The organism is Streptomyces sp. NPDC059534, from assembly GCF_042743475.1.
GTDB lineage: Bacteria > Actinomycetota > Actinomycetes > Streptomycetales > Streptomycetaceae > Streptomyces.
Genome location: NZ_JBHWAQ010000020.1, coordinates 76,958 through 164,643, shown reverse-complemented (window position 1 = coordinate 164,643; position 87,686 = coordinate 76,958). Strand labels below are relative to the sequence as shown.

The following is an 87,686-nucleotide window of genomic DNA, read 5'->3' as shown; positions in this document are numbered from 1 at the left end:
GAGGAGCAAGCCGCGCCTTGGCCAGGGTTGCTCCTCTTGTCGTTCGGCGGCTTGCCGCCGCTGGGTCGCGCCGCAACGCGGCTCCGCTTTCACGCTCCAAGGCACGCACAACCACAGACACCACCCCCTCTCTTTTCCTAAGAAGAGAGACGCTGCGTCACCCGCGTCACGAGCACCCGGAAAACGGCCTGCCACCTGCGACTACGGCCGTGACGCAGACACTCGACGGCTGCGTCATCCCGCGTCACCCGCGTCACCGGTGACAAAGCCCCGCGTCACCGATGACGCACCCCCAAAGCCCCCGCGTCACCGAAAACCACAGGTCAAACGCACAAGTGACACGCAGGACGCAGTGACGCAGAAATCACCACCTCGGACACACAGGAACGCGAACACCCTCATCACTCACCGAAGGAGTTCCATGGCACGCCAGCCGATGCTCAAGCTCCCCGAGGTCCTGACCGAACTCGACATGAGCCGCGCCGCCTTCTACCGAATGCGCGCCCGTGGGCAGGGCCCGCGACTCATCAAGCTCCCCAACGGGCAGCTCCGCGTTCGCCGTTCGGACTTGGACGGCTGGCTGTCCGAGTGCGAGGAGAACGCCGCCTAATCCACCCGGCTTCGAGGGGCTCGCCGCTGGCGGGCCCCTCGACTATCTGGAGAGCCATGCTTACGTACGACGTAGACATCTGGTCCATTCGACAGCGCAAGGGACGCCCCAAGCCGTTCGAGCTGCGGTGGCGGGTCGGTGAACGCCCACACTCTCGAAGCTTCAAGCTCAAACCGCAGGCGGAGGGCCGCCAGTCCGAGCTTCTGGCCGCGCTGCGCAATCGGGAGCAGTTCGACGAGGAGACCGGACTGCCCGCGTCGGAGTTCGAGGCGCTGACCACGCCCACCTGGTACGAGCACGCCACCGCGTACGTGCTGATGAAGTGGCCGAAGGCAGCGGCCAAGCACCGCGCGAGCATCGCCGAGACGCTGGCTAACGTCACGCCGGCGTTTGTCTCCAGCTCGCGCGGTGCACCGGACCCCGCCGTGCTGCGCAAGGCACTGTACGGGTGGGCGTTCCGGGCGGCGCAAGACGAGAGCGGCGCGCTTCGGTTGCGTCATGAGGTCGAACAGCCGCCGGCCGACGTCGCTGCGGCGCTCACGTGGGTCGCCGCTAACACCTACAAGATGACGGAAGTCGCCCGGTCGGACCGACTGCGTGCCGCCCTGGACGCGATCGCCAAGACGCTCAGCGGGAAGGCCGCCGCAGACAACACCGTCAACCGCAAGCGCATGGTGTTGAGCAACACTCTGCGTTACGCCGTGGAGCGGATGATCCTCCCCGCGAACCCTCTGGGCCGCGTGGACTGGACGGCCCCTGTAAGAGACGACGAGGTCGATTTCCGTTACGTGCCCAATCCGGAGCAAGCCGCTGCTCTCATCGGGGCGGTACGCGGGCTCAGCGCGCGTGGTGAGCATCTGGCCGGTTTCTTCGGGTGTCTCTACTACGCCGCCATGCGACCGTCGGAGATCGCGGCCCTGCGCGCGGAGGACTGCACCCTGCCTAGGTCAGGCTGGGGCGAACTGATCCTCGCCGGTAGCCGTCCGGAGGTGGGCTCGGGGTGGACCGACGACGGGAAGTCGTACGACCAGCGCGGCCTCAAGCGCCGAGCCCGTACCGCGACCCGGTCCGTGCCCATCCCGCCCGTCCTCACGGCGATGCTCCGAGACCACCGGGAGCGGTACGGGACGGCTGATGACGGCCGACTCTTCCGGGCTGCAGAGGGAGGGCGGGTCAGGTCAACGGAGTACTGCGCTCTCTGGGATTCGGCACGCCCCAAGGCTCTATCGGCGAAGGAAACCAAGACGCCCCTCGCGGACGTCCCGTACTCCCTCCGCCACGCGGGGGTATCCCTGTGGATCAACTCGGGGGTGGACCCCGTGGAGGTTGCGCAGCGGGCGGGTCACAGCCTCACCGTCCTCTTCCGGTTCTACGCCAAGATCTTGAAGGGTCAGCAATCCCGCGCGAACGCGCTCATCGAGAAGGGCCTGAACGGCGGCTGAGTCCCCGAGCCTGGCCCACACATAGCCCATACGCGCTGGTCAGAACCGGGATATGGGCGATCCAAGGTGAGACAGGGTGAACACAGAGGGCGGGCCCCGGATTCCGGGGCCCGCCCTCTGACCTGCTACTTCTCTGACCTGCAAGCGGTGGGTGTGGGATTTGAACCCACGGTGACTTGCGCCACGACGGTTTTCAAGACCGTTCCCTTAGGCCGCTCGGGCAACCCACCTGTGCCCCGCTTCACCTGCTGCGGAGCGGCAACAGCCTACCGGGTGGGCGCCGCGGCGGGGGTACCGACCTTTCGGGGGGAGCAGGGGCCGGGGGATGGGGGCCGTGGGGGGTGCGGGGGCCTGGAGGGAGGTGGGTGCCCGGGTGGGGAGGGAGGCGGCGGGATGGGGGGCGACTCTTCGGTCCGGTCAACATGCGGGAACCGGAGGTGAGTTCGTTGTCGTGGGTGCCTGTGTGACGCCCTGCGTCCTGGGTGATCGATCCCCCGAGCGGCGTCCCGCTCTGGGGCGCGTCCCTGATCGGGTGGCTCCTGGTGCCCGCCATCATCGGTGGGGTGGCCGGTCATGTCATCGCCACCCGCATCCAGAGCGTCAAGCAGCTCTCGACGAGCGGGCTCTTCCGGAAGCGCAAGCTCGGCGACAGGCTTCGGCCGCCGTCCCGGATCGCGTACCTGGGGGACTACTTCAACAAGACGCCGGAAGCGCACGCGTTGGTCGACAACTTCGTCCGTCGGGCCCACCGGAACCACTGGCTTCTGGCACAGGACCACTGGGAAGTACTGGTGCGGGACACCATGTGCACGACGGAGTACGCGGAACTGGGGCGGGCCGAGTGCCTGCGGCAGGCCCAGGACCTGACGAGCATCCACGTACGGACCGCCGCCACCGCCGGGCAGTGCGTGGTGTGCGCGGCGCGCCAGATCTGACCGCGCCGCGATGTGGCCATGACGAACAGGAAGGGTTGACGGATGCGTTCACGAAGCGCGGTCGAGATCGCTCGGGCGTCCCTGGCGCTGGCTTACCCCCAGGCCACCGAGGACGGGCTGGACCGGGCCGCACAGCTCATCGTGCGGTGGAGCTCCGAAGGCGTCGGGGAGCGGCTCGACAGCGAGCTCACGGAGCTGCTGCTCCAGGACCTGCAGACGATCACGGAGAGTCCGGTCGGCATCAGGGCCGTCGACGAACGACGGTCGCCCGCCGCCGCACCGGAGCGTCGGGTGTGGCGGCGGGCATCGGAGATTCCCCCGCCCCAGGCGCCCGGCGCGACCACGCGCGCCTGACCTGGCCTGACCTGGCCTGACCTGGCCTGGCTCGCCCCGGCAGCAGCGGAGGGGAGCACCGGACGCCGGTGCTCCCCTCCGCCGTGAACAGCCGGGACCGTCAGCTGTCGCCGGTGCGCTCGCCGAGGGTGACGGTGGCGATGGCGGTCTTGCCGTCGCGCTCGTAGGTGACCTTCACCGAGTCGCCGGGCTTGTGGGTCCAGATCTCGCTGATGAGGGTGGGGCCGCTGTCGATCTGGTGGCCGCCGAAGCCGGTGATCACGTCGCCCGCCTTCAGGCCGGCCTGGGCCGCCGGGCCGTTCGGGGTGACCGGGGCGGTGCCGCCGGCGCCCTGGGTGGCGATCGTGGCGCCGGTGCCCTTGTCGTTCATGTTCACGGTCGCGCCGATCACCGGGTAGACCGGCTTGCCGGTCTTGATCAGCTGCTGGGCGACGTTCCTCGCCTGGTTGACCGGGATCGCGAAGCCGAGGCCGATCGAGCCGGCCTGGGACTGGCCGAAACCGCTGCCGGTGGACTGGATGGCCGAGTTGATGCCGATCACCGCACCGCTCGCGTCGAGCAGCGGGCCGCCGGAGTTGCCGGGGTTGATCGAGGCGTCGGTCTGCAGCGCGCTCATGTACGAGTTGCTGCCGCCGGAGCCGTCGCCCGAGGCGACCGGGCGGTTCTTGGCGCTGATGATGCCGGTCGTCACCGTGTTCGACAGGCCGAAGGGCGCGCCGATCGCGATCGTCGAGTCGCCGACGGCGACCTTGTCGGAGTCGCCCAGCGGCAGTGGCGTCAGCCCCTTCGGGGCGTTCGTCAGCTTGAGGACGGCCACGTCGTACCCCTCGGCCCGGCCGACGACCTGGGCGTCGTACGTCTTGCCGTCGGAGAAGGTCACGGAGAGCGTGCCGCCGTCCGCCGCCGACGCCACCACGTGGTTGTTGGTGACGATGTGGCCTTCCTGGTCGTACACGAAGCCGGTGCCCGTGCCGCCCTCGCCCTCGGCGCCGCCGGACTTCGCCTGGATGGTGACGACGCTCGGCAGCGCCTTCGCCGCCACCGCGGCGACCGTGCCGGGCTCGCGCTTGAAGGAGGCCGGGGCCTCGCCCGAGGTGACCGTGGTCGAGCTGAAGCCGTTGTCGTCGCCGCGCTCGGCCGCCCAGTAACCGATGCCGCCGCCGATGCCGCCGGCGACGAGCGCCGCGACCAGGACCGCCGCCACGACGCCACCGGTCCGCCTGCGGCCCGCGGGGGCGGGCGCCGCGGGCGGGACCGGTGCGCCCCAGGCCGGTACGGCCGGCGGGGGCGGGGGCCAGCCACCGGCACCGCCGGCGGTATCGGCGGGCGCCTGAGCGTGGGCCTGAGCCGGGGCCTGAGCGTACGCGTGGGCCTGGACCTGGGTGGGAGCCTCGCCGTGAGCGGACGTCTGGGCGTAGGCCGGATCAGGGGCGTGCGCCGGCTCGGGGGCGTGCGCCGGGGCCGCTTCGGGGGCCGGGGGCTGGGTGTGGGGCAGGGTCTGGGTCGGCGCCGGCTCGGGCTCCGTGGGGGCGGGCGTCGGAGCGGGGGCCCCCGGAGCCGCGGCCTCGGGCTTCGTCAGGGGCGTCGTCGGGGGTACGGGAGGCGTGGGAGGGGCGGACGGGGCAGCCGGGTCCGCCGGAACCGCCGTGCCCTCGTTCTCGGTGCTCACAGCTCGCTCTCCTCGTTGACTGCGCGGGGTGGTCCTACTGGTCATTACCGGTCATTACTGGTTCCAGGGTGCTGCACCAGCTTTTCCCACCGGGCGTCAGGCCGCTGTAAGGCGGAGCTGTGCATTCGCACCCAGTCCTTTATATAGGGCAGAACGGACATGGATCGGCGTGCCCGCGCCACCCCGCCAATGGCACCATGACGCGGTGACTCACGCACGGCAGCACCCGAACAGCGTCCCCCTCCAGGTCGTCGCCCACCGTGGAGCCTCCGAGGACGCACCGGAACACACCCTGGCCGCCTATGTGAAGGCCATCGAGGACGGCGCCGACGCCCTGGAGTGCGACGTCCGGCTCACCGCCGACGGCCATCTCGTCTGCGTCCACGACCGCCGCGTCGACCGCACCTCGAACGGTCGCGGCGCGGTGTCCGCCCTGGAACTGGCCGATCTCGCGGCCCTGGACTTCGGCACGTGGAAGGGGCGGGAGGAGTCCGGCGAGAGCCCCGACCGGAGCGATCCCGGTTCCACCTCGGTCCTCACCCTGGAGCGCCTCCTGGAGCTGGTCTCCGACGCCGGGCGCCGGGTCGAGCTGGCCATCGAGACCAAGCACCCGACGCGCTGGGCGGGCCAGGTCGAGGAGCGGCTCCTCCAGCTCCTCAAGAGGTTCGGCCTCGACGAGCCCGCGTCCCCCGCCGACTCCCCCGTCCGGATCATGAGCTTCTCGGCCCGTTCGCTGCACCGGATCGCCGCGGCCGCGCCGACGCTGCCCACCGTCTCGCTCGCCCAGTTCGTCACGCCCCGGCTGCGCGACGGACGGCTCCCCGCGGGCGCGCGTATCGCCGGTCCGTCGATCCGGATCGTCCGCCACCACCCCGCGGTGATCCTGCGGCTCCAGAAGGCCGGGCACCAGGTCCACGTCTGGACGGTGGACGAGGCCGAGGACGTGGAGCTCTGCGAGCGCCTGGGCGTGGACGCGATCATCACCAACCGTCCGAAGCAGGTGCTGGCGCAGCTGGGCCGAGACTGACCGACGACGACAGCAGAGGCGATGTCCGCACTTCTCCGTTTTCGTCCCCCTCTCCTTTCCCACCCGTCACAGGACACAGCAGGACTTACAGGGTGTGCACCGGCGCGTTCCGTGTGTACGCGATCGTCACGAGTGCCTCATCGAACGCGGATTGGCCGGTTTCCGGTCCAGGCCATCGGGGCATCCACACGGTGGCGTGGGGCAAAGGAGGTCTCGGGGGTGGCGTTGGTGGTGGCACAGGAGGTGCCCACGTCGTCGAGCATGGCCGTACCCCATGGCCCTGCGGGCGTGGGTGAGGCGAGACACCGGATGCGGGACGAGCTGTACCGCAGCGGGGTCTCCGAATCGGTCGTCGACGACGCGGTGCTGATCCTTTCCGAGCTGCTCAGCAATGCCTGCCGGTACGGCAGGCCGCTGGGGTGCGCGGAGCGGGGCGAAGGCGATGTACGGGCGGCCTGGCGGGTCGACCCGGCGGGCGGGCTCAGGGTCGAGGTCACGGACGGCGGTGGTCCGACACGACCCGTTCCATCGACGCCCTCGGTCACCGCGCGCGGCGGCCGCGGGCTGAACATCATCGGTGCGCTGGCCCAGGACTGGGGCGTACGGGACAGCGCGGCCGGCGAGGTCACCGTCTGGGTGGTGGTGACCGAAGGGCACCGTCGCGAGGACTTCGCGGCGCGCGTCGGCGGCGGCTCCGGCTTCGACTTCCTGGACGCGTACGACGATCTGGACTGACCCCGGCACCGGGGTCGGTGGCCGGTACCGGTCCCCTGGGCGCGACCGGGCGCGTTCCCCGGGCCGGCAGCGCCCCGCCTGAGGGGCGGCCGCGCCCGGTGCGGCTAGGCTCGCGCCCGATACAGCACGCACAGAGCGCACACAGCGCACAGCACGCCGCGATCGGGAGAAAGCCACACCATGGCCAAGAAGCGCCCCCAGACGAAGGCCGGCAAGACCGGCCAGGCACAGGTCACGAGCGGGGAGATCCCGGTCGTCGGTGCCCGCGAGCCGTGTCCGTGCGGTTCGGGCCGCCGCTACAAGGCGTGTCACGGCCGGGCCGCCGCGCACGCCGTGACCGAGCTGGTCCAGCGCCCCTTCGAGGGGCTGCCCGGCGAGTGCGACTGGGTCGCGCTGCGCGAGCTGGTGCCCGCCGCCACCGTGCCGCTGACGCTGAAGGGCGGGCTGCCCGAGGGCGTGCCGTCGGTGACGCTCGCGACCGTGCTGCCGATGGCGTGGCCGGCGCTCCGCCGCGACGACGGCTCCGTCCTCCTCGCCCTGCAGAACGACTCCACCTCCGGCGACCTCGCGCGCGACCTCGCCGACACCCTCCAGCGGGCCCTGGAGGTCGAGCCGGGCACCCCGGTGCCCGCGCGCCGCGTGCCGGCCGAGGGGCCGCGCCTGCAGGACCTGCTGGACGCGGACGCCGCGTTCGCGCCGGAGGTCCACACGGGCTTCGAGTTCTGGATCCCGCAGACCGCGGACGGCGCCGATCCGGAGGTCGCCGCGTCCCTGGAGCGGGCCAACGCGGCCGCGATCCCGACCGTCAAGCTGACGAGCGTGGACTCCGCGTACTGGTGCGAGACCCCGGACAAGAACCACCTCCGCTGGGTCATGCCGTACCCGGAGGAGAAGCTCCTCGACGCGCTCGCCCGCCTCCAGGCCGGCGAGGGCACCTCCCTCGGCCAGGACACCCGACTCGTCGGCTCGTTCCGCGCGCACGGCCTGATGGTGCCGGTGTGGGACCTGCCGACGGCGATGACCGCGGAGCAGTGCGAGAAGCCGGCCGCCGAGTTCGCCGAGCGGCTGACCGAGGCGCTCGCCTCGGACGCCCCGCTCACGGCGGAGGAGCGCCGGGCGCGTGGCGGCCTCACGAACCGTCAGGTGACTCTCAGCTGATACCCCAGGTGGTATCGGTGACTGACAGACCGACCAGTCGGTGACTTCCGCCACAACCCGGTCTGGGGACAGGTAAATCCCTGTCCGAATAACCGAGATCGAATTTGCGAACAGCAGATCTCTTGTTACCGTTCTGGAAGCCCGGTCGCTGGTGCATCCCCCGTCGCCAGCGATCGGGCCTTTCCATGTCCGCTCCCGGCAGGGCCGGAGCGTCGACGCTCAACTTCCTTCGGTGTCCGCCGTGTTGCTGCCCGACCGCAGCAGCAGCGGGGTGCCGCCCCCCTCGCCGGCGCCCGCGAATTCCGACACCGCCGTATAGGCCGTGGCCGCGTCACGGCCGCGCTCCCGCGGTGTTTCGCAGGATCCCGGTTCGTCCTGCGCGGGGACCCGGCAGCGCACTTGAACGGTTCGCCCGCCGGGGGCCATCAGGGTCAGAAACGCGTCGAGCTCCTGCCCCGCGGCGTTCCGGTAGTACGTACGCGCCCAGACGTCCGGGCCCTCGGCCAGGACGCAGGTCTGCGCCTCGACCCCGTCGGGGGAGGCGAGTTCCGGCCCGCAGCGCGTGACCCGTTCGACCCCCGCGGTGACGGCGGACGGAGAGGTGACGGACGGGGAGACGGCGGACGGGGAGGTGGCGGCGCTCGCGCCCCGCGCGGGAGACGTCCGCGTACGGGATCCCAGGCCGAGGCCCCCCAGCAGGTCTCCCGCCTTCGCGTCCCCCGCGCCGGACGGCCGTACGGGGTCTCCCGTCGGCCCCGCCATGGCGACGAGCGGCAGCAGGACGGCCACCGTGACGGCGGCCCCGAGACCGACCACGCGGAGGTTCACCGGACTCATGGAACCCACCTGCTCCTGCTCGGCTGGAGATCTTGAACGGTGGGGTGAACATAGCGGCGGGCGGCGGGCGCCCGGTCTGCCGCGCGCCCGTTTCCCGGAGAAGTCGACCCCGGACACACCCGTTCGGGTGAACGGCCGATGCCCGCCGCGAACCCCGGACCTCAGTAGGTCAGCCGACTGCCGCCACCCGGGGTGCTGGTGCTCGCCTCGACCAGGGCGTCGACCACCGCCTCGACGTCGGGCAGCCACGGGCGGGCCGAGTGCGCGAGCGGCGCCCGCTCCCACCGCACCGGCCCGGTGCCCGTGACGGAGGGCGGCAGCAGCAGGTAGCCGCCCTCGCCGTGGAACCGGAGGGAGCTGGGCACGCTGTCCTTCGCGTACAGCAGCTCGCCCAGCCGTTCGAGGCCGTACGGGGCGACGAGGATCGACCACCGGGTCGGGGTCGCCACGACCGGGCCGAGCCGCATGCCCATCGCGTCGAGCGCGGCCAGCGCCCGCGCGCCCGCCACCGCGGGCAGGCTGACGGCGCAGGGCGCGCCGCCGCCGGTGGCCAGCAGGACCGGGGCGTCCGGGCGCCTGGCCCACCACCAGCGGACCATGCGCTCGTCCGTGGTGGCCGCGAGCAGTCCGGGGTCGTACGGGTGCGCCCCGGGCACCGCGCAGTCGGGGTCGGGGCAGGCGCAGGCCGTGCCGGCGGCCGTACGGGTCGTCGTTCTCAGGCCCGCTCCCGGCAGGACGGGCCAGCCCCACTCGACGGCGAAGGTGACCGCCGCGTCGAGCCGGGCGGTCCTCGCCTTGCGCCGGGACCGGAGCCTGCGTCGCCTTCCGAGGATCTCGCGCATGAGCGCTCGTTCCTTTCCGTTGAACGCCGAATCCACATCACACCATGTGCAGGACACTTCACCGTGCGTATCAGCGCGTACCGGGTCGGCGGGGTGACGCCCCGCGTCCGAGCGGAGCGGTCCGGGCCGGGACCAGGTGGAACCGGGTTGGAACCAGGTGGGACCGAGTGGAACCAGGTGGAGCCAGGTCAGAACCAGAGGGAGCCGGGAGGTCTCCGGGGGCGGGTCGGAACACGTTCCCCGCCACGCGGGGAGGGGGTGCGGCCTGCGGCATGAAAGACGCCGGGGTTCCGCGTCACGTTCCAGGACAGCTCCAACTGCCCCTGCCTGTCACCGATTACGTACCCAGCACGCTCGGAATGACGCGCTTTCAAACGACGCCAGTCGACCGCAAAAGGTGCACACCGGGGACAATTTTCGGCCAACTTCCTGCGCACTTCAACCCTCCCGCACGACCTCACGGACACCACAAGTCCCGTGGGGACAATGCTGGACATCGTTCCTCTGGTGCGTGTACATGTGGAGGCATCGAGCGGCTCAGAATGACATGGGGGTTTGCGATGCCATGGCGTCAAACGCACCGGTCGGAAAGCCGACCGGCATGAGCGCCCCGCACATGCCGAAAGTGGCTGGAATCGATGCCACGGTTCCCGGGCCCCCGCACACTACGGCGCCCCTCCCGGGAGTCCCCGCGGCGGCGTCACCCTCCGAGGTGGTCCCGCCACCCGGAGCGCTGATCCAGGACCGGCTGGCCGCCTGGGTCTCCGACCTCACCACCCTCCACGAACTCACCGAGCGCCTCATCAGGACCTCGTCCCTCGACGAGGCCCTTCGTGAGGTACTCGGCGCCGGTGCCGCCCTCGTCGGCGCCCGCCGCGGCATGGCCGTGCTCGAACCGGCCGACGGCCTCGGCCCCGCGAGCACCATCGGCCTCGGCCTCGCCCACGCCGAACTCGGCACCATCGAGACCGTCCCGCGCAGCGCCACCAGCTACGGCCGCCTCCTCGACGGCCTCCCCGAACCCGGGCGGCCGAAGCACGTCCCCGACCCGATCGCCATCCGCGACGTGCGCACCGAGGAGGGCCTCGACCCGCGTCACCGCGAGGTCGCCGCCCGCCTCGGCTACGCCGCCAGCTACGCCCTCCCCCTCGCCACCGAGGACGCCGGCCGGCTCGGCGCGGCCGTCTGGCTCTACGACGAGCCCGCCGAACCCTCCGACCGCCAGCGCCACCTCATCGGGCTCTACGGCCGCTTCGCCACCGAGCACCTCGCCCGTCTCCTCCAGGTCGAGCGCGCCCGCGTCCAGGTCTCCACCGTCGCCGAGGAGCTGCTCCCCAGCCGCCTCCCCCGCGTCCCCGGCGTCCAGCTCGCCGCCCGCCACCGCACCGGCCCGCTGGGCGGCGGCGACTGGTACGACGCGCTTCCGCTGCCCGACGGCGCCCTGGGACTGGCCGTCGGCTCCGTCTCCGGGACCGGCCCCAGCGCGCTGGCCGCGATGGGCCGGCTGCGCGCCTCCCTGCGGGCGTACGCGGTGATGGAGGGCGAGGACCCGGTCGCCGTCCTCTCCGACCTGGAGCTGCTGCTCCGGCTCACCGAGCCCGCCCGTTCGGCGACCGCGCTCTTCGCGTACGCCGAGCCCGCGCAGCGCCGGATCATCCTCGCCGGGGCCGGGCACGCCCCGCCGCTGGTCGTCGGCGCCCGCCGGACCGAGTTCGTCGAGACCTCGCTGTCGGCCCCGCTGGGGATGCTCTCCTGCTGGGAGGCACCGAGCGTGGAGCTGTCCCCCGCACCCGGAGAAACGGTGCTTCTCTACACCGACGGGCTGCTCCGCCGTACCGGCGACGCCATGGACCGCGCCTTCGCCCGGCTCCACGCGGCCGCCTCCAGCGTGCCGAAGGCGGACCTGGACGACCCCGGCGCCATCGCCGACCACGTGCTGCGGACCCTGCTGCCCGAGGGCCTCGACCCCGCCGTGGACGGGGAGGACGTGGTTCTGCTCGCCGCCCGCTTCGAGTGAGATGGGTGTAAGCGGAACGTGACTCTTCGGTAATGGGCCTTCCGGCCCTGGGCCCCCTTCCGTACGACCGTACGATGGTGGAGGTTCAGTGTCGTACCAAGAGGAGGCAGACCCGTGGCCGAGGAGCTCACGCCGGAGACCCCGGAAGAGTCGACCGAAGAGCAGGCGATCAAGCAGCGGAAGAACGGCCTCTACCCGGGCGTCTCCGACGAGCTGGCCGAGAACATGAAGTCCGGCTGGGCCGACACCGAGCTGCACGACCTCGCGCCGATCGCCCAGGCCGACAAGACCGCCGCGCGCCGCGCCGCGCTCTCCGCCCGCTTCCCGGGCGAGCGCCTGGTGATCCCGGCCGGAAACCTGAAGACCCGGTCGAACGACACCGAGTACGCCTTCCGCGCCTCGACCGAGTACGCGTACCTCACCGGCGACCAGACCCCGGACGGCGTCCTCGTCCTGGAGCCGATGGAGGACGGCCACGAGGCCACCCTCTACCTGCTGCCGCGCTCCAACCGCGAGAACGGCGAGTTCTGGCTCGACGGCCAGGGCGAGCTGTGGGTCGGCCGCCGCCACTCCCTCACCGAGGCCGAGCAGCTCCTCGGCATCCCCGCCAAGGACGTCCGCGAGCTGGCCGAGGCACTGCGCGAGGCCACCGGCCCCGTCCGCAACGTCCGCGGCCACGACGCCGGCATCCAGGCCGCCCTCGCCGACAAGGTGACCGCCGAGCGCGACGAGGAACTGCGCGTCCACCTCTCCGAGGCCCGGCTCGTCAAGGACTCCTTCGAGATCGCCGAGCTGGAGAAGGCATGTGCCTCCACCGCCCGCGGTTTCGAGGACGTCGTGAAGGTCCTCGACAAGGCCGAGGCCACCAGCGAGCGCTACATCGAGGGCACGTTCTTCCTGCGCGCCCGCGTCGAGGGCAACGACATCGGCTACGGCTCCATCTGCGCCGCCGGCCCGCACGCCACCACCCTGCACTGGGTCCGCAACGACGGCGACGTCCGCTCCGGCGAGCTGCTGCTGCTCGACGCCGGCGTGGAGACCACCGAGCTCTACACCGCGGACATCACCCGCACCCTGCCGATCAACGGCCGGTACACCGAGCTCCAGCGCAAGATCTACGACGCCGTGTACGAGGCGCAGGAGGCCGGCATCGCCGCGGTGAAGCCCGGCGCCGCCTACCGCGACTTCCACGACGCGTCCCAGCGCGTCCTCGCCGAGAAGCTCGTCGAGTGGGGCCTCGTCGAGGGCCCGGTCGAGCGCGTCCTGGAGCTCGGCCTCCAGCGCCGCTGGACCCTGCACGGCACCGGCCACATGCTCGGCATGGACGTCCACGACTGCGCCGCCGCGCGCACCGAGGCGTACGTCGACACCACGCTGGCGCCGGGCATGTGCCTGACCGTCGAGCCGGGTCTGTACTTCCAGGCCGACGACCTGACCGTGCCCGAGGAGTACCGCGGCATCGGCGTCCGGATCGAGGACGACATCCTCGTCACCGAGGACGGCAACCGGAACCTCTCGGACGCGCTGCCGCGCCGCTCCGACGAGGTCGAGGCGTGGATGGCCGCGCTGAAGGGCTGACCTCCGCGTAGGTTGGAGACGAAGGGCCCCCGCCGACCGACCGGCGGGGGCCCTTCCCCGTGTCTCCGTACGCCTCCCGGGCCCCTCAGGCCAGCAGGAGGGACGGGCTGTCCCGCCACTTCAGGATCTTGTCGAAGCTGACCACCGCGCCGCCCCGGCCCGAGCGGTTCCCGAACTGGACGTGGTCGGCGAGCTCCTCGATCAGCCGCAGCCCCCGGCCGTGCTCGGCGTCGTCGGACGGAGCACCCGGCACCCCGGCCCCCGGGAAACCCGGGCCCGCGTCGGCCACCTCGATCCGGCAGGTCTCGCCGTCCAGGTACGCCGTCACCCGGTACGCCCCCTGCTGTGGCCCGCCCGGCGCGCCGGTCCCGGCTCCGCCGCCGTGCTCGACCGCGTTCGCACACGCCTCGGTCAGCGCGACCGACAGGTCGTAGGACACGTCCGGGTCGACGCCCGCCGTCTCCATCGTGCCCAGCAGGAGCCGCCTGGCCAGCGGCACGCTCGCAGCCTCGCGCCGCAGATGCAGTGACCACCAGATGCTCATGCTCCAGCCTCCCGGCAGCGGCTCGACATACCGATACCTATTGCCGGACGGAACCCTTCGTAAGCACGCGAACGCGTCAAGAGCGCTCGTTCGGCGGATGCGACGGGCCATGCGCCGGTGTATGCCACCCGCCGAAGACGCCGTACGAGACCCCCGGAGGCGCTCCACGTCACGGCGAAGACACTGCATGTCACCCCGAAGACACTCAAGAACGACCTTCCGGACCTGCCTCATGGCGGTGTGGCCCCTGGTGCGATGATGGGCCCGCCATGACTGCCCCCGCGCTCGCTCCACGGCTGCTGAGGGCCGCGGTGTTCACCGCGGTCTGCGTCGTGCTGTCCGCGCTGGGACACGCCCTCGCCGCCTGCGCCGGGATCGCGGCATGGACGCTCCTCGCCGGATTCCTCGGCGTCTTCGGGATCGCCGTCCTCTTCACCGGACGCGAGCGCTCCCTCGGCTTCGTCATCGGCGCCCTCGCCGGCGGGCAGCTCGGCCTGCACGTCCTCTTCGGTCTCGGACAGCGCCGGCTCACGCTGAGCCCCGAGGCCGACGACACCCTCGTGCGGATGGCCGCCCGGCTGGTCTGCGGAGCCGGCACCGGGGCCATCGGCCCCGCCGACGCCGCCAGGATCGTCCGCGACGCCGGGCTCGACCCGGCCGCGGCCCCCTCCCACGCGGGCCACACCGCCGCGCCGGCCGCCTCCACCGAGCTGCTGCCCAGCCTGCCCATGCTCCTCGGCCACCTGCTGGCCGCGCTGGCCACGGGCTGGCTGCTGCGCCGCGGCGACCACGCACTCCGCCGGCTCGTCGAGCTCTCCGGACAGAGCGCCACCGAACTCGCCGAGACCGCGCTCGTGCGCTCGCTGCGGGCCGCGCTCCGCCTCGTACGGGCCCTGCTCGCCGGACTGCCCACGGACCCGCGCACCGGACCCCGTCCGGCCGTCCGCGCCGCGGGCGACTCCTCGCCGCCGCCGGTGGCCGAGGCGCTCAGGAACACGGTGATCAGGCGCGGCCCGCCGGCCGCCGACTGCGTCCTCGCAGCCTGACGCGGACCGCTCACCAGGAGCGGGGCCGCGCTCGTCCGCACGCCTGTGCGGGGCCAGTGCCCCCGGCGTGCCGGACGTCCCCCGTCTTCCTCCGAGCTGGAGTGTCCTCTGCCATGAGCGTTTCCCGTTTCGCCGCCACCCGTGTCGCCCTCGCCGGCGGCATCGCCCTCTCCTCCGTCGTCCTGCTCGCCGGCACGGCCTCCGCGCACGTCAGCGTGCAGCCGCAGGGCGAGGCCGCCAAGGGCGGCTACGCGACCGTCAACATCAAGGTCCCCAACGAGCGCGACAACGCCTCCACCGTGAAGCTCGAGGTCAACTTCCCGCTCGACCACCCGCTGGCCTCCGTCATGCCGCAGCCCATCCCCGGCTGGAAGGCCGAGGTGACCAAGAGCAAGCTCGCCAAGCCGCTGGAGCTGCACGGCAAGCAGATCAACGAAGCCGTCTCCAAGGTCACCTGGACCGCCGACGGCTCGAAGATCGGCCCCGGCCAGTTCCAGCAGTTCCCGCTCTCGCTCGGCCAGCTGCCGGAGGACACCGACCAGCTCGTGCTCAAGGCGATCCAGACGTACGACAACAAGGAGGTCGTGCGCTGGATCGAGGAGTCGAAGGAGGGCGCGGACGAGCCGCAGAACCCGGCCCCCGTCCTGAAGCTCTCCGCCGCGTCCGGTGACCACCACGGCGCCGCCGCCCCGTCCGCCTCGGCCTCCGCCGCCTCGGACGAGAAGGCCAGCCACGACGACAAGGCCGCCGGCCACACCGAGACCGCCTCCGCCTCGTCCACCGACAAGACGGCCCGCGTCCTCGGCGTCGTGGGCATCCTCGTCGGTGTCGCCGGCGTCGCCTTCGGCGTTCTCGCCGGCCGCCGCCGCTCGGCCTGACGGCCGCACCCTCACCAAGAACCGGAAAGAAACAGCATGTCTGAAGAGAAGACGTCCGGGGCGGGCACCTCGCGCCCCGGGCGGCGGACCCCGCTGATCATCGCCGCGGTCGCGATCGCGGCCGCGATCGGCCTGACCGCGGCCGTCGGCCTCGGCGGCAACGGCGACAAGGCCGCCGGCCCCGTCGCCGAGGTCTCCGGCGGCACCGACTCCACCAAGGCGGCCACGGTCCTCGACCGGCCGTTCACCAAGCCCGCGCTCGTCCTCACCGACACCAAGGGCGAGAAGTACGACCTGCGCGAGCGCACCAAGGGCAAGCCGACCCTCGTCTACTTCGGCTATACGCACTGCCCCGACGTCTGCCCCCTGACGATGAGCAACATCGCCATCGCCAAGAAGCAGCTCTCCCAGGCCGACCAGGACAAGCTCCAGGTCGTCTTCGTCACCACCGACCCCGAGCGGGACACCGCCGCCGAACTCGCCAAGTGGCTGCCCGCCGCCGGCGACGCCTCCTTCACCGGTCTCACCGGCGACTTCTCCGCCATCCAGGCGGGCGCCAAGTCGATCGGCATCGGCATCGACCCGCCGAAGGTGGAGGACGGCAAGGTCGTCTCCATGCACGGAGCCCAGGTGATCGCCTTCTCGCCCGCCACCGACCAGGGCTACGTCCTGTACGGCGAGGACACGAGCGTCGACGACTACGCCAAGGACCTGCCGAAGATCATCAAGGGGGAGAACCCGTGACCCGCCGCACCACCGCCCTGTCCGCCGCCGTGGCCCTGGCCGCCTCGCTCGCGCTGACCGGGTGCTCGTCCCCGTCCGGGGGAGGGAAGCCCGACCTCCAGGTCAGCGGCGCGTTCATGCCGCAGCCGGTGATGGACATGGCCGGCGGCTTCCTCACCATCGCCAACGACGGTGACACGGCGGACAAGCTCACCTCCGTCACCAGCCCGCTCTCGGACGACGTCACGATGCACGAGACGAAGAACCAGGCGATGCGGCAGGTGACGTCGTTCGACATCCCCGCGAACGGCAGGCTGTCCCTCTCCCGTGGCGGCAACCACCTCATGTTCATGGAGCTGAAGCAGAAGCCCAAGCAGGGCGAGAAGGTCAGCATCGAGCTCCACTTCGAGAAGTCCGACCCCATCAAGGTCGACCTTCCCGTCGAGGCCGCCAACCACAACCCGCAGCAGCACTGAGCGCGTTGACGGATCGACCCTGAGCTGACGGAGTGACCCAGAGATGACGACCACCGCCCCGCGCCTCGGTACCGCCCTGGCCCGGCTGCTCATACTCGCGGCCGCGCTGCTCGGCACGCTCCTCGCCGGCGCCGCCCCCGCCTCCGCGCACGCGGCGCTCACCGGAAGCGACCCCAAGGACGGGGCGGTGGTCGCCACCGCCCCCAAGGAGGTCAACCTGACCTTCTCGGAACAGGTGGCCATGAGCCCCGACTCGATCCGGGTCCTCGACCCGGCGGGGCGGCGGGCCGACACCGGAGAGATCCGGGACCTGTGCAGCGGATCCGTCGTCCGCTACGGCGTGGGGCTCCGCGCCGGACTGCCCGACGGCACCTACACCGTCGCCTGGCAGACCGTCTCGGCCGACAGCCACCCCATCGCCGGCGCTTTCACCTTCTCCATCGGCGCCCCCTCCGTCACCTCCGTCGCCCTGCCCGACCGGACGGCCGGCGGCGGACTCGTCGGCACCCTGTACGGCATCGCGCGCTACCTCTCGTACGGCGGGTTCGCCGTCCTCGTCGGCGGCGGCGCCTTCGTCCTGGTCTGCTGGCCGCGCGGCGCGGCCGTCCGCCCCGTCCAGCAGACCGTCGTACGCGGCTGGCTGACCCTCACCGGTGCCACGCTGGCACTGCTGCTCCTGCGCAACCCGTACACCGGGTCCGGCGAACTCTCCGACGCCTTCGACCTGGCCGGCCTCAAGGCGGTCCTGGAGACCAAGACCGGCGCCGCGCTCACCTCCCGGCTGCTGCTGCTCGGCGCGGCCGCGCTGTTCGTGGCCGTCCTCTTCGGCGCCTACGCCCGGCGCACCGACCCGAAGGAGAAGAAGGACCTCGCCTTCGGGCTCGGCATCGGCGGCACCGTCGTCGCCGCCGGCATCGCCGGCACCTGGGCCCTGGCCGAGCACGCCTCGACCGGTATCCAGCCCGGCATCGCCATGCCCGTCGACATCCTGCACCTCCTCGCCGTCGCCGCCTGGCTCGGCGGTCTCACCGTGCTGCTCGTCGCCCTCTACCGGGCGCCGTCCCTCGACCGCCGGGCCGTCGAGCGCTTCTCCAAGGTCGCCCTCGGCTCCGTGACCGTCCTCGCCGCCACCGGGCTCTACCAGTCCTGGCGCCAGGTCGGCTCCTGGTCCGCGCTCACCGGCACCGGCTACGGCCAGCTCCTCCTCGTCAAGATCGGCCTCGTCGCCGTACTCGTCGGCATCGCCTGGATCTCCCGCCGCTGGACCCGACGCCTCGCCGACCCGAAGCCGCGGGAACAGGCCGAGTCGGACAACGGGGCCGGAGCCGAGACCGACGCGGACGCCGAGGCCGGGTCCGAAGCCGACACCGGGTCCGACGCTGGGTCCGACACCGAGACCGACGCCGACGCCGACACCGAGGCCGGCGGTGGGGCCGTGGTCGATCCCGAGCGGGCGGCTCAGCTGGCCCGGCAGCGGGCGGCCGTCGCCACCGCGCGACGGAAGCGGGAGCGGGACGCCGATCCCGAGCGGGCCGGTCTGCGCCGCTCGGTGCTGACCGAGGCCGCCGTCGCCGTCGTGCTGCTCGCCGTGACCACGATCCTCACCTCGACCGAACCGGGCCGCACCGAGGAGGAGGCCGGCCGCGCCGGCGCGTCCGCAGGCCCGGCCGCCGTGCCCGACCGGCCCGTCGACATCCGGCTGCCCTTCGACACCGGCGGCGTCGACGGCAAGGGTGTCGTCCGGCTCAGCCTCGACCCCGGCCGCACCGGGGCCAACGGGCTCCACATCTTCGTCGAGCGCCCCAACGGCAAGCCGCTGGACGTCCCGGAGGTCAAGGTCGCCCTCACCCTGGAGGCGAAGGACGTCGGCCCGCTGCCCGTCGCTCCCGACCGCATCCAGACCGGACACTGGAGCGCGAGCGGCGTCCAGATCCCGATGCCGGGCGAGTGGAAGATCCAGGTCACCGTCCGTACCTCCGACATCGACCAGACCACCATCGACAAGAACGTGAAGATCGGCTGAGCATCGTGACCGACAGCGACAACCTTGAGATCTCACGCCGGCGTCTGCTCGGCACCGTCGGCGCGGCCGGCGCGGCCGGGCTCGTCATCGGCGCGGCCGGTGGTGTCGGCGTCTCCACCGCCGTGTCCGGCGACGACACCGCCGGGAGTCCCGGGGCCGGCGGCGCTCCCGCCCTGTCCACGGTCGGCGCGACCGAGGTGATGTTCCACGGGAAACATCAGGCCGGCATCACCACCCCCCTCCAGTCGCGCGGCCATCTGATCGCCTTCGACCTCGCACCCGGCGCCGGCCGCAAGGAGGCCGCCGCCCTGCTGCGCCGCTGGTCGGTCACGGCGAAGGCGCTGATGGCGGGCAAGGCCCCGGCCGGGGACACCGGTATCGCCCTCGACGCGGGCCCCTCCTCTCTCACGGTCACCTTCGGCTTCGGCCGTACGTTCTTCGACCGGACCGGACTCGCCGCGCGCCGCCCCGCCGGGCTCGACCCGCTGCCCGCTTTCTCCGCCGACGCCCTGGACCCGAGGCGCTCGGAGGGCGACCTGTGGGTGCAGATCGGCGCCGACGACGCCCTCGTCGCCTTCCACGCCCTGCGCGCCCTCCAGAAGGACGCGGGGGACGCGGCCCGGGTCCGCTGGCAGATGAACGGCTTCAACCGCTCGGCCGGTGCCACCGCGAAGCCGATGACCGCCCGCAACCTCATGGGGCAGGTCGACGGCACCGGCAACCCCAAGCCCACCGAACCCGACTTCGACCGGCGGATCTTCGTCCCGGCCGGGGCCGGCGGCGCGGAGGCGTGGATGGCCGGCGGCTCGTACGCGGTGGTGCGCCGGATCCGGATGCTGCTCGACGACTGGGAGAAGCTGCCGCAGGACCGGCAGGAGAAGGTGATCGGGCGCCGGAAGTCCGACGGCGCCCCGCTGAGCGGCGGCACCGAGACCACCGAGCTCGACCTGAACAAGCTCGGCTCCGACGGGAAGCCGGTGATCCCGGACAACGCGCACTCCCGGATCTCCGCCCCCGAACAGAACGGCGGGGCCGCGATGCTGCGCAGGCCGTTCTCCTTCCACGACGGGATCGGGCCCGACGGGACGCCGGACGCCGGTCTCCTCTTCGTCTGCTGGCAGGCGGACCCGCTCCGGGGCTTCGTCCCGGTGCAGCGCAAGCTCGACCGGGGGGACGCGCTGTCGGAGTTCATCCGCCACGAGGCCAGCGGCCTCTTCGCCGTGCCGGGCGGCCCCGCCGAGGGCGAGTACGTGGGCCAGCGGCTCCTGGAGGCATGACCGTCACGACCGGCGGGACGACTCCGCTCGGAAGGGCCGCTCGCGCCTGCGGCGACCATTAGGGTGACGGTATGTCCGCCACCCGGTTCACGTATCTCGGCCCCGAGGGCACCTTCACGGAGGCCGCGCTCCGCACGCTGCCCGAGGCGGCGACGCGGGAGCTCGTCCCGATGGTCTCCGTTCCGGCCGCGCTCGACGCCGTACGGAACGGGGAAGCCGCCGCCGCGCTCGTCCCGATCGAGAACTCGGTCGAGGGCGGGGTGACCGCGACCCTGGACGAGCTGGCCTCCGGCGAGCCGCTGATGATCTACCGCGAGGTGCTCCTTCCGATCGCCTTCGCGCTGCTCGTCCGGCCCGGGACTCGGCTCTCGGAGATCAAAACGGTCACGGGCCACCCGGTGGCCCAGCCTCAGGTCCGGAACTGGCTGCGGACGCACCTGCCCGAGGCGGTGTGGGAGTCGGCCGCGTCCAACGCGGACGGGGCCCGACTGGTGCAGGAGGGCCGCTTCGACGCCGCCTTTGCGGGGGAGTTCGCGGCGGCGACGTACGGCCTCGAGGCGCTGGTCACCGAGATCCACGACGCGGAGAACGCCGAGACGCGGTTCGTGCTGGTGGGCCGGCCGGCCCGGCCGGCGGCTCCGACCGGTGCGGACAAGACGTCGGTGGTGCTGTGGCTGGGTGACGATCATCCGGGTGCCCTCCTCGAACTGCTCCAGGAATTCGCGGTGCGCGGGGTGAACCTGATGCTGATCCAGTCCCGTCCCACGGGGGCCGGGATCGGCAACTACTGCTTCGCCGTGGACGCCGAGGGCCATATCTCGGACCGGCGGGTGGGCGAGGCGCTGATGGGGCTCAAGCGGATCTGCCCGCAGGTGCGCTTCCTCGGCTCGTACCCGAGGGCGGGGGTCGTGGTCGAGGACGTGCTGCCGCTGCGGCGCGGGACTTCGGACCAGGCGTTCACGGCGGCCTCCGACTGGCTGGCGAGGGCCCAGGACGGTCGGGCCTGATTCGATACTGACCGACCGCTCCCGCCGCCGGGAGCGGTCGTCCACAGGTACGAATCAATAGTCCTACTTGCATACTTTTCAGTTACCCACAGAGGTTATCCACAGGCGCCATACCCAGCCTGGGGACAAGTCGACACCTCGCTCCGACAAGGTCGACAAATCGCCCTGACGACTCCCCTTTCACCCGTGGTCCGTCCACAACGCCCGGATGACGCCCACGTCAGCGCCCCTCGCCCGATCAACTCTTTGGAGCGAGTAATTCCCACCCGAATGAGTGGGCAAATGGTGTTTGATCACGTAATTCCCAGGTGCGAGAATGAAAATCCATGGACCCGCCCCCGTAGTCCACAGATCTTCCGCACAGCCTGTGGATAACTGCACGGGAAGGCCCCGCGGCCGGCATTCGCGCGGGTCCCAATTCGGGCGAAACAACACGCGCGCCGTTATCCGGTGGGGTCACGCGAACGCGCACCGGTAGCCTGGTGGGGTGATTGACCTTCGCCTGCTCCGTGAGGACCCCGACCGTGTTCGCGCCTCCCAGCGCGCCCGTGGAGAGGACGTCGCGCTCGTCGACGCCCTGCTCTCTGCCGATGAGCGGCGCAGGTCGTCCGGCGTCCGCTTCGACGAGCTCCGATCCGAGCAGAAGGCGCTCGGCAAGCTGATCCCCAAGGCCACCCCCGAGGAGCGCGCCGAGCTCCTCCAGAAGGCCGAGCAGCTCAAGACCGACGTCAAGGCCGCCGAGGCCGAGCAGAACGACGCCGACGAGACGGCCAAGCGGCTCCTGCTCCAGCTCGGGAACATCGTCCACACGGACGTCCCGGTCGGCGGCGAGGAGGACTTCGTCGTCCTGGAGACGCACGGCACCATCCGCGACTTCGCGGCCGAGGGCTTCGAGCCCAAGGACCACCTGGAGCTCGGCGAGACGCTCGGCGCCATCGACGTCGAGCGGGGCGCCAAGGTCTCCGGCTCGCGCTTCTACTACCTGACCGGCGTCGGCGCCCTCCTGGAGCTGGCCCTCGTCAACGCGGCGATCGCCCAGGCCACCGAGGCCGGCTTCATCCCGATGCTGACCCCCGCGCTGGTCCGTCCGCGCGCCATGGAGGGCACCGGTTTCCTCGGCCAGGCCGCGGAGAACGTGTACCACCTGGAGAACGACGACCTCTACCTGGTCGGCACCTCCGAGGTCCCCCTCGCCGCGTACCACATGGACGAGATCATCGACGCCGACAAGCTGCCGCTGCGGTACGCGGGCTTCTCGCCCTGCTTCCGCCGCGAGGCCGGCACGTACGGCAAGGACACCCGGGGCATCTTCCGCGTCCACCAGTTCGACAAGGTCGAGATGTTCTCGTACGTCGCGCCCGAGGACGCGGAGAGCGAGCACAAGCGGCTCCTGGAGTGGGAGAAGCAGTGGCTGACCAGCCTCGAGCTGCCCTTCCAGGTCATCGACGTCGCCACCGGCGACCTCGGCGCCTCGGCCTCCCGCAAGTTCGACTGCGAGGCGTGGATCCCGACCCAGGGCAAGTACCGCGAGCTGACCTCGGCCTCCAACTGCAACAGCTTCCAGGCCCGCCGCCTCTCCATCCGCATGCGTGACGAGCAGGGCGGCAAGAAGACGGTGCAGCCGCTGGCCACCCTGAACGGCACGCTGTGCGCCGTACCGCGCACCATCGTGGCGATCCTGGAGAACCACCAGCTCGCCGACGGCTCGGTGCGGGTGCCCGAGGTCCTGCGGCCGTACCTCGGCGGACGCGAGGTCCTGGAGCCGATCGCCAAGTGAGCCCCTTCCCCTACCGCCTGGTCGCGACGGACCTCGACGGCACGCTGCTGCGTTCCGACGAGTCCGTCTCGGACCGCACGCGGGACGCGCTCGCCGCCGTGGTCGCGGCGGGCGCCGCGCACATCGTGGTCACCGGCCGGGCGGTGCCCTGGACCCGGCACATCCTCGACGACCTCGGATACGAGGGGATCGCGGTGTGCGGGCAGGGCGCGCAGGTCTACCACGCGGGGGAGCACCGGCTGCTCACCTCGCTGACCCTGGACCGGCAGCTCGCGGGGCTCGCCCTGTCCAAGATCGAGGCCGAGGTAGGCCCGCTGGCGCTGGCCGCCAGCCGTGACGGTCTGGACGGCGAGGTCCTCATGGGCCCCGGCTACAAGGCCCAGGACGGGCCCCTGCCGTACGTGGCGTACGAGGACCCGGCCGAGCTGTGGTCGGCGCCGCTGACCAAGCTGTACATCCAGCATCCGACGCTGACCGACGACGAACTGACCCGGTCCGCCCGGGAGACGGTCGGCGGGCTGGTGGACGTCGTCATGGCGGGGCCCGGCATCGTGGAGATCCTCCCGCTCGGCCTGAGCAAGGCGACCGGGCTGTCGCTCGCGGCCCGTCGGCTGGGTGTGAAGGCGGCGGAGACGATCGCCTTCGGCGACATGCCGAACGACATCCCGATGTTCGGCTGGGCCGCCCACGGCGTGGCCATGGGCAACGCCCACGAGGAGCTCCGGGCGGTGGCGGACGAGGTGACGGCCTCCAACGAGGAGGACGGCATCGCGGTCGTCCTGGAACGCCTGCTGGCGCTCTGACACTTCACGACCCACGAAGGCCACCCTCCGGGGTGGCCTTCGTCGTGCTCGGCGGAGGATGCGCGGATCGAACGCGCGCGGGGTCTCCCCCGACTACGGCTTAGCAAGCCGCTGCCTTACCACTCGGCCAATCCTCCGGGAGGGGGAGCGGCCCGCGCGGACCAGGTCCACGCGCTCGAAGCGGCCGCTCCCTTCGGGAGATCCCCCGTGTCCCCCGTACAACTAGTCTGCGCCGGGCCCCCGTTCGGATGCGACCGATTTTTCTCCCCGGGTGAGCGGGTAGCAGGCCAGGCCGATCGCCAGTGAGATCAGGTGCCCGAGATCGGTGTACGTACGGTCGACGGCGAACGGTACGACGAAGAAGGCCACCACTCCCGCGAGGTAGGGCCAGCGCCACGGGCGCGGCAGCCGGTAGGCCAGGATCCCGGCCGAGGCGGCGAGTCCGTAGCTGACCCCGATGTCGACGACGTGCGCCATGCTGCGCGGCACGTCGTGGAGCCGGATGGCCACCAGGACGACCTGCTGGCTGATCAGCGTCGCCGCGATGTGCGCCGTCGCGACGGTGAAGAGCCATTTCGCGGTCCCGAGCCAGCGTTCCACGGGGGCGTGCAGGACCTCGAAGAGCACCGCGTACAGCAGGACGTCGGCCGGGTCCTCGATCCAGAACGCGCTGCCGAGCAGCGCGCGCACCGGGTGGTGCGAGAGCTGGTGGAGATTGCTGCTGTTGCGGTGGAGGAGATAGGTGTCCAGACCCGCCGGGGAGAGCGCGATGACGAGGCTGGTGATCGCGATGACCGCCAGCCAGACATGCGTACCGGGTGACGAACGCACCCACGACCTGATCGGCCGGGACGGTTCGCCACCCGGAAGGGTTCCGCTGGTTCCGCTGGCTTCGGTCGGCACCTTTCAGTGCCTATCACCCGAAGCCGGGAGAAACCTCAGAAATTGATCATGTGTCCGGCAATACCGTGGATCGCTTCCTTCACGGCCTCGCCCAGCGTCGGGTGCGCGTGGACGTTCCGGGCGACCTCGTGGACGGTGAGGTCCCACTGCTGGGCCAGGGTCAGCTCGGGCAGCAGCTCGGTGACGTCCGGGCCGATCAGGTGAGCGCCGATGATCTCGCCGTGCGTGCCGTCGGCGATGATCTTGACGAAGCCCGTGGCGTCGCCGAGACCGTGCGCCTTGCCGTTCGCGACGAACGGGAACTTGGCGACCTTGACGTCGAAGCCCTTCTCGCGGGCCTGCGCCTCGGTCCAGCCGAAGCTGGCGATCTGCGGCTGGCAGTAGGTCGCGCGCGGGATCATCGGGTAGTCGAGCTCCATCGTCTCGGCGTCCCCGATGGTCTCGGCCGCGATGACGCCCATGGCCTCGGCGGTGTGCGCGAGCATCAGCTTCGCGGTGACGTCGCCGATGGCGTAGATGTGCGGCACGGAGGTGCGGCAGCGGCCGTCGACGTCGATCGCGCCGCGCTCGGTGAGGGCGACACCGGTGGCCTCCAGGCCGTAGCCGGTGACGTTCGGGGCGAAGCCGATGGCCTGGAGGACCTTGTCGGCCTCCAGGACCTTCTGGACGCCGTCCTTGCCCGTGACGGTGACGCGGACCTGCGGGCCGGACTCGTCGATGGCCTCGACGCGGGTGGAGGTCAGGACGTCGATGCCGAGCTTGCGGTACTGCTTCGCCAGCTCCTTGGAGACCTCTTCGTCCTCCAGCGGGGCGACGCGGTCGAGGAACTCGACGATCGTGACCTTGGTGCCGTAGTTGTTCAGCACGTACGCGAACTCGATGCCGATGGCGCCGGCGCCCGCGATGACGATCGACTTCGGGGCGTCCTCGGCGAGGATCTGCTGCTCGTACGAGACGACGCGGTCGCTGAGGGCCGTGCCCGGGAGCAGGCGCGGGGTGGCGCCGGTGGCGATGATGCAGTTGTCGAAGGTGATCGTCTCCGAGGTGCCGTCGGCCTTGGCCACCTGGAGGGTGTTCGCGTCGAGGAAGGTGCCCCGGCCGTCGAACTCGGTGATCCCGTTCTTCTTCATCAGGAAGTGGACGCCCTTGACGCGGCCGTCCGCGACCGAGCGGCTGCGGCGGAACGCCTCGCCATAGTCGAAGGAGACGGTGCCGTCGACCTTGATGCCGAAGGTCTTTGCCTCGTGGTTGAAGATGTGGGCGAGCTCGGCGTTGCGCAGCAGCGCCTTGGTGGGGATGCAGCCGACGTTCAGGCAGACACCGCCCCAGTACTTCTCCTCGACGACCGCGACCCGCTTGCCCAGCTGGGCGGCGCGGATGGCGGCGACGTAGCCGCCGGGGCCAGCTCCGAGTACGACGACGTCGAAGCGGTCTGACATGACTGACTCCCGAGGGTGGTGAGGGTGTTCGGTCCACGTACGGGCCCACAGTAGTCCGGTGTCTCCGGGACGGTCAGTTGTAGGATGACTGGGCAACCGGGCAAATGGAGAGCGGGGCGGCATGGCACTCAGGGCAGCGGGACGGACCTCACTGGTGGACTCCGTCGTGGAACAGCTGCGCGGGCAGCTCGCCGACGGCGAGTGGGCGGTCGGCGACCGCATCCCGACCGAGCACGAGCTCGCGCAGCAGCTCGGCGTGGGCCGCAACACCGTCCGTGAGGCGGTCCGGGTCCTCGTCCACGCCGGCCTCCTGGAGTCCCGCCAGGGCAACGGGACCTTCGTCCGGTCGACCGCCGACCCGGCCGCCGTCCTGCGCGGCGTGCGCCACGCGGCCGCGTCCGACGTCCTCGAACTGCGGGTCGCCCTGGAGGCCGAGGCCGCCCGGCTCGCGGCCGAACGACGGGACACCCACGACCTGCTGCGGCTGAGGGCCGCCCTGACCGGCCTGCGGGAGGAGGGCGACCGGGACGCGGACGCGGACCTCGCCTTCCACCTGGCGGTCGTGGAAGCCACCCACAACGCCGCCTTCACCGAGGTCTACCGCTTCTTCTCCGCCCAGGTCCACGAAGTACTGGTCGAGGCCCTCGGCGACCGGGAGATGCCGCCGGTCGACATCGACGCCCACGAGGCGCTGGTGACCGCGATCGAGGCGGGCGACCCCGAGGCGGCGGAGCGCCAGGCCCGCGAACTGCTGCGGGTGCCGAGGGAGGCCGTCGCGGCCCTGCCGGAGCGGAACCGATGACGGCCGGCGCGCCCGCGCCCGAGGAGACGCGCGCCGACGGACCGGTGCGCGTGCCCGTCGACGCCGAGGCCGGGGCCCGCCGGCCGGCACAGGGAGCGGCCGCCCGGCGCGCCCTGCTCGCCCATCCGGCGCTGCTCCTGACCGGCATCGTGCTGGCCTCGCTGAACATGCGGGTCGCGCTGGCGAGCGTGGCACCCCTGGTCGGCGAGATGTCCGAGGCGTTCGGCCTCTCCTCGACGGCGAGCTCGCTCGTCACCTCGGTACCGGTGCTGTTCCTCGGCCTGGGCGCCCTGGTGGCTCCCTGGCTGGGCCGCCGCTTCGGCGCCGAACGCGTGCTGTTCGGCGCGCTCCTGCTGCTCGGCGTCGGCATCCTCGCGCGCCTCCTGCCGTCCGTGTACGCGCTGTACGGCGGCGGTGTCCTCGTCGGCACGGCGATCGCCCTGCTCAACGTGCTGATGCCGGGCCTGATCAAGCGGGACTTCCCGGACCGGGCCGCGGCGATGACCTCGGTCTACACGGGCGCGATGATCGCCGGTGCGACGGTGGCGGCGGCCGCCGCGGTACCGCTGGAGAAGGCACTGGGCGGCGGCTGGCAGGCGTCGCTCGGCTTCTGGTCCCTGCTCGCCGTGGTCGCCGCCCTCGGCTGGCTGCCGCAGGTGCTGATCGCCCGCGGCCGTCCGGGCCCCGCGTCACGGGCCGTCCCGGCCGCCGGCGCCCGCCCGGTCCGGGTCTGGCGCTCGGCGCTCGCCTGGCAGGTCACGCTGTTCATGGGACTGCAGTCGCTGTGGTCGTACGTGCTGATCGCCTGGATGCCGACGATGTTCACCGACCACGGGATGAGCCGCTCCACCGCCGGCGTGATCTTCGCCTTCAACAACCTGATCCAGGTCGCGGGCGCCTTCGCGGTGCCGCTGCTCGCCGGCCGGATGCGCAGCCAGCGCCCGCTGATCGTGCTGGTCACGACACTGGTCGCGGCCGGTTACGCCGGACTGCTGGTGGCGCCGGTGCAGGGTGCCTGGCTCTGGTCGGCGGTGCTCGGCGTGGGCCAGGGCGGCGCGGTCGGCCTCGCCCTGACGCTCATCGTGCTGCGCTCCGGGGACGCGGTGACCGCGGCCCGGCTGTCCGGGATGGCCCAGACCGTCGGCTATCTGCTCGCCGCGGCGGGCCCGCTGGCGGCCGGCGTCCTCCACCAGGCCACCGGCTCCTGGACCCTGCCGATCTGCGTGGTCCTCGGCGTCTGCGCGGCGGCCCTCGCCGTGGGCCTGCTCGCCGCCCGGGACCGGACGGTCTGAGAGAGGGCCGCCGCTCGCCGGCCTGATGGTGTCCCGCTGGCGGGCTTGTGGTGTCCCGCCGGCGGACCTGTGGTGTCCCGCCGGCGGGCCTGACGGTTTCCCGCCGGCGGGCTACTCCTCGCCGGCCAGCTTCAGGGTCCGCAGCTTGTGGCCGGCGAACCAGGTGGCCGCGACCGTGACGCCGACGAGGAGTACCGCGGCCGTCGGGAGCCCGACGTCCGAGGTGACCAGGCCGTCGCCGGTGACCTTCTGCGCGAGGGCCAGCGCCCACTGCTGGACGCTCAGGGTCTTCGCTCCGGCGATCAGGGAGCCGAAGAGGGCCTCCCACACCAGGGCGTAGACCAGACCGATCACCACGGCGTGCCGGCTGACCGTGCCGAGCAGCAGGAACAGCGCGCTGTAGGCGATGGAGGCCACCAGGGCCGCCACCGTGTACGCGACGGCCACCTGCTGGCCGTTGCCGTTGAGGATGAACCCGGCGATCAGCGTCGGGACGGCCGAGAAGACCATGGTCACCGCGATCGCGACGATCAGCTTGGTGAAGATGATCGTGGGCCGCTTCACCGGCTTGGACAGCAGATAGACGATGGAACCGTCGTCGATCTCGGGCCCGATCGCGCCCGTGCCGGCGATCACGCCGATCAGCGGGACCATCGTCGCCAGCGCGAAGCCGCCGAGGACGTCTGCGGCGACCTGGTCGTCCGCGCCGTTGAAACCGCGGACCACCGCCGAGATGAGCAGCAGCATGCCGGGCAGCAGGAAGAGGATCAGCGCCCTGCGGCGGCCGAGGAGGGCCCGGTAGGTGAGCCGGGCGACTGTGGGGTTGTACATCGGTCAGGCTCCTTTCAGGCCGCGACGAGGTACGAGAAGACCGATTCGAGGGACTCGTCCGAGGGCGAGACCGTCAGCAGACGGATCCCGCGCTCCTTCGCGACCTTCGGCAGCAGCTCGGTGAACCGCCCGAAGTCCACGGCCTGCACGCGCAGTCCGCCCTCCGCGTGGTCGACCTCGATGCCGGCCGTCGACGGGTCGGCGATCAGCGCCGCGGCGAGGGCCCGGTCGTCGCTGGAGCGGACGAGGTAGCGGTGCGGCCGGTCCGTCATCAGCCGGCGGATCTTGCGGAAGTCGCCGGAGGCCGCGTGGCGCCCGGCCACGATCACCTCGATGTGCGAGGCGAGCTGCTCGACCTCCTCCAGGATGTGCGAGGAGAACAGGACGGTGCGGCCTTCCGCGCCCATCCGTCGCAGCAGGTCCATCAACTGCATGCGCTGGCGCGGGTCCATGCCGTTGAACGGCTCGTCGAGCAGCAGCACCGACGGCTCGTGGACGAGGGCCGAGGCCATCTTCACGCGCTGCCGCATGCCCTTGCTGTACGTGGAGATCTTGCGGTCCTGGGCGTACTCCATCTCGACCGTGGCCAGCGCCCGCTGGGCCTCCTTGGTGCCGAGGCCCTGCAGTTCCGCGTTCGCCTGGACGAACTCGCGGCCGGTGAGGAAGTCGTACATCGCCTCCCGCTCGGGCACGACGCCGATCTCGCGGTAGACCGACTCGTTCCCCCAGATGGTGGCGCCGTCGAGGGTGACGGAGCCGGTGGAGGGGTCGAGGAAGCCGCCCATCATGTTGATCAGGGTGGACTTCCCGGCGCCGTTGGGGCCGAGGAGTCCGGTGACACCCGGGCCGACCGACATCGTGACGTCGTTCACGGCCACGACGTTGCCGAACCAGCGGGAGACGTGGTCGATGTGGAGCGTGGTCACAGCCCGACCTTTCGGTAGCGGCGCATCAGGATGCCGTACGAGCCGGCGACAAGCGCGAGGACGACCAGCAGATAGACCGCGCCGACACCGGCGCCCGGACCACCGCCGTCGGGGAAGCCCGTGGGCGCGCCCAGGAAGGCGGTCTGCACACCGTCGATGAGGGTCATCGGCGAGAACAGGCCGAGCCACTGGATGGCGTCCACGTTGTCCGTGGCGTAGGCGATGCCCATGAGGGTGGAGACGGCCCCGTACGAGATCGTGAAGACGGCGATCACGGCGGCGACGCCGAAGCCACGGCGCGGGGTGAGGGCCGCCATGACCAGCCCTATGCCGCCGAAGAGCAGCGAGAGCAGAGCCACCGAGACGATTCCCTGGCCGAACATCTTGGTCTGCTCGGCGAAGTCCATCTTGGCCAGCATCGAGCCGATCCAGAGGATCAGCAGCGGGACGACGGTGAGGACGAAGAGCGCCGAGGCCATCGCGCCGAACTTGGCGAGGACGTAGTCCACGCGCTCGATCGGGCGGGAGAAGTACAGGGGCACCGTCCGGAACCGGAGGTCCCGGGAGACGGACTGGGGCGCCTGCGAGGCCAGGTAGATGCTGATGACGACCTGGAGGAAGAGCGCGTACTGCGTGTACTCGATCGACAGCTTGGACTGCTTGGTGACGACCGCGACCGCGACGATGATCAGCGCCGGGACGCACATCACCGCGAAGAGCAGCATCGGCAGCACCTTGGACTTGGCGCTGCGGCCGAGTCCGTACGCGCCGCGCAGCGACTGCGAGAACAGCGACCGGCGCGCGTACGCCCGGCCGAGGCGCGGGCCGTCGTAGGACCGGTAGCCGATGTTGTGGATCCGGGTCGTGTCGGGAGCGGCCTGGGAGGGCTGCGGGGTCTGGGTGCTCATCGGGCCGGCACCTCCTCGTGCTGCGGGGACGCCTCTGCGGACTCCGGGCGGAAGACCTCGGCGATGTGGTGGCGGCGCTGCTCCATGCGGACGAGGCCGAGCCCGAGGCCGGCGACGGTGTCCCGCACGAGGTCGTACGTCTCCTCGCCGGCCGCCTCCAGGAGCAGGACGTGGCCGGCGCCGGGCAGGCCGTCCTCCACTCCCTCGTGGATCGTGACACCCGCCGCGGCGAGGGCCGCGCGGAGCGCCGCCGTGCCGTCGGGGCAGGAGTCGGAGTCGGTGACCTCGACCGCGAGCGTCGTGGTGGTCCGGGTGAAGTCGCTGGTGGAGCTGGAGCGGAGGAGCCGCCCGCCGTCGATGACGACGACGTGGTCGCAGGTGCGCTCCAGCTCGCCGAGGAGGTGCGAGGTGACGAGGACGGAGATGCCGAAGTCGGTCCAGACACGGCGGATCAGTCCGAGCATCTCGTCGCGGCCGACCGGGTCGAGGCCGTTGGTCGGCTCGTCGAGGAGAACCAGCTTCGGGTCGTGGACGAGCGCCTGGGCGAGCTTCACGCGCTGCTTCATGCCCGTCGAGTAGCCGCCTATGGGGCGGTAGCGCTCCTCGTACAGGCCGACGTGGCGCAGGGTGTCGGCGGTCCGCTCGCGGGCGGCGGTCGGCGGCAGCCCGGACATCCGCGCCATGTGCACGACGAACTCGGTGGCCGAGACGTCCGGCGGGAGGCAGTCGTGCTCCGGCATGTACCCGACGCGCTCACGGATCTCGGCGCCGGAGGTACGGACGTCGAGTCCGAGGACCTCGGCGCGGCCCTCCGTGGCGGGGGAGAGGCCGAGCAGGATCTTGATCATGGTGGACTTGCCGGCTCCGTTGGCACCCACGAGTCCGGTCACACCGGGCCCGATGTCCAGGGAGAGCCGGTCAAGCGCGGTCACCCGGGGGAACCGCTTGCTGAGGCTTTCGGTCGCGATCACAGTCACGTTTCGAAGGTAGTGGCGTGCGCCACAGCAGTCGTCAGCCCAACGGCTCGATCCTTGTCCGACTACAGGAGTACAAGCCGGTGGGTGCGGTCGCGACGAAAGTCTTTTTCCCCGGGCCGTCCGTCGGACTTTTCCACGGCCTCGCGCCGGACCCCTTGACGCAGCCGCCGAGCATTGTCACATTCATCGGTGTCAAGTTACGGACGCGTAGGGCGATCGGGCGCTCACACAGGACGGGCGGGTGGCATGGCCTCGGCAGTGACAGGGGAACTCTCCGCGGAGCTGCGGGGGTTCAGGGAAGTCCAGCGGCTCTCCTACGAGTGCGCGGAAGCCGTCGCGGCGCAGCTCAAGCCCGGGGTGACCGAGCGCGAGGCCGCCCGGATGCAGCGGGAGTGGCTGTACGAGCGCGGGGTGCGGGACTGGTTCCACCGGCCGTTCGCCTGGTTCGGGGACCGCACCGCCTTCGTCGACTTCAAGATCCCGCTGCAGTTCTTCCCGACGAACCGGCGGCTGGAGGCGGGGATGCCGTTCATCCTCGACATGGCCCCGGTCTACAAGGGCCACACGGCCGACATCGGGTACAGCGGCTGCCTGGGGCTCAACCCCTTGCACGACAAGCTCCTCGCCGACCTCGCGGACCACCGCGAGCTGATCCTCCGCGAGGTGCGCGAGCGCCGCACGCTGCGCGAGATCTACGAGGACGTGGACCGGCTCATGGTCCGCCAGGGATACGCGAACCGGCACCGCGCCTATCCTTTCGGCGTCATCGCCCACAAGATCGACCGGGTGAAGGAGCGCAGCTGGTCACCGACGCTCTTCGGGTTCGGCACCCAGGCGCTCAAGGGGCTCGCGAGCGATGCCCTGCACGGTCACCGGGACGGCTGGTCGCCGCTCTGGTCGCCGTACAAGTTCTCCGACCACCCGCCCAGGCCCGGCCTGTGGGCGGTCGAGCCGCACCTCGGATTCCGGGGGACGGGCGCGAAGTTCGAGGAGATCCTGGTCGTCACCGACTCGAAGGACCCCGAGCAGAGCGCGTTCTGGCTGGACGACGACCTGCCGCACGTGCGGCGCTGGAACGAGGGAGCGGTCTGATGGCGTCAATCGCCGGGCTGAACGCGGCGCGGGAGCGCTGGGTCCGTACGGGCGGGATCGAGCTGTGCGTCGCCGAGCTCGGCGAGCCGGACCGGCCGACCGTCCTGCTCGTGCACGGCTATCCGGACTCCAAGGAGGTCTGGTCGGATGTCGCGGCCAGACTGGCCGAGGAGTTCCACGTGGTGCTGTACGACGTCCGGGGGCACGGCCGGTCGACGGCGCCGGCCCCGCTGCGCGGCGGCTTCACCCTGGAGAAGCTGACGGACGACTTCCTCGCGGTCGCCGACGCCGTCAGCCCGGACCGGCCGGTCCACCTCGTCGGCCACGACTGGGGTTCGGTGCAGTCCTGGGAGTTCGCCACCGTCCCGCGCACCGAGGGCCGGATCGCCTCCTTCACCTCGATGTCGGGACCCTCGCTCGACCACTTCGGGCACTGGATCAAGCGGCGGATGGCCCGGCCCACCCCGCGCCGGGTCGGCCAGCTCCTCGGCCAGGGCGCCAAGTCCTGGTACGTGTACATGCTGCACACGCCCGTGCTGCCCGAGCTCGCCTGGCGCGGACCCCTCGGCAAGCGCTGGCCGAAGATACTGGAACGGGTCGAGAAGGTCCCCGCCGGGGACTACCCGACGCCCTCCCTGCCGAGCGACGCGGCGCACGGCGCCTGGCTCTACCGGGACAACGTCCGCGCGCGGCTGGGCCGGCCGCGCCCCGACGCGTACGCGCACACGCCCGTGCAGCTGATCACGCCGACCGGTGACGCGTTCCTCTCCGAGCGGCTCTACGACGACCTGGCCGACTGGGTTCCCGACCTGACCCGGCGCACCCTGCCCGCCAAGCACTGGGTACCGCGCACCCGTCCCGACCAGCTGTCCGCCTGGATCGCCGAGTTCGTGCGGGCCAACGAGGAGCCGGCGACCAAGGCGCCGAAGCCGGTCGCGGCGACCGCGGCGAAGAGCGGCGTGAAGCCGGAGTACACCGAGCGGTTCGGCGGCCAGCTCGTCCTGGTGACCGGCGCGGCCAGCGGCATCGGCCGGGCCACCGCCTTCGCGTTCGCGGAGGCCGGAGCCCGGGTCGTGGCCGTGGACCGGGACGGCGAGGGTGCGGTCCGCACGGCCGAGATGGCCCGGCTGATCGGCGCCGCGGAGGCGTGGGGCGAGACCGTCGACGTCGCCGACGAGCAGGCGATGGAGAAGCTGGCCGCGAAGGTGGCGAGCGAGTACGGGATCGTCGACGTCCTGGTCAACAACGCGGGCATCGGGCTCACCGGCTCCTTCTTCGAGACGACGAGCGAGGAGTGGAAGCGGGTCCTGGACGTCAATCTGTGGGGCGTGATCCACGGTTGCCGGATCTTCGGCGCGCAGATGACCGCGCGCGGCCAGGGCGGCCACATCGTGAACACGGCCTCCGCCGCGGCCTTCCAGCCGTCGCGCGCCCTGCCCGCGTACAGCACGTCGAAGGCGGCGGTGCTGATGCTCAGCGAGTGCCTGCGCGCCGAACTGGCCGGGCAGGGCATCGGGGTGTCCGCGATCTGCCCCGGCATCGTCAACACCAACATCACGGCGACCACCCGGTTCGCCGGGGTCGCGGACGCCACGGAGGAGAAGCGGCGCCAGAAGAAGGCCACCCGGCTGTACGGCCTGCGGAACTACCCGCCGGAGAAGGTCGCGGACGCGATCCTGGGTGCGGTCCTGCACGACCGCGCCGTCGTCCCGGTGACGCCCGAGGCCCGGGGCGCCCACTTCCTGTCCCGGCTGAGCCCCGGCGCGCTGCGGGCCCTGGCCCGCTGGCAGCCGCCCGCGTAGGGGGCGGGGTGCGGGAGGGGCGTGCGGTCGTACGATCCCTCCCAGCAGGGCCCCGCGACGGCGGGGTGCGGGAAGCGGTCGGCGGGAGCGGGTTTGTCCGAGCAGTCAGCACAGCCGGAGTACCGGATCGAGGACCTCGCCCATCACAGCGGGGCCACGGTCCGGACGATCCGCGCCTACCAGGACCGCGGTCTGCTGCCCCGCCCCGAGCGGCGGGGCAGGTCGAACGTGTACGGGGACGCGCACCTCGCGCGGCTCCGGCAGATCGCCGACCTCCTCGACCGGGGTTACACGCTGGCCTCGATCAAGGAACTCCTGGAGGCGTGGGACACCGGCCGGGGACTCGGCGGGGTGCTCGGTCTCGTCGCGGAGGTCCACGGGCCGTGGACGGACGAGGAGGCGGCCCGCATCTCCCGCGCCGAGCTGGACGCCCGCTTCGGCGGCACGCCGGACGAGGAGGCCATCCGGGAGGCCGTCGAGCTCGGCGTACTGGAGCGGCTTCCGGACCGCGGGACGGAGGAGTACCTCGTACCGAGTCCGCAAGAGCTGTCCGTGGCCGTCGAGTTGTACGCGGCCGGGGTACCCCTCTCGGCAATCACCGGGCATCTGAGGGAACTTCGCGACCAGGTCGAGCACATCGCCTCCCGTTTCCTAGAGTTCACGACCGAGCACGTCTTCGCCCGCTATCTGGAGCACCGCCCTCCCACGGACTCCGACGCGGCCGAGGCAGCGACGATGGTGCGACGGCTCCGGCCCCTCGCCCAGCAGACGGTGGACGCCGAACTGGCGCGGGCCATGCAGCTGTTGGCCACTCAGCACCTCCAGCTCCATCTGTCGTCGGACGCGCCTCCCGCGAGGGATGACGAGCCCCGCGCGGTGGCCCTGCCGGCCGCGACGGTACGGGCTGTTCAGACCCTGGTCGGCACGGAGGGGGTCGCGGCGTTCGTCGCGGCGGCGACAGAACGAGAGGTCAACAAAAGGACATTGGATGCTCTTACCTCAAGTCATCACAAATCTCCCTGATTTGCTCAATTCGACTCAAAGGCAAGCGCGTTGTCCACAGAATTGCCAACTCACCTGTGGATAAGTGGCTTTGGCTGTGGATCAAACATGTCCGCTTCAATTCATTGGTCCGGCGATCCGCGCTCCGGCATCCTGACGACATGACCCCACGACCACGGGACGAACGCCGCACGGTGAAGGTGTCGAAGTACCTCGCCAAGCACCTGCGCCACCAGCCCGAGCGGATCGGACTCGTCCTCGACGAGCACGGCTGGACCGAGATCGACGCGCTGCTCCGGGCCACGGCCGAGCACGGCTTCCCGATCACCCGCGAGGAACTCGACCATGTCGTCGCGACCAACGACAAGAAGCGCTTCGCGATCGAAGGCACCCGCATCCGCGCCAGCCAGGGACACACCATCGAGGTCGACCTGGACCTGCCGGCCGCCGAACCGCCCGCGTACCTCTACCACGGTACGGTCGCCGACCGGCTCCCCGCGATCCGGACGGAAGGGCTGCGCCCCATGGCCCGCCACCATGTGCACCTCTCCCCCGACCGGGAGACCGCGACCCGCGTCGGCGCGCGCCGCGGCCGGCCCGTGGTGCTGAGCGTGGACGCGGGCGCCATGCACCGGTCCGGGTACGTCTTCCACGTCAGCGCCAACGGGGTCTGGCTGGCCGACACCGTTCCACCGGAGTTCCTCCGCTTCACGGAGTGACCCGAGCGAGCAGAGTGATCAGAGCGACGGAAGAGGTCCCTCTCCGCGCAGCGCCTCAGGCATGATCGCTTCCATGGCACGCCCCACATCCCCGTATCCCCGTCTGCCCAGCACCGAAGCCGCCGTCACAGCGATCCGCGGGATCGCCCAGGAGTTCCGCCTGGAGATGACCGTGACCGACGACATCGGGGCGGACCAGTCCTCGCGGCGCACCTCGTCCGGCGCGTTCGCCGTCCTCGACCCCGACGGCTCCCTCCCGCACGAGGCGTACGTCGAACTGGGCGGCTCTCCCTCGGTGACGGTCCAGGTCTTCCCGGAGGGCGACGCCCGGATCACCGTGGAGGGAATCGAGTTCGCGGACGTGCCCCGCGACGCCGTGCCGGCCTTCCTGCGCGCCGTCCTCGGTGGCCTCGCCCACGTGAAGGGACGGTTCTTCCCGCCCGGCTGGTGGCTGATCGTCCCGCTTCCCGGCGACGAGACGTACAAGGAACTCGTCCCCGGCACCTCGCTCACCCCCTGGATGAGCAAGAACGCCCGCTGACCGGCCGAGGGCCGGCGCCGCCGAGGGACCACGGAGAGCCGCACGGTCACGGACCGCCGTAGGCTCGGGGACATGAGCCTGCGCCTGAGCACCGTCATCCTGCCCGTCGACCGCTGGCACGAGGGGGGCCGCCGGAAGTGGCGGCACGCCGAGGAACTCGGCTTCCACGCCGCGTACACCTACGACCACCTGTCCTGGCGGACCTTCCGCGACGGCCCCTGGTTCGGCGCCCTGCCCACCCTCACCGCGGCGGCGGCGGCCACCGAGCGGATCCGGCTCGGCACGCTCGTGACCTCGCCGAACTTCCGGCACCCCGTGACGCTCGCCAAGGAGCTGATGTCGCTGGACGACGTCTCCGGAGGCCGCGTGACGCTCGGCATCGGAGCGGGCGGCAACGGCTTCGACGCCACCGCGCTCGGCCAGGAACCGTGGACGCCGAAGGAGCGGGCGGACCGGTTCGGCGAGTTCGTCGCACTGCTCGACCGGCTGCTGACCGAGGACGCGGTGACGGACCAGGGCACGTTCTACTCGGCCGACGAGGCCCGGAACATCCCCGGCTGCGTCCAGCGCCCGCGGCTGCCGTTCGCGGTGGCGGCGACCGGCCCGCGCGGGCTCAGGCTGGCCGCGCGGTACGGCCAGGCGTGGGTGACGACCGGCGACCCGAAGCTGTACGAGGAGGGAACCCCCGAGCAGTCGGTGGCGGCGCTGCGCGGCCAGATCGAGAAGCTCGGCAAAGCATGCGCCGACTCCGGGCGGGACGTGGCAGAGCTGGACAAGATCCTGCTCACCGGCTTCACACCGGACCGGAGCCACCCCCTGGAGTCGGTGGCCGCCTTCGTCGACTTCGCCGGGCGCCACCGCGAGCTGGGCTTCACCGAGATCGTGATCCACTGGCCCATCCCGGACTCCGACTTCGCCGCCGACCAGACCGTCTTCGAGCAGATCGCCACCGAAGCCCTGGCCCAGCTGGGCTGACCCCCACGCGGCGCCCGCGCCCGGGGGCGGCCTCCGGGCCCGAGGGTGGCCCCCGTCCCCGGGTGGTGCGTGTCCCCGGGCGGTGTCCGTCACCGGGGGCGCGTGTCCCCGGGACGTGTCCGTCGCCGGGTGGGTCAGGCGCCGCGCCGGGCGTGCCCGCGCCACAGGGCGAGGAGGACGGGGGCGCCGACCGGGGCGGGCCGGGCGGGGCAGACGTCGAAGTGGCTGATCCGGCAGGTGTCGGAGGGTACGGCGGGGCCGAGGTTGACCGCCGTGCCGTCGCCCGCGATCCGCCAGCGCCGGCCCGCCGGAACGCCGCGGGCCGCCAGAGCCCCCGGCTCGATCATGATCCAGCGCCCTCGCACCGTACGGTGCCACTCGGCGCCGGCCCCGCACCCGTCACAGGTCGCGGTCGACGGTCTGCGCGTATCGGGTACGGCCTTCCCGGAGCGGGCCGCGAACGTCACGGCGGCGGTCACTCCGGCCAGCAGCTCCCCCACCAGCACCGGCTCCCGTACGGGATGACCCGGTCCGGCCAGCTCACAGGTCCCGCAGAGGGCCATGCCGAGGCTCGCGATCCATCGGCCGTACGGCGCACCGCATGCCTCGCACTCGTCGGACCGCCGGCCCGAGACCATGCCCCACCCCCTTGAGACCCCGCCGCCTCCCCTGACTCCTGGGGGTCTTCCCCGTACCTGCCGCGATCGAACGGGGGTTTACGGCCACGTCCACACGCTGCGATGTGGCCGGACCGGCGCGTGGAGGCGGGCGTGCGGGGGACGGGCGTGCGCCGGACGGGGCGTGCGGAAGCCGGACGGGCGTACTCCGGACGGGGCGCGCGGCTGGGACCGCTCCGGTGCACGACCACGGGAGACACTCCTAGCGACGCCCGGGGCGCTTCGGCAGGTGGCGGTAGCCGGGGTGGACGCCCGGGGTGAGGCCCTGCTGGTCGGCGATCCGCCCGAGCAGGGCCGTGAGCCGCGCCCGGTCCTCCGGGTCCAGCGCCGTGAAGAGGTCGTCCTCGTGCGCGGCGGCCACCTCCCGGACGCGCTCCAGCACCCGGATGCCCTCCTCGGACACGTACAGCTCGTGGTGGCGGCGGTCCTCGGCACTGCGACGGCGCTCCACGAACCCCTTCTGTTCCAGATGGTCGATGAGCGCGACCACCCGGCTCGGGACGACGCCGAGGTCGGCGGCGAGGGAGCGCTGACTGCGGCCCGGATCCATGGCGATCATCCGCAGCACGCCGACGTCCGGTGGCGCGAGGCCGAGTTCGCCGACCCGTTCTCCGAAACGCCCGGCCGCGTGCGCCCCGAGCTGGGCGAGCAGGAAGGCGCCGAAGCGCGGGGGCGCGGCGACGGCCGCTTCGGGATCTTCGCGTGGTTGCCGGTCGGTACTCACAGGGTTATGGTACGAGACAAGAACGATTCTCTCTAGTGAACTATTCTCCCCAGAGAACGGACAGGACTCGTGTCTGCAGAGAGCCGGACCGACCCCCGCCATCCGACCGTCGCCCCCCGAGAGCGCCGGGAAGCCCAGGGAGGGCCGCCGCCGGGCGTGCTCGCCGTGGTGTTCACCGCGCTGTTCCTGGCCGGGCTCGTCCTCAGCACCGTGCTCGCCGGCGGTGACCCCTTCCCCTCGCCCTTCGGCGAGACCGGCGAGATCGTGGCGTACTTCCGCGCCCACTCCGACGCCGTCCAGGTGTCCGGCGCCCTCCAGTTCGCCGCCGCGATCCCGCTGGCCGTCTACGCCGCCACCGTCTCGGCCCGGCTGCACAAGCTCGGCGTCCGCGCCCCCGGCGCGACCATCGCGCTGGCCGGCGGACTCCTCGCCGCCGGCTTCCTGGCCTGCTGCGGACTGGTGAGCTGGACCCTTTCCCGTACGGAGGTGCTCGAACTCGCGCCGCTCGTCCGGGCCCTGCAGTACCTGGCCTTCGCCACCGGCGGCCCCGGACACGTCGTCACGCTCGGCCTGCTCGTGGCCGGCATCGCCGTCCCCGGCCTGCTCGCCGGACTGCTGCCCCGCGCGCTGGCCGTCACCGGCCTCGTCCTCGCGACCATCGCCGAACTGGCCACCCTCACCCTGCTCTTCGACGGCGCCGCCCTGCTGCTGCCGCTGGCCCGCTTCACCTGCCTGGGCTGGCTGATCGCCGCCGGGTTCCTGCTGCCCCGTCGCCGCACCCGCAAGGAGCTCTGACATGACCGGGAACACGACCGAAAGCACGACCGGGAACACGACCCGGAAGCCGCCCCGCGAACTGACCGAGAAGCTCGTCCGTTTCCAGCAGCCCGAGAAGGTCCTGCGCTACCTGGGGGAGCTGCCCGAGACCCGGCTGGCCGGCCTCTTCGGCCTGGACACCGACGACTACCGCGCGCTGCTGAGGGACTTCGACGAACAGGCCCGGTCCACGGCGGCCGAGCTGCTGAAGGACTCCGGTTTCGCCGACCGGGCCGACCGGCTGCCCTTCCGGCCCGGGCAGCGGATCGTGGCCCTCGGCGAGAGCACCACCGCCGACCGGCTCTCGTGGTTCTCGATCCTGCGCCATCTCCTCCCGGACGGCGTCGAACTCGTCAACCTCGCGGTCTCGGGCCTCACCACCACCCAGGCCCTCACCCAGCTGTCCTCACTGAACTTCCTGCGCCCCGACTGGGTGCTGTGCATGCTCGGCGCGAACGACACCCAGCGGCTCGGCCGCGGCGCGGGGACACCGGGCACCCGCCTGGTCAGCGAGGCCGAGACCGCGCGCAACCTCCTCGCCCTCCGGGAAATCGGCGGGCAGGCCCTCTCCGGCGAGAACCGCTGGATCTGGCTCACCCCGAGCTCCGTGGACCAGGAACGGGCCGACGCCTACCCGCACTTCCAGCGCGCCGGGATCGGCTGGTCGGGCGAGGACGTGGACGGCGTCGCCGACTTCCTCCTCGGCCGGCCGGAACCCGCGGTCGACACCCGTCGGGCCACCGCCGGCCTGCACCTCGACGACGGCATCCACCTCACGCTCGACGGCCAGCGAGCCGTCGTGACCGCCCTCGTCGACACCCTGGCGGAGAGCCCGCCGGCGCCGGCGCCCACAGCAGTGACAGCGACAACGACCACGACCACGGCATCAACAGCGACAACGCAGACGGAGGCGAAGACGTCATGAGGCTCCTGCTCTTCGGCGTCACCGGCGGTACGGGCGCGCAGCTCCTCGACCAGGCCCTCGGCGCCGGCCACCAGGTGACCGCCGTCGCCCGCGACCCCGCCCGGGTACCGGTCACGGACCCCGGCACGCGGCTGACCGTCGTCCCTGGGGACGTCCTGGCACCGGACGGCTGGCGGCGGGCCGTCCCCGGACACGACGCGGTGGTCTCCTGCCTCGGCAGCACCGACCGCAAGCACCCCACGACCGTCTACTCCCAGGGCGCCCGCAACATCGTCGAGGCCATGCGCGCCGCGGGCGTCGGCCGGCTGCTCTGCCTCTCCTCGGCCGGCCTGGAGATCACCCCCGACGTGCCGCTGCCGCAACGCCTCGTCACCCGGTTCGTCGTCCAGCGGCTCTACCGCCACGGGTACGCGGACATGGCCCGGATGGAGACCTTCATGGCCTCGGCGTCCGCCGGCGACACGGCCTGGACCGTGGTCCGGCCGCCGATGCTCACCGACGGCCCGCTGACCGGCCGCTACCGCACCGCGGAGAACGGCCACCTGGACCGGCCCAAGTCCCTCTCCCGCGCCGATCTCGCCCACTACCTCCTGTCCGGGGTCGGCGACGCGCGCGCCCACCGCGCCGTCGTGGAGGTCGCGTACTGAGCGAGGTGGGGCCGCCGGGGAAGGAGCGGCGGCAAGGCGGCGCCAAGAGCGAGCGACGGCGCACGGGAAGGCCGGAACCGGACCACTCATATGTGCGGCTCCCCGCACGCACGTGCGTCCGGTGCGGAAGAATGGCGCGGTGACCTCTCCCCGATCCCCGCGTCCTTCCGCCCCGGCGCCCCGGCTGATCGCCACCGACCTGGACGGCACGCTGCTGCGCGACGACAAGTCCGTATCCGAGCGCACGATCGCCGCACTGGCCGCGGCCGAGCAGGCCGGAATCGAGGTCTTCTTCGTCACCGGCCGCCCGGCGCGCTGGATGGACGTCGTCAGCGACCACGTCCACGGGCACGGCCTGGCGATCTGCGCCAACGGCGCCGCCGTCGTCGACCTCCACGCGGGAAACACCTTCCTGGAGGTCCGGCCGCTGGAGCGCACGGTCGCCCTCGACGTCGTCCGCGCCCTGCGCGAGGCCGCGCCGGGCACCTCGTTCGCCGTCGAGCTCACGACCGGCATCCACTACGAGCCGCTGTACCCGCCGTTCTTCCTCGACCCCGGCGCCACCGTCGCCACCGCCGAGAAGCTCCTGTTCGAGGAGGCGCCGGGGGCGGCGGCCCCCGTGATCAAGCTGCTCGCCCAGCATCCCGAGCTGGACCCCGACGCGTTCCTCGCGGTGGCCAGGGAGGCCGCCGGAGACCGGGCGTCCTTCACCCGGTCGAGCCCCACCGCGCTCATCGAGATCAGCGCGCTGGGCGTCTCCAAGGCGTCCACCCTCGCCCTGTGCTGCGCCGAGCGCGGCATCACGGCGGACGAGGTCGTCGCCTTCGGTGACATGCCCAACGACATCGAGATGCTGAGCTGGGCGGGCCGCTCGTACGCGATGGGCAACGCCCACCCCGACGTGATCGCCGCCGCCTCCGGCCGCACGGTCGGCAACAACGAGGACGGCGTGGCCGTCGTCATCGAACAACTCGTGGCCGAGGCCCTGAACGCGGCCCGGGACCGCGCCGCGCAGGACTAGGGGTTGCCCTGCCGATCAGGCCGGGCAACCCCGTAAGGCCGTCCGCGGCGTCCCGTACGGGGACTACAGCGGCGCCTCCCACACCACCGTCGTACCGCCGCCGTCCTCCCCGAGACCCGGCCCGCACCAGCTCGCGCCACCCAGCGACTCGGCCCGCCGGGCCAGGTTGCGCAGGCCGCTGCGCCGCCCGCCGGCCGGAATGCCGATGCCGTCGTCCGCGACCGAGAGCCGTACCCCCGCCGAGCCGTCGGGGAGGGTGACGGTGGCGTCGACGACGACCTCGATCCGGTCCGCCTCCGCGTGCCGGAAGGCATTGGAGAGCGCCTCGCGCAGGGCGGCGATGAGGTTCTTGCCGGTGAGGTCCCCGACCGTCGCGTCGATCGCGCCGAGAAAGCGGTGCGCGGGCTTGAAGCCGAGCGGTACGGCCGCCATGTTGATCTCCCGCAGGACGCGGGTGCGCAGCCCCGAGGGGGCCTCGGCGGGTCCCTGCTGGAGGGCGAAGATCGCCGTACGGATCTCCTGGATGGTCACGTCCAGCTCGTCCACGGCCTTGCCCACGCCCTCGCGTACGGCCGGCACGATCGACCTGCGCTGGGCGCTCTCCAGCATCATCCCGGTGGCGAAGAGCCGCTGGATGACCAGATCGTGCAGGTCACGGGCGATCCGGTCGCGGTCCTCGTACACGGCGAGACGCTCCCGGTCCCGCTGCGCGTCGGCCATCATCAGGGCCAGCGCGGCCTGCGAGGCGAACTGGGTGGCGAGGGTCCGCTCCGCCTCCGTGAACTGGCGGGCGCCCCGGGCACGGGGCGTGGCGAGAGCGCCGAGGACCCGGCCGCCGCTCTGCAGCGGCAGCATCATGCTCGGCCCGTACGCCGAGGTCAGCCGGCTGATCATGCGCGGGTCGGTCGAGGCGTCCGTGATGAAGACGGCCTCGCCCTCCAGGAGTTCCTTCACCACCGCGCTCTCGGGCGGGATCACCACGCCGAGCGACTTGGTGGGCCGGGGCGAGGAGACGGCGACGATCTCCAGGCCGCCGTCCTCCGCGGGCAGGAGCACGATCCCGGCGTCCGCGTCGGCGAGCCTCCGGGCCTGTTCGGCGACGACGGCCAGGGCGTCGTCCGCGTCCCCGCCGGAGAGCAGGGCGGTGGTGACGGCGACCGAGCCGTCGATCCACCGCTCTCGCTGCCTGGCCGCCTCGTACAGACGGGCGTTGCCGATGGCGATGCCCGCCTCGGTGGCGAGCACCCGGACCATGTGCACGTCGTAGTCGTTGAACTCGCCGCCCCCGCGCTTCTCGGCGAGGTACAGATTGCCGAAGATCTCGCCCTGGACCCTGATGGGGACGCCGAGGAAGGTCCGCATGGGCGGGTGTCCGGGCGGGAATCCGGCCGCGCGGGGATCGCTGGACAGATCGGCGAGGCGAATGGTCTGCGGGTCGCGGATCAGCGCGCCGAGCAGCCCCGCGTGTCCGTCGGGGCGGCGGCCGATCCGGTGCGCCGTGTCCTCGTCGACGCCGAAGGTGACGAAGTCGGACAGGCCCTCGCCCTCGTCGTCGACGATGCCGATCGCGGCGTAGCGGGCGTCGGCGAGTTCGGCGGCGGTCTCGCAGATGCGGTCCAGGGTGGAGTGGAGTTCCAGCCCGGTGCCGACCGAGCGCATGGCCTCCAGGAGCTGCGGCACGCGGGCGGTGAGCTCCGTGGACAGCCCCTGGAGGCTGCGGGTGGCCTGGGTGGCTGCTTCCAGGGGGTCAGGGACGTCGGACGCGGCGGCGGTCATGGGCTTGAGCCTAGTTAGTCCGATTTGGCGAGAAAAGTCGGCCGGTCCTCTCCGCCGTTCGACAGACCGGCCCTCGCACCGGCTCCCGCTGCTCCCACGGCCAGCAGATCGGTCTCCCGCTCCTGCTCCAGCATCCGGCGCAGGGGTCCGTCCGTGGTGGCGAGCTCCTCGTAGGAGCCACGCTGCACTGTCCTGCCCTCGTCGAGGACGACGACTTCGTCGACGGCGTCGAGACCGTGCAGCCGGTGGGTGATCAGGACGGTCGTCCGGCCTTCGGTGGCCCGCAGCAGGTCGTCGGTGAGCGCGTCGGCGGTGGCCAGGTCGAGGTGCTCGGCCGGCTCGTCGAGGACGAGGACGGGGAAGTCGGCCAGGAGGGCCCGGGCGAGCGCGAGGCGCTGGCGCTGGCCGCCGGAGAGCCGGGAGCCGTGCTCGCCCACGAGGGTGTCGAGCCCGTCGGGCAGTCCGTCCACCCAGTCGAGCAGCCGGGCGCGGCGCAGCGCCTCGCGCAGCTCCTCGTCGCTCGCCCCGGTGCGGGCGAGCCTCAGGTTCTCGCGCACGGAGCTGTCGAAGAGGTGGGCGTCCTGGGCGCAGAGGCCGACGAGGCGCCTCACCGCGTCACCGTCGAGTTCCCACGCCGGCACTCCGCCGAGCCGGTACGTGCCGTGCTCCACGTCGAGGAAGCGCAGCATCACCTGGGCGAGCGTGGTCTTCCCGGAGCCGGAGGCACCGACGACGGCGACCCGGCGCCCGGCGTCCAGGGTGAGCCGGAAGTCGGCGAGCGCCGCCCGCTCCTGCCCGGCGTACCGGGCCGAGAGCCCGTCCAGCTCCAGCGGGAACGGTCCGGCCGGGGGAGTCTCGGGCCGGGCCGGCTCGTGTACGGGCACGGGGGCGTCGAGCACCTCGAAGACCCGCTCGGCACTGTGCTTGACGCGCTGCCGGTACTGGACGGCGAGCGGCAGCCCGGTGACGGCCTCGAAGGCGGCGAGCGGCGTCAGGACGACCACGGCGAGGGCCACTCCGTCGAGCCGCCCGTCCCGTACGCCCTGGACTCCGACGAGCGCGGCGGCCACGACCGTCAGGCCGCAGACCACGGCGGAGAGCCCGGCACCGAGCGCGGCGGCCGCGGCCTGCCGGGAGGCGATGCCGGTGAGAGTGCGGTCGGCGTCCCGCGTCCGTTCGATCCGGCCCCGCAGCGCACCGGCCACCGTCAGCTCGGCGCAGCCGCGCAGCAGGTCGGCCACGGCGGTCGCCAGGCCGCCGCGCGCGGGGGCGAGCCGCCGTTCGGCCCGGCGGGCGAGGGCCCCGCCGGCCGCCGGCACGGCGACCCCCGCGATCAGCAGGCCCACGGCGAGGACGGCACCGGCCTCCGGCAGCAGCCAGGCGGTGAACCCCGCGGACGCGACGCCCACGACGAGCGCCGCGCCCACCGGGAGCAGCCAGCGCAGCCAGTAGTCCTGGAGCGCGTCGACGTCGTGGACGAGCCGGGCGAGCAGGTCGCCGCGCCGGGTGCGGCGCAGTCCGGCCGGGGCGATCCGCTCCAGGCGCCGGTAGACGGAGACCCGCAGCTCGGCGAGCATCCGGAGCACGGCGTCGTGCGAGACGAGCCGCTCCCCGTACCGGAAGACGGCCCGGCCGATGCCGAAGGCGCGCGTCGCGGTGACGGCGACCATCAGATAGAGCACGGGAGGCTGTTCGGAGGCGCGGGAGATGAGCCAGCCGGAGACGGCCATGAGCCCGACGGCGGAGCCGAGAGCGAGGCTCCCGAGCAGCAGGGCGAGCGCCATGCGCCCCTTGAGCTCCCCGGCCATGTCCCGAACGCGGGCGAGCACGGACGAAGGGCCGGTCGTCGTCTGTTCCGGCACGCCGGGCCGCTGTTCCCCCGAGGGGGGTACGGGCGCGCTGACCGCGCCGGCGAACCCGCCGTCCTCCGACACGCCCGCAACCGCACCCGACCCCGGTCCGTCGGTGCCTTCGGATCCCGCGACGGCGCCGAGGGTCACCACCCGGTCCGCGACCGCGAGCAGCGCCGGCCGGTGCACGACCAGCAGCACGGTCCGGCCGGCCGCGAGACGCCGGACCGCGTCCACCACGCCGGCCTCCGTCTCACCGTCGAGGGCGGCCGTCGGCTCGTCGAGCAGCAGCAGGGGCCGGTCCGCCAGGAACGCCCGGGCGAGCGCGAGCCGTTGCCGCTGGCCCGCAGAGAGTCCCGCCCCGTCCTCGCCGAGGACCGTGTCGAGCCCCTGCGGCAGCCCCGCGACGAACCCGTCCGCCCCGGCGTCCCGCAGAGCCTGACGCACCTCCTCGTCGGAGGCGTCGGTGCGGGCCAGCCGTACGTTCTCGGCGACCGTCCCCGCGAAGAGGTACGGGCGCTGGGGCACCCAGGCGATCCGCGACCGCCAGGACTCCAGGTCGAGCGAGGCGAGGTCCTCGCCGCCGACCCGCACGGAACCGCCCTCCTCGGGCACCGCGAACCCCAGGACCACGTCGAGGAGCGTGGACTTCCCGACGCCGCTCGGACCGACCAGGGCCACCGTCTCGCCCGGCTCGACCGTCAGCGTCGCCGCGTCCAGCGAGGGTTCGGTACGCCCCTCGTGGCGTACCGTCACCCGGTCGAGCTCCAGCCGCGTCGAGGCCGGCACCGGCGCCGTACCGCCGTCCCGTACCGGCTGCTCCAGGACGTCGAAGATCTCCTCGGCCGCCGCGAGTCCCTCGGCCGCCGCATGGAACTGCGCACCCACCTGCCTCAGCGGCAGGTACGCCTCGGGGGCCAGGATCAGGATGACGAGCCCGGTGTACAGATCGAGGTCGCCGTGGACCAGCCGCATGCCGATGCTCACGGCGACGAGCGCGACCGACAGCGTCGCGAGGAGTTCCAGGGCGAAGGAGGAGAGGAAGGCGATCCGCAGCGTGCGCATCGTCGCCTGGCGGTACTCCGAGGTGATCGCGCGGATCGACTCGGCCTGGGCCTTCGCCCGGCCGAAGATCTTGAGGGTGGGGAGGCCCTCCACCACGTCCAGGAAGTGGCCGGAGAGCCGGGAGAGCAGCTTCCACTGGCGGTCCATCCGGGCCTGGGTGTACCAGCCGATGAGGATCATGAAGACCGGGATCAGCGGCAGGGTGACGACGATGATCGCCGCCGAGACCCAGTCCTCGGTGACGATCCGGGCCAGTACGGCCACCGGCACGACCACCGCGAGCCCCAGCTGGGGCAGATAGCGGGCGAAGTAGTCGTCGAGCGCGTCCACGCCCCGCGTCGCGAGCGCGATCAGCGAACCGGCCTTCTGGCCGCTCAGCCACCCGGGGCCGAGCGCGGCCGCACGGCCGAGGAGCCGCCCGCGGAGTTCGGACTTGACCGCCGCGCTCGCCCGGTGGGCGGCGAGCTCGGTCAGCCAGGAGACGAGGCCCCGTCCCACCGCGACGCTCGCGAGGAGCAGCAGCGGGGTGGTCAGGGCGGAAACCGACTGGCCCTGCTGGAAGGCCCCCACCACGATCTCGGCGATGAGCATCGCCTGGGCGATGACCAGCGCCGCCCCGACGAGGCCGAGGACGACCACCGCGATCAGGAAGAAGCGGGTGGCCCGGGCGTACCGGAGCAGGCGCGGATCGATCGGTTTCACGTGAAACATGCCCCTCTAGTGAGCGTCGGCGATGTGGTGCGTACCGATGCGCTTACGGAACACCCAGTAGGTCCAGCTCTGGTAGAGCAGCACCAGCGGGGTCGCGATCGCCGCGCACCAGGTCATGATCTTGAGCGTGTACGGGCTCGACGACGCGTTCGTCACGGTAAGGCTCCACTCGGGGTTGAGCGAAGACGGCATGACGTTCGGGAAGAGCGCGAGGAAGAGCATCGCCACGGCGGCGGCGATCGTCACGCCCGAGAGCGCGAAGGACCAGCCCTCGCGACCCACCTTGATCGCGCCGATCGCGCCCACCAGCGCCACCACCGCGACCAGCATCGCCGCGAGGCTCCAGCCGTCGCCCGTGTCGACCTGGGTCCAGATCAGGAAGCCGAGCGCGGCCACCGCCGTCACCAGACCCACCTTGAGCGCGAGCGCCCTCGCCCGGCCCCGGATGTCGCCCACCGTCTTCAGCGCGACGAAGACCGCTCCGTGGAAGGTGAAGAGGGTGAGCGTGACCAGGCCGCCGAGGAGCGCGTACGGGTTGAGCAGGTCCCAGAAGCTGCCGACGTACTCCATCTCCGCGTCGATCTTCACGCCCCGGACGATGTTGCCGAAGGCCACGCCCCAGAGGATCGCGGGGATCAGCGAGGTCCAGAAGATGGCCTGCTCCCAGTTGCGCTGCCAGTTCTCCTCGGGCCGCTTCGCCCGGTACTCGAAGGCGACACCCCGGATGATCAGGCAGACCAAGATGATCAGCAGCGGCAGGTAGAAGCCGGAGAACAGCGTCGCGTACCACTCGGGGAACGCGGCGAAGGTCGCGCCGCCGGCGGTGAGCAGCCACACCTCGTTGCCGTCCCAGACGGGCCCGATGGTGTTGATGAGGACCCGCTTCTCGGGCCGGTCCCGGGCGAGCAGCTTGGTGAGGATGCCGACCCCGAAGTCGAAGCCCTCGAGGAAGAAGTAGCCGATCCAGAGGACCGCGATGAGTACGAACCAGACGTCGTGGAGTTCCATGCCTCGATCTCCTGAGCCTCAGTACGAGAAGGCCATGGGGCGGTCGGGGTCACGAGAGTCCCCGCCGATCTTGGTGGGCGGATTGAGATCGTCCTCGGTCAGCTCCGGCGGGCCCGCCTTGATGTACTTCACGAGGAGCTTGACCTCGATCACGGCGAGGACGGCGTAGAGCGCGGTGAAGACGATCATCGAGGTGAGCACCTCGCCCGTCGTGGTGCCGGGGGAGACCGCGTCCCGGGTGCGCAGCACGCCGTAGACGACCCAGGGCTGACGGCCCATCTCGGTGAAGATCCAGCCCCAGGAGTTGGCGATGAGCGGGAACGCCATGGTCCAGAGAGCGATGATCCAGTACCACTTGCCCAGGCGGGGGCTGAGCGCCTTCCGCTTGAACAGGACCAGGTTCGGCACCTCGTCCTCACCGGTCCGCAGGCCCGGTGCCAGCATGAACTTCTTCCGGGTCAGCCAGAGGCCGAGCATGCCGATGCCCAGCGAGGCCATGCCGAAGCCGATCATCCAGCGGAAGCCCCAGTAGGCGACGGGGATGTTGGGCCGGTAGTCGCCCGGCCCGTACTTCTCCTGCTCGGCCTTGTTCACGTCGTTGATGCCCGGGACGTACGAGCTGAAGTCGTCGTTCGCGAGGAAGGACAGCAGGCCCGGGATCTCTATGGCGACCGTGTTGTGGCCCTTCTCGACATCGCCGTAGGCGAAGACCGAGAAGGGAGCGGGCGCCTCGCCGTCCCAGAGCGCTTCGGCGGCGGCCATCTTCATGGGCTGCTGCTTGAACATGACCTTGCCGAGCAGGTCACCGCTGACGGCGGTGCCGAGGCCCGCGATGATCAGGGTGATCAGGCCGAGCCGCAGCGAGGTGCGCATCACCGGGATGTGCCTCTTCCGCGCCAGGTGGAAGGCGGAGATGCCGACCATGAACGCACCGCCGACCAGGAAGGCCGCCGTGATCGTGTGGAAGAACTGGGTGAGGGCGGTGTTCTGGGTGAGCACCGCCCAGAAGTCGGTGAGCTCGGCGCGACCGCGCTCCTCGTTGATGCGGTAGCCCACGGGGTGCTGCATCCAGGAGTTGGCCGCCAGGATGAAGTACGCGGAGAGGATGGTGCCGATCGACACCATCCAGATGCAGGCGAGGTGGATCTTCTTCGGCAGCTTGTCCCAGCCGAAGATCCACAGACCGATGAAGGTCGACTCGAAGAAGAAGGCGATGAGTGCCTCGAAGGCGAGCGGGGCACCGAAGATGTCGCCGACGAAGCGCGAGTAGTCGGACCAGTTCATGCCGAACTGGAACTCCTGCACGATGCCGGTGACGACTCCCATGGCGATGTTGATCAGGAAGAGCTTGCCCCAGAACTTCGTCGCCCTGAGGTACTTCTCGTTCTCGGTCCGCACCCAGGCCGTCTGGAGACCGGCGGTGAGGGCGGCGAGGGAGATCGTCAGGGGGACGAAGAGGAAGTGGTAGACGGTGGTGATGCCGAACTGCCAGCGCGCCAGAGTCTCAGGCGCCAGAGCGAGGTCCACGTCGTTTTCTCCTTACATCGCCGTGGTCACATCGGCAGTTTGCCCTGATAATCCCACTCATTACGGGATGAACCAGGACACGCTTGTGAACGCGTTCACATTCACAAGCATTATTGCTCATACGAAATCCGTACCTTCAGTCGGGGTCCCCCCACCGATGGTCACCTCTTCCCAGGATCTTCAACATATTGTTGAATCCCGGGCATGACCCTTCGGATACGCATCGTCTGGCCGGCCGGACACACCACGGCCACCCTTGAGGAGACCCCCACGAGCACCGCGCTCGCGGGAGCCCTCCCGATCTTCTCCACCGCCCGGACCTGGGGCGAGGAGGTCTACTTCGACACCCCGGTCTCCGCCGCCGTCGAGGACGGCGCGCGCCAGGTCGTCGACCCCGGCACCGTGGCGTTCTGGACCGAGGGCGACGCCCTCGCCCTCCCCTACGGCCCCACCCCGGTCTCGCGGGGTGCCGAGTGCCGGCTCGCGAGCCCCTGCAACCTGCTGGGCTCGCTCGACGGCGACCCGCGGATCCTGGCCACCGTCAGGGACGGCGACCCGATCCGCGTGGAACACGTCGCGGGCTGACCCGTCAGCCCTCCTTGCGGAAGCCCTCCGCCACCTTCAGGAACAGGTCGTTCGCCTCGGTCTCACCGATCGTGACGCGCACGCCCTCGCCCGCGAACGGCCGCACCACCACACCGTGCCGCTCGCACTCCGCCGCGAAGTCCACCGTGCGCTCGCCGAGCCGCAGCCAGACGAAGTTCGCCTGGGTGTCCGGCACGGTCCAGCCCTGGGCCACGAGCCCCGCGCGGACCCGCTCGCGCTCGGCCACCAGCGAGCCGACCCGCCCGAGCAGTTCGTCCTCGGCCCGCAGCGAGGCCACCGCCGCGTCCTGCGCCAGCTGGCTCACGCCGAACGGCACCGCCGTCTTGCGCAGCGCCGCCGCCACCGGCTCGTGCGCCACCGCGAAGCCGACCCGCAGCCCCGCCAGGCCGTACGCCTTGGAGAAGGTGCGCAGCACGGCGACGTTGGGCCGGTTCCGGTAGAGCTCGATGCCGTCCGGGATGTCGGCGTCGCGGACGAACTCCCGGTACGCCTCGTCGATCACGACCAGGACGTCGGACGGGACCCGGTCCAGGAAGCGCTCCAGCTCCGCCCGGCGGACCGCGGTGCCCGTGGGGTTGTTCGGGTTGCAGACGAAGATCAGCCGGGTCCGGTCGGTGATCGCCTCCGCCATCGCGTCGAGGTCGTGCACCTCGCCCTCGGTCAGCGGCACCTGCACCGAGGTGGCCCCGCTGATCTGCGTGATGATCGGGTACGCCTCGAAGGAGCGCCAGGCGTAGATCACCTCGTCGCCCGGGCCGGACGTGGACTGGAGGAGCGACTGCGCGACGCCGACCGAGCCGGTGCCGGTGGCCAGGTGGGAGACCGGCACGCCGAAACGGTCCGCCAGCTCCTGCATCAGGGCCGTGCACGCCATGTCCGGGTAGCGGTTGAAGTTCGCGGCAGCCGCCAGCGTGCTCTCCATGACCCCCGGCAGCGGCGGGTAGGGGTTCTCGTTGGAGGACAGCTTGAAGGCCACCGGACCGCCCGCGGCGGCCGGCTTGCCCGGCTTGTAGGTGGGGACGCCGTCCAGCTCGGCGCGCAGCTTCGGGCTGCCCGTACTCGTCCCGCTGGTCTCGCTCACTGTGTGGCCTCCTCGACCGTCCGTACCGCCAATACTCCTCACCTTAAGAGGATTCGCCCCCGCTGCGAATGGGCTGTGGACAACAGGAGGGACACGCTGTGGAAACGCCCCGGCAAGGGGGGAGCGCGCGCCAGGGTGGCGTGCGCTGGTGGCGAGCGCCGTGGCGCGCATCCCCCGTAGAGGTGAGTTGAGACCTCTTCGAGACCTCGCCCCCTCACCAGGCGTACGCCGTTCGACAACCACAGGTCTCATGCCAAAGGCCATAACTGCCTTGGATTTCAATGCCCTTGAGGCTTTTCGATCATGCAGAAACGTGCCTGTCAATGCCCGCATATGCGACCGGCCCAACCGACCCTCATCGCCCTACTATCGGCTCGCCATGACAGCAGCAGGGAAGCACCAGGTGAGCCGGGCACAGACCCGGGGAAGCCGGCAGGGCCGGGCGGGCATCCGGGACGTGGCCGCCGCCGCCGGGGTCTCCATCACGACTGTCTCCGACGCGCTCAACGGCAAGGGCCGACTCCCGGACGCCACCCGCCGCCACGTGCGCGAGGTCGCCGACCGCTTGGGCTACCGCCCATCCGCGGCGGCCCGCACGCTCCGCACCGGGAAGTCGGGACTCATCGGCCTGACCGTGACCACGTACGGGGATGAACCTTTCACCTTCACCGAATTCGCGTACTTCGCGGAGATGGCCAGAGCAGCCACATCGGCGGCGCTCGCCCGGGGCTACGCCCTGGTCATCCTCCCCGCCACCTCCCGCCATGACGTCTGGTCGAACGTCGCCCTCGACGGCACCGTCGTCATCGACCCCTCCGACCACGACCCGGTCGTCACCGAACTGGTCCGCCAGGGTCTGCCCGTCGTCTCCGACGGACGCCCCGCCGGCACCCTTCCGGTCACCGCCTGGGTCGACAACGACCACGAAGCCGCCGTCCTCGATCTGCTCGACCACCTCGCCGCCGCCGGCGCCCGCCGCATCGGCCTCCTCACCGGAACCACCACCGACACCTACACCCGCCTGTCCACCACCGCGTACCTGAACTGGTGCGAGCGGGTGGGCCAGGACCCCGTCTACGAGGCATATCCGGCGCACGATCCGTGCGCGGGCGCCGTCGCGGCCGACCGGCTGCTCGCCCGCCCGGACCGGCCCGACGCCGTGTACGGCCTGTTCGACCCCAACGGAACCGACCTCCTCGCGGCCGCGCGCCGCTACGGACTGCGCGTGCCGGACGACCTGTTGCTGGTCTGCTGCAGCGAGTCGACCGTCTACGCCACCACCGAACCACCCATCACGACGCTCTCGCTCAAGCCGCGCCGCATCGGCACGGCCGTCGTCCAGCTCCTCATCGACGCCATCGAGGGGATCGACACCGACGGACCGGTCGAGCAGGTGATACCGACCGAGCTCATCATCCGCACCTCCTCGCAGCGCCGTTCGCCGCGCACGACGGTCAGCCCTCCGCGTTCACCCACGAAGGACTGACCCCGGCCGGCACCTCACCGCGACCGCCGTCCCCGCCCCTGCCCGTGGGCAGGGGCGGCGAAACCGGACCCCGCACCGGCCTCAACCCTGGACTGGACCTTCCCAATTCGGGCGAAACAACCGGTGAACCCGGAGTGGACCCGGATTCACCACCCCTGGTGCGTCACACAGGAGGACGCTCATTCCTATGATGGGCGCACGACATCGCGGACCACCACGACCAGGCCGGCCCGCGATGTGCAGGGCATCGCGACGGTGGTGGAGGGGTCGATGACTCAGGGGGCCGGGCAGGAGCCCGTGGCGCGCACGGCGACATTGCGTGACTTCCGCGTACCGCCGTACGCCCGGGTACCCGTACAGGGCCATGCCGCCGAACCACCCGCCGCGGACCTTCAGGTGGTGCCCGCACCGCCGGAAGCCCCGCCTACCCCGCCTGCGCCGCCCGCCGCGCAGGCCGCCGGCGGCGACCACCCGGCCTCCCCCGTGCAGGCCGCACCCGTAGTGCCGGCCGCACCCGCCGTCCGGGCGGTACCCATGGCGCCCTCGCCGGTCGTGGTCGTACCGATCGAAGCCGTCCCGATCGTCCCCCCGGCTCCGGCCCAGGCCCCGGCTCCGGCCGCCGCACCCGCCGCCCCCACCGCGCCCATGCCCGCCTCCCCGACGCTCCAGCTGGGCCGCCGGCTCGCCCCCGCGTACCCCGCCGCGACCGGCTCCTCCATCGTCGCCGTCGCCACCGGCCACCCGGGCAACGCCTTCCCCGAGGGCGAGGCGCCGGAGGGATACACCCCGACCGAGCGCGACCTCCCGGTCATCAACCGCGGCGACACCGTCCAGATCCCCGTCGCCCCCGAGGCCGCCCCCGTGGCCGAGCCCGCCGGTGGCGACGGCCCAGGCCCGCTCTACGTCGTGGGCGACGTCCACGGCTACCTCGACGAACTCGTCGCCGCCCTGCGGGAACAGGGCCTCATCGACGAGAACGGCAGCTGGGCCGCGGGCAACGCCCGCCTCTGGTTCCTCGGCGACTTCACCGACCGCGGGCCCGACGGCATCGGCGTCATCGACCTGGTCATGCGGCTCTCCGCGGAGGCCGCCGCCGCCGGCGGTTACTGCAAGGCCCTCATGGGCAACCACGAGCTGCTCCTGATCGGGGCCAAGCGCTTCGGCGACACGCCGGTCAACTCCGGCGCCGGCACGGCCACCTTCCAGGCCGCCTGGCTGCTCAACGGCGGCCAGAAGCACGACATGGACCGGCTCCAGGACGTCCACCTCCAGTGGATGTCCCGCCTCGACGCCGTGGTGCGGGAGGACGACCACCTCCTCGTGCACTCCGACACCACCGCGTACCTCGAATACGGCACGACCATCGAGGACGTCAACGACACCGTCCACGAGATCCTCAACCGGAACGACGCCGACGAGGTGTGGGACGTCTTCCGGAAGTTCACCAAGCGCTTCGCCTTCCGCGACGAGGCGGGCCCCCAGGCCGTCCAGGAGCTGCTCTCCACCTACGGCGGCCACCGGATCGTCCACGGCCACAGCCCCATCCCGTACCTCCTCGGCCAGGTCGGCAACGAGGAGGGCGAGGGAAGCGGAGGCCCGGTCGTCGACGGACCGCACGTCTACGCCGACGGGCTCGCGATCGCCATGGACGGCGGAGTGACCATGGCCGGAAAGCTACTGGTCGTCCAACTCCCCCTGAACGGCTGACGCATAACCCTGCGCATCCGGGGAAGTCGAATTCCGGAAACACCCTGTCAGGTCGTGGCGTCACCGCAATACCATCGGGTCATCCGTAGCAGGCTCTCCTCCGCTTGCGCCCAGCCGACCGTTTCCCACGGCTGATCCGGGCGCCTGCGGAGCATCGGGGGATGCACATGAACGTGGCTCCGCACCTGCTGACCGAGGATCGCGCCGAGTACGAGCGGGTCCTCGACGACGCACTGAGCACGGCCCACGCACGTCCGGATCTCGCCGGGGTCGGCACCCGCCTCACGGTCGCGCAGCTGCGCGCCATGACGCTGAACGCGACGACTCTGGTGACCAGCGCGGCGGCCGAGGAGTACGACCACTTCGTGAAGGTGCGCGAACAGAACCGCGCGGCCCTCGGGACCCGGGCGCCCGCGGCGGCCGCCGAGCGGCCCGGCCCCGGCGCCGGCGTCGTCGCGATCTTCACCGTCATGGTGCCGGTCCTCGCGGGCGCGGCCGCCGTCATATTCCTGCTGGTCGGCGCGGTCATCCACGCCCTCGCCCCCACCGTGGTGTTCGGCGCGACCCTGCTCACGGCCGGGCTGGTCTTCGGCGCCCTGGCCGCGGCCGGACTGCTCTGCGCGGCCGCCGGACTCCTCGTCACGGCCCTGCGCAACAGCCCGGTGCAGGTGAGCGCCGGCGGTCCGCCCGACGACGAGCTGTCCCTCGCCCGGGACGCCTGGCGCCACGCCCTGCTGGAACGCGGCATCCTGCCCTTCCTCCGCGACGTCCTCGCCGCCACCGCCCCGCCCACCGGCTCCCCGGGCCCGCCCCACCCCTGACAACGCCACCGGCCCGCGACTCCCCCGGGGTCGCGGGCCGGCTCATGCGCCGAGGGAGGGTCAGTCCGCGAGCGGCAGGTAGACGCGGTTGCCGCTCGCCGCGAACTCGGCGGACTTCTCCGCCATGCCGGCCTCGATCTCCTGCTGCGTGCCGCCGTGCTCACGCCGGATGTCCTGGGAGATCTTCATCGAGCAGAACTTCGGCCCGCACATCGAGCAGAAGTGCGCGGTCTTCGCGGGCTCCGCGGGCAGCGTCTCGTCGTGGAACTCGCGCGCCGTGTCCGGGTCGAGCGCCAGGTTGAACTGGTCCTCCCAGCGGAACTCGAACCGCGCGTCCGAGAGCGCGTCGTCCCACTCCTGCGCGCCCGGGTGCCCCTTGGCGAGGTCCGCCGCGTGGGCCGCGATCTTGTACGTGATGACGCCGGTCTTCACGTCGTCGCGGTTGGGCAGGCCCAGGTGCTCCTTGGGCGTGACGTAGCAGAGCATCGCCGTGCCCCACCAGGCGATCATGGCCGCGCCGATGCCGGAGGTGATGTGGTCGTACGCGGGCGCCACGTCCGTGGTCAGCGGGCCGAGCGTGTAGAACGGCGCCTCCTCGCAGATCTCCTGCTGGAGGTCGATGTTCTCCTTGATCTTGTGCATCGGGACGTGCCCGGGGCCCTCGATCATCGTCTGCACGTGGTGGCGCTTGGCGATCGTGTTGAGCTCGCCGAGCGTGCGCAGCTCCGCGAACTGCGCCTCGTCGTTGGCGTCCGCGATCGAACCGGGGCGCAGACCGTCGCCGAGCGAGTAGGTGACGTCGTACGCCGCCAGGATCTCGCAGAGCTCCTCGAAGTTCGTGTAGAGGAAGTTCTCCTTGTGGTGCGCGAGACACCAGGCGGCCATGATCGAGCCGCCGCGCGAGACGATGCCGGTCTTGCGGCGCGCGGTGAGCGGCACGTACGGCAGCAGGACGCCGGCGTGGACCGTCATGTAGTCGACGCCCTGCTCGGCCTGCTCGATGACCGTGTCCTTGTAGATCTCCCAGGTCAGGTCCTCGGCCCGGCCGTCGACCTTCTCCAGGGCCTGGTAGAGCGGCACGGTGCCGATCGGCACGGGGGAGTTGCGCAGCACCCACTCGCGGGTGGTGTGGATGTTGCGGCCGGTGGACAGGTCCATGACCGTGTCGGCGCCCCACTTGGTCGCCCAGGTCATCTTCTCCACCTCCTCCTCGATGGAGGAGGAGACGGCGGAGTTGCCGATGTTGGCGTTGACCTTCACCAGGAACCGCTTGCCGATGATCATCGGCTCGATCTCCGGGTGGTTCACGTTCGCCGGAAGGACGGCCCGGCCCGCCGCGATCTCCTCGCGGACGACCTCGGGGGAGACGTTCTCGCGGATCGCGACGTACTCCATCTCCGGGGTGATCTCGCCCCGGCGGGCGTACGCCAGCTGCGTCACCGCCTGGCCGTCGCGGCCCCGGCGCGGCAGGCGCGGGCGGCCGGGGAAGACGGCGTCGAGGTTCTTGAGCCCACCACCGCGCGGCGAGGTGTGCTTGATCCCGTCGTCCTCGGGGCGGCCCGGGCGGCCCGCGTACTCCTCGGTGTCACCGCGCGCGATGATCCAGTTCTCGCGCAGCGGCGGAAGGCCCCGCCGGACGTCGGTGTCGATGGTGGGGTCGGTGTACGGGCCGGACGTGTCGTACAGCGTCACGTCCTTGCCGTTGGTGAGGTGCACCTGACGGACCGGCACCCGGAGGTCGGGGCGCGAACCCTGGACGTACCCCTTGTGCCAGCCCGGCGTGCGCGCGCCGTCGGCGGAGCCGACAGAGGCGTCGCCCTGGTCGGAGGCAGGCGTGCGTGCATCCTGAATGGTCATGAGACCGATCTCCCTACGCCGGCATTACCCGGTAACAGGTTCGGCGGTCGGCGCAGCCTCCTCCCGTACGTGCGTACGGTGATCAGCGCCCTCTCAGCCCGGTGCTCCGAGCTCCCGCGTGTGCAAAGGTGCCACCACGCTAGCGTCATCCCTGGCGTGCTGAACAGTGGGCCCCCGTCGTTCTTGCGATGATCGGTCGGTGACTTCCCCCCAGCAGACCCCCGAGTCCCACGGCCACGCCCACGGTCCCGGCCACGGTCCGGGGCACGATCCCGGCCCCTCCCACGGGCACGGGCACAGCCACAGCCATGGCCCGGCCGCGCCCGTCTCCCGGCATCTGCGCAAGGTCATCGCCGCCGTCCTGATCCCGTTCGCCACCGCCGTCGTGGTCGGCCTGCTCGTCCTGTGGCCCGGCGGCACTCCGTCGCACGAGCGCACCGGTGTCGGCTTCGACCGGCAGACCGAGCAGGGCAAGGTCGTCGACGTCGAGCAGGTCGACTGCAAGTCCGTGAACGCCGCGCAGGTCCCGCCGACCGGGGACACCTCCACCCCGGAGGGGCGCGAGGCGGTCAACGCCCAGCAGGGGGAGTGCGAGAAGGCGACGATCGAGGTCACCAGCGGCCCGGAGAAGGGCCGGACGTTCGTCGAGATCGTGCAGCCGGACGCACCGCGCCAACTGCACGAGGGCCAGGGCGTGGTGGTGGCGTACGCCCCCGACGCCCCGCGCGACCTGCAGTACTCGGTGACGGACGTGAACCGCAAGCTGCCGATGGCGGTGCTCGCCGGCATCTTCGCCCTCGCGGTCGTGCTGGTCGGCCGGATGCGGGGGCTGATGGCGCTGATCGCCCTCGCCCTGAGCTTCCTGGTGCTGACGTTCTTCATCCTGCCGGCGATCCTGCAGGGCTCGAATCCGCTGGTCGTTGCGGTGGTCGGATCGAGCGCGATCATGCTGATCGCGCTCTACATGTGCCACGGTCTGTCGGCCCGCACCTCGGTCGCGGTGCTCGGCACGCTGATCTCCCTGCTGCTGATCGGTCTGCTCGGGTCGCTCTTCATCGGCTGGGCCTCACTGAGCGGCAACACCGACGACAACACGGGTCTGATCCACGGCCTGTACCCGGAGATCGACATGTCCGGGCTGCTCCTCGCCGGGATCATCATCGGTTCGCTCGGTGTGCTCGACGACGTGACGGTGACCCAGACCTCGGCGGTCTGGGAGCTGCACCAGGCCGATCCGGGCATGGGGCCGCGCGCGCTCTACCGCGCCGGCATCCGGATCGGCCGCGACCACATCGCCTCGGTCGTGAACACCCTGGTGCTCGCCTACGCGGGTGCCGCCCTCCCGCTGATGCTGCTCTTCTCGATCGCGCAGAGCAGCATGGGGACGGTGGCCAACAGCGAGCTGGTCGCCGTGGAGATCGTCCGGACGCTGGTCGGGTCGATCGGTCTGGTCGCGTCCGTCCCGCTCACCACGGCGCTGGCGGCACTGGTGGTCTCCGCCGACCGGGCGGATCCCGACGGCCGGCCGGGCACCGGTGGCCGCAAGGCCGCGGCGGTACGGGGCGGAAGGCGCCGTCGCGCCAAGTGACGGCTCAGGCGGGTCCGGCGTACTCCTCGTGACGGCTCAGGCGGGTCCGGCGTTCTCCTCGGCCAGAATCCGTCCGAGCGCGGCTTCGAGGTTGTCCTCGAAGTCGCCGAGTGTCCGTTCCTGACCAAGCGGAACGAGCTTGTCCGTGCGATCGAGGAAGGCGACCAGCGGCGGCGCGCTCGCCCGGAACAGGGCGCGGTCGCCGCCGACCTGGAGCCGGATGGAGACATCCGACAGCCCCTCGGGCTCGGTCGGCGCGATGTGCACATCGCCGTCCCCGCTGGGGCGGTTGATCCCGTCGAGCAGCAACTCCCTGCCGAACGCCCAGGTCACAGGCGCGTCTCCGGGGAGGTGGAACGTCATGCACACCGCGTAAGGATCCCGAGCCTCGTATCGCAGCTCTACCGGGATCTTGAAGGAGAGCTCCTCGGAGACGAGGAAGCTCATCAGGACCTCGGCCTGAACCGACTCTCGCATCATGTACCCCGCAGTAGATGAAGCAGTTGTGTAAACACAGCTGCTGAAAGCTGTGACCGAAACGGCCAGGAATGATCCCCCATGGCCCTCTTGACGCAATCGTGCTGTACGCGCTAGCAGATCACAAGGAGTGATTTTTCAGATACTGATAGAGAACGCGAGTGAACTGAAGAGCCTTCCGATCTCCGTACGTAGCCGCTCGACTGCTGGGAGCAACCGTTCTTCCTGGTGAAGGGGGAGGGAAATGGCCATCGCACCCGCGACGGAGCCCGCCGTAATGGGGATCGCGGCACAGACCGTGCCGAGCGCATATTCCTGACGCTCTACCAGGGGCTCCATTCGCCCTAAACCGCCCAAACGCTCCAAAAGAAGACTCCGGTTACGCACCGTGTACGGAGTGATGGCTTCCACTGGATGGCGATCAAGGTGGTCTTGACGAGATTTCAGATCGAGTTGACTCAGCAGACACTGCCCGATCGCATGGGCGTGCGCGGTCTCGCGGAAGTCGGCCCATTCCTCCACTGCGGGGGCGGAAGGGGTGTCAGCGACGGCGACGAGTTCGATCTCGCCCTCGCGGTAGACGGCGAAGTAGACCGGCACACCGATCTCGTCCCGCCAACGGGCAAGGGAGTCTTCGATCTTGATGCGACGATTCTGCACGTCTCCGCCGCCGGCCAGTCGGACGGCGGCGTCGCCCAGGACGAACACACCCTTCTCGCGGCGTAGATAGCCCTCGTGCGTCAGGGTGCGGAGCAGGTGGTACGTGGTGGGCAGCGGGAGGCCCGTCTCGCGGGCGAGCTGTTTGGCGGGAGCGCCGTCCACGTGGGAGGCAACGGCCTCCAGGAGTCTCAGTGCCCGCTGCACCGAACCGATCAGGGTAGGCGCAGCAGTCTGCGTAGCCGTGGCCAAAGGTCACCCCCAGGCGTGACGACGGATGCACTGCACCCGCCCGCGGGGGCCGCCCCCGCGCGCCCGCCGGGCCTGAGGAAACCGCTGGTCAGCGCGGGGGTCTACACCCGTAGTCCCCAAGACGGCGGAGAGATTCCACTCTAGTGGCAGCCCCTGGGCCCATGCCCTGATTCGACCAGGGGGTTCCCCCGCGCGGGCTAATACCCTCCATCGGCTTCATACTGATCAGTAGCTTGTGCTACCAGTCCTCACGCGACCCGGTGGAGGAGCTGAACTTCCTTACGACGTAGATCAGTCCGGCGACCAGGGCCACGAAGAGCAGCACCTTGAACAGCAGCCCGACCACGAAAGCCAGGACGCTGGTGATCAGTCCGCCGAAGACGAGCAGGGCCAGGGCCGGTATGGCGACCCACTTCACCCACCACGGCATCCCCGCGACAATCTCCTGTACGGCCATCGTCCCTACCTCGCTCTCGGATCCGTCCCGCGCACTCCGCGCCGGACATCCTCAAGGCTAGGGGCCGGGAAAGTCCCACGGGGCCCCCGAGGCCCCTGCTCTCCCCTGATCCGCCCCCTAGGGGCTTCGGCTCCGGGACCCTCAGCCCTCCGGCGGCGAGAAGACCACCATCACCCGCAGGTCCTCGCTGATGTGGTGGAACCGGTGCTCCACCCCCGCCGGGACATAGACCACGCTGCCGCGCGCCACCTGGGTCGTCTCGTCCCCGACGGTGATCGCCGCCCGGCCGCTCACCACGAAGTACACCTCGTCCTGACCGTGCGGCTGCTGCGGGTCGAGCGACCCCGCGTCCAGCGCGTACAGGCCCACCGACATGTTCCGCTCACGCAGGAACTGGAGGTACGCACCGTCGTTCGCGGCACGCTCCGCCTCCAGTTCGTCCAGTCGGAATGCCTTCATCGCCTGTCCGCCCCTGCCCTCGGCCCGATCATGTCTGCCACGATCAGACACATGAAGAATTTCGTAGTCAAGACGCTCGCCAACGCGGGCGCCCTGGGAGTCGCCATCTGGCTACTCGAGGACATCACTCTGACCGGCGACAGCACCGGCAAGCAGGCCCTGACCCTTATTCTCGTCGCCCTGGTCTTCGGCCTGGTGAACGTCCTGGTCAAGCCGATCGTCAAGCTGCTGACGCTTCCCCTTTTCATCCTTACCCTCGGCCTGATCACCCTCGTGGTCAACGCCCTGATGCTGCTCCTCACGTCGTGGCTGGCCGAGCAGTTCGACCTCAGCTTCCACGTGGAGGGCTTCTGGACGGCCGTCCTCGGCGGTCTGATCATCTCCGTCGTCTCGTGGGCGCTGAACGTCGTGCTCCCCGACGGTGACTGAGTGGAGACCATGACCTACCGCGTCTGCTTCGTCTGCACGGGCAACATCTGCCGCTCGCCGATGGCCGAGCACGTCTTCCGCGGCCATGTGGAGGAGGCCGGCCTCGGCGACGTGGTGGAGGTCGACAGCGCCGGCACCGGCGGCTGGCACGAGGGCGACGGAGCCGATCCGCGCACGGTCGCCGTCCTGGAGGAGAACGGCTATACCTCCGCGCACGCCGCCCGGCAGTTCCGGGCCTCCTGGTTCGCCGACCTCGACCTGGTGATCGCTCTCGACGAGGGGCACCTCAGAGAGCTCCGGGCGCTGGCCCGCACCTCCGAGGAAGCGGACCGGATACGGCTGCTGCGCTCTTATGACCCGGCCGCCGGGAACGGCCTCGACGTTCCCGACCCCTACTACGGGGGCCGGGAGGGCTTCGAGGAGTGCCTGGAGATGGTGGAGGCGGCGAGCGCCGGCCTCCTCGCCGCCGTACGCGCGGAACTGGAGGAGCGGACAGCATGACCGACAAGGCATACGGCGACGGCACGCGCGCGGTACGGGCCGGCCTTCCCGAACCCGTGAAATACGAACCGACCCTGCCGGGCCCGGTCTTCGCCGCCCACTTCCACCTGCCGGGCGAGCCGACGGGCGGGTACGCCTACGGCCGCGACGAGAACCCCACCTGGACCCACCTGGAGCGGGCGATCGGCGAGCTGGAGGCGCCGGGGGAGGAGGACGTCGAGACGCTGGTCTTCGCCTCCGGCATGGCCGCGATCTCGGCCGTCCTCTTCTCCCAGCTGAAGGCCGGCGACGCGGTGGTGGTGCCGACCGACGGCTACCAGGCCCTGCCGCTGCTCCACGAGCAGCTGAGGGCGTACGGCGTCGAGGTCCGCACCGCCCCGACCGGCGGCGATTGCCAGCTCGCCGTACTCGAGGGGGCGCGGCTGCTGTGGATCGAGACCCCGTCCAACCCCGGGCTCGACGTCTGCGACATCCGCCGCCTGGTGGGCGAGGCCCACGCCGCGGGGGCGCTCGTGGCCGTCGACAACACCCTGGCCACCCCGCTCGGCCAGCGGCCCCTGGAACTGGGCGCCGACTTCTCCGTCGCCAGTGACACCAAGGGCATGACCGGGCACGGCGACATCCTGCTCGGGCATGTGAGCTGCCGCGATCCCCTGCGGGCCGCGGAGGTACGGCGCTGGCGCAAGATCGTCGGCGCCATTCCCGGCCCCATGGAGGCATGGCTCGCCCACCGTTCGCTCGCCACGCTCCAGCTGCGGATCGACCGGCAGTGCTCCACGGCGCTGGCCCTCGCGCAGACGCTCGCCGCGCGCGCGGACGTGACCGGTCTGCGCTATCCGGGACTGCCCGGCGACCCGTCGCACGCGGTGGCCTCCCGGCAGATGCGCCGCTTCGGCCCGGTGGTCTCGTTCGAACTGGCGGACCGGAAGCGGGCCGAGCGGTTCCTGGAGGAGCTGCGGCTCGTGGACGACGCCACCAGCTTCGGCGGCCTGCGCTCGACGGCCGAGCGGCGCGGACGCTGGGGCGGCGACGCGGTCGCGGAGGGCTTCATCCGGTTCTCGGTGGGCGCCGAGGACCCGGACGATCTGATCGCCGACGTCCTGCGGGCTCTCGACGAGGCCGGCGCCGCCGGCTGAGGACCTCCGTCGCAGGCACCTGGAACGAGGCGCTCCGAGCCTCCCCCCTCGTGGCTCGGAACGCCTCGGTTCCTGCGCGGATACCGCCTGAACAAGGCTAGTTGACTGTGCGTCAGTGTCCAATCACGGTAGCGACAGAGACCTATCGACTTATTTATAGTTGGACAGTCCTGAGGCGCAGTCAGCCGACCGCCTGAGTCGAACGGCCGCGGGCCGGGAGGGGGCGTACATGGATCTGGCCCTGCTGCGCACGTTCGTCGCGGTGCACCGGGCCGGCTCCTTCACCCGGGCCGCCGCGCTCCTCGGCCTGTCCCAGCCTGCCGTCACCAGCCAGATCCGGACACTCGAACGGCAGCTGGGACGGCCGCTCTTCCTCCGGCAGGCACGCGGCGTCACACCGACCACCGTCGGCGACGAGCTCGCCCACCGTGCCGCCCCCCACCTGGACGCCCTGGTCGAGATCGCCGAGGCCGGTCTCGACGAGGAGAGCGGTCTGCGCACCCTCCACGTCGCCGGACCCCCGGAGTTCACCGCACTGCGCGTCCTTCCCGCGCTCACCCCGCTGGTCGGCCAGGGACTCGCCGTCCGCGCCTCCTTCCTCGGCAACACCGAGGAGATCCTCGACGGGCTCGCCGCGGGCCACCACGATCTGGCCGTCACCACCGCCCGCCCCCGTGGCGGACTGCTCGTCTCCACCCCGCTGTGCGACGAGGAACACGTCCTGGTCGCGGCCGAGCGCTGGGCGGCGCGGCTCTCCCCCGACGTGCTGCTCGGCCGGGGCGCGCTGGTCCTGGAACAGCTTCCGGTGGTCGAGGTGCACGAGTCGCTGCCGTTCGTCTCCCGCTACTGGGCCGCCGTCTTCGACGGCAAGCCGGCCGCCGCCGCGACCGTGATCGCCCCCGACCTGCGGGCGGTCCGGGATTCCGCCGTCTCCGGTGCCGGTCTGGCCGTCCTGCCCCGCTATCTCTGCGCCGAGGACCTGGCGGCCGGACGGCTCGTGGCCCTCCTCGATCCCCCGGTGCCTCCGCTGCGGACCTACTTCCTGGTCGCGCGCACGGGCACGCTCGCCCTGCCCCCTCTGGCGCGGGCCCACGAGGAGCTGCTGCGCGCCGCGACCGGCTGGTGAGTTTCAGGACACCTCGGACGGGCCATTTTCTTCCCATGAACGAACGGCCGGTGATCAAGCGCACCGCACGCGCCATCCTGCTCGACGGGGACGACCTCATCCTCATCAAGCGCACCAAGCCGGGGATGGATCCCTACTGGCTCACGCCCGGCGGCGGCGTGGAACCCTACGACTCCACCGTCGTCGAGGCCCTCCACCGTGAGGTGCACGAGGAGCTCGGCGCCAAGATCACCGACGTGGTGCCCTGCTTCGTCGACACCGTCGAGCACATCGTCGACGGCGGGGTCTCCGGAGTGAAGGTCCAGCACTTCTTCGTGTGCCGGCTCGGCTCCATGGACACCTCGCTGCGGCACGGCCCCGAGATGGAGGAGCCGGTCGGCGAGTACGAGATCGTCCGGGTGCCCTTCAGCCGGGTCGGCATCGCCGCCGTGCACCTCGTGCCCCTCTCCCTGCGCCACTACCTCGACGGGAACATCGAGGGCGTCCGCGCGATGCACGCCCCCGACCTGGGCTAGCCGGCCGCCGCCGGGGCGAGCTCCGCCAGGAAGTCGTGGCGGATGCGCTCCGACGGGACGCCCGCCCCGCGCAGCGCGTCCACCCCGCGCCGGACCATGCCGAGCGGGCCCGAGAGATAGGCGTCGCATTCGTTCCACGGGCCGTACCGGCAGACCGCCTCCGGAAGCCGCCCCTGCTGCTCCGTGACCGGGTGCACCGAAAGCCAGGGGAAGGTCTTCTGGAGCCGCAGCATCGTGTCGATGTCGTACAGGTCGTGGTCATGGCGGGCCCCGTAGAAGACATCGACCGGGCGCCGGTCCCCGTGCTCGGCCACGTCCTCGACCAGGGCCTTGATCGGGGCTATCCCGGTGCCGCCGCCGAGGCAGAGCAGACCGGTGTCCGTGGCGTGGTCGACCGTCATCGAGCCCGCCGGCGGACCGAGGCGCAGCACGTCCCCCGGGCGGGCCCGGTGGACCAGCGCGTTCGACACCCAGCCGGCCGGGACCGCCTTCACATGGAGCGTCAGCAGCCCGTCGGGCCGGGGCGCCGAGGCGAAGGAGTAGTGCCGCCAGATCCGGGGCCACCAGGGGGTCTCCAGCGTCGTGTACTGCCCCGCGAGGAACGGGTACGGCTGGTCGGGCCGGAGCGTCACGACGGCGACGTCCGGGGTGCGCAGGTCGTGGGAGACCACCTCGGCCTGCCACCAGGCCGGTGCGCTCTGCTCGTTCTCGGCCGCCGCGTCGATCATGATCTGGGAGATCGTCGTGTACGTGCGGACCCAGGCCGCCTCGGTCTCCCCGTCCCAGCTCTGCGGGGCGTACCGGGCGAGCGCGCCGATGAGTGCCTCGCCGACGGCCGGGTAGTGCGCCGACCGGGTGCCGTACTTGCGGTGCCCACGGCCCAGGTTCTGGAGGTACGCGGTGAGGACCGGGGCGTCGTCCATGTGCTCGGCCGCGGTCAGGAGCGCCTTCAGGAGCCGGTCCCGCTGGGTGTCCATCGCCACGGGGAACATCTCGCGCAGCTCCGGGTTCCGGACGAAGAGCAGCGCGTAGAAGTACGAGGTCACCTTGTCGGCGATCGGGGCGATCTCCGCCAGGGTGCGGCGGACGAGCAGTGCGTCGGCGGAGGCTCCCCCGGGTATTCGGAGCAGCTTCCCGCCCGCCGACCGTTCCTTCCCGCCCTCCGCCGGCTCCGCGCCGTCCGTCGGGCGCCTGCCGTCCGCCGGGGGCTCACCATCCGGCGGTTCCTCACCGTCCACCGGCTCCTTGTCGCCGGCCGGGTCCTTGCCGTCCGCCTGTTCCGCCTGCGGGGCGTACGACGACGCCTCGGGCTCGTTTCGGTCCGCGTGCTCTGCGGCCGTCGTGGTGGTCGGAGCATCCATCATGTGCCTCGCCCTCGCGCTGGCCCGCTTCCGTGTTCCGCAGCATGACCCTTCGGTTCGCCGTCTCGGACGGAAAGCGGAGTTCTCGGGCCATAGAGCCGGGATTCTGGCTAAGCTGCGCTGTTTCGGACCAGGGCGTAGGCCCCGCGGAGGTCGGCTCCCCTGTAGCTGTGGCGGGACAGCCCGGCGAGATGGTGGTCCGCGTTCACGGCCACGGTGTCCGGGACGAGCGCGAAGAGCTCCGCGTCGGACATCGAGTCGCCGTACGCGACGCAGTCGGCCGGCTCCACGCCGTAGCTCGCACAGAGCTCCCGCGCGATCCGCACCTTCGCGGCGGCGTCGAGGATGCCGGGCCGGTGGATGGGTGCACGGAAGGGGACGGCCGGCCAGGCCGAACCGTGCGTGGTGTCGACCCCCCACTCCAGCAGCCGCTCGACGAAGAAGTCGGGTGAGAGTGAGATGACGGCGCAGCGGTCGCCCCGCGCCCGGATATCGGCCCAGACCTCACGGATCCCCGCCAGCCACGGTGCCCCCTCGAAGGCCGCCGCGACCTGCTCCGGGGTGAGCTCGTCCCACAGGTCCCGAGCGCGCACGGCGAACTCGTCCGGCGTGAGGCCCTCCAGGAAACCCCGCTCCAGGGCAGCGATCTCCTCGACGACACCCAGCTGCCGGGAGATCTCCACCGCGGCGGCCGACCCCCGGATCAGGGTGCCGTCGAGGTCGAAGAGGTGCAGTCGCCGCGTTCGATGTTTCACGTGAAACATCGTCCGTCTGCCACAGGGTGGAATCAACGCCTTCTCGGGTATCGGCCAGATCCGGTAAAGCAGTGGACGGAAGATCACTGCGTCGGACAGCCTGAAAGGTATGCCGACTCCCCCCACCTCCCTCGCACAGCTTCCCGTCCGACGCCTCGGCTCGGACGACCTCCTCGCCTGCGCCGACCTCTCCGAGAACCGGGGATGGCCGCGCGAGGAACACAAGTGGGGCCTCCTTCTCACCGCGGGCACGGGCTACGGCATCGACGACCCCTCCGGCACGGGACTCCTCGCCTGCTCCGTGGTCACCTCGTACGGCCCCGGGCTCGCGGCCATCGGCATGGTGCTCGTCGCCGAGCGGTACGCACGCCAAGGCGTGGGACGCCGACTCATGCAGCACGTCCTGGCGGAGGCCGGCGACACCCCGCTCACCCTGCACGCCACGGCGAACGGGCAGCCCCTCTACGAGGAGCTCGGGTTCACAGAGACGAGCCGGGCGGAGATGGTGAGCGGGCGCTTCACCTTCACCACACCGGCCCCTGCCGTTCCGGTCCGCCCGGCGACGGCGGAGGACCTCCAGGCGATTCTGCGCCTGGACCACGAGGTCTTCGGCCTGGACCGCACGCCCCTCATCACCCGGCTCCCCGCGTTCGCGGACCACCTCCGGGTCGCCGAGGAGGACGGCGAGATCACGGGCTTCGCGGCGGCCTGGCCCAACATGGACACCCATGTCGTCGGACCGCTGATCGCCCGGGACCCGGGAACGGCCCAGGCCCTGATCGCGTCCCTGGCCGCGGCCACCGACCGGCCCCTGCGCACGGACATCGACGTGCGCCATACGGCCCTGCTGAGCTGGGTCAAGGAGAACGGCGTCGACCACATCACCTCCAACTCGGTGATGGTCAGGTCCCTCCCCGACCTCCCCGGCGACTGGCGCCGCCGCTTCGCGCCCCTGACGGTCGCCGCCGGATAGTCCCGGCCGGTCCGGCCGGGCCACTCCTGCCCGGCCGGCCCCGCCGAGCTGATCCTGCGGAGCCGGTCCCCGAGGAGCCGAAACCAAGATTTACTTGCACACGCGCATTATTGCGGCGCATCGTCTACCCTGGTGCGAGAGCCATCCGGCGCCGAGGAGAGACACGGGAGAGACCATGACCGCCACAGACCCCGCACTCACCGCGCTCTCCCAGCGCTGGTGCGCCCTCTCCCTGCTGCACGGCCGGATCGAGTCCCACCTCGAGCGCGCCCTGGAGTCCGGGCACGGTCTGAGCGTGCGGGAGTACTCGCTCCTCGACGTCCTCAGCCGCCAGCACAGCGGCCCGGGCGGTCACCTCCAGATGAAGCAGGTGGCCGACGCCGTCGTCCTCAGCCAGAGCGCCACGACCCGGCTCGTCACGCGACTGGAGGACCGGGGCCTGCTCACCCGGTACCTCTGCGCCACCGACCGGCGCGGTATCTACACCGACGTCACGGAAGCCGGGCTGAAGCTCCTCGAAGAGGCCCGTCCCACCAACGACAGCGCGCTCCGCGAGGCCCTCGACGAGGCCGCGACGAACCCTGAGCTCGCCCCGCTGGTCCAGGTCGTCGAAGGCACGGGCGTCGTGAACGGCGCGGGCGTTCCGGCCTGACACGACGGCGGCCCCGGAAGCGGCCGAGCGTACGCTGCGAGGCATGAGCGATCTTGAGATACGCCCCGCCACCGCCGAGGACCTCCCGGCCATCGTCGCCATGCTCGCCGACGACCCCCTGGGCTCGCAGCGGGAATCCCCCGACGACCTCACCCCGTACCTCACGGCCTTCGAGCGCCTCGCGAACGACCCCCACCAGCACGTCGTCGTGGCCGTCCGCGGGGAGAAGGTCGTCGGGACGCTCCAGCTGACGGTGATCCCGGGACTCTCCCGCCGGGGCACCACCCGCTCGATCATCGAAGGCGTACGCATCCACGCCGACGAGCGCGGGAGCGGTCTGGGAACCCAGCTCATCGAATGGGCCGTGGAGGAGTCCGGCCGCCAGGACTGCCGGCTGGTGCAGCTGACCTCCGACGTCACCCGCACCGACGCCCACCGCTTCTACGAGCGGCTCGGATTCGAAGCCTCCCACGTGGGCTTCAAGAAGAGCCTCTGAGGCCCGCACGCGCGAACAGCGTGCCGGAAGGAGAACCCGGCACGCTGTTTCACGTGAAACGCCCCAGGCAGGCTCAGAGGCCGCGCCAGCCCGCCTCGTCGACACCACCGGGCACCGCGTCCTGCGGCGCGTACGGCTCTCGTGTGAAGACGAACGACCCCAGGTCGAGATGGCTGACGCTCCCGTCGGGGCGCCGCACGACCCGGAGCGTCTCCCCCTCGTAGTAGCCGTTCAGCCCGACCCAGCCGCCCTCGGGCAGCGCCCGGAAGCGCGCCCGGCGCCCGGGGCCCCGCAGCGGTTCGAGCACCACGCTCCGCTCGGGACCGAGCCGGAGCCCGTAGGAGTACGTCCCCCAGTACCAGGGCCCCGTGAGAGCCAGCAGTTCCTCGTCGACCTCGGCCTCGGGCAGCGGCCGCCACGGCTCCGGGAACCTCGGCTCGGCCTCCGCCACGATCCGTACGAGATCGGCGGCCACGGCTCCGACGGCAACCCCCGAAGTGGCGTTGGCGAGGGCGACCCCCGCCAGCCCGTCTTCCACGCTCACCCACAGGCAGGCGACGAAGCCCGGCAGCGAGCCGGTGTGGCCGATCAGGGTCCGCCCGTCCTTGCTCACCAGCTGGAGACCGAGCCCGTAGCTCCCCTCCCAGTCCCCCTCCCCGGCCGCGGCCGCAGGGGCCCGCATCTCGGCCACGGAGGCCGCGCCGAGCACCCGCTCGTCGCCCACCGCGAGGAACGCGGCGAATCGGGCGAGGTCGGCGGCGGTCGACCAGAGCTGACCGGCCGGCGCCATGATCCCCAGGTCCTCGGACGGTTCGGGCAGCATCACATCGGCCCAGGGGTGCACCGCCCAGCCACCCGCGTGCGGGGCCACGGGGTCCACCGTCGTGCGGTCCATCCCCAGCGGCTCCAGGATCTCGCGCCGCAGCGCCTCCTCCCAGGTCACTCCCCGCACCGCCTCGACGAGCGAACCGAGCAGCGTGTAACCGGGGTTGGAGTAGTGGTGACGGCGCCCGGGGGCCCGGAGGAAGGGCCGCTCCCCCAGCACGTCGGAGAGCTCCGGACGCAGCGCGGCGGACGACCGCTCCCACCACGAGCCGGGCGTCTCGGCCGCGAGTCCACCGCTGTGGCCGAGGAGTTGAGCGATCGTCACCTCACCGGCGCCCGTCCCCTTGAGGTGCTTCTCCAGCTGATCGTCCAGCCCGAGCAGGCCCTCGTCCCGCAGCCGCATCACCAGCACGGCGGTGAACACCTTGGTGAGGGAACCGATCCTGTACTGCGTGTCGGCGTCCGGCGCGTGCCCGTCCACACAACTGCGCGCACCGCTCCAGACCATCACGCCGTCACGGACCACCGCGCCCACGAGAGACGGCGCCCGCCCCTCCGCCTGGGCCACCGCGACACGGTGCAGAAGGGCGCGCTCGGTACCGGGCAGCAAAGCTTCGAAAAATGTCGTCACGCAACGATCCAACGCGATGTCACATACGAAGCTTCCCGATCCGGGGGTCGGTCAGGTCTGGGCCATATCGACGAAGCGCGAGTAGTGGCCCTGGAAGGCCACGGTGATCGTGGCTGTCGGACCGTTACGGTGCTTGCCCACGATGATGTCCGCCTCGCCGGCGCGCGGGGACTCCTTCTCGTAGGCGTCCTCACGGTGCAGCAGGATCACCATGTCGGCGTCCTGCTCGATCGAGCCGGACTCACGCAGGTCGGAGACCATCGGCTTCTTGTCGGTGCGCTGCTCGGGGCCACGGTTCAGCTGGGAGAGCGCGATCACCGGCAGCTCCAGCTCCTTGGCGAGGAGCTTCAGGTTTCGCGACATGTCGGAGACCTCTTGCTGACGGCTCTCCTGCCGCTTGGAGCCACCCGACTGCATGAGCTGCAGGTAGTCGATGATGACGAGCTTGAGGCCGTTGCGCTGCTTGAGCCGACGGCACTTGGCCCGGATCTCCATCATCGACAGGTTCGGCGAGTCGTCGATGTAGAGCGGCGCCTGGGAGACGTCGGGCATCCGGCGGGCGAGCCGCGTCCAGTCCTCGTCGGTCATCGTGCCGGAGCGCATGTGATGGAGCGCCACCCGGGCCTCGGCCGAGAGGAGACGCATCGCGATCTCGTTGCGGCCCATTTCGAGGGAGAAGATGACGCTGGGCAGGTTGTGCTTGATGGACGCCGCCCGGGCGAAGTCCAGGGCGAGGGTCGACTTACCCATGGCGGGACGGGCCGCGATGATGATCATCTGGCCGGGGTGCAGACCGTTGGTGAGCGAGTCGAGATCCGAGAAGCCGGTGGGCACACCGGTCATCTCGCCGCTGCGGGAGCCGATCGCCTCGATCTCGTCGAGCGCCCCCTCCATGATGTCGCCGAGCGGCAGGTAGTCCTCGGTGGTGCGCTGCTCGGTGACCGCGTAGATCTCGGCCTGCGCCGAGTTCACGATCTCGTCGACGTCTCCGTCGGCCGCGTAGCCCATCTGCGTGATCTTGGTGCCGGCCTCGACGAGGCGGCGCAGGACGGCGCGCTCGTGGACGATCTCCGCGTAGTACGAGGCGTTGGCCGCGGTGGGTACCGACTGGACCAGGGTGTGGAGGTAGGAGGCACCGCCGACCCGGGTGATCTCACCGCGCTTGGTGAGTTCGGCGCCGACCGTGATCGGGTCGGCGGGCTCGCCCTTCGCGTAGAGGTCGAGGATCGCCGCGTAGACCGTCTCGTGGGCGGGCTTGTAGAAGTCGTTGCCCTTGATGATCTCCACGACGTCCGCGATGGCGTCCTTGGAGAGCAGCATGCCGCCGAGGACGGACTGCTCGGCGTCGAGGTCCTGCGGGGGAACCCGCTCGAAGCCGGAGAGCCCGCCGTCCCACGGGCCGTCGTTGCCCCGCTCGTGCTGATCGTCCCGCCCGCGGCCCCGGCCACGCCCTTCGCCTCGGGTACGGGTGGGCAGCCGGTCACTCGGTCCGCTGTCGGCCCAAGGGTCGTCCATGGGCTCGGTCATACTCACCAAGCCACCTCCTCCCGTCCGCTCCGCGGACCTCGCCCTGCCACTCTTTCTTACGCCACGGCCTTGATCAACGAGTGGCTTTGCGACCGCTTCTGGCGCGTCGGGCGCCGGTCCACGGTAGGCCCGCGGGGAGCGTCAGCCAATCTGGTTATCCACAGGCCCTGTGGGTGAAGGGCCAGATGCTGTGGAGAACTCGCCGGAACCTGTGCACGGAGCGGGGGACAGCCATGTGGACAAACTCATAGCACCCCCGAACTCACCCATCTGACCTGCGGTTTTTCCATCCACGGGCTGTGGGGGAGAAAAAGTTCTACCCCTGACTCAAGATCAGAACAAACGACCCACACCCGAAGCCCCGCACCATCACGAAGTAAGGATCACTGATGCATTGCATCTCTTACCTGTGGAAGATTAGATTGACCCCATGATCCAGGCCCCCGTGACCTCCAAGGCCGCCCGTCGACAGCACGACCGCGAGATCGTCTCCCTCGCCCTGCCGGCGTTCGGCGCACTCGTCGCCGAGCCGCTCTTCCTCATGGTCGACAGCGCCATCGTCGGCCACCTCGGCACACCCCAGCTCGCGGGCCTCGCGATCGCCGCCACTCTGCTCTCCACCGCCGTCAGCGTCTTCGTCTTCCTCGCCTACGCCACCACGGCGGCGGTCTCGCGGAGGGTCGGCGCGGGCGAACTCCAGGCCGCCATCCGGCAGGGCATGGACGGCATCTGGCTCGCGCTCCTCCTCGGTGCCGCCGTGGTCGTCCTGACCCTGCCCACCGCACCCTGGCTCGTCGACGTCTTCGGAGCCTCCGACACCGCCGCGCCCTACGCCGTCACCTACCTCCGGATCTCCAGCCTGGGGATCCCCGCGATGCTCGTGGTCCTGGCCGCCACCGGCGTCCTGCGCGGCCTCCAGGACACCCGTACACCGCTCTACGTGGCCATCGGCGGCTTCGCGACCAACGCCGCACTCAACGTCGGACTGGTCTACGGCGCCGATCTGGGCATCGCGGGCTCCGCCTGGGGCACGGTGATCGCCCAGTACGGCATGGCAGCCGTCTACCTCGTCGTGGTCGTCCGGGGCGCCCGGCGCCATGGAGCCTCCCTGCGCCCCGACGCGGCAGGCATCCGCGCCTCGGCCCAGGCCGGGGCCCCCCTGCTCGTCCGTACGCTCTCGCTCCGCGCGGTCCTGCTGATCGCCACCGCCGTCGCGGCCCGGATGGGTGACGCCGAGGTCGCGGCCCACCAGATCATCCTGTCCCTGTGGAGCCTCATGGCCTTCGCCCTCGACGCGATCGCCATCGCGGGCCAGGCCATCATCGGCCGCTATCTCGGCGCGGACGACGCCCAGGGTGCCCGACAGGTCTGCCGCCGCATGGTCCAGTGGGGCGTGGTCTCCGGTGTGGTGCTCGGTGTGCTCCTGATCATCGCCCGCCCCCTGTTCGTCCCGCTCTTCACCAGTGACGCAACCGTCCAGGACACCCTGCTGCCGGCCCTGCTGGTGGTCGCGGTCTCCCAGCCGATCTCCGGCGTCGTCTTCGTCCTCGACGGTGTCCTGATGGGGGCGGGAGACGGCCCGTACCTGGCCTGGGCCATGGTGCTGACCCTGGCCGTCTTCGCCCCGGTGGCCCTGCTGGTCCCGGTGCTCGGCGGGGGACTGACCGCCCTCTGGTGGGCGATGACGCTGATGATGACCGTGCGGCTGCTGACACTCTGGCTGCGCACCCGCTCCGGCCTCTGGATCGTCACGGGCGCCACACGCTGAACGTTTCGCGTGAAACGCCCTGTCTCACGTGAAAAACAGTTTCACGTGAAACAGCGGAAGGGCCGCACCCCGAGGGGTACGGCCCTTCCTCACTGCTGAGCGCAGACTGCCAAGGGCAGCGTTACGCGGCGACGACCTCGACGCCGAGCTTCGCGGCAACCTCGGGGTGCAGACGCACGAACACCTGGTGCGAGCCCAGGGTCTTGATCGGCGAACCGAGCTCGACGCGACGCTTGTCGACGTCGGGGCCACCCGCGGACTTGATCGCCGAGGCGATGTCGGCCGGGGTCACGGAGCCGAAGAGACGGCCGGCGTCGCCGGAGCGAACGGCCAGGCGCACCTTCGTGCCCTCGAGCTGGGCCTTGATCTCGTTGGCCTGCTCGATGGTCGCGATCTCGTGGATCTTGCGGGCGCGGCGGATCTGCGCCACGTCCTTCTCGCCACCCTTGGTCCAGCGGATCGCGAAACCACGCGGGACCAGGTAGTTGCGAGCGTAGCCGTCCTTGACGTCGACGACGTCGCCAGCGGCACCGAGGCCAGAGACCTCGTGGGTGAGGATGATCTTCATTTTTCGGTCACCCTTCCCTTATCGCGCGGTGGACGTGTAGGGCAGCAGCGCCATCTCACGGCTGTTCTTCACGGCCGTGGCGACGTCACGCTGGTGCTGCGTGCAGTTGCCGGTAACGCGGCGGGCACGGATCTTGCCGCGGTCGGAAATGAACTTCCGCAGCATGTTCGTGTCCTTGTAGTCCACGTACACGGTCTTGTCCTTGCAGAACGCGCAGACCTTCTTCTTAGGCTTGCGCACAGGCGGCTTCGCCATGGTGTTTCTCCTGTGTGATCAAGAAGTGGGGGTACGAGCTGCTTCCAGGCGGGGCCTAGAAGGGAGGCTCGTCCGAGTAGCCGCCGCCGGAGTTTCCACCCCAGCCGCCACCGCCGCCGCCGGCCTGCTGGCCGCCGGAGGGAGCACCGCCGCCGGTCGCCCACGGGTCGTCGGCGGGAGCACCGCCACCACCCTGCTGGGGACCGCCGGAGTTGCCACCCCAGCTGCCACCGCCGCCGCCGGCCTGCTGGCCGCCGCCGCCGTATCCACCCTGGCCGCCTCGACCGGTGGTCTTGGTGACCTTGGCCGTGGCGTTCTTGAGGCTGGGGCCGACTTCCTCGACGTCCAGCTCGTAGACCGTGCGCTTGACGCCCTCACGGTCCTCATAGGACCGCTGCTTCAGCCGGCCCTGCACGACGACGCGCATGCCTCGCTGAAGCGACTCGGCGACGTTCTCCGCCGCCTGACGCCAGACCGAGCAGGTGAGGAACAGGCTCTCGCCGTCCTTCCACTCATTGGTCTGACGGTCGAAGGTGCGGGGAGTGGACGCGATACGGAACTTCGCGACCGCCGCACCGGACGGGGTGAAGCGCAGCTCGGGGTCGTCGACAAGATTGCCGACAACCGTGATGACGGTCTCGCCTGCCATGGGGGAACCTCTCGGCGGGTTTGCTGCTGGCTGCTTTGTTGCTACTCGGACCCGATGACCTCTGAGCTAGAAGCTCAGTGGGTCTCGGGACGGAGGACCTTGGTCCGGAGGACCGACTCGTTCAGGTTCATCTGGCGGTCGAGCTCCTTGACGACCGCAGGCTCGGCCTGCAGGTCGATGACCGAGTAGATGCCCTCGGGCTTCTTCTTGATCTCGTACGAGAGACGACGGCGGCCCCAGGTGTCGACCTTCTCGACCTTTCCGTTGCCCTCACGGACGACGGAGAGGAAGTTCTCGATCAGGGGGGCGACAGCGCGCTCCTCCAGATCGGGGTCGAGGATGACCATCACTTCGTAGTGACGCATGTGGAACCCACCTCCTTTGGACTCAGCGGCCACGGTCGTTCCGTGGCAGGAGGGTCGTGATGCGTAAGCAACGGTATCCGCCGCCACTGACAATCCCCCTCGGCGAGCGAGAGGGGCCGTCGGGGATCCCGAAGGGATCTGGGCAGACACCGGCGCAGCTGTACAGAGTACCCGCACATCGGCCTGCGGTTGAAATTCACTGGTGAGGGGACGCAATCTGTACACAACGGATGTCGGCGGCGCTGCGAGGCGCCGCCCTCGCGCAGCAACGCCAGGAGGTGCCCCATGGCACAGGCAATGCGACCCGACCCCGGCCACTCCCTCTTCGCGACCGACGGCAAGCCCCACCCGCTCCAGGACACCCTGGTCGGCGTGACGCTGGTCATGGGCGTCCTCGCCTTCGTCACCGCACAGTTCGACAACCTGCACCTGCTGAGTTCCTGGTCGGGCCTGATCGGCATCCTGACCGGTGCCTACGGACAGTTCATCTCCGTGACGACCCGTGAACGCTTCCTGCTGGTCCTCGGACTCGGGGCGTCGGCGTTCGGCTTCTATCTCGGCATGGCGCACGGCGGCCTCTTCGGCGGCGTCATCAGCTGAGCCCACCCGCACGTCAGGGCGCACACGCCCATCCGGGGCGCTCCCCGGTCACAGTAGGCTTCGGCGCGAGAGCCGGAGCCCCTGACCGATGGGGACACACCTGCCGAGGAGCGCCCCGCATGAGCCTGACCCTGAGGACCATCAGCCGTGAGCAGCATCTGGCATTCATCCAGAGCCAGCCCGCGGCGAGCCACTGCCAGGTCCCGGCGTGGGCTGATGTGAAGACCGAGTGGCGCTCGGAGAACCTCGGCTGGTTCGACAAGAGCGGTGAACTCGTCGGCGCCGGCCTGGTGCTGTACCGCCAGCTGCCGAAGATCAAGCGCTACCTCGCCTATCTGCCCGAGGGCCCGGTCATCAACTGGCACGCGCCCAACCTCGACGACTGGCTGCAGCCGATGCTGGCGCACCTCAAGCAGCAGGGCGCCTTCTCCGTGAAGATGGGCCCGCCGGTCGTCATCCGCCGCTGGGACTCGGCCGCCATCAAGGCCGGCATCCAGGACCCGGACGTCAAGCGGCTCAAGGACGTCGAGGCCACCCACATCGAGCCGCGCGCCTTCGAGGTCGCGGACCGGCTGCGGAAGATGGGCTGGCAGCAGGCCGAGGACGGCGGCGCCGGCTTCGGTGACGTCCAGCCCCGCTACGTCTTCCAGGTCCCGCTCGCGAACCGCTCGCTCGACGACGTCCTCAAGGGCTTCAACCAGCTGTGGCGCCGGAACATCAAGAAGGCCGAGAAGGCCGGTGTCGAGGTCGTCCAGGGCGGCTACGAGGACCTGGCCGAATGGCAGCGCCTCTACGAGATCACGGCCGTCCGCGACCACTTCCGGCCGCGCCCGCTCTCGTACTTCCAGCGCATGTGGACCGTCCTCAACAGCGAGGACCCCAACCGCATGCGGCTCTACTTCGCCCGTCACAACGGCGTCAACCTCTCCGCCGCGACCATGCTCGTCGTCGGCGGGCACGTCTGGTACTCCTACGGCGCCTCCGACAACATCGGCCGTGAGGTCCGGCCCTCGAACGCGATGCAGTGGCGGATGCTGCGCGACGCCTACGCGATGGGCGCGACCGTCTACGACCTGCGGGGCATCTCGGACTCCCTCGACGAGACCGACCACCTCTTCGGACTCATCCAGTTCAAGGTGGGCACCGGCGGCGAGGCCGTCGAGTACGTCGGCGAGTGGGACTTCCCGCTGAACAAGCTGCTCCACAAGGCTCTCGACATCTACATGTCGCGCCGCTGACGGTTCCGTAGGCTCCGTAGTCTCGTACATATCTTTGATACACCGCTGCCACCAGAAAGGTTCCGGGCCGGCCATGGCGCTCTCCCTCTACGTCGACACCGCTCGCTGGCGCGCGCACCAGAAGACCGTCATCGACCAGTTCCCCGGGCTCATCCCGGTCTGCAAGGGCAACGGCTACGGCTTCGGGCACGAGCGCCTCGCGGACGAGGCGGCCCGGTTCGGCGCCGACATGCTCGCCGTGGGCACCACCTACGAGGCCGCGAAGATCAAGGACTGGTTCGGCGGCGACCTGCTGGTGCTCACCCCCTTCCGCCGGGGCGAGGAACCGGTTCCGCTGCCCGACCGGGTGATCCGTTCCGTCTCGTCCGTGGACGGCGTCCGCGCCTTGGTGGGCGCCCGAGTCGTCATCGAGTGCATGAGCTCGATGAAGCGGCACGGCGTCCACGAGGAGGAGCTCCAGCAGCTCCACTCGGCCATCGAGGACGTACGCCTGGAGGGCTTCGCCCTCCACCTCCCGCTGGACCGCCCGGACGGCACGGACGCGGTCGAGGAGGTCATCGCCTGGATGGACCGCCTGCGGGCCGCCCGGCTGCCCCTGCACACCATGTTCGTGAGCCATCTGCGGGCGGCGGAGCAGGCCCGGCTCCAGCAGCAGTTCCCGCAGACCCGGTTCCGCGCCCGGATCGGCACCCGGCTCTGGCTGGGCGACCACGAGGCCACGGAGTACCGGGGAGCGGTCCTCGACGTGACCCGGGTGGCCAAGGGCGACCGGTTCGGCTACCGCCAGCAGAAGGCCGCCTCGGACGGCTGGCTGGTCGTCGTCGCCGGTGGCACCTCGCACGGCGTGGGCCTGGAGGCCCCCAAGGCGATGCACGGCGTCATGCCGCGCGCCAAGGGCGTCGCGCGGGCCGGGCTCGCGACCGTCAACCGCAACCTGTCGCCGTTCGTCTGGGCCGGGAAGCAGCGCTGGTTCGCCGAGCCGCCGCACATGCAGGTGTCGATCCTGTTCGTGCCCGCCGACGCCGAGGAGCCCCGGGTCGGCGACGAGCTCGTGGCGCATCTGCGCCACACCACGACGCAGTTCGACCGGCTCGTCGAGCGCTGAGCCGGCCGGAACCGCTCACCCCCGGGAGTCCTGCTCCCGGGGGGCTCTCCACGGGTCGAAGGGCTCTTCGGCGGCCCCCCACCGCACCCGCGGGCCCTCCTCGACGGCCGGCGCGGCGTGCCGGGCCGGATGCGCCGCCCTTCCCGCGACCACGAGGTCCTCGGCGCCGTCCAGGACGCCTCCTGAGGGGTCGTCGGAGCCGTCCTGCCGCACCGGGTCCTTCTCGGGCGCCAGGATGTCGCGGACGACCATCGCGCACAGGTACAGCGTGCCGAGCAGGTGCACGACGATCGCGAACTGGTAGCCGTCCACCGGCAGGCCCTGCTTGCTGCCCCCGCTGGTGAACGCCAGGTACATCCAGATGCCGAGGAAGTACACGACCTCGCATGCCTGCCAGACCAGGAAGTCGCGCCAGCGCGGCCTGGCGAGCGCGGCGAGCGGCACCAGCCACAGGACGTACTGCGGCGAGTAGACCTTGTTGGTGAGCACGAACGCGGCGACGACCAGGAACGCCAGCTGGACGAAACGCGGCCGGCGGGGTGCGGTGAACGCCAGGTAGGCGATCCCCGCGGCGGCCACGGCCATCAGCAGCAGCGCGTACAGGTTGGCCCGATCCGGCGGGATCGACGTGCCCGTCCGCTGGCTGATCAGCAGCCAGACCGATCCGAAGTCGACGTTCCGGTCCCGGCTGAAGAGGTAGAACTGCTTCCAGCCCTCGGGGGCGAGCAGCATCACGGGCAGGTTCACGACCAGCCAGGCGCCCATGGCGCCGAGCACCGCGGTCCCGTACTCCCGCCACTTCCCGGCCCGCCAGCAGAGCAGGAGCAGGGGCCAGAGGAGCAGTATCGGGTAGAACTTGGCGGCGGTGGCGAGACCGAGCAGGATGCCGAAGGCCAGCGGCCGCTCGCGCGACCACATCAGGACGGCGGCGGCGGTCAGCGCGACGGCCAGTATGTCCCAGTTGATCGTGGCCGTGAGCGCGACCGAGGGCGCCAGGGCGACCAGGAGCCCGTCCCAGGGGCGCCGGCGGTGCGTCCGGGTCACACAGACCGCCAGGACGGCCGCACAGACCATCAGCAGGCCCGCGTTGGCCAGCCAGAACGCCCGCTCGTTCTCGTCCGGGCTTCCGCCGCCGGGCGTCAGCCAGGCGGCGACCTCCATGAACAGCCCCGTCAGAACCGGGTACTCCAGGAACGGTATGTCGCCGCCCAGCCGGTCGAAGTAGGGCACCAGACCGTCCGCGAAGCCCCGCCCTGCGAAGAGGTGGGGGATGTCGGAGTAGCAGGCGTGGGTGTACTGGGAGGTCGTCCCCTGGAACCAGGCCCAGTTGTAACAGGGCAGCTTCTGCACCATGCCGAGGGCGAACATGCCGATGGCCACGAGGGCGATGACCCGCACCGGCGTGAACTGCCCGCCACCGGGCAGCGCCCGGCGCCCGTAGGGGCCGCCGATCAGCTCGCTGCCCGCGGCGGCCACCCGGTCCCGTTGGGTGGGGCTGACCGTCCGCGAGCGGTCCTGCGGCCCGTCCTGCGGCGCGCTCGTCTTCTGGAGGCTCGGCATGGGGGACATCCTGCCGTACGACCCCGTGAAAACGGCGAGGGCCGCCGCGGCCGTTCCGTACGGAAGGTACGGAACGGACGCGACGGCCCTCGGGGACGTGCCCGGACCAGGGGATCAGGGGATCCAGGTCCCGCCGCCGGGTCTGCCGTTCCCGTTGCCACCGCTGTCGTCCGTCGCCGTGTCGGTCGGCGTCGGTGTCCCGGTGGTGGGCGGCGTCGTGGTGGGCTGACCGGTGTTGCCACCGGGATTCCCCGGGTTGCTGCAGTTCCAGTCCCAGACGTCACACGTCGTCTTGCCCGGCTTCGGGGTCTTGGTCGCCGGGGGAGTCGTGGTCGGCATCGCCGGCGGCGTCGTCGTCGGCATCGTCGACTCGGTGGGGGTCGGCGTGGCCGTCGGCGTCGGCGTCTGGCTGGTGGCACCGCCACCGAAGACGGGCTCGGAGTTCTCGATGTCCATCGGCTCGGGGAACTTCACGAGCGGCATGCCCTCGACGGCCTCGGACATGTAGTCCTTCCAGATCCGCGAGGGGAACGACGAGCCGTGGATCTTCGGCTGCGCGCCCGTGCCGTACATGTCCTCGAACTTGCGGTCCTTCTTGGTGTCGTCGTCGTCGTAGCGGTACATGTCGATCGCCGTCGCCAGCTGCGCGGTGTATCCCACGAACCAGGCCGACATGTTGGCGTCGGTGGTACCGGTCTTGCCGGCCACGTCACGGCCCGGAATGCGGGCCTTCGTGCCGGTGCCCTTCTCGACGACGTCGTGGAGCACGTCGGTGACCTGGCTGGCGATGGCCGGGGTGAAGGGCTGCTTGGTCGTCGCCTCGTGCTTCTTGATGACGACGCCCTCCTTCTTCACGGACTCGACCGAGTAGGGGTCGTTCTGCTTGCCCCCGTTGGCGAAGGTCGAGTAGGCGCCGGCCATGCGGATCGCGCTCGGACTGGAGATACCGAGGGAGAACGACGGCACCTCGCCCTGGACGAGCGAGCCCTCCAGGAGTCCGGCCTCCTTGGCGGACTGGCGGACCTTGTCGATGCCGATGTCCATGCCGAGCTGCACGTAGGGCGAGTTGGCCGAGTGGATCATGGCCTCACGCAGCGAGATGGCGCCGTAGCTGGCGTTCTCGTCGTTGGTCTGCTTCCACTCCTTGCCCTTCTCGTTGACCCAGATGTCGCCGTTGTACTTCCGGACCGTCAGCCCGTTCTTGCCGGAGTAGCGGCTCTTGTCCGGGTCCACGAGCGTGCGGCTGGACTCGTCCTGGACCGCGCCGAGCTCCGGGTCACGGACGCCGTACTTCATCGCGGCGGCGAGCACGAAGGGCTTGAACGTCGATCCGACCATGGCGCCGGTGGCGTCGGCGTTGTTGCTGAAGTGCTTGGTGGCGTCGGCACCGCCGTAGAGGGCGACGATCTTCCCGGTCGCCGTGTCGACGGAGGCACCGCCGAACTGGACGTGCGTGTCGTCCTCCGGGCGCTTCTTCGGGTCGATGTGCTCGTCGATGACCTTCTTGACCGACTTCTCGAGCTTCATCACCTTGTCCTTCTCGAAGGTGGTGAAGATCTCGTAGCCGCCGCGCTCCAGGTCCTGGACGCTGATGCCGAACTGGGTCTTGATGTTGGCGTTGGCGGTCCTGACCAGGTAACCGATCTGACCGCCCAGGTTGGCGCTCTGGCCGGGCTTCTTCACCTTGGGGAAGGTGGGGTACTTCGCCCGCTCCGCGGCCGTGAGATGCCCGTCCTTCTGCATCTCGTCGAGGATCCACTTCCACCGCTTGGTGGCCCGCTCGGTGTTCTTCTCGGCCGTGGCCTCGGAGTCGATCTCGGGGTAGCCGGCGGGGTCGTAGTACGTCGCGCCCTTCAGCACCGCGGCGAGCAGCGCCGACTGGCTGGGGTCGAGGTCCTTGGCGTCCTTGTTGAAGTACGCGCGGGCCGCGGCCTGGATGCCGTAGGCACCCCGTCCGTAGTACGAGGTGTTCAGATAGCCGGCCATGATGTCCGGCTTCTCCACCTCGTTGCCGACCTTCATGGAGATGAAGAGTTCCTTCACCTTCCTGGTGATGGTCTGCGACTGGTCGTCGAGGCGGTTGTTCTTCACGTACTGCTGGGTGATGGTCGAACCACCCTGGGTCTCGCCGCCCTTGGCCATGTTCCACACGGCACGCGCGATACCCATGGGGTCGACTCCGGAGTCGTCCCGGAAGGTCTTGTTCTCCGCCGAGATCACCGCGTTCTGCATCGACATCGGGATCTGCGCGATGGGAACGATCTGACGGTTGGTGCCACTGCCCGTCGCGACCATGCGGGTCTTGTCGGCCCAGTAATAGATGTTGTTCTGCGACGTCGCGGTCTTGGCCTCGTCGGGGATCTCCACCTGCGAGTACGCGAACGCCGCGGCGCCCATCAGGCTCGCCGCGAAGAACAGGAAGGTGCCCGTCACGAGCTTCCACGAGGGCATCCAGCGACGCCAGCCGTACTTGTCGTACCTCGGGTAGTCGATGATCCGCTTCTTGCCCGGCGGACGGCCGCCGGAGCCCCGCCCCGGGCCACTGCCGCGCCCTCCGCCACCGCCGCGGCGGCCTCCACCGGAACCACCAGGGCCTCCGGGACCACTGTCGGCGCCCTTCCGGCGACTTCCGCGCTGGGCGGCCCGGCGGGCCTCCGCGCGGCCGCCGTAGGGCTGCTGCTCCTCTCCATGGGAGGACGGTGGCCCGTACGAGGCCACAGGGGCCCCCGTACCGACGTCATGGGCCGACCCGCGGCCCACCGGCTGCTGGGCAGCGCGCCGTGCCGCCGCGCGCCCACCCGTCGGCGGCTGCTGCGGCGGCATTTTGCGACGATGCTCGCTCATCGAACGACTACTCCTCGGGCAGGCGCGTACGCCTGGAAGCGGCAGTTGAGTTCCGGTCCCCCCGAAATGTGCACGTACGGCACCCCATCGGAGGCCCATCCGTACCGCAGCCGGTCACCCGCAGCACTGACGCCCCACGGCATCGCTCGGTTCCCGGTGGTCTGCATGCCGCACAGACTACGCACGGCCAAAACCTCCGGAGAGCCGGACTTCCGCCCAAATCAGGCAAGTCGAACGCTGTGAATTGACGATGTGACGCCGGTCACGGCGGGCCCGCTTGTCGAGACAGAGGGACCGTTCTATCGTGCTGATGTATCGAGTCGATACATCAGCACGGCATAAGGGCCACGGAAGCGGAGGAGGCGACGGATGAGCAGACGCTCCGGCATTCTCGAATTCGCCGTTCTCGGCCTGCTCCGCGAGGCCCCGATGCACGGGTACGAGCTGCGGAAGCGCCTCAACACCTCGCTGGGCGTCTTCCGGGCCTTCAGCTACGGAACGCTGTATCCCTGCCTCAAGACGCTGGTCGCCAACGGCTGGTTGATCGAGGAACCGGGCAGCGCTCCCGAGGAGGCCCTGGCCGCTTCACTCGCAGGACGCCGAGCCAAGATCGTCTACCGGTTGACGCCGGCAGGTAAGGACCACTTCGAGGAGCTCCTCTCCCACACAGGCCCGGACGCCTGGGAGGACGAGCACTTCGCCGCCCGCTTCGCCTTCTTCGGTCAGACCGAACGCGAAGTGCGGATGCGGGTCCTGGAGGGCCGCCGCAGCCGGCTGGAGGAGCGCCTCGAGAAGATGCGCGCCTCCCTGGTCCGGACCCGCGAGCGCCTCGACGACTACACGCTTGAGCTGCAGCGCCACGGCATGGAGTCCGTGGAGCGCGAAGTGCGCTGGCTGAACGAGCTCATCGAGAGCGAGCGGGCAGGGCGGGATCAGCGATCCGGCCCCGACGCCCCCGCTCTGCACGACAACGATTCTGGAGAAACGGGCGGCCTGCCCCGGCACGGGGGCAGTACCCGGCCGGATCCGTCCGACGACACCGCCAAGTGAAACCCTGCGCACAGCAGGGCTTCCACGATCTAACAGGGAGCAACCGGAATGGGTTCGGTTCGCGTAGCCATCGTCGGCGTGGGCAACTGCGCCGCCTCGCTGGTGCAGGGCGTCGAGTACTACAAGGACGCCGACCCGGCGGCCAAGGTGCCCGGCCTGATGCACGTCCAGTTCGGCGACTACCACGTCCGTGACATCGAGTTCGTGGCCGCCTTCGACGTCGACGCGAAGAAGGTCGGCCTCGACCTCTCCGACGCCATCGGCGCCAGCGAGAACAACACCATCAAGATCTGCGACGTCCCGAACACGGGCGTCACGGTCCAGCGCGGTCACACGCACGACGGTCTCGGCAAGTACTACCGCCTGACCATCGAGGAGTCCGCCGAGGCGCCGGTCGACATCGTCCAGATCCTCAAGGACCGCCAGGTCGACGTCCTCATCTGCTACCTGCCGGTGGGTTCCGAGGCCGCTGCGAAGTTCTACGCGCAGTGCGCCATCGACGCCAAGGTCGCGTTCGTCAACGCTCTCCCGGTCTTCATCGCCGGCACCAAGGAGTGGGCGGACAAGTTCACCGAGGCGGGCGTCCCGATCGTCGGCGACGACATCAAGTCCCAGGTCGGCGCGACCATCACGCACCGCGTGATGGCGAAGCTGTTCGAGGACCGCGGTGTCCGTCTTGAGCGCACCATGCAGCTCAACGTCGGCGGCAACATGGACTTCAAGAACATGCTCGAGCGCGACCGCCTCGAGTCCAAGAAGATCTCGAAGACGCAGGCCGTCACCTCGCAGATCCCCGACCGCGAGCTGGGCGAGAAGAACGTCCACATCGGTCCGTCGGACTACGTGGCCTGGCTGGACGACCGCAAGTGGGCGTACGTGCGCCTCGAGGGCCGCGCCTTCGGCGACGTTCCGCTGAACCTCGAGTACAAGCTCGAGGTGTGGGACTCCCCGAACTCCGCCGGTGTCATCATCGACGCCCTGCGCGCCGCGAAGATCGCCAAGGACCGGGGCATCGGCGGCCCGATCCTCTCCGCGTCCTCGTACTTCATGAAGTCCCCGCCGGTGCAGTACTTCGACGACGAGGCCCTGGCCAACGTCGAGAAGTTCATCAAGGGTGAGGTCGAGCGCTAAAGCGCCGCACGCTTGTCGATCGAGGGTCCCCGAGGCACTGCCCGGGGGCCCTCTTCGTATGTGAGTCTTGCTGCCATGTCCGTCGTACGTGATCTGCGCGTACTCCTGCGCCTGACGAACTTCCGCCGCCTGCTCGCCGTCCGGCTGCTCTCCCAGTGCGCCGACGGCGTCTATCAGGTGGCCCTGGCCACGTACGTCGTCTTCTCCCCCGAGAAGCAGACCTCCCCCGCCGCCATCGCGTCGGCCATGGCGGTCCTCCTGCTCCCGTACTCGCTCGTCGGGCCGTTCGCCGGTGTGCTCCTGGACCGCTGGCAGCGCCGTCAGGTCTTCCTGTACGGGAACCTGCTGCGCGCCCTGCTCGCCTGCGGGACCGCCGTGCTGGTCCTCGCCTCCGTGCCCGACTGGCTCTTCTACGCCTCCGCGCTCTCCGTCACCGCCGTCAACCGCTTCGTCCTCGCGGGGCTCTCTGCCTCGCTGCCACGCGTCGTCGACGACGAACGGCTGGTCGTGGCGAACTCCCTCTCCCCGACCGCCGGCACCCTCGCCGCGACCCTCGGAGGCGGCCTCGCGTTCGGCGTCCGGCTGATCGCCGACAACTCCGACGCGGCCGTGGTGGCCTTCGGTGCCCTGCTCTACCTCTGCTCCGCCCTGGCCTCCCTGCGGATGCCCCGGGAGCTCCTGGGGCCCGACCCGGTCCTCGTCCCCCAGCGCCTCCGCTCGGCACTGTCCTCGACGGTCCAGGGGCTGGCCGCGGGACTTCGGCACCTCTCCGAGCGCCGGCCCGCCGCCCGGGCGCTCATCGCGGTGGGCCTCATGCGCTTCTGTTACGGCGCCCTGCTCGTCACCGTGCTCATGCTCTGCCGCTACACCTGGAGCACCACCGACTCCGAGGGGCTCGGCCTCCTCGGGCTCGCCGTCGCCGCCTCGGGAGCGGGTTTCTTCGCCGCCGCCCTGCTCTCGCCCTGGGCGGTCGGGCGGCTCGGGCCCTTCGGCTGGATGACCGTGTGCGCGGCGATCGCCGCCGTCGTCGAGCCGGCACTCGGCCTGACCTTCGCCCCGGCCCCCTTCCTCGTCGCCGCCTTCGTCCTGGGGCTCATCACCCAGGGGGCCAAGATCGCGACGGACACCGTGGTGCAGACCTCCGTGGACGACGCCTACCGGGGGCGCGTCTTCTCCCTCTACGACGTGCTGTTCAACGTCGCCTTCGTGGGCGCGGCGGGGGTCGCGGCTCTGATGCTGCCGCCCGACGGCCGTTCCGCACTACTGGTCGTGCTGGTGGCCCTGATCTACGCGGCGATCGCACTGGCCCTGCGAGGGGAACGCGGGGAACGCACAGAGGGGTGATGTTTCACGTGAAACACCACCCCTCCCGAACGTGGGGGGGGGGGGGGGGGGTGGTGTGTGAAAAAACACCCCCCCCCCCCACAACCCAAACACCCGCCGCCCCCCCCCCCAACAACCCCG

Annotated in this window: 82 protein-coding genes, 2 tRNA genes and 1 riboswitch; of the genes, 50 read left to right on the top strand and 34 right to left on the bottom strand. The window is 71.0% G+C overall.

Features of this window, described 5'->3' with window-relative positions:
* The first annotated feature begins 421 nt into the window (after positions 1 to 421).
* On the top strand, positions 422 to 610 hold the full coding sequence (locus ACFVZH_RS23955) for a helix-turn-helix transcriptional regulator (RefSeq protein ID WP_384900067.1): 189 nt from the start codon (positions 422 to 424) through the stop codon (positions 608 to 610).
* 56 nt (positions 611 to 666) lie between these two features.
* Positions 667 to 2,052 carry a tyrosine-type recombinase/integrase gene (locus ACFVZH_RS23950; RefSeq protein ID WP_384900065.1) on the top strand — a complete coding sequence of 462 codons (1,386 nt, stop codon included), beginning with the start codon at positions 667 to 669 and terminating at the stop codon, positions 2,050 to 2,052.
* A 145-nt stretch (positions 2,053 to 2,197) separates the two neighbouring features.
* Here the strand turns inward: ACFVZH_RS23950 and ACFVZH_RS23945 are convergent.
* Positions 2,198 to 2,282, bottom strand: a tRNA-Ser gene (locus ACFVZH_RS23945).
* Between the two features lie 252 nt (positions 2,283 to 2,534).
* Between ACFVZH_RS23945 and ACFVZH_RS23940 the strand changes: the two genes are divergently transcribed.
* Positions 2,535 to 2,987, top strand: a complete 453-nt coding sequence (locus ACFVZH_RS23940) for a DUF6313 family protein (protein WP_384900063.1) — start codon at positions 2,535 to 2,537, stop codon at positions 2,985 to 2,987.
* A gap of 42 nt (positions 2,988 to 3,029) precedes the next feature.
* A complete protein-coding gene (locus ACFVZH_RS23935; RefSeq protein ID WP_384900061.1) occupies positions 3,030 to 3,341 on the top strand; it encodes a hypothetical protein in 312 nt (103 codons plus the stop codon).
* Positions 3,342 to 3,441: 100 nt separating this feature from the next.
* Here the strand turns inward: ACFVZH_RS23935 and ACFVZH_RS23930 are convergent, their stop codons facing one another.
* Positions 3,442 to 5,010 (bottom strand): S1C family serine protease, encoded by a 1,569-nt coding sequence (locus ACFVZH_RS23930; protein WP_384900059.1) that lies wholly within the window; start codon positions 5,008 to 5,010, stop codon positions 3,442 to 3,444.
* 205 nt (positions 5,011 to 5,215) lie between these two features.
* Between ACFVZH_RS23930 and ACFVZH_RS23925 the strand changes: the two genes are divergently transcribed.
* The 3 genes from ACFVZH_RS23925 to ACFVZH_RS23915 all read left to right on the top strand — a co-directional run bounded on the left by ACFVZH_RS23925 (position 5,216) and on the right by ACFVZH_RS23915 (position 7,930).
* Positions 5,216 to 6,037: a glycerophosphodiester phosphodiesterase gene (locus tag ACFVZH_RS23925; RefSeq protein WP_384900057.1), complete on the top strand. Its 822-nt coding sequence runs from the start codon at positions 5,216 to 5,218 to the stop codon at positions 6,035 to 6,037.
* A gap of 132 nt (positions 6,038 to 6,169) precedes the next feature.
* Positions 6,170 to 6,772 carry an ATP-binding protein gene (locus ACFVZH_RS23920; RefSeq protein WP_384900055.1) on the top strand — a complete coding sequence of 201 codons (603 nt, stop codon included), beginning with the start codon at positions 6,170 to 6,172 and terminating at the stop codon, positions 6,770 to 6,772.
* Positions 6,773 to 6,952: 180 nt separating this feature from the next.
* Positions 6,953 to 7,930: a DUF5926 family protein gene (locus tag ACFVZH_RS23915; RefSeq protein WP_384900053.1), complete on the top strand. Its 978-nt coding sequence runs from the start codon at positions 6,953 to 6,955 to the stop codon at positions 7,928 to 7,930.
* A gap of 219 nt (positions 7,931 to 8,149) precedes the next feature.
* Here the strand turns inward: ACFVZH_RS23915 and ACFVZH_RS23910 are convergent, their stop codons facing one another.
* Both ACFVZH_RS23910 and ACFVZH_RS23905 read right to left on the bottom strand, forming a co-directional pair.
* Positions 8,150 to 8,767, bottom strand: a complete 618-nt coding sequence (locus ACFVZH_RS23910; protein WP_384900052.1) for a hypothetical protein — start codon at positions 8,765 to 8,767, stop codon at positions 8,150 to 8,152.
* A gap of 161 nt (positions 8,768 to 8,928) precedes the next feature.
* A complete protein-coding gene (locus tag ACFVZH_RS23905; RefSeq protein ID WP_384900050.1) occupies positions 8,929 to 9,609 on the bottom strand; it encodes a bifunctional DNA primase/polymerase in 681 nt (226 codons plus the stop codon).
* A 565-nt stretch (positions 9,610 to 10,174) separates the two neighbouring features.
* Between ACFVZH_RS23905 and ACFVZH_RS23900 the strand changes: the two genes are divergently transcribed.
* Entirely contained in the window at positions 10,175 to 11,626 is a 1,452-nt protein-coding gene (locus tag ACFVZH_RS23900; protein ID WP_384900048.1) for a PP2C family protein-serine/threonine phosphatase, read from the top strand.
* Positions 11,627 to 11,740: 114 nt separating this feature from the next.
* Positions 11,741 to 13,204: an aminopeptidase P family protein gene (locus ACFVZH_RS23895; protein ID WP_384900046.1), complete on the top strand. Its 1,464-nt coding sequence runs from the start codon at positions 11,741 to 11,743 to the stop codon at positions 13,202 to 13,204.
* Positions 13,205 to 13,289: 85 nt separating this feature from the next.
* Here ACFVZH_RS23895 and ACFVZH_RS23890 read toward each other — a convergent pair whose 3' ends face one another.
* Positions 13,290 to 13,748 (bottom strand): ATP-binding protein, encoded by a 459-nt coding sequence (locus ACFVZH_RS23890; protein ID WP_384900044.1) that lies wholly within the window; start codon positions 13,746 to 13,748, stop codon positions 13,290 to 13,292.
* A gap of 269 nt (positions 13,749 to 14,017) precedes the next feature.
* Between ACFVZH_RS23890 and ACFVZH_RS23885 the strand changes: the two genes are divergently transcribed.
* The 9 genes from ACFVZH_RS23885 (at position 14,018) to ACFVZH_RS23845 (ending at position 23,758) form a co-directional block, all read left to right on the top strand.
* On the top strand, positions 14,018 to 14,794 hold the full coding sequence (locus ACFVZH_RS23885; RefSeq protein WP_384900042.1) for a hypothetical protein: 777 nt from the start codon (positions 14,018 to 14,020) through the stop codon (positions 14,792 to 14,794).
* 113 nt (positions 14,795 to 14,907) lie between these two features.
* Positions 14,908 to 15,672, top strand: coding sequence for a YcnI family protein (locus tag ACFVZH_RS23880; RefSeq protein ID WP_384900040.1), 765 nt, complete (start codon positions 14,908 to 14,910; stop codon positions 15,670 to 15,672).
* A 36-nt stretch (positions 15,673 to 15,708) separates the two neighbouring features.
* Entirely contained in the window at positions 15,709 to 16,416 is a 708-nt protein-coding gene (locus ACFVZH_RS23875) for an SCO family protein (RefSeq protein WP_384900038.1), read from the top strand.
* Positions 16,413 to 16,871 carry a copper chaperone PCu(A)C gene (locus ACFVZH_RS23870; RefSeq protein ID WP_384900035.1) on the top strand — a complete coding sequence of 153 codons (459 nt, stop codon included), beginning with the start codon at positions 16,413 to 16,415 and terminating at the stop codon, positions 16,869 to 16,871. Before ACFVZH_RS23875 ends, ACFVZH_RS23870 begins: the two co-directional genes overlap by 4 nt.
* 43 nt (positions 16,872 to 16,914) lie before the next feature.
* Positions 16,915 to 18,894: a copper resistance protein CopC gene (locus ACFVZH_RS23865; protein ID WP_384900033.1), complete on the top strand. Its 1,980-nt coding sequence runs from the start codon at positions 16,915 to 16,917 to the stop codon at positions 18,892 to 18,894.
* Positions 18,895 to 18,899: 5 nt separating this feature from the next.
* On the top strand, positions 18,900 to 20,171 hold the full coding sequence (efeB, locus tag ACFVZH_RS23860) for an iron uptake transporter deferrochelatase/peroxidase subunit (RefSeq protein ID WP_384900031.1): 1,272 nt from the start codon (positions 18,900 to 18,902) through the stop codon (positions 20,169 to 20,171).
* A gap of 71 nt (positions 20,172 to 20,242) precedes the next feature.
* Positions 20,243 to 21,178 (top strand): prephenate dehydratase, encoded by a 936-nt coding sequence (pheA, locus tag ACFVZH_RS23855; protein ID WP_384900029.1) that lies wholly within the window; start codon positions 20,243 to 20,245, stop codon positions 21,176 to 21,178.
* Positions 21,179 to 21,665: 487 nt separating this feature from the next.
* Positions 21,666 to 22,955: a serine--tRNA ligase gene (gene serS, locus ACFVZH_RS23850; protein WP_384900027.1), complete on the top strand. Its 1,290-nt coding sequence runs from the start codon at positions 21,666 to 21,668 to the stop codon at positions 22,953 to 22,955.
* Positions 22,952 to 23,758, top strand: a complete 807-nt coding sequence (locus tag ACFVZH_RS23845; protein WP_384900025.1) for an HAD family hydrolase — start codon at positions 22,952 to 22,954, stop codon at positions 23,756 to 23,758. Before serS ends, ACFVZH_RS23845 begins: the two co-directional genes overlap by 4 nt.
* A 52-nt stretch (positions 23,759 to 23,810) precedes the next feature.
* Here ACFVZH_RS23845 and ACFVZH_RS23840 read toward each other — a convergent pair.
* The 3 genes from ACFVZH_RS23840 to lpdA all read right to left on the bottom strand — a co-directional run bounded on the left by ACFVZH_RS23840 (position 23,811) and on the right by lpdA (position 26,100).
* Positions 23,811 to 23,895: transfer RNA gene (locus tag ACFVZH_RS23840), tRNA-Ser, on the bottom strand.
* 85 nt (positions 23,896 to 23,980) lie between these two features.
* The gene (locus ACFVZH_RS23835; protein ID WP_384900023.1) at positions 23,981 to 24,661 is read right to left on the bottom strand and encodes a rhomboid-like protein; all 681 of its coding nucleotides are present in this window, start codon (positions 24,659 to 24,661) and stop codon (positions 23,981 to 23,983) included.
* A gap of 35 nt (positions 24,662 to 24,696) precedes the next feature.
* Positions 24,697 to 26,100, bottom strand: coding sequence for a dihydrolipoyl dehydrogenase (lpdA, locus tag ACFVZH_RS23830; protein WP_384900021.1), 1,404 nt, complete (start codon positions 26,098 to 26,100; stop codon positions 24,697 to 24,699).
* Positions 26,101 to 26,221: 121 nt separating this feature from the next.
* Between lpdA and ACFVZH_RS23825 the strand changes: the two genes are divergently transcribed.
* Together ACFVZH_RS23825 and ACFVZH_RS23820 are read left to right on the top strand one after the other, a co-directional pair.
* The gene (locus ACFVZH_RS23825; RefSeq protein WP_384900019.1) at positions 26,222 to 26,902 is read left to right on the top strand and encodes a FadR/GntR family transcriptional regulator; all 681 of its coding nucleotides are present in this window, start codon (positions 26,222 to 26,224) and stop codon (positions 26,900 to 26,902) included.
* Positions 26,899 to 28,194: a CynX/NimT family MFS transporter gene (locus tag ACFVZH_RS23820; RefSeq protein WP_384900017.1), complete on the top strand. Its 1,296-nt coding sequence runs from the start codon at positions 26,899 to 26,901 to the stop codon at positions 28,192 to 28,194. Before ACFVZH_RS23825 ends, ACFVZH_RS23820 begins: the two co-directional genes overlap by 4 nt.
* A 111-nt stretch (positions 28,195 to 28,305) precedes the next feature.
* On the opposite strand, the gene ACFVZH_RS23815 is transcribed toward ACFVZH_RS23820, so the two are convergent.
* The 4 genes from ACFVZH_RS23815 to ACFVZH_RS23800 are packed head-to-tail and all read right to left on the bottom strand — an operon-like array spanning position 28,306 to position 31,830.
* Positions 28,306 to 29,025 (bottom strand): ABC transporter permease, encoded by a 720-nt coding sequence (locus ACFVZH_RS23815; RefSeq protein ID WP_384900016.1) that lies wholly within the window; start codon positions 29,023 to 29,025, stop codon positions 28,306 to 28,308.
* Between the two features lie 14 nt (positions 29,026 to 29,039).
* On the bottom strand, positions 29,040 to 29,951 hold the full coding sequence (locus ACFVZH_RS23810) for an ABC transporter ATP-binding protein (RefSeq protein ID WP_384900014.1): 912 nt from the start codon (positions 29,949 to 29,951) through the stop codon (positions 29,040 to 29,042).
* Positions 29,948 to 30,859, bottom strand: a complete 912-nt coding sequence (locus tag ACFVZH_RS23805; RefSeq protein WP_384900012.1) for an ABC transporter permease — start codon at positions 30,857 to 30,859, stop codon at positions 29,948 to 29,950. The genes ACFVZH_RS23810 and ACFVZH_RS23805 overlap by 4 nt, the downstream gene beginning before the upstream one ends.
* Positions 30,856 to 31,830, bottom strand: a complete 975-nt coding sequence (locus ACFVZH_RS23800; protein ID WP_384900074.1) for an ABC transporter ATP-binding protein — start codon at positions 31,828 to 31,830, stop codon at positions 30,856 to 30,858. Before ACFVZH_RS23800 ends, ACFVZH_RS23805 begins: the two co-directional genes overlap by 4 nt.
* Before the next feature lie 252 nt (positions 31,831 to 32,082).
* Here ACFVZH_RS23800 and ACFVZH_RS23795 point away from each other — a divergent pair, with 252 nt between their 5' ends.
* The 6 genes from ACFVZH_RS23795 (at position 32,083) to ACFVZH_RS23770 (ending at position 37,967) form a co-directional block, all read left to right on the top strand.
* On the top strand, positions 32,083 to 32,928 hold the full coding sequence (locus ACFVZH_RS23795; RefSeq protein WP_384900011.1) for a M24 family metallopeptidase: 846 nt from the start codon (positions 32,083 to 32,085) through the stop codon (positions 32,926 to 32,928).
* Positions 32,928 to 34,730, top strand: coding sequence for an SDR family oxidoreductase (locus ACFVZH_RS23790; RefSeq protein ID WP_384900009.1), 1,803 nt, complete (start codon positions 32,928 to 32,930; stop codon positions 34,728 to 34,730). Before ACFVZH_RS23795 ends, ACFVZH_RS23790 begins: the two co-directional genes overlap by 1 nt.
* Positions 34,731 to 34,823: 93 nt before the next feature.
* The gene (locus ACFVZH_RS23785) at positions 34,824 to 35,753 is read left to right on the top strand and encodes a MerR family transcriptional regulator (RefSeq protein ID WP_384900007.1); all 930 of its coding nucleotides are present in this window, start codon (positions 34,824 to 34,826) and stop codon (positions 35,751 to 35,753) included.
* Between the two features lie 140 nt (positions 35,754 to 35,893).
* Positions 35,894 to 36,451 carry an RNA 2'-phosphotransferase gene (locus ACFVZH_RS23780; RefSeq protein WP_384900005.1) on the top strand — a complete coding sequence of 186 codons (558 nt, stop codon included), beginning with the start codon at positions 35,894 to 35,896 and terminating at the stop codon, positions 36,449 to 36,451.
* Between the two features lie 73 nt (positions 36,452 to 36,524).
* Positions 36,525 to 36,992, top strand: coding sequence for a hypothetical protein (locus ACFVZH_RS23775; RefSeq protein ID WP_384900003.1), 468 nt, complete (start codon positions 36,525 to 36,527; stop codon positions 36,990 to 36,992).
* A 72-nt stretch (positions 36,993 to 37,064) separates the two neighbouring features.
* Positions 37,065 to 37,967 (top strand): LLM class flavin-dependent oxidoreductase, encoded by a 903-nt coding sequence (locus ACFVZH_RS23770; protein WP_384900002.1) that lies wholly within the window; start codon positions 37,065 to 37,067, stop codon positions 37,965 to 37,967.
* Positions 37,968 to 38,101: 134 nt separating this feature from the next.
* Here the strand turns inward: ACFVZH_RS23770 and ACFVZH_RS23765 are convergent, their stop codons facing one another.
* Positions 38,102 to 38,605, bottom strand: coding sequence for a DUF6083 domain-containing protein (locus ACFVZH_RS23765; RefSeq protein ID WP_384900001.1), 504 nt, complete (start codon positions 38,603 to 38,605; stop codon positions 38,102 to 38,104).
* Between the two features lie 241 nt (positions 38,606 to 38,846).
* Positions 38,847 to 39,368, bottom strand: a complete 522-nt coding sequence (locus ACFVZH_RS23760; RefSeq protein ID WP_384899999.1) for a MarR family winged helix-turn-helix transcriptional regulator — start codon at positions 39,366 to 39,368, stop codon at positions 38,847 to 38,849.
* A gap of 69 nt (positions 39,369 to 39,437) precedes the next feature.
* Between ACFVZH_RS23760 and ACFVZH_RS23755 the strand changes: the two genes are divergently transcribed.
* From ACFVZH_RS23755 to ACFVZH_RS23740, 4 genes are all read left to right on the top strand, one after another.
* Complete coding sequence (locus tag ACFVZH_RS23755; protein ID WP_384899998.1) at positions 39,438 to 40,163, top strand: hypothetical protein; 726 nt, start codon at positions 39,438 to 39,440, stop codon at positions 40,161 to 40,163.
* A 1-nt stretch (position 40,164) separates the two neighbouring features.
* A complete protein-coding gene (locus tag ACFVZH_RS23750; RefSeq protein WP_384899996.1) occupies positions 40,165 to 41,109 on the top strand; it encodes an SGNH/GDSL hydrolase family protein in 945 nt (314 codons plus the stop codon).
* The gene (locus ACFVZH_RS23745; protein ID WP_384899994.1) at positions 41,106 to 41,756 is read left to right on the top strand and encodes an NAD(P)-dependent oxidoreductase; all 651 of its coding nucleotides are present in this window, start codon (positions 41,106 to 41,108) and stop codon (positions 41,754 to 41,756) included. The genes ACFVZH_RS23750 and ACFVZH_RS23745 overlap by 4 nt, the downstream gene beginning before the upstream one ends.
* A gap of 139 nt (positions 41,757 to 41,895) precedes the next feature.
* Positions 41,896 to 42,777 (top strand): Cof-type HAD-IIB family hydrolase, encoded by an 882-nt coding sequence (locus ACFVZH_RS23740; protein ID WP_384899992.1) that lies wholly within the window; start codon positions 41,896 to 41,898, stop codon positions 42,775 to 42,777.
* A 63-nt stretch (positions 42,778 to 42,840) separates the two neighbouring features.
* Here the strand turns inward: ACFVZH_RS23740 and ACFVZH_RS23735 are convergent, their stop codons facing one another.
* Genes ACFVZH_RS23735 through ACFVZH_RS23720 form a run of 4 tightly spaced genes read right to left on the bottom strand, consistent with a single transcriptional unit; the run spans position 42,841 to position 50,714 of the window.
* Entirely contained in the window at positions 42,841 to 44,553 is a 1,713-nt protein-coding gene (locus ACFVZH_RS23735) for a GAF domain-containing sensor histidine kinase (protein WP_384899990.1), read from the bottom strand.
* A gap of 14 nt (positions 44,554 to 44,567) precedes the next feature.
* Entirely contained in the window at positions 44,568 to 48,170 is a 3,603-nt protein-coding gene (cydD, locus tag ACFVZH_RS23730) for a thiol reductant ABC exporter subunit CydD (protein ID WP_384899988.1), read from the bottom strand.
* A gap of 15 nt (positions 48,171 to 48,185) precedes the next feature.
* Complete coding sequence (cydB, locus tag ACFVZH_RS23725) at positions 48,186 to 49,187, bottom strand: cytochrome d ubiquinol oxidase subunit II (protein WP_384899986.1); 1,002 nt, start codon at positions 49,185 to 49,187, stop codon at positions 48,186 to 48,188.
* 18 nt (positions 49,188 to 49,205) lie between these two features.
* Positions 49,206 to 50,714, bottom strand: a complete 1,509-nt coding sequence (locus tag ACFVZH_RS23720; protein WP_384899984.1) for a cytochrome ubiquinol oxidase subunit I — start codon at positions 50,712 to 50,714, stop codon at positions 49,206 to 49,208.
* A 204-nt stretch (positions 50,715 to 50,918) separates the two neighbouring features.
* Here ACFVZH_RS23720 and ACFVZH_RS23715 point away from each other — a divergent pair, with 204 nt between their 5' ends.
* A complete protein-coding gene (locus ACFVZH_RS23715; RefSeq protein WP_384899981.1) occupies positions 50,919 to 51,299 on the top strand; it encodes a cyclophilin-like fold protein in 381 nt (126 codons plus the stop codon).
* Positions 51,300 to 51,303: 4 nt separating this feature from the next.
* Here the strand turns inward: ACFVZH_RS23715 and hisC are convergent, their stop codons facing one another.
* Positions 51,304 to 52,401, bottom strand: coding sequence for a histidinol-phosphate transaminase (gene hisC, locus ACFVZH_RS23710; protein ID WP_384899978.1), 1,098 nt, complete (start codon positions 52,399 to 52,401; stop codon positions 51,304 to 51,306).
* 379 nt (positions 52,402 to 52,780) lie between these two features.
* On the opposite strand from hisC, the gene ACFVZH_RS23705 reads away from it, so the two are divergent.
* The 3 genes from ACFVZH_RS23705 to ACFVZH_RS23695 all read left to right on the top strand — a co-directional run bounded on the left by ACFVZH_RS23705 (position 52,781) and on the right by ACFVZH_RS23695 (position 56,415).
* The gene (locus ACFVZH_RS23705) at positions 52,781 to 53,887 is read left to right on the top strand and encodes a LacI family DNA-binding transcriptional regulator (protein WP_384899976.1); all 1,107 of its coding nucleotides are present in this window, start codon (positions 52,781 to 52,783) and stop codon (positions 53,885 to 53,887) included.
* A 270-nt stretch (positions 53,888 to 54,157) separates the two neighbouring features.
* Positions 54,158 to 55,594 (top strand): metallophosphoesterase, encoded by a 1,437-nt coding sequence (locus tag ACFVZH_RS23700; RefSeq protein WP_384899974.1) that lies wholly within the window; start codon positions 54,158 to 54,160, stop codon positions 55,592 to 55,594.
* A 161-nt stretch (positions 55,595 to 55,755) separates the two neighbouring features.
* Positions 55,756 to 56,415, top strand: a complete 660-nt coding sequence (locus ACFVZH_RS23695) for a hypothetical protein (protein ID WP_384899972.1) — start codon at positions 55,756 to 55,758, stop codon at positions 56,413 to 56,415.
* A gap of 60 nt (positions 56,416 to 56,475) precedes the next feature.
* On the opposite strand, the gene thiC is transcribed toward ACFVZH_RS23695, so the two are convergent.
* On the bottom strand, positions 56,476 to 58,272 hold the full coding sequence (thiC, locus tag ACFVZH_RS23690; protein ID WP_384899970.1) for a phosphomethylpyrimidine synthase ThiC: 1,797 nt from the start codon (positions 58,270 to 58,272) through the stop codon (positions 56,476 to 56,478).
* A riboswitch (TPP riboswitch) is annotated at positions 58,266 to 58,400 on the bottom strand. (Overlaps the previous gene by 7 nt.)
* A gap of 71 nt (positions 58,401 to 58,471) precedes the next feature.
* On the opposite strand from thiC, the gene ACFVZH_RS23685 reads away from it, so the two are divergent.
* Complete coding sequence (locus ACFVZH_RS23685) at positions 58,472 to 59,860, top strand: YibE/F family protein (RefSeq protein WP_384899968.1); 1,389 nt, start codon at positions 58,472 to 58,474, stop codon at positions 59,858 to 59,860.
* A 36-nt stretch (positions 59,861 to 59,896) separates the two neighbouring features.
* On the opposite strand, the gene ACFVZH_RS23680 is transcribed toward ACFVZH_RS23685, so the two are convergent.
* The 4 genes from ACFVZH_RS23680 to ACFVZH_RS23665 form a co-directional block, all read right to left on the bottom strand.
* Positions 59,897 to 60,337, bottom strand: a complete 441-nt coding sequence (locus ACFVZH_RS23680; protein ID WP_384900072.1) for an SsgA family sporulation/cell division regulator — start codon at positions 60,335 to 60,337, stop codon at positions 59,897 to 59,899.
* A gap of 138 nt (positions 60,338 to 60,475) precedes the next feature.
* Complete coding sequence (locus ACFVZH_RS23675) at positions 60,476 to 61,246, bottom strand: IclR family transcriptional regulator (RefSeq protein ID WP_384899966.1); 771 nt, start codon at positions 61,244 to 61,246, stop codon at positions 60,476 to 60,478.
* Positions 61,247 to 61,484: 238 nt separating this feature from the next.
* Positions 61,485 to 61,703: a DUF5326 family protein gene (locus tag ACFVZH_RS23670; protein ID WP_384899964.1), complete on the bottom strand. Its 219-nt coding sequence runs from the start codon at positions 61,701 to 61,703 to the stop codon at positions 61,485 to 61,487.
* Between the two features lie 141 nt (positions 61,704 to 61,844).
* Positions 61,845 to 62,162 (bottom strand): cupin domain-containing protein, encoded by a 318-nt coding sequence (locus ACFVZH_RS23665; protein WP_384899962.1) that lies wholly within the window; start codon positions 62,160 to 62,162, stop codon positions 61,845 to 61,847.
* Between the two features lie 51 nt (positions 62,163 to 62,213).
* Here ACFVZH_RS23665 and ACFVZH_RS23660 point away from each other — a divergent pair, with 51 nt between their 5' ends.
* The 5 genes from ACFVZH_RS23660 to ACFVZH_RS23640 all read left to right on the top strand — a co-directional run bounded on the left by ACFVZH_RS23660 (position 62,214) and on the right by ACFVZH_RS23640 (position 65,869).
* On the top strand, positions 62,214 to 62,591 hold the full coding sequence (locus ACFVZH_RS23660) for a phage holin family protein (protein ID WP_384899960.1): 378 nt from the start codon (positions 62,214 to 62,216) through the stop codon (positions 62,589 to 62,591).
* A 9-nt stretch (positions 62,592 to 62,600) separates the two neighbouring features.
* Complete coding sequence (locus tag ACFVZH_RS23655; protein ID WP_384900070.1) at positions 62,601 to 63,092, top strand: low molecular weight protein-tyrosine-phosphatase; 492 nt, start codon at positions 62,601 to 62,603, stop codon at positions 63,090 to 63,092.
* A complete protein-coding gene (locus tag ACFVZH_RS23650; protein WP_384899958.1) occupies positions 63,089 to 64,228 on the top strand; it encodes a cystathionine gamma-lyase in 1,140 nt (379 codons plus the stop codon). The genes ACFVZH_RS23655 and ACFVZH_RS23650 overlap by 4 nt, the downstream gene beginning before the upstream one ends.
* 229 nt (positions 64,229 to 64,457) lie before the next feature.
* Positions 64,458 to 65,354 carry a LysR family transcriptional regulator gene (locus tag ACFVZH_RS23645; RefSeq protein ID WP_384899956.1) on the top strand — a complete coding sequence of 299 codons (897 nt, stop codon included), beginning with the start codon at positions 64,458 to 64,460 and terminating at the stop codon, positions 65,352 to 65,354.
* Between the two features lie 35 nt (positions 65,355 to 65,389).
* Positions 65,390 to 65,869 (top strand): NUDIX domain-containing protein, encoded by a 480-nt coding sequence (locus tag ACFVZH_RS23640; RefSeq protein ID WP_384899954.1) that lies wholly within the window; start codon positions 65,390 to 65,392, stop codon positions 65,867 to 65,869.
* Here the strand turns inward: ACFVZH_RS23640 and ACFVZH_RS23635 are convergent.
* Entirely contained in the window at positions 65,866 to 67,233 is a 1,368-nt protein-coding gene (locus tag ACFVZH_RS23635) for a globin domain-containing protein (RefSeq protein WP_384899952.1), read from the bottom strand. The two genes, ACFVZH_RS23640 and ACFVZH_RS23635, sit on opposite strands and share 4 nt — an antisense overlap.
* A gap of 107 nt (positions 67,234 to 67,340) precedes the next feature.
* A complete protein-coding gene (locus tag ACFVZH_RS23630) occupies positions 67,341 to 67,994 on the bottom strand; it encodes an HAD family hydrolase (protein WP_384899950.1) in 654 nt (217 codons plus the stop codon).
* Positions 67,995 to 68,094: 100 nt separating this feature from the next.
* Here ACFVZH_RS23630 and ACFVZH_RS23625 point away from each other — a divergent pair, with 100 nt between their 5' ends.
* The 3 genes from ACFVZH_RS23625 to ACFVZH_RS23615 all read left to right on the top strand — a co-directional run bounded on the left by ACFVZH_RS23625 (position 68,095) and on the right by ACFVZH_RS23615 (position 70,106).
* On the top strand, positions 68,095 to 68,958 hold the full coding sequence (locus ACFVZH_RS23625; protein WP_384899948.1) for a GNAT family N-acetyltransferase: 864 nt from the start codon (positions 68,095 to 68,097) through the stop codon (positions 68,956 to 68,958).
* 175 nt (positions 68,959 to 69,133) lie between these two features.
* On the top strand, positions 69,134 to 69,610 hold the full coding sequence (locus ACFVZH_RS23620) for a MarR family winged helix-turn-helix transcriptional regulator (protein ID WP_384899946.1): 477 nt from the start codon (positions 69,134 to 69,136) through the stop codon (positions 69,608 to 69,610).
* 43 nt (positions 69,611 to 69,653) lie between these two features.
* Complete coding sequence (locus ACFVZH_RS23615; RefSeq protein ID WP_384899944.1) at positions 69,654 to 70,106, top strand: GNAT family N-acetyltransferase; 453 nt, start codon at positions 69,654 to 69,656, stop codon at positions 70,104 to 70,106.
* Between the two features lie 73 nt (positions 70,107 to 70,179).
* Here ACFVZH_RS23615 and ACFVZH_RS23610 read toward each other — a convergent pair whose 3' ends face one another.
* Entirely contained in the window at positions 70,180 to 71,562 is a 1,383-nt protein-coding gene (locus ACFVZH_RS23610; protein WP_384899943.1) for a serine hydrolase domain-containing protein, read from the bottom strand.
* A 51-nt stretch (positions 71,563 to 71,613) separates the two neighbouring features.
* A complete protein-coding gene (dnaB, locus tag ACFVZH_RS23605) occupies positions 71,614 to 73,095 on the bottom strand; it encodes a replicative DNA helicase (RefSeq protein WP_384899941.1) in 1,482 nt (493 codons plus the stop codon).
* Positions 73,096 to 73,519: 424 nt separating this feature from the next.
* Here dnaB and ACFVZH_RS23600 point away from each other — a divergent pair, with 424 nt between their 5' ends.
* Entirely contained in the window at positions 73,520 to 74,857 is a 1,338-nt protein-coding gene (locus ACFVZH_RS23600; protein ID WP_384899939.1) for an MATE family efflux transporter, read from the top strand.
* Between the two features lie 121 nt (positions 74,858 to 74,978).
* Here ACFVZH_RS23600 and rplI read toward each other — a convergent pair whose 3' ends face one another.
* The 4 genes from rplI to rpsF all read right to left on the bottom strand — a co-directional run bounded on the left by rplI (position 74,979) and on the right by rpsF (position 76,694).
* Positions 74,979 to 75,425, bottom strand: a complete 447-nt coding sequence (gene rplI / locus ACFVZH_RS23595; RefSeq protein WP_366303056.1) for a 50S ribosomal protein L9 — start codon at positions 75,423 to 75,425, stop codon at positions 74,979 to 74,981.
* An 18-nt stretch (positions 75,426 to 75,443) separates the two neighbouring features.
* The gene (rpsR, locus tag ACFVZH_RS23590) at positions 75,444 to 75,680 is read right to left on the bottom strand and encodes a 30S ribosomal protein S18 (protein WP_003956534.1); all 237 of its coding nucleotides are present in this window, start codon (positions 75,678 to 75,680) and stop codon (positions 75,444 to 75,446) included.
* A gap of 55 nt (positions 75,681 to 75,735) precedes the next feature.
* Positions 75,736 to 76,329, bottom strand: a complete 594-nt coding sequence (locus ACFVZH_RS23585; RefSeq protein ID WP_384899937.1) for a single-stranded DNA-binding protein — start codon at positions 76,327 to 76,329, stop codon at positions 75,736 to 75,738.
* A 74-nt stretch (positions 76,330 to 76,403) separates the two neighbouring features.
* Complete coding sequence (rpsF, locus tag ACFVZH_RS23580; RefSeq protein WP_005482942.1) at positions 76,404 to 76,694, bottom strand: 30S ribosomal protein S6; 291 nt, start codon at positions 76,692 to 76,694, stop codon at positions 76,404 to 76,406.
* Positions 76,695 to 76,979: 285 nt separating this feature from the next.
* Here rpsF and ACFVZH_RS23575 point away from each other — a divergent pair, with 285 nt between their 5' ends.
* The 3 genes from ACFVZH_RS23575 (at position 76,980) to ACFVZH_RS23565 (ending at position 79,637) form a co-directional block, all read left to right on the top strand.
* A complete protein-coding gene (locus ACFVZH_RS23575) occupies positions 76,980 to 77,294 on the top strand; it encodes a hypothetical protein (RefSeq protein WP_384899936.1) in 315 nt (104 codons plus the stop codon).
* A 119-nt stretch (positions 77,295 to 77,413) separates the two neighbouring features.
* The gene (locus ACFVZH_RS23570; RefSeq protein ID WP_384899934.1) at positions 77,414 to 78,532 is read left to right on the top strand and encodes a lipid II:glycine glycyltransferase FemX; all 1,119 of its coding nucleotides are present in this window, start codon (positions 77,414 to 77,416) and stop codon (positions 78,530 to 78,532) included.
* Between the two features lie 73 nt (positions 78,533 to 78,605).
* On the top strand, positions 78,606 to 79,637 hold the full coding sequence (locus tag ACFVZH_RS23565) for an alanine racemase (protein ID WP_384899932.1): 1,032 nt from the start codon (positions 78,606 to 78,608) through the stop codon (positions 79,635 to 79,637).
* 15 nt (positions 79,638 to 79,652) lie between these two features.
* Here the strand turns inward: ACFVZH_RS23565 and ACFVZH_RS23560 are convergent, their stop codons facing one another.
* On the bottom strand, positions 79,653 to 81,197 hold the full coding sequence (locus ACFVZH_RS23560) for a glycosyltransferase family 87 protein (protein ID WP_384899930.1): 1,545 nt from the start codon (positions 81,195 to 81,197) through the stop codon (positions 79,653 to 79,655).
* A gap of 114 nt (positions 81,198 to 81,311) precedes the next feature.
* Positions 81,312 to 84,041 carry a transglycosylase domain-containing protein gene (locus ACFVZH_RS23555; protein ID WP_384899928.1) on the bottom strand — a complete coding sequence of 910 codons (2,730 nt, stop codon included), beginning with the start codon at positions 84,039 to 84,041 and terminating at the stop codon, positions 81,312 to 81,314.
* 369 nt (positions 84,042 to 84,410) lie between these two features.
* Between ACFVZH_RS23555 and ACFVZH_RS23550 the strand changes: the two genes are divergently transcribed.
* The 3 genes from ACFVZH_RS23550 to ACFVZH_RS23540 all read left to right on the top strand — a co-directional run bounded on the left by ACFVZH_RS23550 (position 84,411) and on the right by ACFVZH_RS23540 (position 87,566).
* Positions 84,411 to 85,091: a helix-turn-helix transcriptional regulator gene (locus tag ACFVZH_RS23550; protein ID WP_384899926.1), complete on the top strand. Its 681-nt coding sequence runs from the start codon at positions 84,411 to 84,413 to the stop codon at positions 85,089 to 85,091.
* 48 nt (positions 85,092 to 85,139) lie between these two features.
* Positions 85,140 to 86,222: an inositol-3-phosphate synthase gene (locus ACFVZH_RS23545; RefSeq protein WP_384899924.1), complete on the top strand. Its 1,083-nt coding sequence runs from the start codon at positions 85,140 to 85,142 to the stop codon at positions 86,220 to 86,222.
* A gap of 75 nt (positions 86,223 to 86,297) precedes the next feature.
* The gene (locus ACFVZH_RS23540; RefSeq protein WP_384899922.1) at positions 86,298 to 87,566 is read left to right on the top strand and encodes an MFS transporter; all 1,269 of its coding nucleotides are present in this window, start codon (positions 86,298 to 86,300) and stop codon (positions 87,564 to 87,566) included.
* Positions 87,567 to 87,686: the final 120 nt, after the last annotated feature.

Excerpts from the sequence above, each read along its gene's own strand:
- thiC (WP_384899970.1), bottom strand. The coding sequence starts at position 58,272 with ATGACCATTCAGGATGCACGCACGCCTGCCTCCGACCAGGGCGACGCC.
- ACFVZH_RS23555 (WP_384899928.1), bottom strand. The coding sequence starts at position 84,041 with ATGAGCGAGCATCGTCGCAAAATGCCGCCGCAGCAGCCGCCGACGGGT.
- ACFVZH_RS23780 (WP_384900005.1), top strand. The coding sequence starts at position 35,894 with ATGACCCCACGACCACGGGACGAACGCCGCACGGTGAAGGTGTCGAAG.
- ACFVZH_RS23655 (WP_384900070.1), top strand. The coding sequence starts at position 62,601 with ATGACCTACCGCGTCTGCTTCGTCTGCACGGGCAACATCTGCCGCTCG.
- ACFVZH_RS23665 (WP_384899962.1), bottom strand. The coding sequence starts at position 62,162 with ATGAAGGCATTCCGACTGGACGAACTGGAGGCGGAGCGTGCCGCGAAC.
- pheA (WP_384900029.1), top strand. The coding sequence starts at position 20,243 with ATGTCCGCCACCCGGTTCACGTATCTCGGCCCCGAGGGCACCTTCACG.
- ACFVZH_RS23620 (WP_384899946.1), top strand. The coding sequence starts at position 69,134 with ATGACCGCCACAGACCCCGCACTCACCGCGCTCTCCCAGCGCTGGTGC.
- rplI (WP_366303056.1), bottom strand. The coding sequence starts at position 75,425 with ATGAAGATCATCCTCACCCACGAGGTCTCTGGCCTCGGTGCCGCTGGC.
- ACFVZH_RS23805 (WP_384900012.1), bottom strand. The coding sequence starts at position 30,859 with ATGAGCACCCAGACCCCGCAGCCCTCCCAGGCCGCTCCCGACACGACC.
- ACFVZH_RS23680 (WP_384900072.1), bottom strand. The coding sequence starts at position 60,337 with ATGCGAGAGTCGGTTCAGGCCGAGGTCCTGATGAGCTTCCTCGTCTCC.
- rpsR (WP_003956534.1), bottom strand. The coding sequence starts at position 75,680 with ATGGCGAAGCCGCCTGTGCGCAAGCCTAAGAAGAAGGTCTGCGCGTTC.
- ACFVZH_RS23880 (WP_384900040.1), top strand. The coding sequence starts at position 14,908 with ATGAGCGTTTCCCGTTTCGCCGCCACCCGTGTCGCCCTCGCCGGCGGC.
- ACFVZH_RS23630 (WP_384899950.1), bottom strand. The coding sequence starts at position 67,994 with ATGTTTCACGTGAAACATCGAACGCGGCGACTGCACCTCTTCGACCTC.
- rpsF (WP_005482942.1), bottom strand. The coding sequence starts at position 76,694 with ATGCGTCACTACGAAGTGATGGTCATCCTCGACCCCGATCTGGAGGAG.
- ACFVZH_RS23695 (WP_384899972.1), top strand. The coding sequence starts at position 55,756 with ATGCACATGAACGTGGCTCCGCACCTGCTGACCGAGGATCGCGCCGAG.
- ACFVZH_RS23640 (WP_384899954.1), top strand. The coding sequence starts at position 65,390 with ATGAACGAACGGCCGGTGATCAAGCGCACCGCACGCGCCATCCTGCTC.
- ACFVZH_RS23735 (WP_384899990.1), bottom strand. The coding sequence starts at position 44,553 with ATGACCGCCGCCGCGTCCGACGTCCCTGACCCCCTGGAAGCAGCCACC.
- ACFVZH_RS23575 (WP_384899936.1), top strand. The coding sequence starts at position 76,980 with ATGGCACAGGCAATGCGACCCGACCCCGGCCACTCCCTCTTCGCGACC.
- ACFVZH_RS23885 (WP_384900042.1), top strand. The coding sequence starts at position 14,018 with ATGACTGCCCCCGCGCTCGCTCCACGGCTGCTGAGGGCCGCGGTGTTC.
- ACFVZH_RS23550 (WP_384899926.1), top strand. The coding sequence starts at position 84,411 with ATGAGCAGACGCTCCGGCATTCTCGAATTCGCCGTTCTCGGCCTGCTC.
- ACFVZH_RS23750 (WP_384899996.1), top strand. The coding sequence starts at position 40,165 with ATGACCGGGAACACGACCGAAAGCACGACCGGGAACACGACCCGGAAG.
- ACFVZH_RS23875 (WP_384900038.1), top strand. The coding sequence starts at position 15,709 with ATGTCTGAAGAGAAGACGTCCGGGGCGGGCACCTCGCGCCCCGGGCGG.
- ACFVZH_RS23670 (WP_384899964.1), bottom strand. The coding sequence starts at position 61,703 with ATGGCCGTACAGGAGATTGTCGCGGGGATGCCGTGGTGGGTGAAGTGG.
- ACFVZH_RS23650 (WP_384899958.1), top strand. The coding sequence starts at position 63,089 with ATGACCGACAAGGCATACGGCGACGGCACGCGCGCGGTACGGGCCGGC.
- ACFVZH_RS23625 (WP_384899948.1), top strand. The coding sequence starts at position 68,095 with ATGCCGACTCCCCCCACCTCCCTCGCACAGCTTCCCGTCCGACGCCTC.
- ACFVZH_RS23955 (WP_384900067.1), top strand. The coding sequence starts at position 422 with ATGGCACGCCAGCCGATGCTCAAGCTCCCCGAGGTCCTGACCGAACTC.
- ACFVZH_RS23825 (WP_384900019.1), top strand. The coding sequence starts at position 26,222 with ATGGCACTCAGGGCAGCGGGACGGACCTCACTGGTGGACTCCGTCGTG.
- ACFVZH_RS23900 (WP_384900048.1), top strand. The coding sequence starts at position 10,175 with ATGGCGTCAAACGCACCGGTCGGAAAGCCGACCGGCATGAGCGCCCCG.
- ACFVZH_RS23865 (WP_384900033.1), top strand. The coding sequence starts at position 16,915 with ATGACGACCACCGCCCCGCGCCTCGGTACCGCCCTGGCCCGGCTGCTC.
- ACFVZH_RS23700 (WP_384899974.1), top strand. The coding sequence starts at position 54,158 with ATGACTCAGGGGGCCGGGCAGGAGCCCGTGGCGCGCACGGCGACATTG.
- ACFVZH_RS23910 (WP_384900052.1), bottom strand. The coding sequence starts at position 8,767 with ATGAGTCCGGTGAACCTCCGCGTGGTCGGTCTCGGGGCCGCCGTCACG.
- ACFVZH_RS23560 (WP_384899930.1), bottom strand. The coding sequence starts at position 81,197 with ATGCCGAGCCTCCAGAAGACGAGCGCGCCGCAGGACGGGCCGCAGGAC.
- ACFVZH_RS23915 (WP_384900053.1), top strand. The coding sequence starts at position 6,953 with ATGGCCAAGAAGCGCCCCCAGACGAAGGCCGGCAAGACCGGCCAGGCA.
- ACFVZH_RS23715 (WP_384899981.1), top strand. The coding sequence starts at position 50,919 with ATGACCCTTCGGATACGCATCGTCTGGCCGGCCGGACACACCACGGCC.
- ACFVZH_RS23545 (WP_384899924.1), top strand. The coding sequence starts at position 85,140 with ATGGGTTCGGTTCGCGTAGCCATCGTCGGCGTGGGCAACTGCGCCGCC.
- ACFVZH_RS23795 (WP_384900011.1), top strand. The coding sequence starts at position 32,083 with ATGGCCTCGGCAGTGACAGGGGAACTCTCCGCGGAGCTGCGGGGGTTC.
- ACFVZH_RS23890 (WP_384900044.1), bottom strand. The coding sequence starts at position 13,748 with ATGAGCATCTGGTGGTCACTGCATCTGCGGCGCGAGGCTGCGAGCGTG.
- ACFVZH_RS23615 (WP_384899944.1), top strand. The coding sequence starts at position 69,654 with ATGAGCGATCTTGAGATACGCCCCGCCACCGCCGAGGACCTCCCGGCC.
- ACFVZH_RS23905 (WP_384900050.1), bottom strand. The coding sequence starts at position 9,609 with ATGCGCGAGATCCTCGGAAGGCGACGCAGGCTCCGGTCCCGGCGCAAG.
- ACFVZH_RS23770 (WP_384900002.1), top strand. The coding sequence starts at position 37,065 with ATGAGCCTGCGCCTGAGCACCGTCATCCTGCCCGTCGACCGCTGGCAC.
- lpdA (WP_384900021.1), bottom strand. The coding sequence starts at position 26,100 with ATGTCAGACCGCTTCGACGTCGTCGTACTCGGAGCTGGCCCCGGCGGC.
- ACFVZH_RS23765 (WP_384900001.1), bottom strand. The coding sequence starts at position 38,605 with ATGGTCTCGGGCCGGCGGTCCGACGAGTGCGAGGCATGCGGTGCGCCG.
- ACFVZH_RS23585 (WP_384899937.1), bottom strand. The coding sequence starts at position 76,329 with ATGGCAGGCGAGACCGTCATCACGGTTGTCGGCAATCTTGTCGACGAC.
- ACFVZH_RS23745 (WP_384899994.1), top strand. The coding sequence starts at position 41,106 with ATGAGGCTCCTGCTCTTCGGCGTCACCGGCGGTACGGGCGCGCAGCTC.
- ACFVZH_RS23570 (WP_384899934.1), top strand. The coding sequence starts at position 77,414 with ATGAGCCTGACCCTGAGGACCATCAGCCGTGAGCAGCATCTGGCATTC.
- ACFVZH_RS23775 (WP_384900003.1), top strand. The coding sequence starts at position 36,525 with ATGGCACGCCCCACATCCCCGTATCCCCGTCTGCCCAGCACCGAAGCC.
- ACFVZH_RS23565 (WP_384899932.1), top strand. The coding sequence starts at position 78,606 with ATGGCGCTCTCCCTCTACGTCGACACCGCTCGCTGGCGCGCGCACCAG.
- ACFVZH_RS23660 (WP_384899960.1), top strand. The coding sequence starts at position 62,214 with ATGAAGAATTTCGTAGTCAAGACGCTCGCCAACGCGGGCGCCCTGGGA.
- ACFVZH_RS23950 (WP_384900065.1), top strand. The coding sequence starts at position 667 with ATGCTTACGTACGACGTAGACATCTGGTCCATTCGACAGCGCAAGGGA.
- cydB (WP_384899986.1), bottom strand. The coding sequence starts at position 49,187 with ATGGAACTCCACGACGTCTGGTTCGTACTCATCGCGGTCCTCTGGATC.
- ACFVZH_RS23705 (WP_384899976.1), top strand. The coding sequence starts at position 52,781 with ATGACAGCAGCAGGGAAGCACCAGGTGAGCCGGGCACAGACCCGGGGA.
- ACFVZH_RS23600 (WP_384899939.1), top strand. The coding sequence starts at position 73,520 with ATGATCCAGGCCCCCGTGACCTCCAAGGCCGCCCGTCGACAGCACGAC.
- ACFVZH_RS23645 (WP_384899956.1), top strand. The coding sequence starts at position 64,458 with ATGGATCTGGCCCTGCTGCGCACGTTCGTCGCGGTGCACCGGGCCGGC.
- ACFVZH_RS23935 (WP_384900061.1), top strand. The coding sequence starts at position 3,030 with ATGCGTTCACGAAGCGCGGTCGAGATCGCTCGGGCGTCCCTGGCGCTG.
- ACFVZH_RS23635 (WP_384899952.1), bottom strand. The coding sequence starts at position 67,233 with ATGATGGATGCTCCGACCACCACGACGGCCGCAGAGCACGCGGACCGA.
- ACFVZH_RS23815 (WP_384900016.1), bottom strand. The coding sequence starts at position 29,025 with ATGTACAACCCCACAGTCGCCCGGCTCACCTACCGGGCCCTCCTCGGC.
- ACFVZH_RS23790 (WP_384900009.1), top strand. The coding sequence starts at position 32,928 with ATGGCGTCAATCGCCGGGCTGAACGCGGCGCGGGAGCGCTGGGTCCGT.
- ACFVZH_RS23820 (WP_384900017.1), top strand. The coding sequence starts at position 26,899 with ATGACGGCCGGCGCGCCCGCGCCCGAGGAGACGCGCGCCGACGGACCG.
- ACFVZH_RS23540 (WP_384899922.1), top strand. The coding sequence starts at position 86,298 with ATGTCCGTCGTACGTGATCTGCGCGTACTCCTGCGCCTGACGAACTTC.